Genomic DNA, 91,573 nt, shown 5'->3' with positions numbered 1-91,573 from the left:
TCGTGGACCCGGGTTCGCATCCACACGGGTTCAACCCGTGGGCCCCGATACCCTCACCCTGACCCTCTCCCGGGGGGAGAGGGAAGGGATTGAGGGTAGGGATTGGGATGAGGGAGGCTCAGCGCTGATTCGCGCGCAGTTCCTTCACGAGCCGCCCGGCGCCGTAGATGTGCTCGAGGGCCCGCAGAAGGCCCTCACCGTGCACGGCCACGGCGCGGTTGGTCTCCGGCACGTACGCATAATCGCCCCCGAGCGAGTGCAGGTTGCCATCGAAGATGAGCCCCACCACGCGGCCCTCGCGGTCCACCATGGGCGAGCCCGAGTTGCCGCCGATGATGTCGTTCGTCGTGGCCACGTTGAAGGGCGTCTCCCCGGGCACCTTGCCCCGGGCCTTCATCCACGAGTCCGGCAACCGGAAGGGCTCCTTGCCCGTGTGGCGCTCATACGCACCGGCGAACGTCGTCAGCGGCGACACCTGGCGCCCCCCCTCCTCCCAGCCCTTCACCGTGCCGTAGTTGAGGCGCAGGGTGAAGGTCGCGTCCGGGTAGCCCGTGGTGCCATGGGCCGCCAGCCGGGCCTGCGCGAGCAGCTCGCCATTCTTCTTCAACACCGACTCCACCGTGTCCTCGTAGCGCTTGCGCACCTCCCGTGACTGAGCGTCCACCCGGCGCGCCAGCAGGATCATCGGATCCTTCGAGGCCTCCACCGCCGCCTTGCCGCCGTCGAGCAGCCGCTTGCGCTCCTTCACGTCGAAGAGCTTCGTGCCCTTCACCAGCGCGCGCGCCAGTTCCTCCGGGGCCTCGCGGCCGAGCACCGTCTTCACGAACGGATCATCCGCGCCGAGCGTCTCGCGCAGCTTGTTGAAACCAAAGGTGAGCGAGATGCTCTCCAGCTCCGCGGGGATGGGGGCCTCGCGCAGCAGCCCCATGCGCAGGGCGGGGAGCTGTCCCTCCGTGTACTCGCGCAGCCGCTCCGGGTTGGGCTTGGGCAGCTCGTCCGCCACGCGCACCAGGTGCTGGGCGATGTCGAAGAGCTCGGACGAGAAGCCATACCCGTCCTCCTTCAGCCGGTACTCGGCGATCATCGGCCGGTAGGTCTCCAGCGCGCGGGCGATGGCATCCCAGGAGCCCGCGGTGGTGGCCTCGAGCTTCGGGTCCGCCGCCACCTTCGCCCGGAGGTCCGCCTCGGCCTTTCGCTTGTCGGCGAGCAGCGAGGGCTCGGCCAGGGCCTGGTGCCGGCCGCGCATCGCCTTCAGCGCGTTCTCCACCGAGCGAAGCCTCGCCCGCGTGGTGCGGAAACGCTCCGGCGAGGTCGAGGCGTACTCGCGCAACATGCCGCGCCGCTCCGCCAGGTACATCAGCGCGAACGGCAGCGCCACGTCGCGCTGGAACTCCAGCTCCGCCACGGTGAGCTGCCGCTGGGTGGTGCCGGGGTGGCCGGAGACGAAGACCAGGTCCCCCTCCTTCGCGCCCTCCTTCGCCCAGGGCAGGGAGTGCTCCGTCTTCAGCGGCTGCCCGTTGGCGTCCCACACGCGCAGGAAGGCCGCGTCGAAGCCGTAGCGCGGGAAGTTGAAGTTGTCCGCGTCCCCACCAAAGGCGGCCATGGAGAACTCGGGCGCGAAGGCCAGCCGCACGTCCTGGAAGCGGCGGTACCGGTAGAGCTGGTACTTGCCTCCGTGGAAGAGCGTCACCACGTCACAGCGAACCTCGGGCCCGGTGGCGCACTCGCTCTCGATGGTGGACATCTCCGCCTTGAGGGCGGTGTTGAAGGCCGCGCCGCTCAGCCCCTTCGTGGCGGCCTGGAGACGCGCGGTGACGTCCGTCATCCCCACGAGCTGGTTGGCCTCCACCTTGGGGCAGCGCAGCTCGTCCTTCAGCGCCTTGGCGGAGAAGCCCGTGGCCAGGTAGTCGCGCTGGGGCGAGGACAAATCCTGCACACAGGAGCGGATGCAGTGGTGATTGGTCATCACCAGTCCGTCCGGGGACACGAAGCTCGCCGAGCACCCGCCGGCCAGCCGCACCGAGGACAGCCGCAGGGAATCCAACCATTCCTGAGAAGGCTCGAAACCATGGGCGGCCTTCACGGCGGCCCGGGGAAAGGCATCATAGGTCCACATCCCCTCCTCCGCGGCGGCGGGGAGGGCGAAGAGCAGGCCGAGGGCGAGCAGTCGTTGCACGGGCGGGCGATCCTTCCTGAGGAGGGAGAGGGGCCGGGTTGTGGCCCGGGAGTGGCGTGCCGTCAACCCGGGCGGACGGAGGATGCACGTCGGACTTGAGTTGGAGGCGGGGACTGCGGAAGGTTGGGGAGAATGGCGACGAAGCACCACATCTACCTGGTCCCCGGCTTCTTCGGCTTCGCCAACCTGGGAGAGCTGCTCTACTTCGGGCACGTCCGCGACTACTTCGTGGCGGAGATGGCGCGCCGCGGCGTGGAAGTCGAGGTGGTGCAGGTGCTCTCGCACCCCACCGGCTCCATCCGCACGCGCGCCGCGGACCTCTACAAGGCCATCGAGGCGAGCGCGAAGAACGACGACGGCCCCATCCACCTCATCGGCCACTCCACGGGAGGGCTGGACTCGCGGCTGTTCGTCAGCCCGGGCGCGCTGCTGGGCGACGACATCGACGTGGAGCCCTATGCCCGCCGGGTCCGCACCGTGGTGACGGTGTCCACCCCTCACTCGGGCACCCCGCTGGCGACCTTCTTCCTGGGACTCTTCGGACAGAAGCTGCTGCAACTGCTGTCGCTGTTCACCGTGTACGTGCTGCGCTTCGGCCGGCTGCCGCTGACGGTGGCCTTCCGCCTGGGAAGCCTGCTGACGCGTTGGGACGAGCAGCTCGGCTTCCGCCCCACCATCCTCGACCAGCTCTTCGAGCAACTGCTGGGGGACTTCTCCCTCGAGCGCCGCGAGGAGCTCGTCCGCTTCCTGGGCGACGTGACCCACGACGCCTCGCTCGTCCCCCAGCTCACCCCCGAGGGCATCGATCTCTTCAACGCGACCACCGTGGACCGGCCCGGGGTGCGCTATGGCTCGGTCATCACCCAGGCGCGGCCGCCGTCACTGCGCGCGCGGTTGAGCGCGGGGTTGGACCCGTACGCCCAGATTACCCACACCGTGTACGGCTTCCTCTACGGACGCACCCAACGGATGCCCCTCACGGCGATTCCCCTTCACACCCCGGCGCAGACGGCGGCACTGGTGGAGGCCTACGGGGCGATGCCCGGCCCGCAGGCCTGTGACGGCATCGTCCCCACGCGCTCCCAGGTATACGGGCGGGTGCTGGCGGCGGTGCGCGCGGACCACCTGGACGCCATCGGCCACTTCGACCAGCCGGCGCACAGCCCGCCCCACGTGGACTGGCTCATCTCGGGCTCCGGCTTCCGCCGGCTCCAGTTCGAGCGCCTGTGGAACACCGTGGTGGATTTCGTCCTGCTGGAGACCTGATACACAGCGGGCCTGGCCGTCGACCTGGAGCCCACCATGTGCACCCCTCTTCATGACCGCCCTCCTCGCGCCCGGCGCGCGCTCGTGCTGGCACTGCTCGCCATCGTGACGGGCTGTGCCTCCGCTCCGGGAGCGAAGCCCACCCCCGCCGCCGAGCATGTCCCCGTGTTGTTCGTGCACGGCACCGATGACACCCCGGGCGCCTTCTTCGCGATGGTGGATGCCTTCGAGCAGGCGGGCTGGCCGAAGGAGCACCTGTACGCGGTGCGGCTGCACCCCAACAACGGACAGCTGCCCATCGAGGTGATGGCCTACCAGGTGCGCCGCGCGGCGGAGGGCCTGCGCAAGCGCACCGGCGCCGAGCGCGTCGACGTGGTGGCCTTCAGTCAGGGCGCGCTGTCCACGCGCTACTGGATGCAGGAGCTGGGCGGCCAGCCACGCGTGCGCCGCTTCGTCTCCGTCTCGGGGCCGCACCACGGCACGCGGGCGGCGTATCTGAGGGTGGACCCCGCCCTGGTGCAGATGCGCCCGGACAGCACCTTCCTGCGCGAGCTGAACCGCCGCGAGAACCCCTTCGGGGACACCGAGGTCTTCTCCTTCTGGTCGCCGCTGGACAGCACTGTCATCCCGGCCGACAGCTCGCGCCTGCCCGGCGTCACCGAGCGCACCTTCTTCGTGCCCGCGCACCAGCTCATGCTGAGCGCCCCGGCCGTCATCTCCGCGACGGTGGAGGTGCTGGCGCAGGCTCCGCGGCAGTAGCCAACTCTGGAATCAGGTGCTGACCGCCGCCAGCACCTTGCCCACCCATTCGTGGGCGTCCTCGCAGCCGTCCATCAGGAAGTCGAAGCGCCCAGCCCGGAGCAATCGTACCAGGGACTCGTCCCGGGCGATGAGGTCCGGTACCTCCCAGGGAAAGTTGATGCGCGGTATATCCTTGGACCAGAGCGCCCGCAGCGAGTCTGGAGCCGGCGGTCCGGATTCAGTTTCGAGCCTTGCTTTGAATTCGGAATCCTCGCGGATGAGTTCCACCTGCCGCTCCAGGGAATGTGAGTAGGTGTCGAAGAACCGGTCGATACTCGACGCGATGGGGAGCGCATACAAGTCCTCATAGGTATCGATCCAGACGACTGGCTGTATCCCCTGCTCATCCGCCAGTCCGGGGACGGTTGCGAAATAGTAGGCAAGCGCCTGCTCCTTGGCGAAGACGAGCAGACCACGGAAGGGGTCGGACCAATCCCACCGCCACTCCTCATTCACGGTGACGATCCCCCTGCCCTCCTGGGTTTCGAATGGAAACAGGAAGAAGCCCTCCGACAAGCCGAAGGTCCCTACCCGGGAATGGAGGGCTGAAAGAAGTGGATCGCAAGGAACCCCCGCCACTGGCTCGCCTGCGTTCGGCACACTGGAAGCAGGAGAGCGTTGATGCAACTCAATCCCATGCATCCGGCACACCTGCAGCATCCGCTCGAGACCAGGAAGCAACCTGTCAGGCCGCATGTCTTCACCCCTTTACAATCAGCAACTCCACATCCCTGAGAGCCATCTCCATCGCAGCATCCAGCGCCGACGCGGAAGGTGAGTCGTAAAGCACGTCGTACCAACGTTGGAAATGCCGGTCGATGAGCTCCGCCATTTTCTTCACTTCATCGGGATGCACTTCCGAGCCACCACGCTCCTTGCGGAACTTCGCCCATAGGATGTTGATGCGGCGATGGACGGGCTGTGCCAGGGCAACGAGATTCTTTCGGGCATTGATGTCTTCTCCAACAAGAAGATGGGCGTATTCGAGAGGACACCGGTGATGAATCTCATACAAACCATCCTCTCCAAGCTTCATTGCCTCTGCGAGCTCTGGATGGAACTGCCGGAAGTTTGCACGAGCCCGATCCCTGAGCTTCTTCTTCTCATCCTTGTTCAACGGCGCGTCAACGAGCTCCTCGAGCCGCTTCGCGAGTCTGCGCAGCTCGCGCTCCTCGGACTTGGAGAGAGGGCGGGCACCTCGCACATCCACCCTCTCCCAGAGCGACTTGAAGGCATCCCGCTCCACCTTGGTAAGCCGTTGAAGGAGAGTGTCCAACCACCCTCGGACCCTCGCACCACCCCGACGGAGGATCTCCAGCAGTCTGGGCGCTACCGCCTTGAAGATGGCGCCGCCCCCGTGCACCACCACGCCGCCGACGACCCAGAAGGCCAACTCCTCCGCGCCGATGCGCACCGCCAACCGGCCCGAGTCCGCGACCTCCTCACGCCATTCCCGCAGGATGGACTCGTGCAGGGTCCGATACTCGGCGATGAGGTCCGCATCCGCGCCACTCGGTGTTTCCGGATGGAGCGTCTCCGCCACCACCACCCGCCAGCTCGCGGCGGACTCGCCCGGACGGAGCACCCCCTGGAGTGTGAGGCGCACCTCCCGCGGCCCCACTCCATGTGTGAAGGGCAGCAGTGCCTGGATGAGCTCCCCCTGGAGACGCTCCCGTCCAGCCAAGCCCACCTCCCGGCCCGCGCCCTCCTGAAAGCCTGGCTCCCAGCCAGACACCCCATCATCCTCCAGCGTCACCGTTGCGATGAAGGAAGCCTCTCGCCCGGAGGGTCCTCCCAGCAGGCGCACCATCTCCCCGGCCACACGGGTGATGGCGGCATAGGTCCCCACCGAGACCCCCTCGCGCCTCACCGGTTGGGTCTTCGCCTCCGGTGGCCGGGGAGTGTCCGGACCCCCTCGGAAGTCCACGCGCCACTCCAATTGCTGCCGGTACAGCGTGAAGAGGACCTCCCCGGCCCGCTCGCCGACGTAGGACGTGAGCTGAGACCGGAAGCGCTTCCCGAAGGTGGCCTCGGCCACCGGCTGCGCCCGCTCCAGACCTCCCAAGGTTCGATGGGAGAGCAGCGTCAGCGTCCCCTCGTGTGCCCAGAAGCGCACTTCGACCCGTGCGCCCACTTCATCCACGCCACGGACAAGACCCCATACCTGTCCCAGCGCGCATTCGGCCTCCGCGCGTCGGGCTTCGGACAGCTCCGTCTCCGCCCTGTGCGACTCGCGGAGCAACACCCCGGCCGGTGAGTCCTCGGGAACCCATGCCGTCGAAAGCAACAACGCACTTGAAGCCCCATGCCCCACCGCGCACGCCTGCAGCAGCACGGCCAGACCGCACAGCACACCGCGCATGATCGGCTTCCACCCCATGTGCTCCTCCCGGACACAGCGGAGAAGGGATGATACAGACCGGGAGAGGGCTCGCACGCCCGGCCCCCCCTCACGCCCGCCTGCCCTCCGGACGTGCGCGAGCGGGTTGGCGCGAGCCCCCCGTCATCCCCACCGTCTGAAGAAACCATCGGCTTTCGTGGCCGGTCGGAACCACGACGAGGGATGACGCATGACCACGAAGTTCCCCAGCCATATCAACCTGCCACGCGAGTCCCGCGCGGAGCTCATCGAGCTGCTCAACGTCTGCCTCGCCACGTCCATCGACCTGCACTGGCAGGTGAAGCAGGCCCACTGGAACATCCGGGGCAAGGACTTCATCAGCCGCCATGAGCTCTTCGACGACGTGGCCGATCACGTGCGCAAACAAGCCGACGAGTTCGCCGAGCGCGCGGGCGCCCTCGGGGGTTACGCCCAGGGCACCATCCGCCTGGCCGTCAAGAACAGCGAGCTGGAGGAGTACGACCTGAGCGCGGTGAATGGCGATGACCACGTGCGCGTGCTCGTGGACCGCGTCACCATCTACGCCTCCACCCTCCGCGGCGGCATCCAGCGCGCGGGCGATCTCAACGACCCGGTCACCGAGGATCTGTTCACCCGGGTCCTCGGCGAGGTGGAGCAGGACCTCTGGTTCCTCGAGAGCCACCTGTACGGCTCGGCCGCCACGGACCGCGAGGAGGTCGCTCCCCCCACCATCATCGAGGAGCGCGGCACCGCGCCCAACGCCTGAGCCCGGCCCAGGGCCCGCGCGTCGGCGTGCGCGCGGGCCCCCCGGTGCATTATAGAGGGCCCTCATTTCTGGAGGGTTCTACCGGATGACGCCGGGACACATGCAAGGGAAGGTCTGCCTCATCACTGGAGCCACCTCGGGCATCGGGCTGGAGTCGGCCCGGGCGCTCGCGCGCGCGGGGGCCACCGTGGTGCTGTCGGGACGTGACAAGAGCCGGGGCGAGGCCGCGCTCGCCGAGGTGCGCCGCACCGTGCCCGACGCGAAGCTGGGTCTGCTCCTCGCCGATCTCACCTCGCTGGCGTCCGTCCACCAGCTCGCGAAGGATTTCCGGGCCAGGTACTCGCGGCTGGATGTGCTGCTCAACAACGCGGGCCTCATGCTCGACCGCCGCAAGGTGACGCCCGACGGCTTCGAGGCCACCTTCGCCACCAACCACCTCTCCCACTTCCTGCTCACCCACCTGCTGCTGGAGCTGCTCGAGGCGAGCGGCCCCTCGCGCGTGGTGAACGTGGCCTCCGAGGGGCACCGCATGGGCTCGCTCGACTTCCTCGAGGACCCTCAGGCCGAGCGCGGCGGCTACAGCGGCATGAAGGTCTATGGCAACTCGAAGCTGGCCAACATCCTCTTCACCCGTGGCCTGTCCAAACGGCTGGAGGGCACGAAGGTGACGGTCAACAGCCTGCATCCCGGCGTGGTGCGGACCGGCTTCGGCCTCAACTCCGAGGGCATCTTCAAGCACCTGGTGAAGCTGGCCGCGCCCTTCATGCTCTCCGCCGAGGGCGGCGCCCGCACCTCGGTGTACCTGGCCTCCTCGCCCGAGGTGGAGGGAGTGAGCGCGAAGTACTTCATCAAGAGCAAGGTGGTTCGTGAATCCAAGGCCGCCCAGAGCGACGAGGGCGCCGAGAAGCTGTGGCGCAAGAGCGCCGAGCTGACGGGAGTGGGACGATGATCGATCTCTACACGTTCACGACGCCCAACGGGCGCAAGGTGTCCATCGCGTTGGAGGAGCTGGGGCTGCCCTACAAGGCCCACGTGGTGGACATCACGAAGGGTGACCAGTTCAAGCCCGAGTTCCTCGCCATCAATCCCAACAACAAGATTCCGGCCATCGTGGACCCCCAGGGTCCGGGCGGAAAGCCGCTGTCCGTCTTCGAGTCCGGCGCCATCCTGCTCTACCTGGCCGAGAAGACGGGGAAGCTGCTGCCGGCGGACCCGCGCGCGCGCTCCGAGGCGGTGCAGTGGCTGATGTTCCAGATGAGCGCCGTGGGGCCCATGCTGGGGCAGCTCGGCCACTTCAAGCGCTTCGCCACGGAGAAGATTCCGTACGCCATCGAGCGCTACACGAAGGAGTCCGAGCGCATCCTGGGGGTGATGGACAAGCACCTGGCGCAGCACGAGTTCCTCGCGCCCGAGTACTCGGTGGCGGACATCGCCACGTACCCGTGGCTGGCCGGCGCGACGCAGTACTACCCGGAGCTGCTGCCGGCGGTGGCCAACGTGCGGCGCTGGATGGACACCGTGGCCGCCCGCCCGGCGGTGCAGCGCGGCATGAAGGTGCCGGACATCAAGTAACCCGCCCACCCGCCGGACAGGCGGGCCCGCGGGATGGGAACACCGCGGGCCCGGTGCCTGGCTTGAGGGGCACCATGAGTGAGCTCGTCACCCAACCTCGCGGCTTCTTCCAATCTCTCGGCCCCGGTCTCGCGGGCGCCGTCTCCCTCACGCTCGTGCACCAGGGCGCGCGCGCCGTGCTCAAACATCCTCCACGCATGGATGTGCTCGGCATGCGCTCCATCAAGAAGCTCTCCAAGCGGCTCGGCCTGCCCACGCCCCATGGCCGCGCGCTGTACCAGCAGAGCCTCATCGGCGACCTGCTGAGCAACACCCTGTACTACGCCCTCGTCGCCATGGGCCGCCCACGCCACATCTACCTGCGTGGCGCCTTCCTCGGTGCGCTCGCGGGCCTCGGCGCCGTGGTGCTCCCGCCCTACCTCGGGCTCGGCGAGCGCCCCAGCCGCGCGAAGCGCTCCACCGCCTTCTTCACCGTGCTCTGGTACACCCTTGGCGGCCTCGGCTCCGCTCGCGCCGCGAAGCGTTCGCTCCTGGCCTCCGCCACGCCCTGACGGCGGGCCTCGAAGGTTGTCGAGGTGAAACTCTCCTCCGGGGACACTTGTCCCCGGGGACAGTCCGTCCGAGCCTCGACACCATGACCACGGACCTCACCCGCATTCCCCTGCGCGGCAGGGACGGCGCCTTCCACGTCGTCGTCGAGTCGCCCCGGGCCTCCACGGTGAAGCTGAAGTACGAGCCGAAGCTCGGCGTCTTCACCGTCTCCCGGCCCCTGGTGCACGGACTGCGCTATCCCTTCGACTGGGGCTTCGTCCCCAGCACCGAGGCCTCGGACGGAGACCCGCTCGACGCGCTGGTGTATTGGGATCAATCCACCTACCCCGGTGTGGTGCTCCCCTGCCGCGCGCTCGGAGTGCTGAAGGTGGACCAGAAGAAGCGGGGCGGTGGCCGGGAGCGCAATGACCGGTTGCTCGTCGTCCCCGTCATCGCGGCGCGCGCGGAGAACCTGGGCTCCATCCAGGACCTGTCGCGCCGGGAGCGCCAGGAGCTGGAGCACTTCTTCACCGCCGCCGTGGCCTTCGCGGACAAGGACGTGCGCATCCTCGGCTGGGAAGGAGCGGAGGCCGCCGAGAAGATGGTCGGCAAGGCCGCCACCACGTACGAGACGAAGGCCCGGCGTTAGGGAGACAGGACGCATGCCTCGCCCCACTCCCATCCGCGGGCTCGGCCCGGACAGCCGCCTGGAAGAGGCCGCCCGCCGCCTCGTCTCCAGCCGCCTGGCCGATGTGCGCCACGAGCAGGACGCCCTCGACGGTCAGCTCACCGAGGACGGTGTCCATGACATGCGCGTGGCCACCCGCCGCCTGCGCGCGGCGTTGAAGGTGTTCCGCCGTCTGGGCGGGCTGGCACCGCTGGAGCGCGAGGTGAAGAAGCTCCAGGACGCCCTGGGCGAGGTGCGCGACATCCACGTGCAGGGCGCCTGGCTGGAACAGGTGGCCCGTAGGGAGAAGCCAGCGAAGCGGGCTGGATTCGAGGCGCTGCGCGCGAGCGTGGAGTCCCAGCTCGGCGCGAAGGAGAAGCAGTTGCGGCGCGTGCTGAAGCGCTGGGACGAGCGGACGGTGCCCGCGCTCCTGGACGAGGCGAAGCGGTTGGAGGGTCCCGGGCGATATGGAGGCCAGCGCGTCCGCCGTCAGCTCCGCCGCCGCCTGCGCGAGGTGCAGCGGCTCATGGAGGACTACGCGGCCGCTCCGGATGCCGCCACGGCCCATGAGCTGCGCAAGGAAGTGAAGAAGCTCCGTTACGAGGCGGAGATCTTCCGGCCCGCCATGCGCCGGAGGATGGAGGCGATGCTGGAGACGCTGGTGCCCCTCCAGGAGTTGCTGGGCGAGCTGCACGACTCGGACGTACGGTTGGGACTGCTCGAGGGTTTCGCCGCGAAGGGCACCGCCGCCGAGCGCACCGCCGCACGCACGCTGCAGGAGCACGTGCGCGAGGAGCGGGCCGAACGCGCCGCCCTCACTGCCCGTGAGTTACAACGCTGGCACGCCGAGCGGCTGGCGCGTGGCCTGCGCAAGTTGTTGGATTGAGGGCCGCCCTGCACTCGGTGCTACCCATGCGCACCGTTTGCGCGTAGAGGAGGCCCCCCCATGGCCGCCTGCGGACTCGACTTCGGAACCAGCAACACCGCCATCGCCCTCCCGGACGGGACGGTGCTCCCCATCTCGCCCGGCTACAGCGATCCCCGCCTCTACCGCTCCGTCATCTTCTTCCCCGAGGACGAGCGCGAGGTGTACACGGGCGCCCCGGCCATCGCCCGCTACCTCGAGGACCACACGGGCCGCTTCATCCAGTCCGTGAAGTCCTTCCTGCACAGCGCCTCCTTCCGCGCCACGCAGATCCGCGGCCGCACCTGGCTCATCGAGGACCTCGTCGCCCTGCTGTTGCGCCGCGTCCGCGAGGCCGCCGCTCCCCACACCGGCGGTGCCCCCGAGTCCGTGGTGCTCGGCCGCCCCGCCCTCTTCTCCCCGGACCCCGAGGCGGATGCACTCGCCGAGCAGCGCCTGCGCAAGGCCGCCGAAATCGCCGGCTTCACCCACGTCCAGTTCCTCATCGAGCCCATCGCCGCCGCGCTCTCGTACGAGGCCCAGCTCACCCGCGACGAGCTGGTGCTCGTGGCCGACTTCGGCGCCGGCACCACGGACCTCACGCTCATGCGGCTGGGGCCCTCGCGCCGCGGCAACCCGGACCGGCGCGCGGACGTGGTGGGCTCCACCGGCGTGCGCATCGGCGGTGACCGCTTCGACGCCGAAATCATGCGCTACAAGCTCCTGCCCCGCTTCGGCGCCGGCTCCACCTACAAGGTGCGGGGCTTCAGCGACAAGCGGCTGGCCGTGCCCCAGCACGTCATGTCCAAGCTGCTCTCCTGGCACGAGATGTCCTTCATCCGCGAGAAGTCCACCCAGGAGCTGCTGGAGCTGATGCTCGAGTCCAGCGACAAGCCCGCCGAGGCCGAGGCCCTGTACGACCTCGTCATGGACAACCTCGGCTACCGGCTCTTCCGCGCCATCGAGGCCGTCAAGGTCCAGCTCTCCTCGCGGGAAGAGGCCACGCTCGACTTCGAGGAGGCCCGCATCCACCTGCACGAGCCCATCACCCGCGCTGAATTCGAGGCCGCCTCCGAGCCGCTGCTCGCCGAGCTGCGCCAGGTCACCGAGGGGCTGCTGGAGCGCTGCGCGGGAGCCGGCGAGGTGGACGCCGTCTTCCTCACGGGAGGCTCCTCGCAGATTCCCGCCGTGCGCCGGCTCTACACCGAGCGCTTCGGCGAGGAGCGGGTGAAGACGAAGGACGCCTTCACCTCCGTGGCCGAGGGCCTGGGGCGGGCCGCGGCGACCGCCTGAGTCCGCCGCGCCTCAGTGGCGCTGCACCCAGTCGAGGATGGGCGCCCACACCACGTTCTGCGCTCCACTGGCCAGGAACAGGTCCGCGTGGCCGTAGCCCGGAACCATATGGGTGGAGACGTCCGTGCTGCCCAGCCGGGAGAGGCTGTGCAGGCCGTAGCCGCCCACGCCACCCGAGGCGCCCACGTACAGCACCGGCACCTTCACCCGCGCCAGGTGGTCGTCATACGGAACGTCCGGCGCACCGCACCACATCGCGAAGGTGTCCACCTGCTCTCCGATGCTCTGGTAGGGCGCGGCCTGGACCAGGGTGTCGAAGAAGAAGCGCTCGTCCGTCCACGCCAGCCCGGTGGGAGCGCCCGCTTCGCTGAACTGGCCCGCCGCCCAGTGGTAGCCCTGGATGACGGGGAGCGGCACCTGGAACACATGGGTCGCGGAGCCGAAGAAGAGCGCCGCCTGCCGGTTCGTGCTCCCCGGAAGAAGGACCGAGGATTCCGCCGGACTGTTGATGGCGGACGAGCCGAGGACCTGGAGGAGCAGACCGATCTCTCCACCCTCGTACTTTCTCTCCGTCTGGGCCTGCGCGAACACGGTATGGGTCAGACACGCCGCATGGCGCTCCAGCGTGGCCCCGGGCGCCAACGAGTAGGCCATGTCCACGGGGATGAAGCCGCTCACGTGGCGATTGTGCGGCGGCTGCTGCGTCTCTCCATTCAGGTAGGCGTAGGAGATGGTGGCCCCCCGGCTCCAGCCCAGCAGGTTCATCTTGTCGCCGCCGTTCCCCGTCAGCGCGCGCACCGTCCGCGCCAACGTCAGGCCCGTGCCCACGTCCTGGGCGTGCGTGCCCAGGTTCCAGTCCTTCATGAAGGAGAAGTCCTTCGTCCCACTCGGAACGTGCACCCAGCGCAGGTCGATGCCCCACACGTCCACCCCCCGCCGCGCCAGGAAGACGGCGATGGATTGACTCGTGGGCACCTCCAGGCTCGCGGCGCTGGAGAGGAACGCGCCCCGGAACCCCAGGGCATCTCCATGCACCAGGAACATCGACTTCTGCGTGCGCACCGGTGACCACGGACCCAGCTCCCGCACCACCCGGTGCAGGGTGATGACGTCATACACTCCAGGCCCCACCCGCACGCGGTAGCTGTACTCGTAGATGTCATCGGCCAGCTGCCGGCGCTCGGCGTTGCCCAGCGTGCAGATCTCGTCCGCCTCGCCTTCACCATACGGCTGCTCGAGGCGCTCCCTGTCCCAGCGATCCCACGGGTCATTGCCGGCACGAGCCTGCTGCGCGAACCCCAGCGCACCCACGCAAAGCCACGCGGCCATCCTGCCTGGAATTCTCATACGGCTTTCCTTCCTCATGGAGACTCCCCCCCCTTCGCGGGAAAACTGGTCATCCCAGTGATTCCCGCCAACCCCACTCCATGTCTTTCTTCAGCGGGATGTGAGGTTTTCCGGAGGGACCACGCGGAAAGACAGCTCAACGCGTGCCGGAGAGCGCCGTGGCTTCGACGACGAGGTCCGCGTAACGGTTGCGCGGGTCCGCGGGCACGGTGCCATCGCGGTAATAGAAGGTGAACTCGTCCCACTCGTCCGGCCGCGAATCATTCGCGAACATCCACGGGCCGCTGGCGCCCGCGCCCACGCGCCAGGCACAGCGGAACCAACCGCGGTACATGGCCCGCCGCTCGTCGAGCGAGAAACCCTCGCGGTTGCGCAGGGCGAACTCGCCGATGAACAGGGGTTTGCCCACGTCCCGGGCGATGGCGGCGTGCTCGAAGAACCAGTGCGCCCCGGCGCGGGCCGTGTCGTCCCGCTTCACCCCGTAGAGCTCCGGGTAGAAGTGCACGCTGGCGAAGTCGATGAAGGGCGAGGCCGTGTTGCGGCGGAAGCTGCTGCCTCCCTCGAAGAAGGGAGAGGACGCCGCGCCCCGCCAGAAGAGCTCGTCATAGCCCTCCAGCGAGGTGTCGAAGCCCTCCTCACCCGTGCCCACCAGGTGCCCGGGCGCGTACTCCTTCACCACCGCGGCCACCTCGTCCACCCAGGCGCGCATGGCCGCGCCCTCCGGGTCCAATCCCTTGCCACGCGGCTCGTTGAGCAACTCCCAGGCCAGCACGGCCGGGTGCTCGCCGTAACGCAGTCCGTCGAAGGTGTTCTCGCGCGAGAGCATCCGGACCACGTGCGCCTTGTAGTGGTCGATGACGGCGCGCTCGGTGAAGAAGCGCGGATCTCCCTCCACCGGCGAGGGCAACCCCGCCCACTCCACGTAGCGCCGGGTGCCTCCGTAGGCATCCCAGTAGTTGCCCAGGGGCAGGATGAGCTTCACGCCGTACGCGGCGGCACGGGTGAGCACCAGGTCCAGCCCGCGCAGGGACACCTCGTCGTACTGCAACGGCGCCACCTGGATGGCGGAGTCGCCCCGCTTGTCGGCCCCGTCGTTGTAGCCCGTGGTGCGCACGGCGTGGACTCCGAGCGCCGAGACCTTGGCGAACGTCTCCTCCACGGCGGGCGATTCGGTGCGGCCCCGCCGCAGGTCCCTCGTGGCCTCCTCCTGGAGGTAGTAGGCATTGAGCATCACCGCCGCGGAGGGCGCGGCGCCCAGGCGCATCGCGGGCGCCTCGGGGCAGTCCGAGGCCTCGTCCTGGAGCAACGCCAGGGAGTCCTCGCCACAGCCCACCGCCGTGAGCAGCAATACCAACAAGACAGGAGCACGCATGCGCGACTCGCGGCGGAAGGGCACCATGCCCCTACCCCCCGAGCATCACCACCTCCAGGCTACCTCGTACTCTGACACGGCGCTGCTCCTGTGTGTCTGTCTTGTTGGCCCGTGCACGTATTCATCGCCTCACGGATTTCGGGCTCACCCCTGACGCTCGGACAACCCGAGCACCTGGCGCACCTCGGCCACCTGACGGGAGGCCCAATGACGGCGGTGGTTCTCCAGGGTGGTGAAGCTGCGCGGCTCCATCCGGTCGAGGTAGAGCGTGCCGTCCAGGTGGTCGATTTCATGCTGGAGGATGCGGGCATACCAGCCACGCGCCTGGAGGGTGATGGCCTCGCCGTTCTCGTTGAAGGCCTCCACACGCACGGCGCGGGCCCGCCGCACCAGCGCGGAGAAGCCACTGACGCTCAGGCAGCCCTCGTAGAACTCCACCGGCTCCGGATCCTCCACGGTGAGGCGCGGGTTGATGATGACGTGGAAGTCCACCGGCTCGCGCTCCCGCGCGGCCAGCTCCTCGGGGGAGAGGGCCGCCTGGTACTCGGCCCGGTCCTCGATGACCGCGAGCCGTACGTCCACCCCCACCTGGGGCGCGGCCAGTCCCACTCCCGGCGCGTCCCGCATGGTCTCGCGCATGAGGGTGATGAGTTGCCGCACCGCGGGGCTCGTCATCTCCTCGGGGGTGAGATCTCTCGCGCGCCGGCGCAACACCGGCTCTCCAGCCTGGACGATCTTCAGCATCATGGCCCACGAGGATACGCGGAGTGGTGCGCGTGGGGGCACTCCCGGCACCTCCCCGTGCCCGCTCGTGGACGGGAAGCGCGCCCGCCCCATGGACAGACCCCCGCCCGGCGTGGCTTCGTCCGCTCGTGGATTCCTCGAGGACATCTTGGAAGCGCCCCCTCATGCTCGGGGCGATGGTGGGGCTCGGTGTGATGGGCGCGGCGGCCTCCTGCTGGCTGGGGCGAGCGCCGCCCGAGCCGGTGGCCGCCCCCTGTTCCCCCGCCCAGGTGGACCCCGAGCGGTTGAAGGCCCACGTGCGCACCCTGAGCGAGACCTTCCACCCGAGAGATCACCAGAACCCGGACACCCTCGAGCGCACCGCGGGCTACATCGCCGAGGCGCTGTCCCGCGCGGGCGGGCGCGTGAGCTCGGAGCCCTACACGGCGGGCGGCGCGAGCTACCGCAACGTCATCGCCACCTTCGGCCCGGACAGCGAGGAGCGGCTCGTCATCGGCGCGCACTACGACGCGGCGCGGGGAGCGCCCGGCGCGGACGACAACGCCAGCGGCGTGGCCGGCCTGTTGGAGCTCGCGGTCTGGCTGGGCGAGCACCCGCCGCCCATGCGGGTGGACCTCGTGGGCTACACGCTGGAGGAGCCACCCCATTTCCGCCGGAGCACCATGGGCAGCAAGGTGCACGCGCGGGGGCTGCGCGAGCAGGGCGTGAAGGTGCGCGCGATGATTTCCATCGAGAGCATCGGCTACTTCTCCGACGACCCCGGCAGCCAACGCTACCCGGTGGCCTCGCTGAGGCTGCGCTACCCCACGGAGGGCCACTTCATCGCCGTGGTGGGCCGCACGGATGAGCGCACGCTGGTGGACCGCGTGCACCGGGCCCTGGGGACCGCGAGCGAGCTGCCCGCGGAGTCGCTCGCCGCGCCCCGAGGCCTCGAGGGCGTGGACTTCTCGGATCATGGCAGCTACTGGGACGAGGGATACCCGGCGGTGATGGTCACCGACACCGCCCTCTTCCGCAATCCGCACTACCACACGCCCCAGGACACCTGGGACACGCTCGACTACGCGCGCCTGGCGAAGGTGGTGCGGGGAGTACAGTGCGCCGTCGGGGCCCTCGCCGCGCCGGCAGCACGCTGACTACCTGTTCCCCACGGCGGTGGCCACGGCCGTGAGCGTGCGGAGCGCGGCGGGGGAGAGCGTGCGCACGAGGGACGCGAGGCGGCGCAGCTCGGGTGACGGTTCCGGCACGGGCAGGCCGGCGAGGGCTTCACGCTCGGCGGGATCGAGCCCCAGGAGCACATCCGAGGAGACGCCCAGGGTGGCGCACAGGCGGCACAGCGTGGGGACACTGGGAAGCATCTGTCCGCGCTCGATGCGGCCATAGACGGCGGGGGCGATTCCTACCTGCGAGGCGACCTCGGCCTGCGTGAGCCCGGATTGCTCCCGGGAGACCAGGAGCGCACCGCCCAGCATCCGCTTCAATTTGCCGATGTCGTCCATGAGAGCGGATACTACCTCGGAAAACGGCCCGCAGGGAGTAACTTCCCAGGTCGATACGCCGCGCGGAGCCCCCGCCCGTCCTCAATCGCGAGTTGGCTCGCAGGGCCAGAGTTGCTTGGAGGGGTATTGAGTGCATTGCCGGCCCGGGCCGCAGACATCTTGCGCATCCGGTCCGCATGTCCGCCGACATCCACCCCGGAAGCACATGGAGCCCTCGGGGCAGGGGTGAGAGCCATCACAGGGGGTTACGCACTCCATGGTGGCGTGCCAGACCTCCTCCTCAGGCGTGTAGCTGACGACCTTGCATTGTTGTCCTTCGGGACAGGAACGCCGCCGGCAGTTCTCGCCGATGACGACCATGCATTGAGCATCGTCAGTGCCTGCCCCCACACACTCCTGTCCTTCAGGACAATCACCACCTTTGCAGAAGGGCTGGCAGGAAGGGGCCTCTGGATCCGGCCGGCAAACGAACCCCTCAGGGCAGCTCGAAGGCACATCCAACTGGCAGGGGCGGCCGCAAGAACTACCGCCGCACAGCAGGCCCTGTTCACACGCGGCTTCCTTCTCTCTTGCATTGTCGAAGCAGGGTTGCCCCTCCTTTCGAATCCCGATGAGGACACACCGGCGCACCAATGGGCCATTTCCTGGCGCCTGCCGGGTCCGGCAGGTGAATCCCTGCTTGCATTGCAGGTCCGTCATGCACGAACTGTCGACACAGACGCGTTGCCGCCCAGGCGCGAGGGACAGGCACGCCAACGGAGGATCGCAGTCCTTCGAGTCCTGGCAGGAACGTCCGTAGGTCAGAAGCGCGCCTCTTTCATCCCGAGCGAGAATGGGAACGAGCTTCGCACCTTGTGGAGTGATGGCCTGTACAGGCTGATTCTGCAGCCAGGCGCCACAGTGGTCGAGCATGAACGGCAGAGGAAGCAGCAAACCCACTGTGACACCCAGGATCGTACGCCACTTCATTTGCATTCCCAGTGGCACGTGGTTCGTTGATTCTCATCATCACAAACCCTCGTCAGTTCCCTGGGCTTGGTACATGGCACGGGCTCTCCCAACTCCCGCTTCCGCTCGTCCCGCTGCTCCTCCATGTCCTCGGCCATGGCGTCGTCCAGAGTGCCCCGCTTCCCGTAGGTCTCCGGACATCCCGTCCCCATGAATCCCGCCAGCAGCGCGATACCCAGCACGAACGGCCAACGCATGAAGCCCCCTCCTCGGTGGTGAGCTGAGCCACAGCATAACCCATGGGGACACGACGCTCCCGTGTCGCGGGCCAACACCACTGTGGCTTTACCCGGCCCTCCATCTCGTCGATCATGCGGTCGCGTCGTACCCGCGCACCCGTCTGGAGGTCCCCGTGGCACACCCCACCGACAACATCCTCCAGGGCAGGCCCGAGCAGGCCCTCGCCGACTACCGCAAGGCCGTGGAGCTCAACCCCCATGACTCCGCCGCCCGCCTCAAGGTGGCCGAGCTCCTCGCCCAGCTCGGACACCCGCAGGAGGCCGTCCGCGAGCTCCACTCCCTCGCCATCCGCTACGCCACCGAGGGCAACACCCTCCACGCCATCGCCGCCTGCAAGCTCATCCTCGCGCTCGAGCCCCAGCACGCGGAGACCCCGGAGCACCTCGCCAGTCTGATCGCCATGCGGAGCGCCGAGGAGCACCCGCGGCCCGACGAACCCGAGCCGCCCGGCACGCCGCTGTTCTCCAGGCTCCCCAAGGACGTGTTCCTCGCGCTGCTCGAGCTGCTGGAGATGCGCCGCGTGAACGGAGGCGAGCACATCATCACCGAGGGTGAACGGGGCCGCTCCATGTTCATGCTCGTGACGGGCACGGTGCGCGTGGTGCACACGCCCAGGAACGCTCCACCCCGCACCCTCGCCGAGCTGACCGAAGGCTCCTTCTTCGGCGAGCTGGGACTCATCTCCGACGCGCCCCGCACGGCCAGCGTCATCTCCCTCCGCGACTGCACCCTGCTGGAGGTGACGCGCGACATGCTCGCCCAGCTCGGCGCCCGCTTCCCCACCTTCGAGCGGATGGTGCAGCGGTTCTACAAGGACCGGCTGCTGAACAACCTGCTCGAATCCAACCCCGTCTTCCAGCCGCTCTCCGACGAGCAGAAGCGCACCATCGCCCAGCGCTTCCAGACGCTCACCGTGGAGCCCGGCACCGTGCTGCTCCAGCAGGGCCAGCGCAGCCAGGCGCTCCACCTGCTGCTGCGCGGACGCTGCTCCGTGGTGCACCAGGTTCCCGACGGCGGCGAGCGTCCCTACCCCGACATGACCGAGGGCGCCCTCTTCGGGGAGATCTCCCTGCTGTTGGATCTGCGCGTCACCGCCACCGTGCGCGCCGCCACCTCGTGCCTGCTGCTGGTGCTGGATCAGGAGACCGTCAAGGAGCGGGTGCTCACCCACCCCGAGGTCCGCCGCGCGCTCACCCACCTCAGCCGCGAGCGCCTGGACCGGACCGCGGCCATGCTCGCCGAGGGCGCCGAGGTCCGGGGCTCCTACCTCATCTGAGCGCGGCTAGCGCTCGTAGATGGGGTTCTCCGACAGCCACGCGTCGAAGAGCGCGTCCGCGAAGGCCTTGCCGGGAATCGTCGCGCCCTGGCTGCCCTCGCCGGAGATGAGCAATCCCTGGTCCGGCAGATAGGTGATGAGCAGGGTGTCGCCCCTGCGCACGCCCTTGAGCGACTGGAGGAGCATCTCCGATTGACGCTTCATCTCCGGAGAGCGCAGCGCCCGGCTGTTGGAGAGGAAGGCGCGGAAGGCATCCGCCAACTGCTCGCGCTTGATGCTCCGCCGGAAGTGGAGCTGCAACTGCTTGGGTCCCTGGAAGGCGATGGCCTGCTGGGTGGAGGCCGGCTTCTGCTCCAGGTAGAGGCCCCAGACGTAGAGCTCGAAGAAGAGCTTCTTCTTGAGCTCCACATGCTCCAACAGGAGCTCCTTGCCCTGGAGCGAGATGGCATCCGGCAGCCGGACTCCCGCCAGCACCTTCGCCTGGGCCGTGCCCACCATGAGTGTCATGGCCAGCACCAGCCACCGCGCCCCCCGCCAACACCTCCCCGCCGACACCGTCCTGTTCTCTCGCTTGGGCTCCATGTCGTCGAAGGTGTTCATGCCCTCCAGGGTCGGCCAGCCTGCTTATTCCTGAGTTGAAAGAGAGCGCCTGCCCGCTTGCCTGGAGGGGGCCAGATGGGAAGCGGGAGTGCCTTCCCGTCCGTCAACCCTCCGGCTTGTCGGGGCCGCGTGGGCAGCTCCGGGCCGCCTGCCCACCTTCACTGCATGAATCCGTTCGATGAAGACAGACCCGGCGTGCAGGAGCTCCGTCCAGAGCTGCTCGATGGAGTGCGCACCGCGGCCATCCCCTTGAAGGATGACGACTCGGACTTCGACGCGCTCCTGGAAGGCATCGGTGACGCGCGCTTCGTCCTGCTGGGCGAGGCCACCCATGGAACCCACGAGTTCTACAGGGCCCGCGCCGCGCTCACCCGCCGGCTCATCGTCGAGCGGGGCTTCAGCGCGGTGGCGGTGGAGGCGGACTGGCCGGACGCGCTGCGGCTCAACCAGTACGTGCACGGCCAGGGCCCGGACACGGATGCACGGCGGGCACTCGACGGCTTCGAGCGCTTCCCCCGGTGGATGTGGCGCAACCAGGAGGTGCGGGAGCTGGTGGAGTGGATGCGCGCGCACAACGCCGCGCGCGGGAAGGACGCGCCCCGGGTGGGCTTCTACGGGCTGGACCTCTACAGCCTGCACGCCTCCATGCGCGAGGTGATCCGCTACCTGGAGACGAGAGATCCCAAGGCGGCCGAACAGGCCCGGCACCGCTACGCCTGCTTCGACCGCTACGGCACGGACCCCCAGGCCTACGGCCACGCCACGGCGTATGGCTACGCGGACACCTGCTCGGAGGAAGTCCTCGAGCAGTTGCTGGACCTGCGCCGGCGCGACGTGGAGGGAGCACTCGAGCAGGACGCGCTCTTCCACGCGGAGCAGAACGCCCGGCTGGCGCGCGACGCGGAGGCCTACTACCGCACCCTGTTCGCCGGGCGCGACGAGTCGTGGAACCTGCGCGATACCCACATGGCGGACACCGCGGACGCCCTGGCCGAGTACCTCGGCCGCCGCTACGGCAACCCCGCGCGCATGGTCATCTGGGCGCACAACTCGCACCTGGGCGATGCCCGCGCCACGCAGATGGGGGACCAGGGCGAGCTGAACCTGGGCCAGTTGATGCGCGAGCGCCATGGCCGGGAGACGTACAACGTGGGCTTCACCACGTACTCGGGCACCGTCATCGCCGCGCGGGAGTGGGACATGCCGGGCCTGAGACGGCGGGTGCGGCCCGCGCTGGGAGGCAGCTACGAGGCGCTCTTCCACGAGGTGGGCCTGCCCGGCTTCCTCCTGCGGATGGAGGACCTGGGCGAGGCGGGCTCGGGCCTGCGCGAGCGGCGCCTGGAGCGCGCCATCGGCGTCATCTACGCACCCCACAGCGAGCGCCACAGCCACTACTTCCACGCGGACCTGCCGGCGCAGTTCGACGCGGTGCTGCACTATGACCTCACCAGCGCGCTGCACCCGCTGGACCGCGACGCCGGCCACGAGGAGGAGGATGCCGCGGACACCTGGCCCTTCGGGATGTGAGCGAAGGCGCTGCGTGGCGGAGGCGCTCGGGATATAGGAGGCAACCGTGATTCTCGAGAGCTTCCAGGTGGGAGAGGGGCAGCGGCCCACGGTGCTGCTGCATGGTTTCCTCGGCACGGGGCGCAACCTGCGCTCGCTGGCCACGGCATGGAGCGAGGCGGACAAGAGCCGCCGCTTCCTCCTGCTGGACATGACGGGACATGGCGCCTCGCCACGGCTGCCGCCCGGGGCCACCCTGGCCACGGTGGCCGGAGACGTGCTGGAGACGGCGCGCGCGGCCGGGCTGCGAGGGCCGTTGGAGCTGGTGGGGCACTCGCTGGGAGGGCGCGTGTCGCTCGCCGCGAGCCTGCGCTCCCCCGCCGACGTGGCGAGCGTGACGCTGCTGGACATCACCCCCAGCCCCATCCCCACCCAGCTGTCGGAGAGCGGCAAGGTGTTGGAGATCCTCCGGGCCGCGCCACCCAGCGCGCCGGATCGCCGGACGATGCGCACGGAGCTGACGGGACGCGGGCTGTCCGGCCCCCTGTCGGACTGGCTCCTCATGAACCTGGAGCCGGCACCGGACGGCACGGTGCGCTGGCGCTTCGACCGCGAGTCGCTCGCCGAGTTCCACGGGCGGGTGAATGGCGAGGACCTGTGGGCCGCGCTGACGCGCCCGGGCGCGAAGGTGCGCTGCATCCGCGGCGGCCGGGCCCACTACGTCTCCGACGCGGACCTGGCGCGGATGGAGTCCCTGGGCTGCCCGGTGGCCACCCTTCCCGACGCGGGCCACTTCGTCCACGTGGACGCCCCGGAAGCCCTGCTGCGCTGGCTCGCCTCGGAGCCCTGACCCGGAGCCCTGACACGAGGCGCCGTCACGTCCGGGAATTGATTCCTCCATCTTCCTTGGCAGCCCTCTCCGGCTGCACTGGACCCGACAGGAGGAGCACCCATGGACGCCACGATGGAAACCGCACCCGTACACGTCATCCCCGAGACCCGCGCCGAGCCCGTCGTCCCCAACATGTTCGAGTTGTTGGGCCGGGGCGTCTCCATCCACTTCTCGACCACCAGCTTCACCGGCGAGCCCCGGCTGCACTACCAGGACTCCTGCCGGGAGGTGAACGCGAGCGGCGAGGAGATCCGCCAGGAGCAGACGGAGCTCGGCACGTTGGTGACCATCACGCTCGAGCCGGACGCGGATGCCGGCTCGCTCCTCTTCACCGTGGTGATTCCGAGGGCCCGCGTCGATGGTCCCGAGCGGGAGGTGCGCCTCGAGACGCAGGGCTTCCTCACCCGCAGCCGGTTCTCCCGGCTCCCCACCGACGCCCAGTTGCAGACGTACATCGCCGTCCCGCTCCGGGGCCGGGCCTCCCAGGTCGACTTCTGACCGGAGGGCAGCCGGCGAGACGGGGGCTCGTCCGGATGCCCATCGCCGGGCTCGGGCCGCATGGCAACGGTTACAGCCATGCAGCTCGGGTCCAAGCGCATGCTCGGCGAAATCCTGATGGAGCTGGGGCTCATCGACCGGGCCCAGCTCCGCCTCGGGCTGGTGCACCACCACGAGACCCGGGTTCCGCTCGGACGGGCGCTGGTGCGCGAAGGGCTGTGCACCGAGGACGAGGTTCTCCGCGCCCTCTCCCTTCAGCTCGGCCTGCCCGCCATCGACCTGGATCGCGAGCCGCTGGATCCCAAGCTCACCCGGTTGGTGCCCAAGCGCATCGCCCAGAAATACCGGGTGGTGCCGCTGCGGCTCGAGAAGGGCGAGCGCGTGGTGCTGCACGTCGCCCTGCCCGCTCCGGCCTCGCTCGAGGCGTTGGACGCGGTGCGAGCGGTCTCCGGCAAGCCCCGTGTCGAGCCGCACCTCGCGTCGGACACGGCGCTGGGCCACGCGCTCGCCGCGCTGTATGGCCTCCAGGACGACGTCACGGAGCCGGCCTTTGGCACCACGGGCTCTTCGGGTCCGGACTCGCCACTGCTGCTCTACGCGTGGCCTCCCGTCACCGCCACCCTCATCACGCGAGCGCTCGCGCGGCACGGATTGCGCTCCAAGGTCGCCACTCCGCTGGAGGTCATGCACTCGACGTCCTCGGACATCGTGTTCGCCCCGGTGCAGGCCATGGAGGGGCTGCTGGCGGGGGAAGCGCGCATCGCGGGAGCATTGCTCCTCTCCGGCAGCTCCACGGACGAGGACCTCGAGCGGGCCCATCAGATTGGAGCGAAGGGCTACGTCGCCAACCCGCTGGACGGCGAGCTGCTGCTGCGCGCCATCCGCCGGCTGCGCTCCACGCCCGGTGACACGTCGCAGCCCCTGTCGGGCCCGAACGGCTGAACCCCCGTGCGGTGGACGGTTGGCAACGGGTGTATGTCCGGGCCCGGCCCGGTCACGGACTGGGGACCCCACCCCGGGCATGGCTATCGGGTCCGCGCTGGCATCCGGTAGAGTCCGGCGCATCCGATGAATCCTGTCCATGTGAGGGGGAAGATGAATCCGAAGTCGGCAGTCGCCAGTGGGATGCTCACGATGGTGTTGCTCGGCGGTTGCCCGAACCCGAGCCGCTCGCAGCTCCAGGAGCAGCCGGCACCGCCCGCCGCTCCGGCGATGAAGAGCACCCCGGCGGCGCTGTCGTCCACGCCGGCACCGGCGCCCGGAAAGCCCGTGACCGAGGGCCGCCTCATCGACTCGGGATTGATCATCGAGACCTTCGCGACGCGGTTCGGGAAGAAGGATCTCAAGCAGGTTCCGTCGGAGGTCATCGACACCGGCATCTTCCGGTACGTGCCCTACCTCACGTACGAGACGTCCCGGGGCGAGCTCAACATCTACGGAGACCCCCAGCACCCTGCGGGCGTGGAGATCGGCATCTACGCGGGCAAGACGAGCACCAAGGAGGAGCTGCGCAACCTGATGGCTGGACTGCTCCAGCAGGCCGCGGACCGGGATCTGGTGCACAGCCTGTCGCTCGATGAAGACAAGCTGGAGCGAGCGGGCCTCACGTTCGAGGTCACTCCACCCACCGCGGATGAGAGCTACGGAGGCTGGTGGATCTCCATCTATGACGCAGCCGCCATCGACAGGGCCCGGGCCTCCGATGCCGAGCTGAAGACGATCGCCGTGGACGCGCCCCCGCAGAAGGACGAGCCGCCGGCGGAGCCGAAGAAGCCACCGCGCAAGAGCAAGAACGCGGACACGTCGGATCGCGTCTACATCCCGGACTACAGCCGCGAGGAAGGCACGTACGTCCGTCCGCCGCTGTAAGCCGCCCACACGAACGCCAGTACAAACACCCGCGCCACCACCCCTCGCCCATTTCCCCTCTCCCCTCGGGAGAGGGACGGGGTGAGGGTATCGAAGCTCCCGGGTTCCCACCGCTCGCCCGAGTGCCCGAGCGCCGAGCCTTGTCCCCATTGCCGGAGGTGAAGACCGTTCAAGGAGCGGCGGCTCCCAGGCCGCGGGAGGCCCACATGATCCATCTCCGCGCACTGCACGCATTCCTGTGGTCGCTCTTCATCACCCCGGCGCTGGCGCTCGCCCAGTCGGCCGAGCCCATCGCGCCCTATGAGGTCTACGACTCCACCCGCTGGGGACTGGGCTGGCTGTGGCTCGCGGTGCTCGCGGTCATCATCGTCGCGCTGGTGGCCTGGGGCTTGTCTCGGGACAGGACGCACCGGGGTCCGCCATTGCCCCATTGATGCGTAGTCTTGAGCCAGACCTCGAGAACGGATCGCCAGGGAGGCGGCAATGGGACAAGGCAGCGGTGGAGGCAAGGGACAGGGAAGCAGCCAGGGCAGCAGTGGTCAGAGCGGCAGCGGGCAGAGTGGTGGTAACTGGCCGAGCACGACGGGTAACCCCTCGGGAGGCGGCCGAGGAAACGCGCCCCCGAAGAAGTAGTCCGTGACACCTACTGTACTGGGAGCCGTTGACGCGTCCTGAGTAGACCCGTCCTGGCCTGCCCCCTCCCCCTCCTGACAATCCACCGCCAGCTCTTCGTGCGGCGCCTCGGGTACTGAATCACGGGCTGGACCGACCCGCCTGGGCGGCCTCCCAGGTGGGCCGGAGCGCCGTGGCGACCGCCGCCACCACCTCGGCCAGGGCCTCGGGACGACCCTCGGGCTGACCGTGGCGATACCGCGCCCACTTCTCGTTGCTCCAGGGACTCCGGCCGAACTCCCCCGCCATCAGCCGCTCCATCAGTTCCAGCGAGTCCCCGCGTGACTCGAACGCCAGCCGCAGCGCCCGGGGCAGCAGGGCCACGTCCAGCGGCGCGTACCGGGTGAGCAGGTACACGTCGAAGAGATCCTTGGGACGGAAGCGGCCCTTTCCCCGCTCGAAGAGGCCGTGCACCTTCCAACCGAGCAGCGTCTCCGGCCGGCACGCGAGCACCCGCGCCGCCTGGGCTTCCCCGACCTCGTACTCCGTCCACGCGGGCCCCGGGTCCATGGGGTCACCGAAGCCCGTGTCGATGCGCAGCTCGAAGCTCCCGTCCACGCCGGGCAGCCGCGTCTCCACGAAGACCCGCACGCCCGGGAACGCCGTCTCCGCCCAGATGACCTCGGACTTCAGTGCACCAAAGGAGAATCCATCCTCCACCCCGGCCCGGAGGACGGACTCCAACCGCTTCACGGTATCCGCCGCGTCGAAGGGAAACAGGGCGAGGAAGTCCAGGTCCTCCACCGGACGCGGCACCGGACCGCTCCACAGCCGCATCATCAGCCCGCCGCGCAGGACGAACGACTCCCGCTCCGGGGACAGCGCGAGGCGGCGAAGCACCGCCGCCCCGGCGCGAAGTGGCAACTCATGGGCACTCACGTCACGTCTCCCAGCCAGCCCCGGTCCAGCCCGCGGTTGGAGTCGTACACCGTCCACTCGCGCATCCGCTGCGTCAGCTTCAGCCCCATCGCCGCCAGGTCGTCCAGCAGCGCGGTGAAGCGCGCGTCCGCGTTCGCACGGCCCAGGCCGTACACCCGGAGCGTCACGAAGCGCTCGGACGCACCGTCCTCCCGCACCTTCCGAGCGTTGCGCGACAGGTGCGCGCCATGGGTCTCACAGCGGGCCCGCAGCATGTCCAGGTCCGTGTGTCCGGAGGGCAGCAGCACCTTCACGTGGAACTCGAAGTAGTTCGCGGGCTGGGCCCGTGCCGTCGCATCGTCCTCGGGGATGTCCCGGTTCTTGCCCAGGGCCTCGAGCTTCAGGCGCTTCACGTCGAAGCCCTCGGCGGCCAGGGCACGCGCCATGGCCCGAGCCTCCTCGAGCGCATGCGGGAGCGTGCCGTGGTGGTACGAGGCCGTCATGGGCTGGAAGGGCTCGGCGCCCCGGCCCAGCTCGATGAAGATGCACTTCACCGAGGCCGCGTCGCAGAACGCGCGGAAGCGCCGCAGGTCGTCCTCGGAGCGCGCGGCGACGGTGATGTGCGCCTCGAAGGCGCCCCCCTGGCTCTCGGTCTTGAACGGGTTCCCGGTGACGATCGAGCCAGACACGGCGGCGCCTCCTACGGCTGCGGCGCCTCGGGGCGCCAGTTCCACACGGCGGCCCTCCCTGTGTTCTCCGGCAGGAGGCTGCCATCTACCTTTTCCGGCCGTACATACTTGGCGAGGAACTCCACCCTGACAGCGTCGCCCTCTCGCCGCTCCACCCGCCAGACAGCCCCCTCCACCGGGTCCACGGCCCCATGGAAGCCGCCCGCCTGGAGCCACTCCATCACCGCGGGAATTCCCAGGGGCCCGCCCTCGTGGATCAACCCTGGCATCACGAAGCCACCCGCCCGGACGCGCTCGGTAACGGCGTGCCACGGCAGCCGCTCCCCGTCCCGCATCAGGTCGAAGGCGACGAAGGGCTCATGCGGCAGCACGTAGCGGGTGCCGTGCGCGAGGGCCAGCCACTCGCCCACGAGCCGCTCTCCGGGTTGGAGCACGGCCAGGAAACGCTCCGCGTGCACGGCGACCCAGTCCGCCCAGAGCCGGCGGGCCTCATTGGGAGATTGCGACGCCAGACGTCCCTCTCGGCCCAGGGCGAGCAGGGAGTCCCCTACACGGGCCGCGGCCACGCACGAGCCGTCGAGCTTCTCCAGCACCACGATGTGGTCTCGCGCGTCGCGGGCGCGCTCGGTGCAGATGCGCGCGAGCGCGGGGGAGAGGTGGCGATCCGCCGGCCCGGTGCGTGAGCCCGGGAGGTGGGGAATCGAGCCATAGGCCTTGCGGCCAAGCGGACGGAAATCAGGAGCGGGACGCGGTTCCACCGGCGCAAGGGTAGCACCGATGCCGGGCCGTCCCGGTACGAGCCGATGGTCGTGTCTGGGATATCGGTCGTGGGATCCGCATCCCTCCACCGTGTGTCGGCCCTTTGTCACACAGCTCTCTCGGGTGCATGTGAAAAGCAACCTGGGGAGCTCGATACCCTCACCCCGTCCCTCTCCCAGGGGGAGAGGGGATCTTGAGGGAGATTGGCTCGGCGCGCCGCCTTGATTCAGCGCGCCGCCCTGGTTCAGCGCACTGCCCAGGTGGCCGGGGGCACGTGGAAGACCAGCTCCGGCCGTTCCACCGGCGTCAGGCTCGACGCCCCCGCCTGCAGCGTACCCGCCAGTGTCGGCACCACCCGGAACCGCGCACTGAAGGGCTCGGCCGCGCCTCGCGGCGGTAGCGTGAGGCTCACCGCCCCATCCTCCACCTCGTAGGACGTCACCTTCCCCTCGTTCACCAGCGCGTCCAGGCTCGCCCGGTCCACCTGCACCCCCGCCGGCAGTCCCTGACGCAGCGTCAGCGACATCCCCGCGGGCGAAGCCGCCTGCACCGTCACCTCCGCCGGCATCCCCACCTTCACCTCCGCCGGGCCCTTCACCGCGAGCTCCAACCCCTTCCCCGTCTCGCTCGCGCGCCACGGCACGTAGGCCCCCAGCGTGAGGGAGAAGCCCAGCCCCGGCACCGCCGGCTCCGCGCGCACCACCCACGTGTGCTTGCCCGCCGAGCCCGTGGCCGCCCCCTCCAGCGCGAGCACCTCCCGCAGCGCCTTCGCGTCGAACGTCCCCTCCGTCACCACCTTGCCGTCCCGCTCCAGCACCACGCTCACCTGGGACGGCAGCGGCTCCTTGAAGAGCGCCAGCGCCGCCCGCAGGCCCACGAGGTTCGCGCGCCCGTCACCCCAGCCCCGCTCGGGCCGGTAGTCCGCGAGCAGCGAGGTGCCCAGGTCCGCCAGCGGCGCCTCCTTGTCGTCCACGAGCGCCAGCACCGCGAGCGCCGTCGCCTCCGTCTCCGAGGGGACGACCCCGTCCGCGCGCACCACGCCCGGGCCCACCGGCAGGAAGGCCGAGCCGTCCGGCCGCTTCTGGACGGCCTCCCGCACCTGCTTGCGCAGCGTGTCCCGCACCGTGCCGGACACGCCCCCGCTGGCCAGCACCGCCGCCGCCGTGTAGCCGTCCTGCACCCGCGCCACGTAGCGCTCGAAGGCGCCCGCCACGCGCGCGCCAAAGGCCGAGGCCCTCCGGCGTCCCGCGTCCGAGCCCGTCCCGGCACGCACCGCCCGGGCACAGTCCGCCGTGGCCACCAGCAGCCGCTGCAACGTCCACCCGTCCGCGCCCTGGCATGTCCCATCGGGCCTCTGCGCCGAGGCCACCTGGCCCGACAGACGCTCGCCCAGACGCGCCAGCACCGGGTTGTCCGGGTGCGCCAGCGCCGCCTCCGCCAACAGCGCCGCCGAGGCCACGTCCGGCGCACGGCCCGCACGCAACACCCGCTGCCCGGCCAGCGCCGACATGCGCTTCAGCGACTCCGCGTCCGCCGTGCCTCCCAGCGACGTCAGCAACTCCGGCGCGCGGCCGGCGAGCTGCAGCGCGTAGGCATCCTCGGCCACGCCCCCGCGCCCGAATGCCGCGCTCAGCTCCGAGCGCAACACGCCCAGCGCCCCCGGGAAGACGAGCAACCGCACCCGCTCGCTGCCGGCCACCGCGTTCTCGGGGCCCACCAGCTCCAGCGTGCGCGGCGCCGCCAGGGTGCCTCCGTGCGTCTCCACCACCGGCCGGCCCGTGGGCCACACATCGAATGTACGCACCACCGAGTCCGTGCCACCCAGCGAGGCCCGCAGCGTCACCGGCCCCGGCTGCGCCGCTCGCACCGTCACGTACTCCACCACGCTGCCCGCCGCCGGCACCATCACCGTGCGCGAGCCCCCCTCCACCGACGCTCCCTGCGCCTCCACCTTCAGCGGGCGCGTCACCGGCGAGCCCGTCGTGTTCACCACCTGCACCGGCACGCGCACCACATCCCCCGCGCGCAGGAAGGGCGGCAGCACCGGGTCCACGTAGGTGGGCAGCGTGCCCGCGAAGCTGCTCACCGCCCCGGCCTGCGCTCCCGAGCGCGAGTGCGCCAGCGCCAGCACCCGCCAGTTCGTCAGCCGGTCCGGTACCTTCACCGGCACCGATGCCAGGCCGGACGCATCCGTCACCACCAGCGGCTCGAAGAGGAACGTCTCGGGGAACCAGGCCCGTCCCGGCGTGGCGGGCGCCTCGGCCATGGGTGGAGGCGGCGGTGCTCCCGGTGCATCCTCCCTCATCGCCACTTTCTTCCCTCCACCTCCCCTGGCTGACCCGACCCCCCCCATCGCGGACTGGACGGGGGCGGCCATCGGCGGCGCCTCCGCCTCCTCCATCTCATCCGCGTCATTCTGGCCGAAGGTCTGGAGGCTCTTCCTCGCGAGCATCCGGTCATCCCCACCCGCCAGCGCGTACGCGGGAGCGGACTCGTAGCGCGCCAGGCCTCGCACGCACGTGTTCAGCGCGAAGCCCGCGACGAGGCACACCCCACCCACTGCGACGTAGCGCTTCATGGCGCCTCCCGGGCGACCCACGCGCCCCAGTTCTCGACGTCCTCGGGCAACCGCGTGCCATTCACCACCACCGCCCGTGGGTCGGTGAGCGCGAGCAGCTCCTGCGGCAACCGCGACAGCTTCAACCGGCGGCCGTAGGCGTCCGTCACCGCCTCGCCGCGCTTCTCACAGGCCTCGAGCGCCTTCTCCCACAGCTTCGCCATCCCCGCCGACGAGAGCGTCTCGTCCTTGGGCGCCGACTCCTCCCAGGTGCGCGCCTGCACCGTCAGCTCCGACAGCACCCGGTAGAAGGGCTCGGTCAGCTCCACGTCCGGCTCGAAGGGAGTCGACACCTGGAGCGACACCCGCCGCTCACCGCCATCCCGCGACGGCAGGCCCGACACCCGCAGCAGCGTGGCCGCCGCCGCGTTGGCCCCCCGGATGCGGCCCATCGCGAGCGCCGTCCCATCCAGCACGTTGAAAGCCGGCGAGGACACCGTGGGCACCGGACGCATGCCGTCCAGCGCTCCCGTCCCCGGCAGCGGAACGAGCTGCGACAGGCTCTCGTCCACACCGAAGAGGCCCACCGCCGCCGGGCCGTCCTGGCCGTCCACCCGCGTGTGCACCTGGAGGTGCGCCAGCTCACCGGGCGCGTAGGCCTTCTTGTCCGGCGTCACCTCGAGCGCCAGCTGCGCGCGCGGCGCCACGTACACCCGGGCCACCGCGCCCGCCCAGTTCGCCTCGGCCCACCCATCGAAGTCCTCGGGCAGACGGAAGCGCGCCGCCTTGTTCTCCACCTTCGCCTTCAGCTTCTTCTCCCCGGCCATGAGGATGAGCTCCTCGGGCAGCTCCCCGTGGAAGTCCGGGCCGCGCAACAGCTCGAGGCGCACCTCGTCCCCTCCACGCGCCAGCACCGGCGTGGCCCTCAGACGCGCGGGCGGCAACCGCGCCGGGTGCACCACCCACTTCGTCGAGCCCAGTTCCTCCTTGTCCGCCTTCGCGCTCACCCTCAGCTCGTAGCCGAGCATCGTCGTCTCCTGGGCCACCGCTCCGTCGGAGCCGCTCCCCGTGGGCTCGGCGGTGAAGCGCACCACGCCCATGGCACTCCCGGGCTCGGCGCCCAGCACCAGCCGGGAGAAGCGGGACTGGATGCAGGACAGGTGGGCCGCGGGCAGCATGTCCTCCTCCGGGGGCAGGGACGACCAGCCCACCTCCACCTCGCGCTGCTTCGGACGCGTGCGCCAGGTGAGCGCGGACGGAAGCGCCGCGGACAGCGACAAGTTCGCGGGCAGGCACTCGCGCGCATCGAGCGCCGCGGCCCGCAGCGTCTCCTCCAACTCCTCGCTGGCACCGGTGACGTCGAGCACCTCGAACTCGAGCGAGGGCAGCCCCGGGTCGCGCACGTCCAGGGTGAGCCCCAGCATCCGCTCGCGGCCGGACGGCAGCGAGCGCGCCCGCACCACCGAGGCGAGGCAGGAACCCAGCGGCGAGCCATCCGACACCACATCCACCACCGAGCCTCCCGAGGCCACGCGCACCCCCAGCGTCACCTGGGTGGAGCCCGAGTCGGGCGACACGAAGCGCGCACAGGGACGCAGGGATTCCAGCCACCGCTCCAGCGCGAGCTGATCCTCCAGCGCGGGCGAGCCATCGTCCGAGAGGAGATTCCGCACCGAGCCCAACCCCACCGGAGGCGGCGGAGGCCTGCGGCGCACCGGCATGGCGGGAAGGACGACGTTGACGGGAGGGCCCGGGTCGAGTTGGAAGGAGGCCACGCCGTCCTCGTCCGTCACCGCGCGCACGCCCTCGTCCCGCGGGTCCCACGCGCGCTTCACGGTGAGCTCCGCGCCGGGCAGCAACTGGCCATCCGCGGTGGTGGCGCGCAGGTAGACGCGGTTGCTGTAGCCGTCCGCCAGTCCATCCGACAGCTCCGTCACGGCCGACACGGAGAGCGCGTCCTCGGCGAGCAGCACCGAGGCGCCGCCCTGCACCTGGTCTCCCGCGGGATCCGTGGCGGACAGCCACGCGGAGAGGGTCGCCTGGCCGCGCAGGTCATACGGCACACGCCGCAGGGTGAGCCGGAAACGTCCCGAGGCATCCGTGCGCGCCTTCTGGGGCAGCGCGTCCTTCGCCTTCGCGTCGAACCACTCGAGTGGAGCCGGCCACCCGCTCGAGACAGACCAGGAGACGTTCACGGCCGCGTCCGCCACCGGCGCGCCCGAGCTGTAGACGACGCGGCCCTCGACGGTGGGGGACTCCCCCACGCGCCAGAAGGGCTTCGTGCTGACGGCCTCCACGCGGAAGCGCGGCAGGGTGAAGGGCTTCACCTGGAAGGTGGCCACGCCCGAGGCCTCACCGCTCGTCCAGCGAGCCGTCCAGGTGCCGGTGGGTGCACCGCGGTCGAGCGGGAAGTCCCCGGCCACCACGCCCCACGGGCCCGCGGGCATGCGCTGCTCCAGCACCACCTCGCCGGAGGGGTCGGTGACGAACCACGTGCCCGGGCGTCCGTCGATGGGCGCGAGGTCCTTGGCGCGCAGCACCACGGCGCGGAAGCGGACCTGGTGGCCGGGCTCGTAGAGGGGCCGGTCGGTGAGGACGTGGACGCGGGCGGGAGCGTAGAGGGCCAGCGGCGCGTCCACGGTGCCGGTGCCGAGCGGCGTGGTGACACGGGCGCGCAGCGTGTAGTCCCCATCCGGCAGCGCGGGCAGCTTCACCCGGGCGACCCGGGCGAAGTCGGAGTCCCGCTGCTCCCAGCTCTTCTCGGGAGCGAGGGGTGACTCCTTGCCCCCGGCATCCACGAGGAAGAGCGAGGCCTCCAGGCGCCGCACCGGGGCGTTCAGCAGTATCTGGGCGTCGGTGATGCCGTGGGCCTCGGCCGACACCTGGACGGAGCCCGTGGCCTCCCGGGCGAGCCCATCGGCGCGCAGGCCCAACGTCTGCCGGAAGTCTCCGTCCGGACAGCGGTACACCTTCACACCCTGGAAGGCCCACGCGGACACGCACACGTCCGAGGTGGCCCACCTCACGAGCCCCACGACGACCACCGCGGCGATGCCGAGGGCGACCCGGCGGTTGAAACGGATGTTCATCAGCTCTCCCCGGCCAGCACTCTATGCCGGAGCGGGCCTTCCGCGCCTCCTCCCTCCTACCGATGCGAGCCGCCTCACGGCCCGGGCAGCACGCACGTCACCTGCTCGAGCTCGCCCCACACGCGGAAGCCCGCGCGCGCGTAGATGCGCTCCGCCTCGGGATTGGACACCTGGAGGAAGAGCGGCACCATGGCCCTGCGCTGTATCCAGGTGATCAACGCCGACGCCAGGCCGCGCCGACGATGCCTGGGGCGCGTCGCCACCTCCTGGACCAGCGCACAGCCCTCCCCCTCCTGCAGGGCCGCCATCGCCGCCGGCACGCCGTCCACCCGGGCGAGGTAGTAGTGCGACGCGGGACCAGGCACCAACCGCTCCAGGTAGCGCACCAGCCAACCGCGTTCCTCCCAGCCGCAGGCTTCTCCCTGAATCTCCGCCAGGGACGCGAGGGTCTCCGGGCCCGCGACCTCCAGCGTCACGCCCGAGAACAACACTGGAAGCGGACGGGAGGTGACCGGAGCCCAGTGCATGAGGCGCATCACCTGCGCGTCCTTCTGGAAGCCCCGGGCCACCAGCCGCTCCACCACGTCTCCAGGTGCGCTCAGGTCATCCACCCGCACGCGCGGCACGAGCTCCCGTGCCCGGTAGAGCGCCACCACCTCTTCGATGGCGGCCTCCGGCTCCTCCGCTCGCAGCCAGCGCGCGGTGTTCGCATCCCAGTGGCCGGGATTTCCCACCTCGTGGACGAAATATCCCCACGGTCGCGCCTCGACGGTCGCGAAGCGCCGGGCCAGCGTCAGATCGAGTCCCAGCAACTGCTGACGGAAGGCGGAATCCATGGCTGCGCTCCTCGGGGCCCACGGGCGCGAGACGTGCATTGCCAACAGAGGAGGCCCCCCGTGTTCGTGACGCCCCGGTGGAAGAGGCTCGCCCGCCTGCCTGCCGCCCTCTTGCACCGTCACCGAGAGACATATACCTTATAGGCATCAAGTCACTGGGACTTATAAAAATAAGGTCGCTGACCCGCCATGGATGAACTGGACCACCGCCTCGTCGATCTGCTGCAGCGAGATGGGCGAGCCACGCAGCTGGAGCTCTCCCGCTCGGTGGGTCTGTCCCAGCCGGCGGTGGCCGAGCGCATCCGCAAGCTCGAGGAGCGGGGGGTCATCACCGGCTACACGGCGCGCGTGGACGCGTCGAAGCTGGGCAAGGACATCACCGCCTTCATCGGCGTGAGCATCGAGCACCCCAAGTACTTCGAGGGGTTCGCCCGCAAGGTGCTGGCCATGCCCGAGGTGCTCGAGGCGCACCGCGTCGCCGGCCAGGACTCGTACATCCTCAAGGTGCGCACCCGGAACACGAAGACGCTCGACTCCCTGCTCGTGGAGACGCTGCGGACCATCTCCGGCGTCACGCGCACGCACACCACCATCGTTCTGACATCCATCAAGGAGGAGACGTACATCCACGTCTCCCCCGAAGAGCTGAAAGGAGCCTGACCATGACCGCGGCCACCCCCATTATCGCTCCTCCGCCGTTCCCGCTGGCCCAGCGCATGTCGCGGGTCAAGGCCTCCGCCGTGCGGGAGATCCTCAAGGTGGCCGAGCGTCCGGACGTGCTCTCCTTCGCTGGAGGGCTGCCGGCGCCCGAGCTCTTCCCGGTGGAGGCCATCGCCCAGGCGCACGCCGAGGTCTTCGCCGAGGAAGGCCGCGCGGCGCTCCAGTACAGCACCACCGAGGGCTACGGCCCGCTGCGTGAGTGGATCTGCTCGCACCTGGGCGGCCAGGGCCTGCACGCGGCCACGGACCAGGTGCTCATCACCAGCGGCTCGCAGCAGGGCATCGACCTGGTGGCCAAGGTGATGCTCGACCCGGGTGACGTGGTGGTGGTGGAGAATCCCAGCTACCTGGCCGCGCTGCAGACGTTCAGCGGGTACGAGGTCTCCTACTCCGTCGTGGGCAGCGACCGGGACGGCATGCGCGTGGACGAGCTGGAGTCGCTGCTGCACACCGTGGGCCGCAAGCCCAAGCTCATCTACCTGGTCCCCAACTTCCAGAATCCCAAGGGCACCACCCTGTCGCTGGAGCGCCGGCAGGCCCTGGTGCGCTTCGCCCAGCGCCACCGCATCCTCATCCTCGAGGACAACCCCTACGGCGAGCTGCGCTTCCGGGGCGAGCACCTGCCGTCGCTGGCCTCGCTCGACACCGAGGGCGTGGTCGTCACCCTGGGGACGTTCTCCAAGACGCTGGCCCCCGGGCTGCGCATCGGCTGGGCCGTGGGTCCGCGGGAGATCATCCGCGCCCTCACCGTCGTCAAGCAGTCGGCGGACCTGCACACCGCCACGGTCGCGCAGCGCGCCACGGCGCGGCTGCTGTCGAGCTTCGACTACAACGCCAACCTGGAGAAGCTGCGCGCCGTCTACGGCGACCGGTGCCAGGTGATGCTCGCCGCGCTGGAGAAGCACATGCCCGAGGGCACCCGGTGGACGGAGCCGGACGGCGGCATGTTCCTGTGGGTGGAGCTGCCGCGGGGCATGAGCGCGGATGCCCTCTTCCCCCTGGCGCTCGAGAAGCGCGTCGCCTTCGTGCCCGGTGCCTCCTTCTTCGCGGGCGAGCCTCGCACGGAGTTCATGCGGCTGAACTTCTCCAACCGTCCGCCGGAGCTCATCGAGGAAGGCATGCGCCGGCTCGGTGCGGTCATCTCCGCCGCCCGGAGTTGAGGTATCTCCCGCGGCCATGTCCGTGAATGAGAATGCCTACGACGTCGCGCTCGTCACCGCGTCCACCTTCCCCGAGTGCCTGCCCGACGAGCATCTGCTCGCCCAGGCACTCGCCGCGAGGGGCCTGAAGGCCGGGCCCGTCATCTGGGACGACCCGGCCGTGGACTGGAGCCGCTTCCGGCTCGCGCTCATCCGTACCGCCTGGGACTCGGATGCGCGCCGGGAGGAGTTCGTGTCCTGGGCCGAGCGCGCCGGTGCCCGCTGCCCGCTGTGGAATCCGCCCGAGGTGCTCCGCTGGAACACGCACAAGGGCTACCTGCGCGAGCTCGCGGAGCGCGGCATCGCCACCGTGCCCACCGCCTGGCTGGAGCGCGGCTCGCGGCCGGACGTGAAGGCGCTGCTCGCGGAGCGCGGCTGGGCTGACGCGGTGGTGAAGCCCGCGGTGTCCGCGGGCGCGCGGGACACGCTGCGCGTCCGGAAGCCCGAGGAGCTCCCCGCCGCCCAGGCGCTGGTGGAGCGTGTCCTCCCCCACAAGGACATGATGGTGCAGCCCTACCTGCCCTCGGTGGAGGGCCATGGCGAGCGCTCCATCCTCTTCCTGGGCGGTGAGCACACCCACGCCATCAAGCGGCAACCGGCCCTCTCGGGCAACCCGGGCTACGACGCCACCGCCGCCGAGCCCGCCCCGTCCTCCGAGGACGAGCGCGCCTTCGCCCGCCAGGTGCTCGCCGCCACCGGCTTCGAGCTGCTCTACGCCCGGGTGGACGTGGCGCGGGACGAGCACGGCGGGCTGCTGCTGATGGAGCTGGAAATCACCGAGCCCAACCTCTTCCTGCGGCAGGGCGGACCCCGGGCGGTGGACACGCTGGCGGACGCGATCGTCCACAAGGCGCGCGGGATGGCTTAGCCTGCGGCCATGCCGCCTCCGGAGAAGAAGCCCCGAGCCCCGCAGGACACGCTGCCTCCCCGGCTGAAGACGCTGCTGGAGGAGCTCACCCACCGCGCGCTGGCCTCACGGCTGGAGCGCGTGTACCGGGCCGCGGCGCTGGCCATCGACCGGCTGGGGCACCTCAACATCGTCAAGTACGAGCCCACCACCCTGGAGGAGACGGAGGGGGCGGACCTGTCGCTGTGGGAGACGATGGCCCCGGCCATCCGGGACACGGTGATGGACGTGAACGCCCTGGTGTCGGCCATCCACGAGGCCTTCCCCTCCTCGGTGGAGGCCGCGCGCGACGGTGCGTGGGAGCCTCCCCCCGCGGGCGTGGACGAGCGGCTGTCGCGGGAGGTGGAGGTGGTGCTGGGCGCGTGCGCGGGGCGGCTCTCGCGGCGCGTGGCGGACCTGGGCCAGCGGGTGCGGCGGCCCGAGGTGGTGAGCGACCGTTGGGCGCTGATGGCGGAGCTGCAGTCGTTCCGCGCGGACTTCCGCGCGCAGATGGGAGACCTCGTGTACCTCACGGCGGCGGCCTTCGCGGACGTGCGGCGCGAGGACGTGGTGCCGGGCTACCAGGGGCAGGTGGCGGCGGCGGCCGCGCTGCGTGGCGGGGTGGCGGAATTGCGGCGCTCGCTGCAGTCACGGCTGGAGAAGGCGGCCACCGCGCCCCCACGGGAGGGGCCGGGGCTGGCGCGGCGGCTGGAGGAGATGCTCGCGGCCTTCGCGGGGATGAACACCTCGCTGACGATGAAGACGCGGGACAAGCGCCTGGTGGTGGAGGTGCGCGAGCGGCTGCGCGCGCTGGCCTCGCTGCCGGAGGTGCCCGCGGAGGAGCTGCGGACGCTCGTGGAGCCCTTCCTCGGAGAGCTGGGACGGGTGGGCGCGGAGCTGACGCAGCGCACGCTGACGGCGCACGACCGGGCGGTGTGGGCGGCGTGCGGGGCACGGCTGGAGCAGGCGGCGATGCACCTGTTCCTGGGCTCGCCGGGCGCCGAGCGCGTCATCCGCGAGGCGGTGGATGTCTCTGGAGCGCTCTACGGCCGGGCGCCGGTGTTCGACGCCTTCCTGCGCAAGGCGCGCCTGGGCCTCGAGCAGTCCGTGGAGGAAGCGGAGCTGCGCGAGACGCTGGAGGTGTTCCGGGAGCGTCTCGCGGCCCTGCCCTTCACCTGAGGCGGCCGGGAGACTACTTGGACTCGGCCTTGGCGCCCTCGGGCAGCGCGGCGGCGGCCGGCACGGGGAGCCGCGGAACCACCAGGTTGCGGTACTCGGTGGCGAGGTTCTCGGGCGTCATCTCCTCCTGCCACTGCTTCGGGTTGGTGTTCCACCCGTAGTCCGCCGGCACCTTGCCGCCACCCTGGTTCTTGTAGCCAATCATGTCCGGGAACTTCGCGGACCAGCGGCCGGCTGGATCCGTCTCACGGGTGATGGGCTCGCGGTTCGGGCGGGGGGTGTAGTTGCTCTTGCTCATGAGGCGTGACTCCTAGCAGGTGCGCGGCCTCTCCGGAACCCCCACGGAGGCCCGGGAGATGCCCGGCCCCCCCGGGCCTACGCGGGCCCGCCCGCTGCCCGCCCGGCGGAGGAGGCCCCGGCCCGGGCGCGCCGTCGCCGTGACACCGGCGGCAGCCAACTCGGTCCCAACTCGAACACCGCGGCGAAGTAGCGCGCCTGCGCCTCGCTGCCATAGCGATAGCGCCGCACACCGCCCCCCTCGAGGGTCACCTCCACCCCCCAACCCTTCCCATGTCGGCGAAGCGCGACTCGCGCAATCTCCATGCCCACCCTCCCCCCTCAGGAACGCCCTTCTCTTGAAAGCGGCGTGCCAAGGCGAGCGCCTGTGTTCGGCGGGTTGCGGTGTGCGGCGGTGGACAGGAACCAGGAGGACGGTAGGCGCTACAGGCCCGCCTGCCTGCCCTCCAGGGGTGCACGGAAAACACGGTCCGGCGGCTTGTGGCCGCCGATTCCTGCGTTACGTGAAAGGCATGACCGGAACCACTGAGAAGAACATGGGTGACGCCGTTTCGGAGTTCACCCTTCCCGATGGCTGCATGCTGTGCGGCGGCGCGGTGACCATCCGCAGCACGCCGGGCAACGGCGCGCACAGCTACTGCGCGCACTGCCACTGGCTGTCGCGCACGCGGCTGCGCATGCGCAAGGAAGGCCTGGAGATCGCCTACGCCACGCAGGCCGTCGCGTAGGCGGCGCACGCTCTCAACGCAGGAGCCACAGGGTGATGGGCACCGTGGCGAACGAGAGTGGAATGCCCAGCCCCACCATGAGGGCGGAGAGCTCCGGATCCAACCCATTGTCCGCGGCGAGGATGGCGGCGGTGACCATGGGAGCCATGGCGGCCTGGAGAACGGACACCTCGAAGGTGAGCCGGCCCATGCCGGGCAGCAGCAGCAACAGCAGCGCAATCGCGAGTGGCGCCAGCGCCAGCTTGTAACCGAGTCCCAGCACGAGCGCGCGCACCCGGCCCTTCACGCCCGAGGGCCGTAACTGGAAACCCACGGAGAAGAGCGCCAGCGGGGTGAGCATGTCGCCCAGGCGGCCGAGCACCACGTCCACGGCCTGGGGCCAGTCCCACGGGTGCAGGACGAACCCAGCCGTCAGGGCGATGAAGGGCGGAAAGGCCACCACCTTCTCGAGCAGCGCGCTGAGGCGGGTGTCCTTCGCGGCGGCGTGCGTGGCGAAGAGGGTGGCCACCGTGCCCAGCGCCAGGAACGAGCCGAGCTGATCCACGACGACGGCCACCTGTAGCGCATCACGGCCCATGAGTCCCTCGATGAGGGGCAGGCCCACGAAGGCGGTGTTGCTCAGCCCGCCGGTGAGGACGAGCGCCGCCACGGTGCCGGGCGGAAAACCCAGCCGCGGACCCACCGTGCGGAAGAAGAGCCACGAGCCGCCGAAGATGAGCCAGGGCGTGGCGGCGGCGACGAGCAGCTCGGGAGCGAGCGTGAGACGGTGCACCGCGCGCAGCACAAGCGCGGGCAGCGCGATGTTGAGCACGAAGGCGTTGATGGCCAGCGCCGTCTGCTCCGGGAAACGGCCGCTGCGCCGGGCGAAGGCACCGAGGAGGAGACTGGCGGCCAGCAGACCGACGAGCTGGCTCACGAGGAACGCCTCCCGGAGGAGCGCGGGGCGGGACGGCCCTCGCCGGACAGGAGGGGGCGCTCGCGCTGGATGAGCCCGGTGAGGAAGTGGAGGGTGGCGCGCACACGCGCGTTGTGCTGCAAATCCGGGTGGACCACCAGCCCGATGTCACTCCCGTCCCGCTTCTCAAGCCGGGAACAGGCGCCCGCGGAGCTCCTCGATTCCGCGCGGCGAGCACAGCTCCTCCGAGAAGAGCACGTCGAGCGCACGCTGAGCCAACCCGGCCGCGGGCGCCGCGACGAGCACCCGGCCACACTCCTCGAGCTGCTCGCGGATGAGACCGATCTCTCCGTACATCTCCGCGAGCTTCATCCGGTCCTCGACCGACAGCTCGCGCTTCATCTCCGCGATGACCTGGCGCAGTTCCACCGTCTTCCCATCCGCGCGCTGCACCGTGGGCTCGGGCTCATCGTCCACGTCGTCGGCGAGCAGCGGCCAGATGTCCGTCAGCTGCGTGGGATCCTGCACCAGCAGATGTCCCACGCGCTGGGCACAGCCCTGACACGCGGCTCCAGCGAAGCGCGGCAGGTTCAGCGCCGGAGAGGCTCCAGCGCCACAGAGCAGACAGGTGGCCAGGTCGGTGGTGGGCTCCATGGGGCACTCCCTTAACGTCCTCGCCCGGCCGGCGCCATCTCCAACCGGCGCCTGTCACCGTTCTTGTTGGCTAGCCCCCAGGCGAGCCTCACGTTGCTCCCTGACGCGCCAGCCCTGACGAGCGGTGTGTCAGTCAACGCTCCACGCCCAGCAACGCCGCGAACAGCTCGCGTGGGTCGATGCTCGCCGGGAGCCCGGAGACGCCTCAGTCGTTCACCTCGACCACCACCCAGCGGCCGTCTTTTTTCCCGCGGCCGGTGCCTCGCCGCCGGGTATTGCTCCACTTCACCCCCGTGCCGGGGGCGGAGCCCCCTCCCTTGGATGACGGACCCACGCTGCGTTACAACTCGCCGCGCCGCTCCTCCTTCAGCCCTGGAGACTCCCCGGTGAAAGTCGTTCATTCCCCGCTGCACGCCCGCCATGACGGCGGCATGGAATTGCATCGCGGCGAGCTGGTGCCGTGCTTCGAGATGCCGGTGCGCGTCGACTACATCCTGAAGGCCGTGGAGCGCGCCGGACTCGAGCTCATCGAGCCGCGCTCCTTCGCCCACGAGTCCCTGCTGCGCGTCCATGACGCCGCGTTCGTCGAGTTCCTGCGCACCGCCCATGCCGAGTGGCGCTCGCTCGGCAAGGAGGGCTTCATGCTGCCGAGCGGCTTTCCCGCCCGCGGCCTGCGCCGGGACCACATCCCCTCCGGCATCAACGGCCGCATGGGCTACTACGCCTTCGACTCCAGCACGCCCATCGTCGAGGGCACCTGGGACGCCGCGCTCGCCGCCGCGCACTCCGCCCTGACCGCCGCCGCGCTCGTCGCCGAGGGGGACAAGAGCGCCTACGCCCTGTGCCGTCCTCCCGGACACCACGCCGGGCACTCCGTCTACGGCGGCTACTGCTTCCTCAACAACGCCGCCCTCGCGGCCCAGCACCTGCGTGACCGGGGGTTCGCCCGGGTGGCGGTGCTCGACGTGGACTACCACCACGGCAATGGCACCCAGGACATCTTCTGGGAGCGCTCCGATGTGCTGTTCGTCTCCATCCACGCGACCCCGGAGACGGACTACCCCTACTTCCTCGGCTATGCCGATGAGCGCGGAGCAGGCGCCGGAGAGGGCTACACCCTCAACCTCCCGCTGGAGCGTGGCACCGGCTGGAACGAGTACAACGCCGCCCTCGGAGCCGCGCTGGACGCCATCGGGACGTTCTCGCCCGAGGCCCTCGTCGTGTCGCTCGGCGTCGATACCTACGAGGGCGATCCCATCAGCGCCTTCAAGCTCGCCCAGGAGCACTACCCGCTCATCGGACAGCGGCTGGCCGGGCTGAAGCTGCCGACGGTGTTCGTGCAGGAAGGTGGCTACGCGGTGGATGAGATCGGCACCAACGTCGCCGGGGTGCTCGAGGGATTCCTCGGCCGGCGCTGAGGCCCGCCTTCAGCCTCCACCCGAAAGCATGCCCTTCAGGCGCTCGCGAAGCACCGCTCCGAGCACTCCCGCCGTCTCCTCGGGCACGCGCGCGAGGTGCGTGTAGAGCGTCTCCTCCAGTTGCGCGAGCGTCTCCGGCGGCACCCCGGCCTCCTTCATGCCGGCGAGCACCGTATAGGCCGCCAGGCCGAGCGGCTCGACGTAGCCCCCCGACTCCTCCCAGAACTCCTCGAAGCAGGGCACCGCTTCTCCAGAGGCGACGCGGATCAATCGCCCCACGTTCGCCTCCCAGTACGCCCGGTACGCCTCCAGGAGCTCGGGGCTCGAGAACGGGCCCTGGCGGACCTCGATGCGCGTGCCATCTCCGGAGGGCTCGAGCTTCATGGAGAGGCGCGTCGTGTCGCTGCCGAGCTCCCCGCCGTCCCAGGCCAGTTCCATCGAGAAGCCCCGGCCCGGAAACACCTCGAGGATGCGGCCCGTCTGCGTCCGGAGGACCCCCTTCACATCGAGCACGTTCACCTGGAACGGCTCGCCTGCGTCCGCGTCTCCCACTTCCCCGAGACGCTGGCCACCTGGAACCGCCCCGTACCAGCGCCGCATCTGGAAGGGATCCTCGATGGCCGCGAAGACCCGCTCAGGACGCTGGGCCACCCACCACTCCATCGACAGCTCGCTCATATCATCACCGTTCCCGCCCGGGTCCGCAGCTCCATCCGAGGCACCCGCGCGAGCAGCTCCTCCGGCAGGCGGTACTGCTCGACCACCAGGCTGATGCGCGCCGCCGAGAGCTCTGGAGCCCCGGACTCGACCGCTATCACCTCGTGCGCCATGTCTCCGCGGAACGTCACCAGCGAGTTTGGCCTGGGTGCCAGCGCCGCCACCCGCTCACCCCGGTGATACAGCCGCAGTTCTCCTCCCGCGAGCTGCTCGGGCACCTGGATGTAGAGCACGCTCACGGCGACCGGACAGCCGATCGTGTCCCCGTAGTACATCATGCTCTTGTCCAGATGGGCCTCCACCCCGCGCCCGTTCTGGATCAACAACGGATTGAGCAGGAACGCGTTGCAGACCGGCAGCAGCGCGGCGTCGAGAAACGGAGCGAAGGTCGGGAAGCGGTCCTTCACATCGGAGAGAGCCTCGCGCTGGAAGGTCACCGAGAAGCCATAGGTGCCCGAGAACTGGGACGTCAGGTTGGTCTCCCCGAGCAGGGAGGAGCCCAGGATGACCGAGCGCATGGCCTCGATGTCAGAGGGGGGCAGGGCATCGAGCTTGCGGTGGAAGTAGGTCTGGAGGCGGAAGGCCCCGCCCCACGGCGGTTGGAAGCGCATGCGAGGAGCTCCGGTCTCATTCCATCTGGGTGGAGATCCACCACGTATTGCCCGAGGGATCCTTCACGCCACCGCGGCGATCCGGATCGCCCTTCTGCTGCGGCTCCTGGACGGAGACTCCACCCGCCGCGAGCGCGCGCTGGTACGTCGCATCGACGTCCGGGACATAGAGGTGGAGCCACACGGGAAACGCCGGGAAGGAGCCTCCACCCTCGGAGAGCATGATCACCGAGTCGTCGATCCGCACCTCGACGTGCATGATCGACCCGTTCGGGCCGTCGTAGCGGCGCAGCTCCGTGGCGTCGAAGGCCTTCTTCAAGAAGTCGATGACGCGCTGGGCGCCGTTCACCATCACGTAGGCCGAGGCACTCGGGTAACCATCCGGCTTGTAGGGTCGAGTCACGCGTGTTCCTCCGGGTGTGAATCCTATGCGGTCCAATCACTCCGGGAGTAGGGGGAAGACCCGCCCCTGGCGCCTCCGGGCTGCTTCCCGCAAGCTGCGCCCGTCATGAAGCACCTGTTGGGGCGATTGAGGGCGGAAGTCCAGGCGACGGCGGGGGGACTGCCAGGCACGTACTGGTACCTGTGGACGGGAACGTTGGTGAACCGGCTGGGCGCCTTCGTGGTGCCCTTCCTGGCGCTGTACCTCACGCGCGAGCGCGGCTTCCGGGTGGAGGAGGCCGGGATGGTGGTGTCCCTGCACGGCGTGGGGGGTGTGCTGGCGGGGCTCGTCGGCGGAACGCTGGCGGACCGGGTGGGCCGGCGCAAGACGCTGGTGTCGGGGCTGTGGCTGGGCTCGGCGGCGATGCTGTCCATGGGCTTCGCGCGGGAGACCTGGCACATCTGCGTCTCCGCCTTCCTGCTGGGACTGCTGGGCGAGCTGTACCGGCCCGCGGTGTCGGCGGCCATCTCCGACGTGGTGAAACCCGAGGACCGCGCGCGCGCCTTCGCCCTGCTGTACTGGGTCATCAACGTGGGCTTCGCCATCGCCGTGCCCCTGGCGGGCCTGGCCTCGCGCTTCGGCTTCCTCGTACTCTTCGTGGCGGATGCCTGCACCACCTTCCTCTACGGGCTGCTCGTCTGGTGGAAGGTGCCGGAGACACGCCCCGTCCAGGCGGACCGGGGAACGGAGTCCTCCCGCCGGCTGCCCTCGCTGGCGCCCTTCCGGGACGAGGTGTTCCTCGCCTTCGCGCTGCCCATCGTCCTCACCGCCATCATCTTCACCCAGGGCAACGTGACGCTGCCGATGGACCTGACCGCGCAAGGCATGTCACCCGCCACCTTCGGCACGGTGCTGGGCGTGAATGGCGTGCTCATCGTGCTGCTGCAACCCTTCGCCGGCCGGATGATGGGGCAGGTGCGGCGCGCGACGGCGCTGGCGTGGGCCTCGGCGCTGACGGGGCTGGGCTTCGGGATGCACGTGCTCGGCGCGAACCCCGGGCTGGCGGCGCTCGCGGTGGTGGTGTGGACGCTGGGGGAGATTGCCCAGGCGCCCGCGGGCTCGGCCGTGGTGGCGGACCTGGCGCCCACCGAGCAGCGCGGCACCTACCAGGGCGCCTACTACATGCTGTGGGCCCTGTCGGCCAGCATCGCCCCCACGCTCGGCTCGTGGGTGCTGGGACACTTCGGCGCCCGGGCCCTGTGGGGCGGCTGCCTCGCCGTGGGCCTGTTCGCCGCTGGCTGGCACCTGGCCGTCGCCGATGCCCGCCGCCGCCGCATGGCCACCCTGCGCCTCACCCGCACCGACGTGAGCGCCGCGCTGGACTGAGGCCTCTCATGCTTACGGATGGGTCTCCGGAGCAGCGGCCGAGCGCCGGAAGCCATACACCCAGGCCGCGGCCGCGCCGAGCGCCGGCAACACCACGGACAGGGTGAGCACGCCGAACACGGCGTCATTCACGGGCTCGCCGGTGGCATCCACGCCGGACACGCGCAGGAACGCCTTCACCCCGGTGACGAACCAGTTGGCGAAGTTGGACACGATGAAGGCCCACGCGAGCCGGCGCTGGCCCGTGGCCCCATAGCGCAGCATCGGCAGCGTCCACGCCACGCCCAGCAGCAGGAAGGCCCCCATCAGCGCGTTGAGGTGCGAGGCGAGCGCGGCGTGGGGATCCGCGGACACCTTGCCCGTCATGGCCGCGGACACGAAGCCCCCGGTGAGCAGACCCAGCAGGGTGAGCCACGCGGCGGCGTGCGCCATCAGCCGCGCGGCGCGCAGTGGGACGGGAGTGGAGACAGCGGCGGGAGCGAAAGAAACCTCCTCGCTCGGAGGCACGGGACGCAGGGCGGTCGTCATGGGAGGCGTCCACTCTACCGGGAGAGCAGCCGGACAGACGAGCCACGGGCGGTTCGAGGCCAGCGAACCACGCGGCGCCTGCCCGGCCGCCTGCTCGCATTCCGGGAATAGATGTGAGAGCAACCATCTCTGCCTCTCTGGACAGGAACCGCCCCATGCCGTTCCCGCCGCTGCGCTGGAGCCTTCTCCTAGCCCTCGTGTGCCTGCTCGTTCCCGGTCTCGCGCCCGGCGCGGACGTGAAACGCAAGCGGGCGAAGACGACCACTTCCAAGCACCTCGTCGCCCTGCCGGGTGGCGAGTCGTTGCGCCGTGACGCCGCGGCCTCCTTCCTGCGCATGGCCACCGCGGCCCGTGGGGATGGCATCTGGCTCTGGGTGACCAGCGGCTACCGCACCCGCCGGGAGCAGCGCCTGCTCTACGAGCGCTACCGCAAGGGCCTGGGCCCCAAGGCCGCGCGCCCCGGCCGCTCCAACCACCAGCGGGGGCTCGCGGTGGACGTGGTCGTCGGCGACGAGGAGTCCCCCACCTACCGGTGGCTCGCGGCCAACGCATGCCGTCATGGCTTCCGGCGCACGGTGCCCTCGGAGCCGTGGCACTGGGAGTACCGGCCCCGCACCACCCGCGCGCCCGCTCCGGGCACCGACTGCGCCGGCCAGCCCCTGCCCTCCGAGGAGCCACCCCGGACCGCCACCCAGGACCTCAGCAGCTGACGCCGGGACACCGGCGGCCGAAGTGCCCACTGGCGAGCATCCGCCTCGCTCCGCTGTCGCATTCCTGCTCCAGGGTGACGCAAGTGCTCGCTAGCGAGCACCCGCAGTGTCCTGCGGTGTCATGAATGTCCTCCAGTCGGAGGCAACGCGGTGGGGCAGGCAGCAATGTGGGCGGTCCGTTCATGACCGCCCTCCTGCTCACAGCCCTGCTCTGGCACGCCGGCCTTCCCGCCGGTGCCCTGCCCGCCCAGACCGGACCGGGGACTGCTCCGCCGCGGCAGCCCGCGCCCGTGTCCCCGCCCTTCCAGCCCGAGGTCTCCGACCCGCTGCTCGAGCCCGTGTCTCCGGCTCCGATGCAGGTGGGCTCCTGGGACGAGGCGCTCGCGCTCCTGCGCCAGCAATCCACGGACCTGCGCGCCGCGCTGGCCCGGGTGGAGTCCGCCGCGGGACTGCGGCGCGTGGCGCTCGCCGGACTGCTGCCCACCCTCAACGGCTCGGCGGGTGTCCAATACAACGTGCTCGACCCCTCGACGGCCTTCATCGGGGGCGGCATCGGTGGAGGCGGCATCGGTGGAGGCGTCGGCGCGGGCGGGGGTGACGGCCAGCGGCCCACCGCGCCCCTGGCCACCGCCACGGTGACGGCCTCCCTTCCCCTGCTCGACTGGAGCGCCATTCAATCCCTGCGCTCGGCCAACGCCTCCCGCCGCGCCGCCGGGCTGTCACTGGAGGAGACGCGGCGCCAACTCACCGGGGCGCTCGCCCGGGCGCTGGCGCGGGTGGCCTCCTCCGAGCGGCTCTCCGAGGTGAACCGCGTCAACCTGCGCTCCGCACTGGAGCGGCTGGCGCTGGCCGAGCGGAGGTTGGAGCTGGGGGCTGGCACCCAGTTGGACGTCGTCCGCCTGCGGCAGGACGCGGAGTCGGCACGCTCGTTGGTGGTGTCCGGGGACAACACGCTGCTGCAGGCGAGGGATACCCTGGCGCTGATATTGGGCCAGGAGCAGCCGGTGGGGCTGACGCACGGCGTGTCCCTGGAGGAGCTGCTGAATCGCGGCCGGGCGCAGTGCCAGAACCTCCAGGCGTTGGAGCAGCGGCCGGACCTCGCGGCGTCGCGCGCGCAACTGGAAGCGGCCGGGCACGACGTGTCGGCGGCCCAGGCGCAGTACCTGCCCACGCTCGCGGCGCAGAGCACGGTGTTTGGATTCACGGTGGACCCGGGCTTCGCGCGGGTGCCCGTCTGGAACATCGGCGCGGTGCTCACCCTGCCCTTCTATGAAGGAGGCGCGCGCGGAGGCCGCGTGCGGCAGGCACGGGCCCAGGAGGAGGCGACGCGCCAGGACGTGGTGGCCAGGCAGCGCGGGGCCACGGTCGAGGTGAGGCAGACGCGGCGCGAGGTGGGCGTGGCGGAGGCGGAGCTGGAGATCGCCACACGGAACCGGGAGCTGGCGGCGGAGAACGACCGGCTCACCCGCCGATCCTTCGAGGTGGGCACCGGGACGAGCCAGGACCTGGTGGTGTCCGCGGCGGCGCTGCGGCAGGCGGAGCTGAACCTGGTGGTGAGGGAGTTCCAGGTGTTCCAGGCGCGAATCGAGGCGTTCCTGGTGGAGGCGGCATGCGACTGGTGAGGTGGGGAGTGTGGCTGGCGGCCCTGGCCCTGGCCGGGTGCGGGCGAACACAAGGACAGGGAGGCCCCCAGGGCGGAGCCGGCGGCCCGGGAGGCGGCGGACAGCCCCTGCCGGTGGAGGTGATGGAGCTGCGGCCGGGCCCGGTGCGCGACACGGGTGAGTACCTGGGCACGCTCATCTCCCGCCGAAGCATCACCGTCTTCCCCCAGGTGGCCGGCTACGTGCAGCGCATCTCGGTGAAGCCGGGCCAGGTGGTGAAGGAGGGGCAGTTGCTGCTGGAGGTGGACCCGAGGCGCGAGCGCGCGGGCGTGCGGAGCGCCCGGGCCCAGCGCGCCTCGGCCCTGGCCCAGCGGGAGTTCGCGCGCAGCACCCGGAAGCGCGCCGAGCAACTGCTGCGCGAGGGACTCATGAGCCGGCAGGACTATGAGCAGGCGGTGGCCCAGGCGGCGGCGGCCGAGGCCAGCGCGCGCTCGGCGGAGGCGCAGCTGCAGGCGCAGCAGGTGGAGCTCGGCTACTACCGGGTGGAGGCGCCCTTCGCGGGTGTGATGGGCGACATCCCCGTGAAGGTGGGCGACTACGTCACACCGCAGACGGCGCTGACGAACGTGGACCAGAGCCGGGCGCTGGAGCTCTCCGTCTCGGTGCCGCCCGAGCGCGCCTCGGAGGTGAAGCCAGGCAGCACGCGGCTGGAGGTGCTGGACGGCGAGGGCCAGCCGGTGGTGAGCGCCCCCGTCTTCTTCGTGGCGCCCACGCCCGACCCGCGCACGCAGCTGGTGGAGCTGAAGGCGGCCTTCGACAACACACAGGGCCTGCGCGCCGGCCAGGTGGTGCACACCCAGGTGGTGTACGCCACGCGCGAGGCACTGCGGCTGCCCACCTTCGCGGTGACACAGCAGAGCAGCCAGTTCTTCGCCATGGTGGCGGTGCAGGGCGATGGCGGACCCATGGTGGCGCAGCGCCGGCCGGTGAAGCTGGGCGGGCTCCAGGGCAACTACTACGAGCTGCTGGAGGGCCTGGAGCCGGGAACGCAGGTCATCGTCGGTTCGCTCCAGCAGCTACGGGATGGACAGCCCATCCAGCCCCAACCCGCGGAGCAGCTGCCGGGCGATGGCTCCGGCGTGGGCGGCGGCGCGGACGCTGGCACGGGTGGAGTCGCAGACGCGAGGACGGACGCGGGGACGGCTCCGAGCCCGGACGGGGGGAAGTGAGCACCCATGTTCTCCGACTTCTTCATCCGCCGGCCCATCTTTGCCAGCGTCCTCTCCATCCTCATCACGCTGGTGGGCGCCATCTCCATTCCCAGCCTGCCCGTGGAGCAGTACCCGGAGCTCGCGGCGCCGCAGGTGAGCGTGACGTCCACGTACATCGGCGCTTCCGCCGAGGTGGTGGAGAGCGCGGTGACGACGGTGCTGGAGCGCCAGCTCAACGGCCTGGAGGGGATGCGCTACATCTCCTCCACCAGCAGCAACAACGGCACCAGCACCATCACCGTCACCTTCGAGCCGGACCGGGACCTGGACGTCGCCGCGGTGGACGTGCAGAACCGGGTGGCCACCGCCTCGGCGCGGCTGCCCTCCGAGGTGAACGCGCTGGGCATCACCATCAACAAGACGCAATCGCAGCTGCTCATGTCCTTCGGCCTGTATGACGAGGCGCAGCGCTACGACACGGGCTTCCTCAGCAACTACGCGGACGTCTACATCCGTGACGCGCTGCTGCGCGTGAAGGGCGTGGGCGACGTGCGCATCTTCGGCGAGCGCCGCTTCGCCATGCGGCTGTGGTTGGACCCCACGAAGCTGGCGAGCCGGGGCCTCACCGCGCAGGACGTGGTGGGCGCACTGCGCGAGCAGAACGTGCAGGTGGCCGCGGGACAGGTGGGCCAGCCTCCCTCGCCGCAGGGGCAGACGTATCAAATCAACGTGCAGGTGCTCGGCCAGCTGTCCACGCCGGAGCAGTTCGGGGACATCGTCCTGCAGCGCGGCGAGGACGGCACGCTGGTGCGGATGAAGGACGTGGGCCGGGTGGAGCTGGGGGCGGAGAACTACAACCAGCTGCTGCGCTTCAACGGCCGGGACGCGGTGGGCCTGGGCATCTTCCAGCTCCCCGGCTCCAACGCGCTGGAGGTGCGCGAGGGCGTGGTGGCGGAGCTGGAGCGGCTGAAGGCCCACTTCCCGCCGGGCATGGTCTACGAGAGGGCCTTCGATACCACCGCGGCGGTGCAGGCCTCCATCGAGGAGGTGCTCAAGACGCTGGCGGAAGCCATCGTCCTGGTCATCCTCGTCATCTTCCTCTTCCTGCACGGCTGGCGCAGCATCCTCGTGGTGGCCACGACGCTGCCGGTGTCGCTGGTGGGCACCTTCGCCTTCGTGAGCGCGTTCGGCTTCTCGCTCAACACGCTGACGCTCTTCGGCCTGACCCTGGCCACGGGCCTGGTGGTGGATGACGCCATCGTGGTCATCGAGAACGTCGAGCGCGTCATGGTGGAGGAGAACGTGGACGCGCGCGAGGCGTCGCACCGGAGCATGAAGCAGGTGGGCCGCGCGGTGGTGGCCATCGCCCTGGTGCTCTCGGCGGTGTTCGTCCCGGTGTCCTTCTTCCCGGGCACCACGGGCACCATCTACCGGCAGTTCGCGCTCACGCTGGCCTTCTCCATCAGCCTGTCCGCCCTGGTGGCCCTCACGCTGTCTCCCGCGCTGTGCGCCCGGCTGCTGCGCGCGCACGAGGGACAGAAGTGGCGCTTCTTCCGCTGGGTGGACCAGGCGATGGATGCCTTCCGGCGCGGCTACGCGCGCTTCCTGGGCAAGCTGCTGCTGCCGGGCATGCGCTGGGTGGTGCTGGGCGTCTTCGTGGTGCTCCTGGGCGTCACGGCGCTGCTCTACCGCCTGACCCCCACCGGCTTCATCCCCGAGGAGGACCAGGGCTACCTCATCGTCGCCATCCAGGGCCCGGAGGGCACGTCGCTGGACTACACGCGGCAGGTGCTCATCCAGGCGGAGGAGGTGCTGCGCCAGCAGAAGGAGGTGGCGGACATCTTCACCGTGGGAGGCTTCTCGCTGCTGGGCACCGGCCCCAACTACGGCGTCCTCTTCGTCAACCTCCACCCGTGGGAGGAGCGCGAGGAGAAGGAGCAGAGCGTGGCCGGGCTGGTCAACCGGCTGCGCGGGCCCTTCGCCGGCATTCCCGGAGCGCGGGTGCTGGCCTTCCAGCCGCCCACCATCCGCGGCGTGGGCAGCGTGGGGGGCTTCGAGTTCGTCCTGGAGGACCAGCTGGGCAACCACACGCTGGAGGAGCTCGCGGCGGCCACGCAGCAGCTCGCGGGACGGGCCAACCAGTCGCCGGATCTGCGCGGTGTCTTCTCCTCGTATACGGCGAGCACCCCGCTGCTCAACGTGTCGGTGGACCGGGAGAAGGCCAAGGCGCTCGGCGTGTCGCTGGACGCGCTGTACTCCACGCTGCAGGTCTACATGGGCAGCAGCTACGTGAATGACTTCACCTTCGCCAACCGCGTCTACCGCGTCTACGTGCAGGCGGCCATGCCCTTCCGCAACGAGCCCAAGGACATCTCCGCCTTCTACGTGCGCACGGCGCAGGGGCAGATGGTGCCGCTGGAGAGCCTGGTGAAGGTGGAGCCCGTCACCACCGCGCAGAACATCCAGCACTACAACCTGTTCCGCTCGGCCACCATCAACGGCCAGGGCGCGCCCGGTGTCAGCACGGGCCAGGCGCTGGAGGCCATGGAGGCCGTGGCCCGCCAGGGACTGCCGGCCGGCTTCACCTTCGAGTGGACGGGCCTGTCGCTCGAGCAGAAGCAGTCCGCGGGCAAGGTGCTGCTCATCTTCGCCCTGGGCGTCGTCTTCGTCTTCCTGGTGCTGTCGGCGCAGTACGAGAGCTTCGCCCTGCCCTTCGTCATCATGCTGGCGGTGCCGGTGGCCATCCTCGGCGCGCTCGGATTCCAGTCGCTGCGAGGGCTCGCCAATGACGTGTTCTGTCAGGTCGGTCTGCTGATGCTGGTGGGCCTGTCCAGCAAGAACGCGGTGCTCATCGTGGAGTTCGCCGAGCAGCTGCGCCATCAGGGCAAGAGCGTGGTGGAGGCGGCCATCCAGGCGGCGGACACGCGGCTGCGGCCCATCATCATGACGTCCTTCGCGTTCCTGCTGGGCGTGGTGCCGCTGGTGCTGGCCACGGGCGCGGGCGCCGCCTCGCGCAAGTCGCTGGGCACGGCGGTGTTCGGCGGCATGCTGCTGTCCACCTTCGTCAACCTCATCTTCATCCCCGTGCTGTACACGTTGGTGGAGACGGCCCGGACGAAGCTGCTCAAGCGCCACGAGCAGGGCACCCCGCCTCCCACTCCAGGCGAGGGTGGACGGACGCATCGTCCGGCGTGAGCTGGAGGTCGCCTCGGGACTACTTCTTGAGTCAACCCGGCTATTGACAGTCATGTGACTCATGGAGTCACATGGCTGTCGCATGCCATCCCTCCGTCACGAGGCCCTTCTGGAGCTGTTCCGCAACCGCCCGGCCCTGGCGGCCGAGTTGCTGCGGGACACGGACAGGGCGAGCGGGGAGCGGCTATCGCCGAGGCGGTACTGCCCGGTCTGGTGGGGATTGATGACGAGCGGGCACGCTTCTATTTTGACCTGGTGATGTACTCGTTGAACGACGCGGCACGCACCGCCCTGGAGGCACTGATGAGCAGTGGCACCTACGAGTACCAGAGCGAGTTCGCCCGGCGGTACCTCGCGCAGGGACGTGAAGAAGGCCGCCAAGAGGGCCGCCAGGAAGGACTCCAAGAGGGAGAGATGATCGCCTTGTTGGAGGTACTTGAAGCCCGAGGCCTCCAGGTGGACGAGCAGTCCCGCCAGCGCATCGCCGTCTGCACCGAGCTCAAGCAGCTCAAGCACTGGCTCCGCAAGGCCGTGTCCGTGCGGTCCGTGCAGGAACTCTTCGAGTCCTGACCCGCCTGGCCCGCAAAAAAAAACAGCGACGGAGGAGCCCTCTGGGGAGGCTCATCCGCCGCTCACCACGCGTGACGTCAGAGGAGGAGGAGTTGACGGCCCGCGCCTTGGTGTAGGCCTCTCTTAAGCACTCAGCGTGCCAGCGGCCAAGCGCTCGATATTGCTAGGAGTCCAAAACCGACCCGGTGCGTCAGGACTCCACTTCCCATCTGGGGAATGTAACGCGTCGTGACAAATTCGCCTGAATCCATCGATATTTCAGGGGTTTATAGGCGAAATTCGCCACTGTCCCAAAATCGGGCACCGCTGTCCTGAATCCGGACACCCGCCTTCTCCCGTGTCGTCCGCCGCACCGGGGAGAAGCTCCAGCACCGCGGGACGAGGGCTGTTGCTACATAGACAGCGACCCTTGCCGAGGATTCCCGTGATTCGCGCCGCCAGGCACATCGAAAACGTCCGATACGCCATCCGCAACGTCGTGGCCGAGGCGAGCCGCCTGGAAGCCCAGGGCCAGCGCATCCTCTTCCTGAACATCGGCGACCCGCTGAAGTTCGACTTCCAGACGCCGCCGCACCTCATCGAGGCGGTGCACCGCGCGATGCGCGACGGCCACAACGGCTACGCGCCCTCGGCGGGCATCCCCGCCGCGCGAGAGGCCATCGCCCGCGAGTGCACGCGCACCGGCATCCCCGGCATCAACCCCTCGGACGTGGTGGTCACCAGTGGCGTCAGCGAGGCGCTCGAGCTGGCCCTCACGGCCCTGCTGGAGCCCGGCGAGCGCGTGCTGCTGCCCTGCCCCGGTTACCCGCTCTACAACGCCCTCATGGCCAAGCTGAGCGCCCAGGGCGTGCCCTACACCCTGGACGAGGAGCACGGCTGGACGTTGGACCTGGAGGAGATCGACGCGCTGTGCACTCCCGGCACCCGCGCGCTCCTGCTGTGCAACCCCAACAACCCCACGGGCGCGGTGCTCGACCGCAAGGTGCTCGAGGGGCTGCTGGAGATCGCCCGGCGGCGCGGGCTCGTCATCCTCTCCGACGAAATCTACGACAAGCTGCTCTACGACAAGGACCACACGCCCACCGCGTCGCTGGCCACGGACGTGCCCATCATCACCTTCAATGGCATGTCCAAGGCGTACCTCGCTTGTGGCTGGCGCATGGGGTGGCTCGTCTTCTGCAACTCGCACCTCATGCCGGCGCTCAAGAGCGCGGTGATGCGGCTGGCGGATGCCCGGCTGTGCGCGCCCAGTCCGCAGCAGTACACCATCCAGCCCGCGCTGGAGGGGCCGCAGGACCACATCCCGGAGATGATGAAGCGGATGCGCTCACGGCGCGACCTCACCGTCCGCCGCATCAACGCCATTCCCGGCCTGTCCATGGTGGAGCCCGACTCCGCCTTCTACGCGATGGTCCGCCTCCAACTGCCCGGCGTGACGGACGACGAGCAGTTCGTGCTGTCGCTGCTGCGCGAGACGGGCGTGCTCTTCGTCCACGGCAGCGGCTTCGGGCAGAAGGCGGGCACCCAGCACTTCCGGGTGGTGTTCCTCCCGCCGGAGGACATCCTCGCCACCGCCTTCGACCTGCTGGACGCCTTCATCCGCGAGCACTACGTGGCGGGAGGGCACGAGGCTCGTGCCAGCGGCCCTCGCTGAGCCGCCTCACGGCGTGAGCTTGGGGACACAGGACGTAGGCGTGAAGGCCGCGAGCCGCTCGCGGAACAGCTTCACCAGCTTCGGGTCCCGGGAGTCCTGCAACACGTCGAGGGCCCGCTGCTCGGTCAGGATGGCCTCCTCGCAACGGCCGAGCCCCGCGACCGTCATGGCGTAGGTGTCCAGGATGGAGGGATCCCAGGGTGCCAGCTCGACGGCGCGCGTCGCCAGTGGGAGCGCTTCCGCGTAGCGCCCCTGGAGGACGTACACCCAGGCCAGTTCATTCGCGGGGCTCGCGTCATTCGGAGAGAGCGCGACGGCCTTCGCGTACGCGGCCTCCCGCTCCGCCAGCGTGGACGCATCCGCCCCCAGCACCGCGCCCAGCAACCTCCAGGCGCGGCCATCCTCGGGGTGCGCCGCCACCGCCGCTCGGAGGAGCGGCAACCGCTGTGCCTCGGGCACGTCGCCCATGCCCAACTTCAGCCAGATGGCGGAGAGGTTCGCCGGCTCCAGCCGGAACGCCTCGGCCAACTCGGTGCGCGCCAGGTCCAGCCGCTCCTTCGACCCCTCCTTGGACAGATAGGACGCCGTCAGCGCCAGCCACGCCCGGACGGCATGGACCTCGGCTTCGTCCAAGGGGCGCTCGGTGGCGCTCGTCGTCACGGAGGGCACCTGCACGGTGCGCTCCTTGAAGGAGCCCCGGAGCAGGTACGGCAGCAGCATGCTGTCGAGGTCGGCGCCGCGCAGGTCGGGGAACGCCTCCGAGAAGGACTGCCGGGGGTCCGTCCCCTTCGCCAGACGGGCCTGGTACTTCGCGAAGCCCTCCGGGCGGGTATTGGAGAGCCAGTGCACGAACAGCCAGCTCGTCGCGTAGTAGCCGTAGAGCTGGCTGGGAGTGTACGAGTCCACCTTCCGCGAGTCCCAGTTGAACACGCTCCAGGCGGACCAGGAGAGCACCTGGCGGTTGCGCACGAGTTGCAACTGGTAGTCCATCCATACCGCGGCCTCCGGGTAGGGCTTGCCCACCGTGGCCGTCTTCCCGTCCTCCGACAGTTCCAGCGTCTGGAGGAACCCGGCCAGGCCCTCGCTCAGCCAGCGCGGCTGGCGGAGCAGGAAGTAGGCATTCAGGTAATGGGCGAGCTCGTGCTTCACCGTGGAGAGGGAACCCTCATCGCCGCGGGCCCGCCACGTGGCGGGCGAGCCATGGAGGAAGATGGAGAGCTCTCCACCGTTCCGGGAGAAGAGCCCATCGAGACGGGAGGGGAAGAGGTTCTCGAAGTCCCGGCTCTTGCCGAGGACGTAGACGGTGACCTTCTCCATGGGCCGGTCGTGGGCCTCGGGCCACGCGGCGGCGAGCAGGGCGGCGCGCAGCCGCTCCAGCCAGACGATGGCCTCGTGGGCCTCCTGGGAGGAAAGGTCGGTCCTCAGGGTGAAGTGCTCGCTCTCCAGCGCGCGCCAGGGGCTGCCCCCCTCCGCGGGGCACCGCGCGAGCCGGGGTCCCAGACAGCCCGTCGAGAGGGTGAGAATCGCGAGCAGCAGGCCCGCGGCAAGGCTCTTGTGCATGGGGAAACGTCCTTTATTCCAACGGAGGCTCCGCGTGCGCCCCTCACCCGCCCGGGGGCTGGGCGGGGGAGAGCTCCGGGCGGGCACCGGAACACGGACCACGTGTTATGGAGGCAGCATGCCTTCCCGACGTCCTGAAATCCTCGCACCCGCGGGAGACCTCGATTCACTGCGCGCGGCGCTCGCCAGCGGCGCGGATGCCGTCTACTTCGGGTTGGACGAGGGCTTCAACGCCCGCGCCCGCGCCGACAACTTCTCGCTCGAGCGGCTGCCCGAGACGATGGTGCTCGTCCACCGCGCCGGGGCCCGCGCCTACGTGACGCTCAACACGCTCGTCTTCGAGCCCGAGCTGCCCGTGGTGGAGCGCATCCTGCGCCGCGTGGCCGAGTCCGGTGTGGACGCCCTCATCATCCAGGATCCGGCCATCGCCCTGCTGGCGCGCGCCATCTGCCCCCAGTTGGAGCTGCACGCCTCCACGCAGATGACGGTCTCCAGCGCCGAGGGCATCCGCTTCGCCCGGGGCCTGGGCGTCACCCGCGTCGTCGTGCCCCGCGAGCTCTCCACCACCGAAATCCGCCGCCTGGCCAGCCAGACGGACATGGAGCTGGAGGTCTTCATCCACGGCGCGCTGTGCATGTCCTGGAGCGGCCAGTGCCTCACCAGCGAGGCCTGGGGCGGGCGCTCGGCCAACCGCGGCCAGTGTGCCCAGTCCTGCCGCCTCCCCTATGACCTGGTGGTGGACAACCAGACGCGGGACCTCGGCGACGTGCGCTACCTGCTCAGCCCCAAGGATCTCGCGGGCGTGCGGGCCGTGCCCGACCTGGTGGACATCGGCGTGCACAGCCTGAAGATCGAGGGCCGCCTCAAGGGCCCGCAGTACGTGACGACCACCGTGCAGGGCTACCGGCGGTGGGTGGACGGAGTCATCGCCGGCAAGCCGGATGAGCGCCAGCTCGAGAAGGACCTGGCCGACATGTCCCTCACGTACAGCCGGGGCTTCTCCAATGGCTTTCTCGGGGGCTCGGACCACCAGACGCTCGTCGAGGGCCGCTTCCCCAAGCACCGGGGCCTGTACCTCGGCCGCGTGCGCTCCGTGTCCGGCAAGGAGGTCTTCGTCACTCCCGACGAGCGCCCGTGGACCGGAGCGCTGGGCCTGGGCGAGCAGCGCCCCGAGGCGCCCAACGGGGCCATCTCCTCTCCCCTCCCCGGTGGTGAGCCCACGCCGGCCCAGGTGGACCCGCGCCCGGGCATGGGCGTCGTCTTCGATGCGAACGCTCCCGAGGACAAGCACGAGCCGGGTGGCCCCATCTTCCGCGTGGACCGCAAGGGCCAGGGCTGGGTGCTGGGCTTCGGCCACCCGGGTCCGGACCTCGGGCGGGTGGCGCCGGGGCAGCGCGTGTGGCTCAACAGCGACCCGTCCCTCGTCCGCCGCACCGAGGGCCAGCTCTCCCATGGCGAGCCCGAGGGCCGCATCCCGCTCACCCTGAAGGTCTCGGGTGCCGAGGGAGCCCCGCTGCGCCTGCATGCGAGCGCCTGGGGACACGAGAGCGCGGCCGCGAGCCCGACGCCGCTCACCGCGTCCCGGGGCAAGGGCCTGGACGAGGAGCTGTTGAAGGACAAGCTGGGCGCCTTTGGAGGTACGCCCTTCACGCTGGAGAAGCTGGACTGCGCGGAGCTGTCGCCGGGCCTGCACCTGCCCGTGTCGGAGCTCAAGGCGCTGCGCAGGGACCTGGTGGCCGAGCTCACCGCGGCGGTGGAGCGGGGCCACGAGCGCACGGTGGTGGAGACGACGGTGCTGGAGCAGGTGCGGGCCTCGCTGCTGGCGCGCGTGCCCGAAGTCGCGGCCGAGGAGGCGCCGCGCCTGTTGCCGCTGTGCCGCGACGACGCGCAGTTGGAAGCCGTCCTGGCCGCCGGCATTCGCGAGGTGGAGCTGGACTGGATGGAGATGGTGGGCCTGCAGCGCGCGGTGGAGCGGGCGAGGGCCGCCGGGCTGCGGGTGACGATCGCCACGGTGCGCGTGCAGAAGCCGGGCGAGGAGGGCTACGACGCGCGCATCGACAAGCTGCGTCCCGACGCGGTGCTGGTGCGCCACTGGGGAGCGATGATGCACTTCCTGGAGCGGCCGGCGGGCCAGCCGCGCCCGGTATTGCATGGGGACTTCTCACTCAACGTGACCAACTCGCTGACGGCGGCGCACCTGCTGGGGCTGGGGCTGGACACGCTCACCTTCTCGCACGACCTGGACGAGACGCAGCTCTTCTCGCTGCTCGACCACACGCCGGCGGACCGCTTCGCGGTGGCGCTGCACCACCACATCGCCACGTTCCACACGGAGCACTGCGTCTACTCGCACACCCTGTCCAACGGGCGCGACTTCAAGAGCTGCGGCCGGCCGTGTGAGAAGCATCGAATCTCCCTGCGGGACCGCATTGGCCTGGAGCACCCGGTCATCGTGGACGTGGGGTGCCGGAACACGGTGTTCAACGCGCAGGCGCAGAGCGCGGCCTCGCTGGTGCCGAAGCTGCTGGAGCGAGGGGTACGCCGTTTCCGGGTGGAGTTCGTGCGCGAGTCCCAGGAGGAGGCGGCACGGGTGCTGGCGGCCTACCAGGAGTTGCTGGCGGGAAGAATCTCCCCGGCCGAGGCCGTACGCCGCACGGCGGTGCACGAGCAATTCGGAGTCACGAGAGGCACGATGAAGGTCCTGAGCTGAGCCTCAAGTCCCGGAGGCCCGCGAAGCCGCCCGTGTACTCGCGGGAGCGAAGGCCTCGACGACACCGGACAGGTCCTCGATGACGAGCGCGCGGACGATCTTCCCGCCGCTGAATTCGAGGACGAAGGCGAACTCGCTGTAGCAGGTGCGCCCGGTCTTCTTCACGACGAACTGCTCGTCACCCAGAACGATGACCTGGTCGCCATTGCCGACGAAGTCCCAGGTCTTCACCTCCAGGACCTCGAGCACCTGCTCGAGCCGCTCGAAGTACTCGAGGATGGCCTCCCGGCCGCGGAACTCCCCACTGAGGGGAGTGCCCTTGGGGAGGGACAGCTTGTAGACGGCCTCGTCAGCCATGGCCTCGAGGAGGGGCTGGTTGCTACCAGTCCGGGCCATCTCCTCGAAGAGGAGCCGGGTCCGCTCCACGTTCTTCTTCGCTTCGGACACGTCGATTCCCTCGGGGCACTGCGCGGGAAGCCACTGTGCGCCCGAGCGGGGGAACACGGCCATGGCCCCCGTCATGTAGAGTTGGCGGCATGACGGTCGCCATCATCGGATATGGCCGCTTTGGCCGCGCGCTGGGCTCACTGTTGGACGCGGCGGGCATCGCCTACCGGGCGTGGGACACCGTGGCGGACATCCCCGAGCCCCACCGCGCCGGCTCCATCCCGGAGCTGCTCTCGTGGGCCGAGCAGGTGGTGGTGGCCGTGCCGGTGCCGCGGATGTGCGAGGTGCTCGAAACGCTGCGTCCCCACCTGACGCCGGAGCAACTGGTGCTCGACGTGGGCAGCGTCAAGGTGAAGCCCGTGCAGGCGATGAACGAGGTGCTCGGTACGAAGGTACCGTGGGTGGGAACCCATCCGCTCTTCGGGCCCCTCAGCCTCGCCATGGCCGAGCGCCCGTTGCGCGTGGTCGTCTCGCCCAACCCGCTCCACCCGGACGCGGCCCGCCGGGCCCGGAGCTTCTTCGAGCGGCTGGGCTGCGAGGTCATCGAGCAGACGCCCGAGGGCCATGACCGGATCATGGCGCACACGCACGCGCTCACCTTCTTCGTGGCCAAGGGGATGGTGGATGCGGGCTCGGGGGTGGACGTGCCCTTCGCGCCCGCGAGCTTCAAGGCGTTGTCGCGCACCATCGAGCTCGTCCGCTCGGACGCCGGGCACCTCTTCTCCGCCATCCAGCACGAGAACCCCTTCGCGCACGAGGCGCGCGGGCACCTGCTGCAAGCGCTCGGGGCCATCCACCAGGAGCTGGAGGCGATTCCGCCCGAGGCCGACACGCCGGACACGCCGCGCATGGAGCTGCCGGCGCTCGAGACGGGCCTCCCGGAGCTGAAGGAGACCCGCGAGCACATCGACCAGTTGGACCGCGAGCTGGTGGAGCTGCTGGCCCGGCGGGCGGAGCTGGCCCGGCGGGCGATTCGCACCAAGGCCGAGGCGGGCCAGCCGGTGCCGGATCCGGCCCGGGAGGACGAGATGATCGCCACGCGCCGGGCCTGGGCCACCGAGCTGGGGCTGGACCCGGAGGGCGTGGAGTCCATCTTCCGCGCCGTGCTGCGCTTCTCCCGGCGCGCCCAGCAGACGAAGGGCTGACTCAGAACCTGCAGGAGGCGGTGTAGGACTTCACGGACGCCTGCAGTCCGCTGGCGTCACGCGCGATGAAGGAGATGGTCATCGTCCCGTTGGCCGATTGGAAGGGGGCGAGGGGCATCCGGCAATTGAAGCTCTTCGACAGGGGGGCCGGGTACCAGCCGTAGTTGGACGTCAGTCCGCTGTCGTGCTTCTCGGTCTCGAACCAGAGCGCGTCGTAGGGGCCACCGGTGCCGCCGGAGGCGGTGCCCGTGCAGGTGACCTGGGTGAAGTTGCGCACGCAGGAGAAGGTGCTCGTGGGGCACGGCTCGGAGAAGTTCCAGGAGCGCTCCTGCGGCCCGGAGCCCGGGCACCAGAACTTCTCGCCGTTGCTGGCGATGGTCATGGGATACGCCCTCACCTTGAAGACGTGCTGGGCGCCACAGCTCGCTGAACTGTAGTTGAAGCTCCAGGTACCGGAGCGATTGCTATCGCCCAGCATCTCCGCCTGGCCAATCACGGCGCCATCCAGGAGGAAATCCAGGTGCACCGCGTTGGCCGGGTAGCTCACGGACCAGGTCCCGCCACCGGCCAGCTCGCCGCCATATGAGCTGAAACCCGAGATGGAGAGGCCGCTGACGCTCGAGCCGCTGCACGAAGCCGACTCCTTGACGCCCAACTCCTCGGCCGAAGCCTCCTCGGAATCCATGGGAACGCCGCAGGCGGTCAACATCAGTCCGGACAGCAGGAGGCGAAGGGAGTGACCCATCAGGGAGCGGTTCATGTCAGGCATTCCTTTGGAGGTGGGGTCAGCATTATCCTGAATAACGAAGAAAAATGGAATTTTCTAAATTCCATTAAAAAAACGTGAAGCCGGATGAGGCTCCCGGGGGGGCATCGGCGTTCAGGTCCCCCGTGGGCTAGCCTCTGGCCCATGTCCCTCCCGCGCGCCCTGCTCACTGGATTCCTCCTCGCGGCCCTGGCCCTGCCGGGCTGCAAGCGCAGCTCACCTGACGAGGAGAAGCCCCCGGTGCCCGAGGCCCCCAAGGTGGCCCCGGAGCCGTTCGCTCGCGCCGGGCTCACCGCGCCTGGCACCATGCCGGGCGTGCGGGACACGGGGACGGTGGACCTCCCGGCGCTGCGCGACGCCGTCGCCGACCCGCAGCCCGTCACCGAAGAGGAGCTCATGCGGCTCGTGGTCGCGGCGAACTGGCGAGGCGTTCAGCCCGCCGATGAGCCGCGCACCGGAGCGCCCCAGGCTGGAGCACCACGGCCGAGCCGCCACGACGTTCAGACTGTCGGCGCGGCGGAGGTGGACGAGTCCCTGGGCTCCGAGCAGATGGAAGGCGCGATGGCCCAGGCTCCGGCGGAGGCGCTGCCGTCCCCGCCCCCGCCCCCGCCGCCGCCGCCCCCTTCCCCCGCGGTCAGGGCCGAGCCCGTGGCCGAGCCCGCCCCGAGGTCCGAGGCTCCAGCGGCCTCCGCGGATGGATACGGGGGTGAACAGGAATACGAGGAGCGCCCGCGCGTGCTGGAGCAGAAGCGGCGCGAAATCATCCAGATCATCAAGGGCGGCAGTGGCGGCGGCGCGCCGGGTGGCCGAAGCGCTGGAGCCGCCGCCCCCGAGAAGCCCAAGGAGAAGTCCAAGCCGGAAGAGGCGCCCCGGCCGGTGCTGCCCAAGGTGGAGACCGCGCAGCGCGTGGCCAAGGTGCTGGTGCAGGACGACGAGGGCCGCTACCAGCCGCTGGTGACGCGCGAGGTGCGCGTGGTGACGTACATCCAGGGAGCCCGCGCGCGCACCGTGGTGGACTACCTCTTCGAGAACAACACCTCGCGCGCGCTGGAAGGCACCTTCTACTACCCGCTGCCGGGCGGAGCGACGGTGGCGGGCTTCGCGCTGTACTCGGGCGCGGTGGCGGTGGACTCGCCCTCGCTCTTCCAATCCACGGAGCTGCTGCCGCCGCTGGGGGACTCGGGCAAGGCGGAGACGCTCGTCGCGGCCGCCCCGCCGAGCCCGCCGGGAGCGAAGCGCTCGTGGGGTGAGCCCCAGGAGGCCCGCGTCGTCGAGCAGAAGCGCGCCCGCGAGGTGTACGAGGACGTGGTGCGCCGCAACGTGGATCCGGCGCTGCTGGAGTGGGCGGGCGCCTCCAACTTCAGCGCGCGCGTGTTCCCCCTGCCGCCCAGGTCCCTCAAGCGCGTGGTCATCGCCTACGAGCAGACGCTCCTCTTCGACGGCCAGCGCCTGCGCTACACGTGGCCGGTGCCGCCGGGCGCGGGCAAGGGCCTGAAGGTGTCGGCGCGCGTGCACGTGGACCCGAAGCACGCGGGCGAGGTGGTGGTGGGCCCACAGACGGGCAAGCCGCTCACGCTCGGCACGTGGCAGGCGTGGGACTGGCCGAAGCTGCAAGGGGATGGTGTGCTGGACGTGGCGCTCACGCCCCGGAGCCAGGACGCGGACGTGCTGGTGGGCGCGGACCCGGCGGGACTGCCCGGGCAGGCCTTCTACACCCGCGTGCGGCTGCCGGAGCGGCTCACCGAGAGCAGAGAGGAGGCGGCCACCGGGCGGGCGGTGCTGGTGGTGGACACCTCGCTGTCGGCGGAGGACGGCAACGCCTGGGCACTGCAGGGCGCCATGCTGCGCGCGCTGCTGGAGAAGGACCCGAGCCTCACCGAGTACGCGGTGCTCCTCTTCGACGTGCGCCCGCGCTGGCTGCACGGCACCGGCTTCCGGCGCAACACGCCCGAGGCCCGCCAGCAGACCTTCTCCGAGCTGGAGCACGCCTTCCTCGAGGGCGCTTCCAACGTGGGCGGCATGCTGTCCGAGTTGGACCGGGCCGGACGCGACTGGCTGAAGCCCGCGGCGGGCGGCGGACGGGTGACGGCCTTCCTGCTCTCGGACGGCAACGTCACCTGGGGACAGAGCAACGTGGAGGAGCTCATCTCCCGCCACCCGGCCGCGGAGACACTGCGGTGGGTGAGCTACCGCTTCGGCGAGGCGTCGGTGAACACGGACCTCTTCGACGCGCTGGCGCGCTCGGGTGGGGGCCGGGTGGTGAACGTGCTCTCCGGCGCCGAGGTGGACGCGGCGGCGCGCGCGCACCGGGCGGCCTCGGTGGTGCTCGCCCGGGTGGGCGTGAAGGGCGCGCCGGTGAAGGACCTGGTGGTGTCGGGCCGGCCGCACCTCGTCTACGCCGGGCAGGAGCTGCGGGTGGCGGGGCGGCTGGTGGGCGACGGCGCGGCGCAGCTGGAGGTGGTGACGCAGGCCGCGGGCGAGGAGCGCACGCTGTCGGTGCCCCTGCCCCGCGACGAGAACAGCGCCTTCGCTCCCCGCGCGTGGGCCGAGCTCTTCGTGTCGCGGCTGGTGGGGCTGGATGACGTGAAGCTGGACCGGATGGTGGTGGCGCTCAGCCAGCACTACCGGCTGGCCAACGCCCGGGCCTCCATGCTGGTGCTGGAGTCCGAGGGCGACTACGTGCGCTACGCCGTGCGCGACGAGCAGATGGATCTCACCGACCTGGACGCGCTGCGGCGGCAGCAGGAGGACCAGCGCCGGGACGAGCTGCTGGGGCTGTCATTGGACGGAGTGCCGGAGTCGGGCCGCGAGGTGCTGCGGAGGCTGAAGGAGAAGCAGGCGGAGCTGGGCTCGCGGATGAAGGCCCAGCCGCTACGGGACGAGCCCTACGCGGGAGGCGAGGAGCGGCTGCAGGCGGAGCTGGCGTACCGGCGGGCGCGGCGGGAGAACAAGGACGACGTGCTGGTGTACGAGGCAGTGGCGCGCAAGCGGGCCTTCGCGGGCGACACGTGGGGCGCGGTGCGGGCGCTCTCCTCGCCGGTGGAGCTGCGCCCCAAGGACGCCGAGGCGCTGCGGCTGGTGGGTTATGGGCTGCTCGCGCTCGGCCAGTTCTCGGCCGCCACGGAGCTCTTCGAGCACGTGCGGCTCAACCGTCCCTTCGAGCCCCAGTCCTACCTGGAGGAGGCCCTGGCCCTGGACGCCGCGGGGCGGCCCGCCGAGGCGGCACGCAACTGGGAGATCGTCCTGGCCCGAGCCTGGAAGCGCCACGACTCGCAGACGAAGGTGGTGGCGGCGTACCACTACGGCCGGATGCTGACGGCGCTGGCGAGACATCCCACCATGGCGGCGCAGGCGGCGGCGCTGGAGGCCCGGCGGCGCGAGCTGAACAACCTCCAGGAGACGAGCCCCATCGACTACCAGCTCACCACGCACTGGAACTCGGACGGGACGGACATCGACCTGTGGGTGATGGAGCCCAACGCCGAGAAGTGCTTCTACCAGCACAAGGAGACGTCGCTGGGCGGCAAGCTGCACTGGGACATCACGGACGGCCTGGGGCCGGAGCTGTACCACGCGCGCAAGGCGGCGCCGGGCACGTACTTCGTGCTGGTGCACTACTACGGCAACAACTCGCAGCGGTACGCGGTGCCCACCGCCCTGCTGCTGGTGACGGACCGGAACGTCTTCTCCAAGGACGACGCCTACCAGCGGCGCTTCCAGGTGCGCATCCTGCCCAGGCAGAACGCCCAGCTGCTGCTGCGGCGCGAGGAGCTGGTGCCCGCTCCGGCTCCGGTGGCGAAAACCCAGGAGTGAGGCCCCCTCCCGGCCCCGTCACCAGGAGCAGTGCAACTGGAAGTTCATCCCCGGCTCCAGACACGGCCCCAGGGTGACGGTGATGTGCACGCCCGAGATGTTCTGGGCGATCACCGTATAGGCCCCCAGCAGGAACGAGGGCCCCATCAGCTCGCGCTTCCAGATGAGCCGGGCATGGGTGGGTCCCTCGCGCTCGTACTTGCGCTCGCCATACGTGACCAGCACCCGGGCCGAGGCCTGTGACACGGCCAGCCGCTCGTGCGGGTCATTCCCCACCGCCAGGTGAGCGGCCCTGCTGAAAGGTGTACCCTGGGTGATGCGAGTCACCCACCCGCCCATCTCCTCCAGCGCCTGCGGGTAGGACAGGAGCCCCTGCTTGTCGGCGAGGTCCGCCGCGGCGTCCATCATCCGCAGCAGCTCCCCCACGGGGTAGCGCTGGAAGCTGGCCCACGGCCGGAGCGGCCACGTGGCGGCCCGCACCGAATCCGCCGCGTCCCTTCCCAGCATCTCCCGTATCGACAGGTAGGCGTTCTCGCAGAATAGCCCGGAGACCAGATCTTCCGGGGTGGACTGCTCGATGCGCCGGGCCATCGCCTCTCGTGTATCCGCGTCCATCGGCTCTCTCGGGGCGGGGGGTGCTCAGCGCCCGGGGCTCAGGATGAGGCGCAGTTCCTCGAGCATCTCCTGCTCGGAGGCCTGGAGCTTGCCATCACTCGAGATGAGCGCGCGAGCCGCCTCGAGCACCTCGTCGGAACGATCTCGCAGCAGGCCCAGGTCTGGCGCCGGCAGCGTCACGCCGCCCTCCAGCGCCTTCTTGAGGGCGGCCACCTCCGGCTCGGGCACGCCCCAGCTGCGCGCCGCGCCGAGGATGGTCCCCACCTCCTGCACGTCGATCTGATCATCGCTCCAAGCCAGTTGGAGCATCAACTTGAGCACCTCGATGTTGAAGTGATCCTCGGGGGTGGGTTTCGCCATGGGAAGCGAAGCCTCGCCGTTCCCGCCGCGAACGTCCATGGGGGCGGGCCCCTGAAAGCGAGAGAGCCCCCACTTCCCGGCGGCCCGACGCACCGCGGCTTCGTCCTCCGGCGCACACCCGGCGGCGGCGGCGGCCCCCGTGCTGCCCACCCGCCGACATCCCTCCCCGGGCCGTGTCCTCGCATTCCCTCCATTCCCAGCAATCCCTTGCACGTCTTCGCCATGGACTCACAACACCGGGGGACGGCTCCGCCAGGGCTGCAGAACCGCCAGCCCGGCAAAAGCCTGACAACGCCCCACGCGCGCCCTGCAAGTCATTGTTTGCCCGGTTCCACGCGGGAGCGGATTTCCCTGAGATACAGCGGGGTTCCAGGGTCTCGACCCGGAGGGACGGACTTTTCCAGCCCCGTGGACCCGGGCGGACCGCATGAGCAAAGAATGGCACTGTCCGCCTTGACGAAATGGGGCCCCGGGCGTTCTCTTTTCATGAAAGGGATTACCCTCATCCCGAAGAGGACTGAGGAGAGAGCCGCACATGCGTGGAGACGTGGAGACATCGGCCGGACCGGGCCTCGCCGCCGGGAGCTACTCGGGGTACTCGCTGCACGCCGAGAGGCCGGAGAAGTCCATCAACCTCATCCTGTCCCAGCCTGGGATCAGCAGCAGCCGGGTGACGCGGCTGAGCCCCACCGTGGTGTGGGCCCTCCCCGAGCCGGGCGCCGAGCTGCCTCCCCGGGACCGCCTGCTGCAACTGTTGCTGGACGACAACGGCCGCACCATCGGCCCGCTGCGGGGGGAGCTCTTCTGGAGCGACCCACGCCGGTATGACGCGCCCATCGGCATCCAGCTGGTGGGGGTGACGCGGGAGCAGGGCCGGCAGATCCTCTCCCTGCTGGACGTGGCGGCCCGCGAGGGACGTGCCCTGCCCGCCGTGTCGCCGCAGCCCATCGAGGAGGCCTTCGTCGAGCCCGAGCGCATCCGCTCCATCCTCAAGACGGTGTGCGTCATGAAGCACGAGGGCCTGCTGCGGCAGCTGGGCCGGACGCTGCGCGTGTCACTGGAGTACTTCGACGTGGCGTCCTCGCAGCTGCACTGGCGGCTGGAGGAGCCGGAGGCGCTCTGGGGCATGGCGCCCTATGACATCGAGGTGGTGGGCCACAACACCGCCTACCGCATGCGCGTGCCGGCGCTCGGGACGCAGGGCGGCCGGATGGTGACGCCCCTGCCCCGGCGGCTGTGGAAGGTGCGCCACCGCTCACACCGGCGCGTGCCCGCCCCCGAGGGAATGACGGCCTGGTTCCACCACCCGCTGTGGGGCGAGCTGGGGCCGCTCGAGCGCGAGGTGGTGGACCTGTCCTTCAACGGCCTGTGCCTGCGCGGCACGCCCGAGGATCTCATCTTCCCGGGGCTGCTGCTGCAACCCCTCGAGGTGCGCGGCGCGAATGGCGAGCCCATCCTCCTGCGGGGCGAGGTCCGCTACGTGGGCGGCAAGCAGCAGGACGGGCAACGGCTGTTCGGCCTCCAGGTCACCCCGCGCACGCCAGTGGACGAGGCGCGCTGGGTGCAGCTCGTCTCCCAGGCGCTCTGCCCCGCCACGCGTGGCGCGGAGGGGCTGCTCGAGCCGCTGTGGGAGCTCTTCGTGGACTCGGGCTACTTCAACCTGGCCGGCAAGACGACGGAGCACTTCCAGGAGCTGCGCGCCAACTTCCTGGAGACGGGCCGCCATGCGGCGCACCTGCCGCGGCTCTTCTGCCAGACGGTGTGGCCCTCGGAGCGAGGGGTGGAGGCCACGCTGTCCTCGGTGCGGCCCTACCGGCACACCTGGCTGGTGCACCAGCTGGCCAAGCGCCCCGGCAAGCCCACCACGGACGTGGCGCCCGGACAGATTCTGCGCGACATCCACGTGCGCACGCTGGAGCACGCCCAGAGCGATCCCGACTTCCGGTGGCTCATCGCCTACACCGAGTCCACCGTGCCCCTCATGGAGCGCGTCCACCACGTCTACGCGCGGGAACACGAGGCCAGCGGCGAGGCCCTCGTCATGCCCGTGCGCCTGATGCACGTGAGCTGCGACGAGCCGAGCGGGCAGACCGGCCACGGTTTCGAGCTCGGCCCGGCGCGCTTCGAGGAGAAGCGGCGGCTGGTGGAGCAGCTCGCCCGCACGCGTCCGGCCAGCTACGTGGACGCGCTGGACCTGTCGCGCGAGCGGTTGGACCTGAGGGACGCGATGGAGACGTGGCACGAGGCCGGGCTGGAGCGCGAGCGCCAGGTGCTGGTGGCGCGCCGCGACGGCGTGGCGGTGGCCGCCCTCCTCCTCGAGCTGGGACAGCCGGGGACGAACCTCTTCCGCCTGCTGGACTCGGCGCGCCTGTTCCCGCTCACGCCCGAGGGCCCGGAGGCCTATGTGGCGCTGCTGGACGCGGCCCGCGAGTGGTACGCGCGGCGGGGCCGCAACGCCTTCGTCTTCGTGCGCGAGGATGAGGACGACAGCTACGCCGCCGCCGCCCGGCTGCACGACGAGTCTGGCGCGAAGCCCTGCCTGTGGCTGCTGTCCGCCCGGCTGCTGCCCGATTTCCTGGAGTACGTGAGCGAGGCGACCCTGGGCCGCCTGACGCCCGTGAGTCCCACCGTTTGAAGTGCTGTCGCCGTACCGCAGAAAGAGCCGTCAGGAGTCGTCGCCATGAGTCTGGTCAAAGAGTTGTATGAGCCCTACGTCCTCCCCGCCCGTGCCCGCATCTCGACGGATCCGGTGATGCGCAGGCTGGTGGACCCCGCCATCGAGCCGGCGGTCCTGGAGCGTTTCTTCATCCAGTACCACTCGTTCGGCGTGTACATGACCGAGCCGGTGGAGGGGTGGATCCGCCGGGCGGGCCAGCGCTGCCTCCTCCTGGGGATGGACTCGATTGGCAAGGGGCTGCTCAAGCACGCCAAACAGGAGGCCGGCCACCACCAGATGATGATCGACGACGTGCGGATGCTGGTGCGCCGGTGGAACATCCGCCGCCGGGCCATGCTCCACACGGAGCGGCTGCTGGCCCAGTACCCCACGGACGCGATGCGGGCCTACCGGCATCTGCACGAGGCGACGATCGCCGGAGAGCTGCCGGCGGCGCAGATCGCCATCGAGTTCGAGATCGAGAACCTCTCGCTGGTGCTGGGGCCGCACCTGCTGTCCAACGTGGCGCGGGTGCTCGGCCGGGAGACGCTGGAGGGGCTCAGCTTCCTCAAGGAGCACGTGCAGTTGGACGTGGGCGGCGCCAACTCGCGGATGATGGAGGAGTTGCTGCAGATGATGCCGGAGAACGCCCGGACGCTGGCGGAGACCGGCTCCGAGGCGCTCGACATCTACCTGCGCTTCCTGGGGGATTGCCTCCAGTCGGCCGAGGCCGCGCTGTGGTCTCCCCAGGACGAGGCCGTGGCCTGCTGAGGCCCGGAGATCCTTCCCGAGGAGTGCCCTCATGCCGTAAGCAGGGTGCTCCTCGAAAGGAAGGGTGTGATGTCACCTCTGGTTCCGTCGAAGCTGAAGCGCTCCGCCTCGTCAGTCCCTGGCTGGTTCCTGCTCGGAGTCCTGCTGGGCTCCGTGACGGGTTTCGCCGCGGGTAAGGGGCTGAAATACCCCGGCGATTGCGATCACGCGACGCTCAAGCGAGCGGCCAACAAGAATGGCTGCTCGACGCATTCCGGCTCCAACCACCTCACCGTCAAGAAGAACGGCAAGGTCATCACCCAGATCCCCCACACCGTCAAATCCAACGGGACCTGCCAGGGCACCATCAAGGCCATCAACACCCATTGCGGTGGATAGGTCCTCGCGTCCGGGTACGGCCCGCCCGAGGCCGGAAGACCCCCTGAGACTCTGGACCATCCGCTCGGACCCCGAGCGCGCGCTGCTGGAACGGCGGGGCGTGCTGCGCACGGACGGCAGGCGAATCCCCCGCTACCGCCAGGACGCCTACGCCTGGATGGGCGAACAACTGGCGAAGCGGGTGGGCCCGCCGCCTCCAGGCTGCCGCTACCCGCTCTGGGCCTGGGTCCAGTACGGCGGAGAGGGCCGTCCCCAGCCGGACCTCCGTGCCAGGGGCCACTGTCCTCCCGGAACCCTCGCCGTGCGTATCGAAGCCGTGCTCCCCAGGCGGAGCGTCCTGCTGTCCGACTTCCAGAAGTGGCATGCGGTCCTCAACCGCACCTACCTCGCGCGCTCCGAGCGCGATGCGCGGGCCTTCGAGCGGGCGCTCCGGCGCGCGGGGGTGACGGACGCCTGGCCGTACCCCGAACCCTTCGCCTCCCGGGTCATCCAGAGCTGGGAACGGGTGTTCGAGCTCTCTGACGACGAGGCCTGGTGGGGCCCGGCCCGCGAGAGGCAGCTCCAGGCCGTGTTCTGGGAGCTCCACGCCGCGCAGGTGCGGCGGCTCACGCCCTTCGTCTCACGGTGAGGGTGCGCCTCAGCGCCCGAAGATGGACTCGGGGCGGGTGAGGCCGCGCGCCTGGGACAGCGCCTGGAGGATGTCCTGGGGCGGCTCGTCCGCGGTGAGCAGCAGCGCGCGCACCGCCGTCTCCACCACGTCCTCGGCGCTGGGGCGCACCATGCCCCGGCGCGCATCCTGCACCCGGCGCTGGCGGTACACGTCGAAGTGCTCCATCACCCGCTGGGCGATGGACTGCATGGCCTTGTCACCCGCCTCCACCCGCAGCTCCGCCTCGGTGCGCAGTTGCACCGGGTCCGCCAGCACGCCCACCTTGTCATAGGCCTTGTTGGCCGCGTCCTCGTGCATCGCCGCGTAGTCCTCGCTGTGCGGCGAGGCCGCCGCCGCGTCCTTGGACAGCGACACCAGCCGCTCGGTCACGCTCGCGGTGATGGACAGCCGGTGCAGCTCCACGTCGTACGGGTATTCGGCGTAGACGGGCTCGTCCACCGTGAGGGGCTCGCGGTAGTAGGCGTCCCGGCCCCGCTGCACCTCGCGCCGCTGCGTCTCCGCGTTCTCCTGCGCCGACTCCAGCCGGCGCTCCAGCTCCTGCGCCGCCGAGGCCCGCTGCGACAACGCGCCCTCCTCCGCCTCGCACTGGGGGTTGCAGCGCGAGGGGCTGCACTCCTTGGGCACCTCGCCGGGCTTGGACTGGCCGAAGGCCCTCACACACTCGGCCAGCGCGGTGCTGCACGCCTGGCGCTCGCGCGAGCGGCAGCGGGTGGCCACCTCGCGCGCCTGGGACAGCTCGTCCTGCTTGCGCAGGTAGTCCCGCAGCACGCCCGACAGCTTGCGCTCCACGTCCTCCAGCTTGCGCTCCTGCTCCAGCAGCGCCGACTCCGTCTGCAGCCGGCGCGGGTTGGGCACCGCCTTGTTCGTCACCAGGTAGCGCTGCGACTTCTGCGCCTGCTCCACCGACTTCACCGGCATCACCCGCTCCACCGACAGCCCCAGGCGCACGCCCTCGTGGTCCTTGGGCGCATCGGCGGTGATGACGCGGATGGGCACCTCCTGCGGCAGCAGCGCCGACAGCCGCCCGGGCGACAACCGCTGCGCCACGTCCGGCGCCTCCGCCTTGTCCTCCGCCGGCCCCGTCACCACCAGGAAGGCGATCTCGTCCTGCAGCTTGCGGCGCACCGCCTCGGCGCGCTCCAGCGCGGGCGTGGCCCCCGTCTGCTCCTGGTTCGCGCGCACGTACGCCAGCAGCGCGTTGCCCAGCTTGCCCTCCTCCTCCAACCGCTGCGCCGTGCCGAACCACCGCCGCGCCAGCGCCGTCTGCACCCCGATGACGCCCTTGCGCGCCGCCACGTTCCCCGCGTCCACCGCCAGCACCGCCTCGAACTCGGCCCGGGCCTCCGGCAGCCGATCCTCCTTCAGCGCCTTCTGGGCCACCTCCACCCGGGCCTCCAACGTCTGCGCCAGCAGCATGCGCGCATCCACGTTCTCGCCGTCCAGTTGCAGCGCGCGCACCAGCAGCGACGTGGTACCGGCCAGGTCTCCCTCGGTGTGCTTCACCCGGGCGCCCTGGAGAATCTCCGCGCTCCACTGCTGGCGCAGCTTGAGCAGCTTCGCCTTCGCCTCCGCGTCGTTGGGCTCCTCCGCCAGGGCGCGCAGGTAGGCCTCCTCCGCCTCGGCCCACTTCTGCTGGGCGGAGAACGTGTCACCCTCCTTGAGGGCCCGGGCGAAGGGCGAACAGCCCGCCGCGGCCAGCAGGGTGACGACGGTGAGGGCAACCAGTCCCAGCCGGCGGGCCAGGGGCGACGAGGGGGGCTCGAACGAGGAACGCACGGGCGCATTGTCGGGGAAAGCCCCATCCGGATGAAGCGCCGAGTGAAGGCGCACCAACCAGGAGAGCGGGCCCCCGGAAACGGTTGCGTGACGGGCTCGCCGCCGGGCGCCCGCCCGCTCGCCTGTTGTGCGGACGAGGCGACTCACCACATCCCTCTTCCCGGCTCGGGAATGACGCGACGCACCAGTGGGTATGAAGAATCCCGAGGGGGGCTCACAGATTCTTAGAGAAGGGAGTTCAGCGACATGGCCTGCTCGCCACCCAAGCCCAATCCCACCGAGCTCCGCCTGCCTATGTGGGCGGACCACCATCGCGTCGAGGACTACCGCAACGTCCACTGCCGCTCCTACGCGCTGTGCATCGACGCGGCGGTGCGTGAGGACTGGGAAGGCTTCACCTGCCAGAAGTGCCCGTTGTTCCACGATGACGCCGCGCCACGCGCGGAGCAGTACGCCTTCGACCAGCCGGCCGACAACGGCCGCCCGTAGTCACCCGGTGTCCAGCCGTCTCCCGGGTGGACGCCACCTGGTGTGCGCCAGCGCACGGGCCTCCCGTGGGCTCCGTGCACTGGCACACGTGGGGACCGTCGCCCGGTGCATTGGCCCACGCGCCCATACATGGAGCCCTGGCCTTTCCACCCCGGCGACAGCACCTTGACGCGTCCTCACGTGCGGGCCACCCGCGGGAGACGCGATGATCCGACAGCTGCTGCTGTCCGAAACGGACTTCCAGGCTGAAGACGCGACACGAGCGCACTCCGGTGCCTTCGTCCAGCTGGCCGAGGAGTTTCCCACCATCACCGTGTGGCCCGTCACCCTGGATGGCCACGAGAACGTGCTGAAGCTGGACGCCCAGCAGTGGCGCGCCCCGGGGTTCGATCCGTTCGACTGGGACGAGCGCGTCTTCACCGCCGACGCCGCCGGGAGCCTCGCGGGCCACGACCTGGCCCTGCACATCACCGGCTCCCCGCGCGAGGCGCTCGCGGCCACCGCCCTGGAAGTGCTCACCCGTTACCAGGGACTCATCGGCCGCCGCAACGCCGCCTCCGCCGGGCCCCTCTTCGACGCCATCCTCGCGCGCCACCTGGCCCTGCACGACCTGAGCAAGCCCCTGGTGGTGGCGGACTACCGGCATGCGCTGGACACCTGGCAGTGGGTGCTGCGGCTCGCGCCCCACGCGGACCTGGCCCTGCAGACGGCGGCCCTCTTCCACGACGTGGAGCGCCTGCTGTCCGAGGCCGACGCGCGCGTGGAGCACCACGCCCCGGACTACCAGGCCTTCAAGGACGCCCATGCCGCCCGCGGCGCGGACGTGGCGTGCGCGCTGCTCTCCGACGTGGGCATGGACAAGGCCACCATCGAGCGCGTGCGCTGGCTCATCGGCCGTCACGAGCGTCCCGAGAGCGACGTGAGCCTCACGCTCCTCAACGACGCGGACGCCCTGTCCTTCTTCTCGCTCAACGCCTCGGGCTTCGCCCGCTATTTTCCGCTCGAGCACACCCGCCGCAAGGTGACCTACACGCTCGGACGGCTGCGCCCCAATCAGCGCTGGCGGCTGGCCCGCGTGCGGCTCGCCCCCCAGGTGCGCCGCCTCCTCGAGGAGGCCGTCGGGGCCATCACCCTGCCGTCCACGATTCAGGAGTCCGCATGAAACCTTCCCCTCTCCCCCCGGGAGAGGGACGGGGTGAGGGTGCCGGGTTCAACCGGGTTGCATCCCCCACCCGTGTTCACGGATTGGAAGAACGGTGACGGATACCCTCACCCTGACCCTCTCCCGGAGGGAGAGGGGAAAGTGGGCGAGGGTTGAAACAGGGTGGATTGAAGCAGGGTGGATTGAAGCAGGGTGAGTTGAAGCAAGGTGGGTGGAACGGGGTGGGACAGGGCGGGATGGAGCAGGACAGGGCGGGAAGGAGAGGCGGCGTGGAGAGAACACCAGGAAGGAGGCCCATGTATGCGGCCTCCTGATGAATCGACGTCGTTGGACAGGTACCTGGGTGGAGACGGGCGCACGGTCGGAGACATCCTCGCGCCGCTGCTGCTGCCGCCCCAGGCGTTGCGCGGCTCCTTCCTCTTCGTGGCCGCGCACCCGGATGACGAGGTGCTGGGCGCCTCGTGGCTGCTGCGCCGCAGTCCCGGCTGCCACGTCGTCCACGTCACCGATGGCGCTCCGAGGGACCCCACCCTGCGCCCCCCGGGTGCACCGCCCGCTCGCGAGGCCTACGCGCGCATCCGCGAGGAGGAGTCCTTCGAGGCCCTGCGCCTCGCGGGAGTGCCCCGGGACAACCTCTTCTCGCTCGGCGCCGTGGACCAGGAGGCCGCACTGGACCTCGCCACGCTCACCGGGTGCCTGGTGGCGCTGCTCAAGGCGCTCCGCCCGGCGCTCCTCGTGACACACCCCTACGAGGGCAGGCATCCGGACAACGACTCCGCCGCCTTCATGGCGCATGCGGCCGTGGCGCTGCTGGCGCGGGCGGGGCGCACACCTCCGGCACTGCTGGAGATGGCTCCCGGGTTCCTCCCCGCGCCGGATGGCCGTCCGGTCTCCACCGTGGCCTTCACCGAGGCCGAGTGCATCGCCAAGCGGCGGATGCTCGCGTGCCACGCCTCGCAAGCCCGGGCGCTGGAGTCCTTCCCGGTGGGCAGCGAGCACTACCGGGCCGCGCCGCGCTACGACTTCACCCGTCCACCTCGCGAGGGAGCGCTCCAGTACGAGGCCTCCGGCTGGAGGATGACAGGCGCCCGCTGGCGGGAGCTCGCCCGCGCGGCCCTCGAGACGCTGAAACTTCCGGAGGCACCATGGCATTGAGCACGGACACCACGACGCCCCAGCTCCGGCCAGCGCGGGCTCCCGCGCCCCTCGAGGTGGAGGAGGTCGTCTCCCTCCGGGGCCTCGAGCAACTCCAGGGCGAGTGGCGCTGGCTGTGGACGCGTTGCCCCACGGCCACCACCTTCCAGCGGCCCGAGTGGCTGCTGCCCTGGTACCGGAGCTCCGGCGCGTCCTTCTCGCCACGGCCGCCCTGGGTCATCACCCTGCGCAGCGAGGGCCGGTTGGTGGGGCTCGCGCCGCTGGCCATCCGCGAGGAGAACGGGGGCCGCGTGGTGCGGCTGCTCGGCGAGGGCAGCGCCGAGCACCTCGACGTGCTGATGGATCCACTCCTGGCACCGCACGGAGTGCGGCTCCTGCTCGACTGGCTCGCCCTCAATGGCGAGCTCTGGGACACGTGCGTCTTCGAGCAGCTCCGCGAGGGCTCGCCCCTGCTGCACACGCCGGCGCCCGAGGGCTGGGGCGATCGCACCGAGACGCGGGAGCCCTGTCCCCGCACGGGCCTGCACCACTACCGGCGCGTCCTCTGGCACGGACCCGAGCGCAAGGTGTGAGGCCAGGCCCCGAAGCCGGGGTCCACCGCCCCCATCGAGGAGCGTGGACCCCGCGAGGCTTCGTACCTTCTCAGGAGCCCAGCAGGCGCGGCTTCAACCGCTCCGCCACGCGCGGCAGATCCTCCGGCGCCTTCACCGGCTCGAACCGGCTGGTCACCGGGTCCACGCGCTCCACCTCGATGAAGGCCACCGGCATCAGCGGCTGGCCATCCGGACGCGTGAGGCTGCTCGCCTCCGCCGTCACCTGCTCGAGCTGAATCACGGGCTTGTCGTCCACCTTCTTGGAGACCGCCCGGTAGGGAATCGGGACGTCCTTGCCGATCATCGCCTCCAGGTCGAAGGTGATGTTGTTGGTGGAGATGAACCCATGCTGCGTCGGGTCCACCTTCTCCACCAACTGGAGCTGGCCCTTGAGACGCACCGGCGCCGCGCCCGAATCCAGCGCCCCGCTCGGGTTCTTGCGCGGCGTCACCTCCACCGTCATGGCCTTGCCCTGCTTGATGTGCAGACCGATGACGACGGGGTCCAGCGTCGCCCCGAGGTTGTCCACGTTGGAGAAGTAGACGTGGCGCACGCCGCGCCGGCTCAGCTCGTCGCCCACGCCACTGTCGCGCAGCGCCCGGAACACGTCGCCGTGCCCGGACGGAGCGAAGGACAGCTTGCCCTCCGCGTCCTTGAACAGCTCGCCGGAGGACGTGAGCCGCGGGAGCATCCGCTGGCGGAACAGGAACACGTTCTCCTGCAGCCGGTGGTCCGCCAGGTACTCGGCGATCTCCTCATGCGTGAGGTAGGACGTCATCAGCGCCATGGACACCGGACGCCCGTAACGCTTCCCCAACTGCCGGGCCTCCAGCAGCTTGAAGTCGAGGAACGTCTTCCCGCCCACCACCTGCACGAGCCCCTTCACCCCACCGCCGAAGCGCGTGCCGGCGCCACCGGCCACCACGAGGCCCGCCACATGGCCCTTGCGGAACGCCTCCTCGCCCCGCGCCTTGCAGTCCTCGTACTCGGGAGTGCCCGCACGCGGCAGCGGCTGGATGTCCCCTTCCTGGAGCGGCTGGAGGGCGCCCGCCAGCGGCGGGGCTTCGATGAGCTCGCCCCGCTTGTACCGGGCGAGCAGCTCGCGAAAGCTCGCGGCGTCGAATCCGTCACGCGCGAGCTGGGGATTGTCGAGGTCCGTATCCATCGGTTGGCCTGTCACGAGTGCAAGGAGATTCTGCGCACCTCCGCGGTACGCATGTCCGCTCTGGACTCCCCAGGTCTCTCATGAACACAGGCAGGGGGGAAGGGGCCTGTCTGCTCAGCTGCCGGACATTCAACGGGCTCGGAGCGGGAAGGCCCCGCCGGCATGTCCACTGCTGCGCTGCGTAATCGGTACCTAGCCTCCACGAGGAGGCGATATGCCCAGGAAGATCCAGGGGTCCGTGGTGGTCATCACCGGCGCATCCAGTGGCATCGGCCGCGCCACGGCGCTCGCGTTCGCCCGGCACGGCGCGAAGGTGGTGCTCGCGGCCCGGAACGAGCAACCGCTCCACGAGGTGGCTTCCCAATGCGCCGAGCCAGGCGCCGAGACCCTCGTGGTGCCCACGGACGTGACGGACGAAGCGTCGGTGAAGGAGCTGGCGCGCCGGGCGGTGGAGCGCTTTGGCCGCCTCGACATCTGGGTGAACAACGCGGCCGTCACCGGCTTCGGCTTCTTCGAGGACACGCCTCCGGACGTCTTCCGCCGCATCATCGACACCAACTTCTTCGGCTACGTGCACGGAGCGCGGGCCGCCCTGCCCCTCTTCCGCGAGCAGGGCAGCGGGGTGCTCATCAACAACGCCTCCAGGGTGGCCCGGATGTCGGAGCCCTACGTGAGCGCCTACGTCGCCTCCAAACACGCCATCCGCGGCCTGTCACGGAGCCTGCGGCAGGAGTTGGCGGTGAAGAAGGCCCGGGACATCCACGTGTGCCTGGTGATGCCCGCCACCATCGACACGCCCTTCTTCCAGCACGCCGCCAACTACAGTGGCCGCGCCGCCAAGGCCATGCCCCCGGTGTACCCCGCCGAGCGCGTGGCCCGGGCCATCGTGCACATGGCGCAATGGCCCCGGCGCGAGCTGTTCGTGGGCAACTCGGCCCGCCAGTTCAACCTGCTGTCCTTCGTGGCCCCGGGCCTCGCCGAGCGCCTCATGGCCCGCATGGTGGACCGGCAGCACCTGTATCAGGATGTTCCAGCCTTCCCGACGCCGGGCAATCTCTTCCAGCCCTCGAGACATGGCGCGGAGAGCAGCGGCGGCTGGATGCCCCATGGCCTGACGCGGCTCCGCCGCTCGGCGTTGAGAACCACACTCACCACGGTACCCGCGGTCCTGGGCCTCTGGTGGCTGAGAACCCGCCTGCTCACTCGTCTGCCTTCCGCAAGCTGACCCCGGGGACAATGCCTCGTCGGGTGCTACATGACAGCTTCACCTCATGAGCCTGGCGATTCGGAAAGAGAGCGAGCGACGCGAGGTGGAAACCGCTACCGGCCGGCGGTGGGTGATCGTGGCCGCGGATGGACGGGGTTGGTACGTCCGGCTCGAGGGCAGCCGCGGCCTCGACCGGTACCCCAACGTGACGCAGGCCATCCACCGTGGCCGCAGGCTGGCGCACCAGCACAAGCCCTCGGGCCTCGTCGTCCGGTACACGGACGGTGAGGAAGAGGAGTCCCACTACGAGCTCGCGGTGAGCCCGTAGCGGAGGCCCATGGAGCAGGTGGGCTCCGGCTCACTTCTCCGGGTCGCGCGAGGACCCTTCGCGCAGCACCGACGAGCGCAGGCCGGCGGTGGCGGCGGCGGCCATGAAGCGGAGCACGAAGCGCGGGTCGTCCAGCATCCGATTCAGCTCGCCGCCGAGCTCCTGGAAGAGGGCGCGGTACGCCTCCATCTTCTCCGGGTCCGACAACGGAGAGGCGTGTCCGAGCATTGGCAGCCGCTTCTGCCACGCCGGCGAGCGCAGCAGGTGCGTGCGGACGTAGTCCAGCACGTCGATGCCCGTGGGAGGCATGAGCCCCACCGAGATGGAGATGGCCTCCTGGTCCGGCGCCGTCACCTCGTGCCAGAAGCCTCCGGGAATGTAGAGCCAGTCCCCCGCTTCCAACCGGCACTCCTGGATGGGCGTGCGCTCACGCGAGGGGTTCATCTCGTCCTTGAGCGTCTCGTGCAGAGGCGTGGGGTTGAGCGTGTTCTGGCGCAGCAGGTAGCGCTTGGCCCCGGACGTCTGGAAGATGAAGACCTCCTCCGGGTCGCAATGCCAGCCGAAGCTGCCGTGGCCCGCGGGCGTGCAATAGACCTGGAGGTTGACGGTGCCCTGCAGCTCGGCGGAGAGGGTGCGCCCCAGCTCCGCCAGGCCAGCGTCGTACCGGTCCGGGTTGCGCAGGGCCAGCGAGTATCCCTCCTTGAAGAGCGCGCGGGCCTCGGCGGCCGTCTTCGGCCGGGCACCGGGCCACAGCTTGCCGTCGCGCACCAGCAGCAGGTCGCACGAGGTCGTCTCGACGAGGCGATCGACGGTGGCCCAGGTCGCCAGCTCCCGCAGGTGCGCCGCGGTGGAGGGCTTCGCCAGGGGCTGTTTCTGGTAGTGCTCCTGGAGGAAGGTGGAGCGGGGAATGTCTCCCAGGAGTCTATCGATGAGCATGGAGTGAGCGGACACGCGGGGCGAGGATGCACCTGTTGCCAGGAACAATCCAGGAGCCCGCACCGTCCCACGGGTCCACGTGCCAGCGAGCCCCGGGCTGCCCATCTTCCCGTTCGTGTTGGAACACCGGGTGAAGAACTGGGTGGAGTTGCAGGACGCGCTCTTCGAGGGCTCGTGGAACGAGAACCTCCGGCGCTTCCGTCCCACGCTCGCCTTCCGCGGCATGCCGGACTCGCGCCATGACCTGGCCACCAGCCTCAACCGTCGCGGAGGCAACTACTCCCGCCAGGAACACGTCATGCTGCGCGCCTTCCGCAAGTACGCGCGCGGCACCTCCAACCCCTGCGACTCACTCTGGGATTGGCTATCGCTCGCCCAGCACCACGGCCTGCCCACCCGCCTGCTCGACTGGACCTTCAGCCCCTACGTCGCGCTCCATTTCCTCTCCGAGGATCCAGAGCTGTACGACGTGGACGGCGTGGTGTGGAGCGTGGACTACCGGGAGACGAACCGGCTGCTGCCCCGTCCCCTCAAGGCCCAGCTCCAGGAAGAGGGCGCGGACGTCTTCAGCGCCGAGATGCTCGCCTCGGTGGCCGGGGACCTCGCCACCTTCGACCGGCTCACCCGCCATCCCTTCGTCCTCTTCTTCGAGCCGCCCTCGCTCGACGAGCGCATCGTCAACCAGTTCGCCCTCTTCTCGGTGATGAACGATGCGTCGGCGCGCCTGGACACCTTCCTCGAGAAACAGAAGCGCGGCGTGCGCCGGCTCATCGTCCCCGCGCACCTCAAGCAGGAGGTGCGGGACAAGCTCGACCAGGCCAACATCACCGAGCGTGTGCTCTTCCCCGGCCTGGACGGCCTGTCCCGCTGGTTGCGGCGCTACTACAACCCGCGTCCTCCCGGCGCCCCGGACGGCGCTCAGTAACCGTGGGCTTCCCGGTCCGAGGGGGGCCTCTGGCCCTCGGTGGCCCGACCCTCCCGTTCCACACGTTTGTCCCCCACCCTGCTGATGCCTCCCAGGATGAGGGTGAGCGCGATGACGAGGAAGAACACGATGAACCCAACGAGGAATGCCATTCGAGCGACCTCCTTTCCGCTCAAGCTAGGGCCGCCCCTGGAGCGCGTGGGGCAGAGACACGCGTGAGGGCCCGCCCGCCCGCTCGGTCTCCATGCCGCCCTCACCGCTCAGGCGCGCAGTTCCTGGAGGAGCCAGTCGCGGACCTTCGTGAAGACGCGCTCGGCGGCCTCGTCCAGGAGGTGGCCCGCTCCCGGGATGAGCTCCAGCTCCTTCCGTCCCCTCGCCCGCTCGTGGATGCTCAGCGAGCAGCTCGGGGGCAGCACCGCGTCCGACAGGCCATGCACCAGCAGCAGCGAGCGCGGCGACAGTTGTGACACCGCCTCCGTCCCGTAGCTCTGCGGCGCCAGCCCCACCACCGTCGTCACCCAGGGAGACTGCGCCCCGGCGTCGATCATCACCGCCCCGCCAAACGAGTGCCCCACCAGCGCCACCCGCTCCAGCCCCCGCCCCACCAGGAACTCCACCCCGGCGAGCACGTCGTGCACCGACTCCGTCAGGTCCGTCGAGTGCCGGTACTTCAACCGCAGCGTGGACATGTGATGCCGCAGCAGCTCCTCGCCCAGCCGCGGGTAGAGCCCGAGCGCCGGTGTGTCGAAACCTCCCCCCACTCCACCCGCCAGCAGCGCCCCTTCCTTCGCTCCCAGGGACTCGTACAGCAACGTGTCCACCGGGCCCTGTCTCGCCCGCAGCGTGTACGCCCTCGGCTCCAGCGCCCCATCCTGCGGCGTCTCTATCTCCGACATCCCTCTCCGCGCCTCCTCGCGTACCGCCAGCCACTTGCCATCACGTTGGGCATGCACGGTCGGTGGGGAAGGCTCGGGGGTTCGAGCGGGAGCCCTCTCCCAGGGGGAGAGGGCGTTCAGCTCTTCGTGGCGGGGGGTGTATGGCGCGGCAGCTTCAGCCAGAAGCACGTGCCCTCCGCCTCCGTGGAGCGCACCTGCAACGTGCCCCCGTGCGCCTTCACGATTTCATGCGTGATGTAGAGCCCCAGCCCCAGTCCCGTGCGAGGGCTCGAGCGCGAGCCCTGCTGCCCGCGCACGAAGGGGTCGAAGATGTGCGGCAGGCGCTCGGCCGGAATGGGCGTGCCCTGGTTGTGGATCTCCACCCGCACGCCCTCGCCCTCGTCGCGCGCCACCACGCGCACCGCGCTGCCCTCCGGCGAGTATTGCACCGCGTTTCCCACCAGGTTGGACGCCGCCTGGGCGATGCGGTCCGCGTCCCACTCACCCCAGCCCGTGCCGGACACGCTCAGCTCGAATTGCTTCTGCGGATGCGCCACCTCCAGCTCCTCCACCACCTGCTTCAGCACCTCGTGCACGTTCATCCACGTGCGCTGCAGCGTGTAGCCGCCGCCCAGCCGCGTGCGGGTGAAGTCCAGGATGTCGGAGATCATCCGCGCCATCCGGTCCGAGGAGATGGAGATGCGGTTGAGGGCCTTGCGCTGGGGCTCGGACAGGCCGCCGTAGCGCAGCAGCAGCGCCGCGTTGCCGGAGATGGCCTGCAGCGGGTTGCGCAGGTCATGCCCCAGAATCCCCAGGAACTGCTCGCGGAAGAGCGCCGTCTGCCGCGCGGCCTCCTCGCGCTTGAGGCCCTCCTCGGAGCGCTTGCGCTCGATGGCGTAGCGCAGCGCGCGCACCAACAGCGGCCCCGTGGCCTGGCCCTTCACCAGGTAGTCCTGGGCGCCCGCGTGCATCGCCCGCATGGCCAGTTGCTCGTCATCCGTGCCGGTGAGCACCACCAGGGGCAGCGCCGGCGCCGCCTGCTGCATCCGCTCGATGTTGGACAGCCCGTGCCCGTCCGGCAGGGACAGGTCGAGCAGCACCACGTCCAGCCCCGGCTCCTCCACCACCGCGAGCGCCTCGGCCATGCGCGTCACGTGGTGCACCTCGAAGCGGACGGACGTCACCTCCTTCAGCTCCTCCTGCAGGAGCCGGGCGTCCCCGGGGTTGTCCTCCACCAACAGCAGCCGCAAGGCCTTCACGTCGTCCATGCTCATGCCGGCCTCACTCCAGCGAGGGCAGCCGCACCACCGACAGCCAGAAGTCGTCGATGGAGCGCACCACCGAGATGAACTGCTCCAGGTCCACCGGCTTGGTGATGTAGCAGTTGGCGTGCAGGTCATACGTGCGCAGGATGTCCTCCTCCGCCTTGGACGTGGTCAGCACCACCACGGGGATGCGGCGCAGACGCGAGTCGTCCTTGATCTCCGCCAGCACCTCGCGCCCGTCCTTCTTGGGCAGGTTCAGGTCCAACAGGATGAGATCCGGCCGCGTCGCGTTGGCATGGGGGCCCTCGCGGCGCAGGAAGGCCAGCGCCTCCACGCCGTCACGCGCGACGGAGAGGCGGTTGCGGACCTTGCCCTCCTTGAGGGCCTCGATGGTCAGGCGGACGTCGCCGGGGTTGTCCTCCACCAGGAGGATTTCGATGGGGCGTCCGAGGGTGTCGTCACTCATGAGGGAATGCCCGGGGTTGAAGGGGTGGGGACCGCGGGCAGGGTGAACCAGAACGTCGTCCCCTGTCCGGGTTGGGAGTCCAGGCCGATGCGGCCACCGTGCCGCTCGACGATCTTCTTGCAGATGGCCAGGCCGATGCCCGTGCCAGGGTATTCCTCCTTGCCGTGGAGCCGCTGGAAGATGACGAAGATGCGCTCGTAGTACTGCGGCTCGATGCCGATGCCGTTGTCCTCGACGGTGAAGCGCCACTCGTCGCCCTGGAGCTCGGCCTCCACCAGCACCCGGGGCGGCGTCTTGCCCCGGAACTTCAGCGCGTTGCCCACCAGGTTCTGGAAGAGCTGGGTGAGCTGCGTCTCGTCCGCCATCACCTGGGGCATCTTCCCCTGGATGAGGGTGGCGCCCGTCTCCTCCATCAGCGTCTTGAGGTTGGCCATCGCCTTGTTCAGCGCCAGGGCGGCGTCGAGCGGCTTGAACTCGTGGCCGCGGGTGCCCACGCGCGACCAGGCCAGCAGATCCTGGATGAGCCGCTGCATGCGGTTCACCCCGTCCACGGCGTAGGAGATGAACTCGTCCGCGTCCGCGTCCAGCTTGCCCTGGTAGCGCCGCGCCAGCAGTTGCGTGTAGCTGGCCACCATGCGCAGGGGCTCCTGCAAGTCGTGCGAGGCCACGTAGGCGAACTGCTGCAGCTCCTCGTTGGAGCGCGCCAGGTCGCGGGCATGCTCCTGGAGGGAGACCTCGGCGCGGCGGCGCTCGAGGCCCTGGGCCACGGCATCCGCCACCGTGGCCAGCGTGGCCAGCGTCTCCTCCTCCAGGGACGTCTGGCCGTACACGGCGAGCACGCCCACCAGCTGCCCACGCACCAGCAGCGGGGCACCGAGGAAGGACACCAGCCCGTTGACCTCCGCCCACGTGCGCGAGCGCAACCGGGGATCCGCCAGCAGCTCATTGACGAGCAACGGCTGGCGCGACTGGCCCACGGCGCCCACGAGCGTCTGCCCCAGCTCCACCCGGGACAGCTGCACCGACGGGGGCGCGGCGGAGCCGGCATTGCCCTCCAGTTGCAGCACCTGGGTCTCGCGGTTCCAGGTCCACAGCTGGACGAGCGACAGCACCGGCAGGTTGCGCACCATCACCTCGGCGCAGGCCTGTATCAGCCGGGACGGGGTGTCCTCGCGGGAGAGCACCTCGCTGACCTCGGCGCGCAGGGCCTCGAGCTGGCGGGCGCGCTGCTCGCTCTCCAGCCGGCGCGAGGTCTCCTCGGCGCGGCGCTGGGCGGTGATGTCCGTGCTGGTGCCGATCCACTCGCGCACCTGGCCCCGCGCGTCGAACATGGGCACGGCGCGCGAGAGGACCGTGGCCCAGCTGCCATCGGCCCGGCTCAGGCGCATCTCCACCTCGTAGGGCTGCTTGATGACCCGGGCCGCCTGCCACCCGCGCCGCACGCGCTCCTGGTCCTCGGGGTGGACCACGGCGAGCCAGCCATACCCCTGGTACTCCTCGGCGGCCTGGCCGGTGAAGGCACGCCAGGTGGGCGAGTCCTCCGCCACCATGCCCTCCGGCTGCATCACCCAGACGGCCTGCGCGGTGGCGTGGATGAGCGAGCGGAAGCGCTCCTCGGCGCGAACGGAGTTGGTGTAGAGGCGCGCGTTGTCCACGGCCAGGGCGGCGCGGCTGGCGAGCTGCTCGGCGAGGGCCAGGTCCGCGGGGGTATAGCGCCGGCCGGACTCGGCGGCGACGAGCGCGAGGGCACCGAAGGTGCGGCCCCGCGCGGAGAGGGGCACGGTCATGGCCGAGCGCAGGCCCAGCTCACGGGCGATGCGCAGGTGCTCGGCGTCGCCGCGCGCGCTGGCCACCAGCAGGGCGTCGGGGATTTCCGGCAGCATCACGGACTGGCCCGTGCGGATGACCTCGTGGAGGCCGTGGGCGTCCTTGGGGTCGGGCGGGTAGCGCCGGCGCAGCTCGTGGGCCCACTTCACCTTGGCCGGGTCCACGTGGGCCACGGCGAGCAGGCGGACGACGCCGTCCTCGCCCAGGATGTCCAGGGAGCACCAGTCGGCGAGCCGGGGCACGGCGAGCCGGGTGAGGGCCGCCAGCGTCGTCTCGTAGTCCAGCGAGGAGCCCAGCAGGGCGCCGGCCTCGGCGAGGAGTTGCAACGAGTCCGTGGTGCGGTTCTGGGCGTCGGGGCCCGGGGTCGGATTCGACAGCGGTGGCACGTCCGGGACGCGTCGCTCGGAGGGGTTCATGAAAGGGACGTGGGACGTTAACAGGGCCGGAACAGCCCGGAGTACCCCACCCCATCCCCACCCTACCGCCTTTCCACCAGCGGACACTCCCTCGACGGGGATGGCCTCCCGGGGGGGACCGGGTGTGAAGCACTCACCTGCCCGCTCCCCCTGGAGCCCACCGCACATGGCGTCGCGGACGGGCGCGAGGCACAGATGCGGGGAAGGCCGACACGAGGAGACGACCATGGCCAGGGCGATGTGGAACGGAGCGGTGATTGCCGAGAGCAACACCTACGAGGTGGTGGAGGGCAACATCTACTTTCCGCGGGAGGCGGTGAATCGAGCGGTGCTGAAGGACAGCACGACGCACACCACGTGCCCGTGGAAGGGGGTGGCGAGCTACTACGACGTGGAGGTAGACGGGAAGGTGAACAAGGACGCGGCCTGGTACTACCCGGAGCCGAAGGACGCGGCGCACAACATCCGGGGACACATCGCCTTCTGGAAGGGCGTGCAGGTGGAGAGATAACGACATGTCCTGGCTGGTCCCCTGCGCAGTGCTCTCGGCCGCCCTGGCCCAGACGGCCCCCGGGGAGACGACGGTGGTGGCGCCGCGAGTCCCCACGCCGCTGAGCCGCACACCGGCGGCGGTGAGCGTGGTGGAGCGGGAGGACCTCCAGGAGGGCCGTGCCACGCTGGGCCTCCACGAGTCGCTGGTGGGGGTGCCGGGGCTGGTGACACAGAGCCGCAACAACGCCGCGCAGGACCTGCGGCTGTCCATCCGGGGATTCGGCGCGCGCTCGGCGTTCGGCATCCGGGGCATCACGGTGCGGGTGGACGGCTTTCCGGAGACGCTGCCGGACGGGCAGAGCAACGTGGACAGCCTGGACATGGGCTCGGCGGAGCGCGTGGAGGTGCTGCGGGGACTGGCCTCGTCGCTGTACGGGAACGCGGCGGGGGGCGTGGTGAGCATCACCACGGAGGAAGGCCCGGATCGGCCCTTCGTGGAGGCGCGCACGGTGAACGGGGACAACGGGCTGTGGAAGCTGAACGTGAAGGGCGGGGGGAAGAGCGGGGAGGTGCGGTGGATGGTGGGCGCGTCTCGGCTGGCGCAGCAGGGGTGGCGGAGCCTGTCGGGCACGGAGCAGGTGCTGCTGAACGGGAAGGTGGGCTGGACGCCGGACGAGAGCTCGGAATGGAAGGCGGTGCTGTCGCTGGTGGACGCGCCGGAGGCGGGGGACGCGGGAGGGCTGACGCGGGCGGAGGTGGAGGATGACCCCCAACAGGCCTCGCCGCTCAACGCGCAATACCGGGCGGGCGAGTCGGTGCGGCAGGGGCGGCTGGGGCTGACGTACCGCCGCCGTCTGGGCGAGGCGCACGAGGTGGAGGCGAGTGGCTTCCTGGCGTTGCGGCGCTTCCAGAACGCGCTGCCGCAGACGGTGGTGGCGTTCGACCGGGCGTTCAACGGGGTGTCGGTGCGCTACGGGAACCGGGCGCCGCTGCTCGGGCTGCGCAGCCGCTTCACGGTGGGGGCGGAGGTGCAGTCACAGGCGGACCGGCGGAAGAACTTCGACAACACGGAAGGCCAGCCGGGCAACGTGTTGCAGCTGGACCAGGACGAGGGTGTGCTGGGGCTGGGCGTCTTCGCTCAGGAGGAGTGGGAGCTGCGCGAGCGCCTGACGCTGGTGGCGGGGGCGCGGTACGACGTGTCGCGCTACACGGTGGACGACTTCCTGAAGGAGGACGGGGACGGGACGGGGGCGCGGACGTTCCAGCAGCCCACGGGGCGGCTGGGGCTCATCTGGGCGCCGAGGGCGGAGGTGTCGGTGTTCGCGAGCGCCACGCAGTCCTTCGAGGCGCCGACGACGACGGAGCTGGCGGTGCCCGCGGGGACGGGCGGCGGGTTGTCGAGGGACTTGAAGCCCCAGCGCTCGAACGGGGTGGAGCTGGGGGCGCGGGGGTTGCTGTGGGGCCGGCTGCGTTACGACGTGGCGCTGTTCGCGGTGTGGATACAAGACGGGCTGGTGCGCTTCGAGGACGAGCGGGCGCGAGCGTACTTCCGCAACACGGGGCGCTCGAGGCACATGGGGGCGGAGGTGGCGCTGGAGGCGAAGGTGACGGAGGAGTTGAGGGTGAGGGCGGCCTACAACGCGTTGCAGGCGACGTTCCGGGACTACGTGTCACAGGGTCAGCAGCTGAGGGGCAAGCAGGTGCCGGGGATACCGGCGAACCAGGTGAGCGCGGAGGCGGTGTACCAGCACGCGAGCGGGGCGCGGGCGGCGGTGGAGGTGTTCAGCGCGGGAGGGCTGTACGCGGACGACGCGAACACGGTACGCGAGCACACGTCCTGGGTGGTGAATGCGAGGGTAGGCCACCGCTTCACGATGGGGGTGTTCGAGGTGAGCCCGTTCCTGGGCATCCAGAACCTGCTGTCGGCGCGCTACAGCGACAACGTGCGGGTGAACGCGAGCCGGGGGCGCTACTTCGAGCCAGCGCCGCCACTGTCGGTGTACGCGGGAGCGGGCCTGTCACATCGCTGGTGAGGTGCGTGCATCAACGCTGTGCTCGCGGTTCCATGGGAGCCGAGAGTGAGCTTTGAGCAATCTGCCAGGCAGGGGGAACCTGGGCGCGCCAATCCTCCGGGATGATCTGCTTCGCTCGCAGCGTCCTGTCCAGCGATACATCCCGCCCCAGCATGCGCGCGATGAAGAGTTGCCCGGTGGCTGAATAGAGCGCCTGCGTGTTGTTCTGCGAGAGGTGGCGTTCGATACGGATCAACCGGGGAGGCATCACGTAGAGCGACCAGCGATGCACCTGAGACAGCTGGCGCAATGCGCCCCCCTGCTCGAAAGACAGGGCCCCCCCAGCCCGATCGAGAACCTCTCGAAGTTGTTGCCTCAAGAAGTCCGCGGGATGGACGAGTGTCTCTCGACCGATACGGTCCATAATCATGAGCTCGGGCTCGGTCAGTGACACACGACCCGCGAGGGAGAACAGTCCGCTCCTTCTCGCGCGAGCCTCGAGGATGCACCCCAGGGCAATCCGGTCCTTCTCCGGAGTAGCCGGGTCGGGACGGTAATCGACGAACGAGAGCCACACCTTGTCCAGGCTCATGGGATACCCGGGTACATGCTGGCCATGATGCCGCGAATCCTGGACTGACGGTACGACAGTCCCTCGCGGATGGCGGTCCGATGCTGCTCCGACAGGAAGCTACCAGGAATTCTATTCACGATTTCACGCAGCGTCGCGGGCGGGAACCGTTCAATCTCGCCGATGGCCAACGCCATGCTCCGCACATCCCACGGCACTCCGTCCGGGTAGCAGGCAACCCCCTCCTCCCACTTCCACCACCGCTCCCCCTTTCCCCAGCGGTACGCGAGCGAGTTGGCGAAATCCAGGTATGCCACCCGCAGCACCGGAGGACTGACGGAGTCATCCTCACTCACCAGCAGGTTGCCATCGTTCTGCCGATCCGCGTTCGCCACCCAGGAGTCGAAGACGGCCATCGCGGAAGCCACGGCCGCCAGCCGGGGGAGGAGGCGTGAAGACAGCCTGGCGGCCATCGCCCAGGGGTTGGCTCTCGGGAAGGCCAGCGCGGAGATGGACGCATACCGCTGCTGCTTCGGCCCCGCTCCGGAGCGCGACCACAGGAGGACAGGTGGTACGGGGAGCCCCAGGTCGAACGCGAGATCCGATGCGATCTTCTCGTGCGCGGCCCTCGGAAGCTGATGAACCGGAGGCTCCACGGTGCCCGGCTTGGCGAGCCCGGTCTCTCCCTCCGAAGAACGCACGAAGAACGGCTCGGACTCGAAGTGCTCGATGACGTCTCCCACCTGGGTCCAGGTCGACGATGTCAGGACCTCACCGCGCCACTGGCGCGCGAGCTGCTCGACCTGGGGAGGAAACGTCCGGAGATTCATGGCTCGACAAACTCCAAGCAATTCTCCGGCCATGGGATAACACACGCCCCATGACCGCCCCCGCCTCGAATCCGCTGCTCTCCGACCGTGACGTGGACTTCCAGCTCTACGAGGTGCTGGACACGGAATCGCTGTGCCAGCTCCCGGCCTTCGCGGACCACTCGCGCGAGACGTTCACACTCTTCCTGGACAGCACGCGCCGCTTCGCCCGGGACGTGCTCCTGCCCACGTACCGGCTGATGGACACCGAGCCGCCCTCGTTCCGGGATGGGCGCATCCACGTGCACCCGCTGATGCGCAAGCTGTACCCGCAGCTGGTGGAGCTGGGCCTGCTGTCGGCCACGCACCCGGTGGAGGCGGGAGGCCAGCAGTTGCCCATCACGGTGTACTCACTGGCCTCGGCGTACCTGATGGCGGCCAACCTGAGCGCGTATGGCTTCATCGGGCTGACGACCGGCGCGGCACACCTCATCCAGGCCTTCGGCAGCCCGTGGCTGAAGGACGAGTTCATGTCGCGGATGTACCGGGGCGAGTGGACGGGCACCATGGCGCTCACCGAGCCGCAGGCGGGCAGCAGCCTGGCGGACGTGAAGACGCGGGCCACGCCGGTGGGGGATGGGACGTACCGCATCACGGGCTCGAAGATCTTCATCAGCGGCGGGGACCAGGACTTCACGGAGAACGTGGTGCACCTCACGCTGGCGCGCATCGACGGCGCCCCGGCGGGGACGCGAGGCCTGTCGCTCTTCGCGGTGCCCTCGCGCCGGCCCGAGGACGGACGGCTGGTGGACAACGACGTGCGGGTGGCGGGGGCCATCCACAAGATTGGCTGGAAGGGGCTGCCGAGCCTGGCGCTCAACTACGGCGAGGGTGGGGACTGCCGCGGGTGGCTGGTGGGCGAGGCGGGCAAGGGCCTGGCGCACATGTTCCAGATGATGAACGAGGCGCGCATCATGGTGGGCCTCAACGGCGTGGCGACGGCCTCGGTGGCGTACCAGGAGGCGCTGGCGTACGCGCAGAACCGGCCGCAGGGGCGCCCCGCGTGGGAGAAGGACGCGGCGCGGCCGCAGCGCCCCATCATCGAGCACGCGGACGTGCGGCGGATGCTGCTGCGGCAGAAGGCGATTGTCGAAGGCGGCCTGTCGCTGCTGGCGGTGGCCTCGTGGCACGCGGACGTGGCGGCGCACGGGAAGACGGAGGAGGAGCGCCGGCGCGCGGGGCTGCTGCTCGACTTGCTCACGCCGCTGGCGAAGACGTTCCCCGCGGAGAAGGGCTTCGAGGCCAACGCGCTGGCGGTGCAGGTGCACGGGGGCTACGGCTACTCGAGCGAGTACCTGCCCGAGGCGTACCTGCGGGACCAGAAGCTCAACAGCATCCACGAGGGCACCACGGGCATCCAGGGGTTGGACCTGCTGGGGCGCAAGGTGATGGCGGCCGGGGGCGAGGCGATGAAGGCCTTCACGGAGGAGGTGGGGGCAACGGTGGAGCGGGCGCGGAAGGCGGGCGTGGAGCCGGCGTGGGGCGAGGCGCTGAACCGGGCATTGCAGGAGGTGGTGGAGCTGACGATGGAGCTGGGAGCGGCGGGGATGGCGGGCGAGGTGGAGCGGATGCTGCGCCACAGCGCGGACTACATGGAGTTGTTCTCGGTGCTGGCGGTGTCGTGGCGATGGCTGGTGCAGGCGGCGGCGGCGCGCGAGGGCCTGGCGCGTGGCGGCGAGGGCCGGGACTTCTACGAGGGGAAGCTGGCGGCGGCGCAGTACTGGTTGAACACGGAGTTGCCGCGGGTGACACACCTGGTGGCGCTGTGCCGCTCAGGGGAGGACTCGTACACGCGGATGCGGCCCGAGTGGTTCTGAGAAGACGGTGAGGCGCTACCCCTCCAGGTAGGTCCGCGACAATTTCCCCTCTCCCCTCGGGAGAGGGACGGGGTGAGGGTGCCAGGGTCCCGGGTTGAATCCCCTGTCCACACCGAGGGCCACGGGTTGGAAGAACGGGCTCGGAT

The 91,573-nt window shown here is 70.2% G+C and carries 86 protein-coding genes; 48 read left to right on the top strand and 38 right to left on the bottom strand.

Going from position 1 to position 91,573, the window contains the following annotated elements; translation table 11 throughout:
* Positions 1-118: 118 nt before the first annotated feature.
* Positions 119-2,116 (bottom strand): S46 family peptidase, encoded by a 1,998-nt coding sequence (locus Q664_RS31685; protein WP_084610489.1) that lies wholly within the window; start codon positions 2,114-2,116, stop codon positions 119-121.
* A 192-nt stretch (positions 2,117-2,308) separates the two neighbouring features.
* On the opposite strand from Q664_RS31685, the gene Q664_RS31680 reads away from it, so the two are divergent.
* Positions 2,309-3,442, top strand: coding sequence for an esterase/lipase family protein (locus Q664_RS31680; protein ID WP_043403919.1), 1,134 nt, complete (start codon positions 2,309-2,311; stop codon positions 3,440-3,442).
* Between the two features lie 36 nt (positions 3,443-3,478).
* Positions 3,479-4,201, top strand: coding sequence for an esterase/lipase family protein (locus Q664_RS31675; protein WP_052518911.1), 723 nt, complete (start codon positions 3,479-3,481; stop codon positions 4,199-4,201).
* 12 nt (positions 4,202-4,213) lie between these two features.
* Here the strand turns inward: Q664_RS31675 and Q664_RS31670 are convergent, their stop codons facing one another.
* Together Q664_RS31670 and Q664_RS31665 are read right to left on the bottom strand one after the other, a co-directional pair.
* On the bottom strand, positions 4,214-4,939 hold the full coding sequence (locus Q664_RS31670; protein WP_152622453.1) for a hypothetical protein: 726 nt from the start codon (positions 4,937-4,939) through the stop codon (positions 4,214-4,216).
* A 4-nt stretch (positions 4,940-4,943) separates the two neighbouring features.
* Positions 4,944-6,623: a hypothetical protein gene (locus tag Q664_RS31665; protein WP_043403915.1), complete on the bottom strand. Its 1,680-nt coding sequence runs from the start codon at positions 6,621-6,623 to the stop codon at positions 4,944-4,946.
* Positions 6,624-6,813: 190 nt separating this feature from the next.
* On the opposite strand from Q664_RS31665, the gene dps reads away from it, so the two are divergent.
* The 7 genes from dps to Q664_RS31630 all read left to right on the top strand — a co-directional run bounded on the left by dps (position 6,814) and on the right by Q664_RS31630 (position 12,338).
* Positions 6,814-7,371 carry a DNA starvation/stationary phase protection protein Dps gene (dps, locus tag Q664_RS31660; RefSeq protein ID WP_043403913.1) on the top strand — a complete coding sequence of 186 codons (558 nt, stop codon included), beginning with the start codon at positions 6,814-6,816 and terminating at the stop codon, positions 7,369-7,371.
* A gap of 85 nt (positions 7,372-7,456) precedes the next feature.
* Positions 7,457-8,320: an SDR family oxidoreductase gene (locus Q664_RS31655; protein WP_235216952.1), complete on the top strand. Its 864-nt coding sequence runs from the start codon at positions 7,457-7,459 to the stop codon at positions 8,318-8,320.
* On the top strand, positions 8,317-8,943 hold the full coding sequence (locus Q664_RS31650) for a glutathione S-transferase N-terminal domain-containing protein (protein ID WP_043403911.1): 627 nt from the start codon (positions 8,317-8,319) through the stop codon (positions 8,941-8,943). The genes Q664_RS31655 and Q664_RS31650 overlap by 4 nt, the downstream gene beginning before the upstream one ends.
* Before the next feature lie 74 nt (positions 8,944-9,017).
* Entirely contained in the window at positions 9,018-9,494 is a 477-nt protein-coding gene (locus Q664_RS31645) for a hypothetical protein (protein ID WP_043403909.1), read from the top strand.
* An 83-nt stretch (positions 9,495-9,577) separates the two neighbouring features.
* Positions 9,578-10,123 (top strand): inorganic diphosphatase, encoded by a 546-nt coding sequence (locus Q664_RS31640; protein WP_043403906.1) that lies wholly within the window; start codon positions 9,578-9,580, stop codon positions 10,121-10,123.
* Between the two features lie 13 nt (positions 10,124-10,136).
* The gene (locus Q664_RS31635) at positions 10,137-11,027 is read left to right on the top strand and encodes a CHAD domain-containing protein (protein ID WP_043403905.1); all 891 of its coding nucleotides are present in this window, start codon (positions 10,137-10,139) and stop codon (positions 11,025-11,027) included.
* A gap of 60 nt (positions 11,028-11,087) precedes the next feature.
* Complete coding sequence (locus Q664_RS31630; protein ID WP_043403903.1) at positions 11,088-12,338, top strand: Hsp70 family protein; 1,251 nt, start codon at positions 11,088-11,090, stop codon at positions 12,336-12,338.
* A 12-nt stretch (positions 12,339-12,350) separates the two neighbouring features.
* On the opposite strand, the gene Q664_RS31625 is transcribed toward Q664_RS31630, so the two are convergent.
* The 3 genes from Q664_RS31625 to def form a co-directional block, all read right to left on the bottom strand.
* The gene (locus Q664_RS31625; RefSeq protein ID WP_052518910.1) at positions 12,351-13,667 is read right to left on the bottom strand and encodes a hypothetical protein; all 1,317 of its coding nucleotides are present in this window, start codon (positions 13,665-13,667) and stop codon (positions 12,351-12,353) included.
* A gap of 154 nt (positions 13,668-13,821) precedes the next feature.
* Positions 13,822-15,057 carry a cellulase family glycosylhydrolase gene (locus Q664_RS31620; protein ID WP_052518915.1) on the bottom strand — a complete coding sequence of 412 codons (1,236 nt, stop codon included), beginning with the start codon at positions 15,055-15,057 and terminating at the stop codon, positions 13,822-13,824.
* A gap of 144 nt (positions 15,058-15,201) precedes the next feature.
* Positions 15,202-15,804, bottom strand: coding sequence for a peptide deformylase (gene def, locus Q664_RS31615; protein WP_043403901.1), 603 nt, complete (start codon positions 15,802-15,804; stop codon positions 15,202-15,204).
* A gap of 161 nt (positions 15,805-15,965) precedes the next feature.
* Here def and Q664_RS31610 point away from each other — a divergent pair, with 161 nt between their 5' ends.
* Positions 15,966-16,937 (top strand): M28 family peptidase, encoded by a 972-nt coding sequence (locus Q664_RS31610; protein WP_152622452.1) that lies wholly within the window; start codon positions 15,966-15,968, stop codon positions 16,935-16,937.
* On the opposite strand, the gene Q664_RS31605 is transcribed toward Q664_RS31610, so the two are convergent.
* Together Q664_RS31605 and Q664_RS31600 are read right to left on the bottom strand one after the other, a co-directional pair.
* The gene (locus Q664_RS31605; protein ID WP_043403897.1) at positions 16,938-17,300 is read right to left on the bottom strand and encodes a helix-turn-helix transcriptional regulator; all 363 of its coding nucleotides are present in this window, start codon (positions 17,298-17,300) and stop codon (positions 16,938-16,940) included.
* Positions 17,301-18,265: 965 nt separating this feature from the next.
* Complete coding sequence (locus tag Q664_RS31600; RefSeq protein WP_043403895.1) at positions 18,266-18,505, bottom strand: hypothetical protein; 240 nt, start codon at positions 18,503-18,505, stop codon at positions 18,266-18,268.
* Between the two features lie 155 nt (positions 18,506-18,660).
* Between Q664_RS31600 and Q664_RS31595 the strand changes: the two genes are divergently transcribed.
* On the top strand, positions 18,661-19,824 hold the full coding sequence (locus Q664_RS31595; protein ID WP_052518909.1) for a cyclic nucleotide-binding domain-containing protein: 1,164 nt from the start codon (positions 18,661-18,663) through the stop codon (positions 19,822-19,824).
* A 6-nt stretch (positions 19,825-19,830) separates the two neighbouring features.
* Here the strand turns inward: Q664_RS31595 and Q664_RS31590 are convergent, their stop codons facing one another.
* The gene (locus Q664_RS31590; RefSeq protein WP_235216951.1) at positions 19,831-20,424 is read right to left on the bottom strand and encodes a chalcone isomerase family protein; all 594 of its coding nucleotides are present in this window, start codon (positions 20,422-20,424) and stop codon (positions 19,831-19,833) included.
* A 165-nt stretch (positions 20,425-20,589) separates the two neighbouring features.
* On the opposite strand from Q664_RS31590, the gene Q664_RS31585 reads away from it, so the two are divergent.
* From Q664_RS31585 to Q664_RS31560, 6 genes are all read left to right on the top strand, one after another.
* Complete coding sequence (locus Q664_RS31585) at positions 20,590-21,951, top strand: erythromycin esterase family protein (protein ID WP_043403892.1); 1,362 nt, start codon at positions 20,590-20,592, stop codon at positions 21,949-21,951.
* Positions 21,952-21,997: 46 nt separating this feature from the next.
* Positions 21,998-22,780, top strand: coding sequence for an alpha/beta fold hydrolase (locus tag Q664_RS31580; RefSeq protein ID WP_043403890.1), 783 nt, complete (start codon positions 21,998-22,000; stop codon positions 22,778-22,780).
* 102 nt (positions 22,781-22,882) lie between these two features.
* Entirely contained in the window at positions 22,883-23,320 is a 438-nt protein-coding gene (locus Q664_RS31575) for a hypothetical protein (protein WP_043403888.1), read from the top strand.
* A gap of 78 nt (positions 23,321-23,398) precedes the next feature.
* The gene (locus tag Q664_RS31570) at positions 23,399-24,262 is read left to right on the top strand and encodes a GspE/PulE/PilB domain-containing protein (RefSeq protein WP_043403886.1); all 864 of its coding nucleotides are present in this window, start codon (positions 23,399-23,401) and stop codon (positions 24,260-24,262) included.
* Positions 24,263-24,415: 153 nt separating this feature from the next.
* Complete coding sequence (locus tag Q664_RS31565) at positions 24,416-25,189, top strand: hypothetical protein (protein ID WP_152622451.1); 774 nt, start codon at positions 24,416-24,418, stop codon at positions 25,187-25,189.
* 206 nt (positions 25,190-25,395) lie between these two features.
* Positions 25,396-25,623: a hypothetical protein gene (locus Q664_RS31560; protein ID WP_043403883.1), complete on the top strand. Its 228-nt coding sequence runs from the start codon at positions 25,396-25,398 to the stop codon at positions 25,621-25,623.
* A gap of 319 nt (positions 25,624-25,942) precedes the next feature.
* On the opposite strand, the gene Q664_RS31555 is transcribed toward Q664_RS31560, so the two are convergent.
* From Q664_RS31555 to Q664_RS31530, 6 genes are all read right to left on the bottom strand, one after another.
* Positions 25,943-26,740: a nucleotidyl transferase AbiEii/AbiGii toxin family protein gene (locus Q664_RS31555; RefSeq protein WP_160174541.1), complete on the bottom strand. Its 798-nt coding sequence runs from the start codon at positions 26,738-26,740 to the stop codon at positions 25,943-25,945.
* Positions 26,737-27,408, bottom strand: a complete 672-nt coding sequence (locus tag Q664_RS31550; RefSeq protein WP_052518907.1) for a hypothetical protein — start codon at positions 27,406-27,408, stop codon at positions 26,737-26,739. The genes Q664_RS31555 and Q664_RS31550 overlap by 4 nt, the downstream gene beginning before the upstream one ends.
* 11 nt (positions 27,409-27,419) lie before the next feature.
* Complete coding sequence (locus Q664_RS31545) at positions 27,420-28,166, bottom strand: RNA ligase family protein (protein WP_043403880.1); 747 nt, start codon at positions 28,164-28,166, stop codon at positions 27,420-27,422.
* Between the two features lie 245 nt (positions 28,167-28,411).
* Positions 28,412-30,745: an alpha-2-macroglobulin family protein gene (locus Q664_RS31540; RefSeq protein ID WP_152622450.1), complete on the bottom strand. Its 2,334-nt coding sequence runs from the start codon at positions 30,743-30,745 to the stop codon at positions 28,412-28,414.
* On the bottom strand, positions 30,742-33,813 hold the full coding sequence (locus Q664_RS31535; RefSeq protein ID WP_043403876.1) for an MG2 domain-containing protein: 3,072 nt from the start codon (positions 33,811-33,813) through the stop codon (positions 30,742-30,744). Before Q664_RS31535 ends, Q664_RS31540 begins: the two co-directional genes overlap by 4 nt.
* A 74-nt stretch (positions 33,814-33,887) precedes the next feature.
* On the bottom strand, positions 33,888-34,649 hold the full coding sequence (locus Q664_RS31530; protein WP_043403874.1) for a GNAT family N-acetyltransferase: 762 nt from the start codon (positions 34,647-34,649) through the stop codon (positions 33,888-33,890).
* Between the two features lie 189 nt (positions 34,650-34,838).
* Here Q664_RS31530 and Q664_RS31525 point away from each other — a divergent pair, with 189 nt between their 5' ends.
* The 4 genes from Q664_RS31525 to Q664_RS31510 are packed head-to-tail and all read left to right on the top strand — an operon-like array spanning position 34,839 to position 38,633.
* Entirely contained in the window at positions 34,839-35,309 is a 471-nt protein-coding gene (locus Q664_RS31525; protein WP_043403872.1) for an Lrp/AsnC family transcriptional regulator, read from the top strand.
* 2 nt (positions 35,310-35,311) lie between these two features.
* Positions 35,312-36,529, top strand: a complete 1,218-nt coding sequence (locus Q664_RS31520) for an aminotransferase-like domain-containing protein (RefSeq protein WP_043403869.1) — start codon at positions 35,312-35,314, stop codon at positions 36,527-36,529.
* Positions 36,530-36,545: 16 nt separating this feature from the next.
* The gene (locus Q664_RS31515; RefSeq protein WP_043403866.1) at positions 36,546-37,436 is read left to right on the top strand and encodes an ATP-grasp domain-containing protein; all 891 of its coding nucleotides are present in this window, start codon (positions 36,546-36,548) and stop codon (positions 37,434-37,436) included.
* A gap of 9 nt (positions 37,437-37,445) precedes the next feature.
* Complete coding sequence (locus Q664_RS31510) at positions 37,446-38,633, top strand: hypothetical protein (RefSeq protein WP_043403864.1); 1,188 nt, start codon at positions 37,446-37,448, stop codon at positions 38,631-38,633.
* Positions 38,634-38,646: 13 nt separating this feature from the next.
* Here Q664_RS31510 and Q664_RS31505 read toward each other — a convergent pair whose 3' ends face one another.
* A complete protein-coding gene (locus Q664_RS31505) occupies positions 38,647-38,931 on the bottom strand; it encodes a hypothetical protein (RefSeq protein WP_043403861.1) in 285 nt (94 codons plus the stop codon).
* Between the two features lie 77 nt (positions 38,932-39,008).
* Entirely contained in the window at positions 39,009-39,236 is a 228-nt protein-coding gene (locus Q664_RS31500) for a hypothetical protein (RefSeq protein ID WP_052518906.1), read from the bottom strand.
* A 206-nt stretch (positions 39,237-39,442) separates the two neighbouring features.
* On the opposite strand from Q664_RS31500, the gene Q664_RS31495 reads away from it, so the two are divergent.
* Complete coding sequence (locus tag Q664_RS31495; protein ID WP_043403859.1) at positions 39,443-39,658, top strand: hypothetical protein; 216 nt, start codon at positions 39,443-39,445, stop codon at positions 39,656-39,658.
* A gap of 13 nt (positions 39,659-39,671) precedes the next feature.
* Here the strand turns inward: Q664_RS31495 and Q664_RS31490 are convergent, their stop codons facing one another.
* Positions 39,672-40,574 (bottom strand): AEC family transporter, encoded by a 903-nt coding sequence (locus Q664_RS31490; protein WP_043403855.1) that lies wholly within the window; start codon positions 40,572-40,574, stop codon positions 39,672-39,674.
* A 165-nt stretch (positions 40,575-40,739) separates the two neighbouring features.
* Positions 40,740-41,207, bottom strand: coding sequence for a hypothetical protein (locus Q664_RS31485; protein WP_043403851.1), 468 nt, complete (start codon positions 41,205-41,207; stop codon positions 40,740-40,742).
* A 317-nt stretch (positions 41,208-41,524) separates the two neighbouring features.
* Between Q664_RS31485 and Q664_RS31480 the strand changes: the two genes are divergently transcribed.
* A complete protein-coding gene (locus tag Q664_RS31480; protein WP_326938757.1) occupies positions 41,525-42,625 on the top strand; it encodes a histone deacetylase family protein in 1,101 nt (366 codons plus the stop codon).
* Positions 42,626-42,634: 9 nt separating this feature from the next.
* On the opposite strand, the gene Q664_RS31475 is transcribed toward Q664_RS31480, so the two are convergent.
* Genes Q664_RS31475 through Q664_RS31465 form a run of 3 tightly spaced genes read right to left on the bottom strand, consistent with a single transcriptional unit; the run spans position 42,635 to position 44,356 of the window.
* Positions 42,635-43,303 (bottom strand): SRPBCC family protein, encoded by a 669-nt coding sequence (locus Q664_RS31475; RefSeq protein WP_043403848.1) that lies wholly within the window; start codon positions 43,301-43,303, stop codon positions 42,635-42,637.
* Complete coding sequence (locus Q664_RS31470) at positions 43,300-43,953, bottom strand: 2OG-Fe(II) oxygenase (RefSeq protein WP_043403846.1); 654 nt, start codon at positions 43,951-43,953, stop codon at positions 43,300-43,302. The genes Q664_RS31475 and Q664_RS31470 overlap by 4 nt, the downstream gene beginning before the upstream one ends.
* 16 nt (positions 43,954-43,969) lie before the next feature.
* The gene (locus tag Q664_RS31465; RefSeq protein WP_043403843.1) at positions 43,970-44,356 is read right to left on the bottom strand and encodes a VOC family protein; all 387 of its coding nucleotides are present in this window, start codon (positions 44,354-44,356) and stop codon (positions 43,970-43,972) included.
* A 105-nt stretch (positions 44,357-44,461) separates the two neighbouring features.
* Here Q664_RS31465 and Q664_RS31460 point away from each other — a divergent pair, with 105 nt between their 5' ends.
* Positions 44,462-45,721 (top strand): MDR family MFS transporter, encoded by a 1,260-nt coding sequence (locus tag Q664_RS31460; protein WP_043403841.1) that lies wholly within the window; start codon positions 44,462-44,464, stop codon positions 45,719-45,721.
* Between the two features lie 12 nt (positions 45,722-45,733).
* Here the strand turns inward: Q664_RS31460 and Q664_RS31455 are convergent, their stop codons facing one another.
* On the bottom strand, positions 45,734-46,249 hold the full coding sequence (locus Q664_RS31455) for a styrene oxide isomerase (protein WP_043403839.1): 516 nt from the start codon (positions 46,247-46,249) through the stop codon (positions 45,734-45,736).
* A gap of 155 nt (positions 46,250-46,404) precedes the next feature.
* On the opposite strand from Q664_RS31455, the gene Q664_RS31450 reads away from it, so the two are divergent.
* The 7 genes from Q664_RS31450 (at position 46,405) to Q664_RS31425 (ending at position 55,190) form a co-directional block, all read left to right on the top strand.
* The gene (locus Q664_RS31450; protein ID WP_043403837.1) at positions 46,405-46,959 is read left to right on the top strand and encodes a M15 family metallopeptidase; all 555 of its coding nucleotides are present in this window, start codon (positions 46,405-46,407) and stop codon (positions 46,957-46,959) included.
* Between the two features lie 182 nt (positions 46,960-47,141).
* A complete protein-coding gene (locus tag Q664_RS31445) occupies positions 47,142-48,581 on the top strand; it encodes a TolC family protein (RefSeq protein WP_043403943.1) in 1,440 nt (479 codons plus the stop codon).
* Positions 48,569-49,789 carry an efflux RND transporter periplasmic adaptor subunit gene (locus Q664_RS31440; RefSeq protein WP_052518905.1) on the top strand — a complete coding sequence of 407 codons (1,221 nt, stop codon included), beginning with the start codon at positions 48,569-48,571 and terminating at the stop codon, positions 49,787-49,789. The genes Q664_RS31445 and Q664_RS31440 overlap by 13 nt, the downstream gene beginning before the upstream one ends.
* Positions 49,790-49,795: 6 nt before the next feature.
* Positions 49,796-52,966: an efflux RND transporter permease subunit gene (locus Q664_RS31435; RefSeq protein ID WP_043403835.1), complete on the top strand. Its 3,171-nt coding sequence runs from the start codon at positions 49,796-49,798 to the stop codon at positions 52,964-52,966.
* Positions 52,967-53,048: 82 nt separating this feature from the next.
* Positions 53,049-53,225, top strand: coding sequence for a hypothetical protein (locus tag Q664_RS59440; RefSeq protein ID WP_160174540.1), 177 nt, complete (start codon positions 53,049-53,051; stop codon positions 53,223-53,225).
* Entirely contained in the window at positions 53,225-53,536 is a 312-nt protein-coding gene (locus Q664_RS31430) for a hypothetical protein (protein WP_063934786.1), read from the top strand. Before Q664_RS59440 ends, Q664_RS31430 begins: the two co-directional genes overlap by 1 nt.
* Positions 53,537-53,945: 409 nt before the next feature.
* The gene (locus tag Q664_RS31425; protein ID WP_052518904.1) at positions 53,946-55,190 is read left to right on the top strand and encodes an aminotransferase class I/II-fold pyridoxal phosphate-dependent enzyme; all 1,245 of its coding nucleotides are present in this window, start codon (positions 53,946-53,948) and stop codon (positions 55,188-55,190) included.
* 6 nt (positions 55,191-55,196) lie between these two features.
* Here Q664_RS31425 and Q664_RS31420 read toward each other — a convergent pair whose 3' ends face one another.
* Entirely contained in the window at positions 55,197-56,750 is a 1,554-nt protein-coding gene (locus Q664_RS31420; protein WP_052518903.1) for a DUF1570 domain-containing protein, read from the bottom strand.
* A gap of 118 nt (positions 56,751-56,868) precedes the next feature.
* Here Q664_RS31420 and Q664_RS31415 point away from each other — a divergent pair, with 118 nt between their 5' ends.
* Complete coding sequence (locus Q664_RS31415) at positions 56,869-59,460, top strand: U32 family peptidase (RefSeq protein ID WP_043403833.1); 2,592 nt, start codon at positions 56,869-56,871, stop codon at positions 59,458-59,460.
* Positions 59,461-59,463: 3 nt separating this feature from the next.
* Here Q664_RS31415 and Q664_RS31410 read toward each other — a convergent pair whose 3' ends face one another.
* Positions 59,464-59,970 carry a nuclear transport factor 2 family protein gene (locus Q664_RS31410; protein WP_043403831.1) on the bottom strand — a complete coding sequence of 169 codons (507 nt, stop codon included), beginning with the start codon at positions 59,968-59,970 and terminating at the stop codon, positions 59,464-59,466.
* Between the two features lie 26 nt (positions 59,971-59,996).
* Between Q664_RS31410 and Q664_RS31405 the strand changes: the two genes are divergently transcribed.
* Complete coding sequence (locus tag Q664_RS31405) at positions 59,997-61,052, top strand: prephenate dehydrogenase/arogenate dehydrogenase family protein (protein WP_043403829.1); 1,056 nt, start codon at positions 59,997-59,999, stop codon at positions 61,050-61,052.
* A gap of 1 nt (position 61,053) precedes the next feature.
* Here Q664_RS31405 and Q664_RS31400 read toward each other — a convergent pair whose 3' ends face one another.
* The gene (locus Q664_RS31400) at positions 61,054-61,812 is read right to left on the bottom strand and encodes a hypothetical protein (RefSeq protein WP_043403827.1); all 759 of its coding nucleotides are present in this window, start codon (positions 61,810-61,812) and stop codon (positions 61,054-61,056) included.
* A gap of 150 nt (positions 61,813-61,962) precedes the next feature.
* Between Q664_RS31400 and Q664_RS31395 the strand changes: the two genes are divergently transcribed.
* Positions 61,963-65,631 (top strand): DUF2135 domain-containing protein, encoded by a 3,669-nt coding sequence (locus Q664_RS31395; RefSeq protein ID WP_043403824.1) that lies wholly within the window; start codon positions 61,963-61,965, stop codon positions 65,629-65,631.
* A gap of 18 nt (positions 65,632-65,649) precedes the next feature.
* On the opposite strand, the gene Q664_RS31390 is transcribed toward Q664_RS31395, so the two are convergent.
* Together Q664_RS31390 and Q664_RS31385 are read right to left on the bottom strand one after the other, a co-directional pair.
* Positions 65,650-66,222 (bottom strand): DUF2378 family protein, encoded by a 573-nt coding sequence (locus Q664_RS31390; RefSeq protein ID WP_043403822.1) that lies wholly within the window; start codon positions 66,220-66,222, stop codon positions 65,650-65,652.
* Positions 66,223-66,270: 48 nt separating this feature from the next.
* Positions 66,271-66,606 (bottom strand): tellurite resistance TerB family protein, encoded by a 336-nt coding sequence (locus Q664_RS31385; RefSeq protein WP_043403934.1) that lies wholly within the window; start codon positions 66,604-66,606, stop codon positions 66,271-66,273.
* A 535-nt stretch (positions 66,607-67,141) separates the two neighbouring features.
* Between Q664_RS31385 and Q664_RS31380 the strand changes: the two genes are divergently transcribed.
* The 4 genes from Q664_RS31380 to Q664_RS31365 all read left to right on the top strand — a co-directional run bounded on the left by Q664_RS31380 (position 67,142) and on the right by Q664_RS31365 (position 71,039).
* On the top strand, positions 67,142-69,241 hold the full coding sequence (locus Q664_RS31380; protein WP_052518902.1) for a PilZ domain-containing protein: 2,100 nt from the start codon (positions 67,142-67,144) through the stop codon (positions 69,239-69,241).
* A 45-nt stretch (positions 69,242-69,286) separates the two neighbouring features.
* A complete protein-coding gene (locus Q664_RS31375) occupies positions 69,287-70,033 on the top strand; it encodes a hypothetical protein (RefSeq protein WP_043403820.1) in 747 nt (248 codons plus the stop codon).
* Between the two features lie 69 nt (positions 70,034-70,102).
* The gene (locus Q664_RS59435; RefSeq protein ID WP_043403817.1) at positions 70,103-70,411 is read left to right on the top strand and encodes a hypothetical protein; all 309 of its coding nucleotides are present in this window, start codon (positions 70,103-70,105) and stop codon (positions 70,409-70,411) included.
* Positions 70,404-71,039, top strand: a complete 636-nt coding sequence (locus tag Q664_RS31365; RefSeq protein ID WP_075207562.1) for a DUF3841 domain-containing protein — start codon at positions 70,404-70,406, stop codon at positions 71,037-71,039. The genes Q664_RS59435 and Q664_RS31365 overlap by 8 nt, the downstream gene beginning before the upstream one ends.
* Positions 71,040-71,048: 9 nt before the next feature.
* Here the strand turns inward: Q664_RS31365 and traC are convergent, their stop codons facing one another.
* Positions 71,049-72,857, bottom strand: coding sequence for an outer membrane exchange accessory lipoprotein TraC (traC, locus tag Q664_RS31360; RefSeq protein ID WP_200883791.1), 1,809 nt, complete (start codon positions 72,855-72,857; stop codon positions 71,049-71,051).
* 246 nt (positions 72,858-73,103) lie between these two features.
* On the opposite strand from traC, the gene Q664_RS31355 reads away from it, so the two are divergent.
* The 4 genes from Q664_RS31355 to Q664_RS31340 all read left to right on the top strand — a co-directional run bounded on the left by Q664_RS31355 (position 73,104) and on the right by Q664_RS31340 (position 76,235).
* On the top strand, positions 73,104-73,346 hold the full coding sequence (locus Q664_RS31355; protein WP_043403812.1) for a hypothetical protein: 243 nt from the start codon (positions 73,104-73,106) through the stop codon (positions 73,344-73,346).
* 205 nt (positions 73,347-73,551) lie between these two features.
* Positions 73,552-74,508 (top strand): DUF4202 family protein, encoded by a 957-nt coding sequence (locus Q664_RS31350; protein WP_043403811.1) that lies wholly within the window; start codon positions 73,552-73,554, stop codon positions 74,506-74,508.
* A gap of 300 nt (positions 74,509-74,808) precedes the next feature.
* Positions 74,809-75,663 (top strand): PIG-L deacetylase family protein, encoded by an 855-nt coding sequence (locus Q664_RS31345; protein ID WP_084610484.1) that lies wholly within the window; start codon positions 74,809-74,811, stop codon positions 75,661-75,663.
* Positions 75,654-76,235 (top strand): GNAT family N-acetyltransferase, encoded by a 582-nt coding sequence (locus Q664_RS31340; RefSeq protein ID WP_152622447.1) that lies wholly within the window; start codon positions 75,654-75,656, stop codon positions 76,233-76,235. Before Q664_RS31345 ends, Q664_RS31340 begins: the two co-directional genes overlap by 10 nt.
* Before the next feature lie 70 nt (positions 76,236-76,305).
* Here the strand turns inward: Q664_RS31340 and Q664_RS31335 are convergent, their stop codons facing one another.
* The gene (locus Q664_RS31335; RefSeq protein ID WP_043403807.1) at positions 76,306-77,421 is read right to left on the bottom strand and encodes a UTP--glucose-1-phosphate uridylyltransferase; all 1,116 of its coding nucleotides are present in this window, start codon (positions 77,419-77,421) and stop codon (positions 76,306-76,308) included.
* Positions 77,422-77,635: 214 nt separating this feature from the next.
* Between Q664_RS31335 and Q664_RS31330 the strand changes: the two genes are divergently transcribed.
* Together Q664_RS31330 and Q664_RS31325 are read left to right on the top strand one after the other, a co-directional pair.
* Complete coding sequence (locus Q664_RS31330) at positions 77,636-78,646, top strand: SDR family oxidoreductase (RefSeq protein ID WP_043403805.1); 1,011 nt, start codon at positions 77,636-77,638, stop codon at positions 78,644-78,646.
* A gap of 46 nt (positions 78,647-78,692) precedes the next feature.
* Positions 78,693-78,956: a DUF2188 domain-containing protein gene (locus Q664_RS31325; protein ID WP_084610483.1), complete on the top strand. Its 264-nt coding sequence runs from the start codon at positions 78,693-78,695 to the stop codon at positions 78,954-78,956.
* Positions 78,957-78,986: 30 nt separating this feature from the next.
* Here the strand turns inward: Q664_RS31325 and Q664_RS31320 are convergent, their stop codons facing one another.
* Entirely contained in the window at positions 78,987-79,892 is a 906-nt protein-coding gene (locus tag Q664_RS31320) for a JmjC domain-containing protein (RefSeq protein ID WP_043403926.1), read from the bottom strand.
* Between the two features lie 115 nt (positions 79,893-80,007).
* On the opposite strand from Q664_RS31320, the gene Q664_RS31315 reads away from it, so the two are divergent.
* On the top strand, positions 80,008-80,817 hold the full coding sequence (locus Q664_RS31315) for an FRG domain-containing protein (RefSeq protein ID WP_043403925.1): 810 nt from the start codon (positions 80,008-80,010) through the stop codon (positions 80,815-80,817).
* Here Q664_RS31315 and Q664_RS59430 read toward each other — a convergent pair.
* The 5 genes from Q664_RS59430 to Q664_RS52915 form a co-directional block, all read right to left on the bottom strand.
* Complete coding sequence (locus tag Q664_RS59430) at positions 80,811-80,969, bottom strand: hypothetical protein (RefSeq protein WP_160174539.1); 159 nt, start codon at positions 80,967-80,969, stop codon at positions 80,811-80,813. The two genes, Q664_RS31315 and Q664_RS59430, sit on opposite strands and share 7 nt — an antisense overlap.
* Before the next feature lie 108 nt (positions 80,970-81,077).
* Positions 81,078-81,770 (bottom strand): alpha/beta hydrolase, encoded by a 693-nt coding sequence (locus Q664_RS31310; RefSeq protein WP_152622446.1) that lies wholly within the window; start codon positions 81,768-81,770, stop codon positions 81,078-81,080.
* 59 nt (positions 81,771-81,829) lie between these two features.
* On the bottom strand, positions 81,830-82,966 hold the full coding sequence (locus tag Q664_RS31305) for a hybrid sensor histidine kinase/response regulator (protein WP_043403800.1): 1,137 nt from the start codon (positions 82,964-82,966) through the stop codon (positions 81,830-81,832).
* A 7-nt stretch (positions 82,967-82,973) separates the two neighbouring features.
* Complete coding sequence (locus tag Q664_RS31300) at positions 82,974-83,423, bottom strand: response regulator (RefSeq protein WP_043403798.1); 450 nt, start codon at positions 83,421-83,423, stop codon at positions 82,974-82,976.
* Complete coding sequence (locus Q664_RS52915) at positions 83,420-85,666, bottom strand: ATP-binding protein (protein WP_235216950.1); 2,247 nt, start codon at positions 85,664-85,666, stop codon at positions 83,420-83,422. Before Q664_RS52915 ends, Q664_RS31300 begins: the two co-directional genes overlap by 4 nt.
* A gap of 226 nt (positions 85,667-85,892) precedes the next feature.
* Between Q664_RS52915 and Q664_RS31290 the strand changes: the two genes are divergently transcribed.
* Together Q664_RS31290 and Q664_RS31285 are read left to right on the top strand one after the other, a co-directional pair.
* Complete coding sequence (locus tag Q664_RS31290; RefSeq protein WP_043403796.1) at positions 85,893-86,177, top strand: DUF427 domain-containing protein; 285 nt, start codon at positions 85,893-85,895, stop codon at positions 86,175-86,177.
* Between the two features lie 4 nt (positions 86,178-86,181).
* Positions 86,182-88,191, top strand: coding sequence for a TonB-dependent receptor family protein (locus Q664_RS31285; RefSeq protein ID WP_043403794.1), 2,010 nt, complete (start codon positions 86,182-86,184; stop codon positions 88,189-88,191).
* Positions 88,192-88,201: 10 nt separating this feature from the next.
* Here Q664_RS31285 and Q664_RS31280 read toward each other — a convergent pair whose 3' ends face one another.
* On the bottom strand, positions 88,202-88,762 hold the full coding sequence (locus Q664_RS31280) for a hypothetical protein (protein WP_043403792.1): 561 nt from the start codon (positions 88,760-88,762) through the stop codon (positions 88,202-88,204).
* Positions 88,759-89,571, bottom strand: coding sequence for a HipA family kinase (locus Q664_RS31275; RefSeq protein WP_043403791.1), 813 nt, complete (start codon positions 89,569-89,571; stop codon positions 88,759-88,761). The genes Q664_RS31280 and Q664_RS31275 overlap by 4 nt, the downstream gene beginning before the upstream one ends.
* A gap of 50 nt (positions 89,572-89,621) precedes the next feature.
* Between Q664_RS31275 and Q664_RS31270 the strand changes: the two genes are divergently transcribed.
* Positions 89,622-91,427 carry an acyl-CoA dehydrogenase gene (locus Q664_RS31270; protein WP_043403789.1) on the top strand — a complete coding sequence of 602 codons (1,806 nt, stop codon included), beginning with the start codon at positions 89,622-89,624 and terminating at the stop codon, positions 91,425-91,427.
* Positions 91,428-91,573 lie beyond the last annotated feature (146 nt).

Source organism: Archangium violaceum Cb vi76 (assembly GCF_000733295.1).
Taxonomy (GTDB): Bacteria; Myxococcota; Myxococcia; order Myxococcales; family Myxococcaceae; genus Archangium; species Archangium violaceum.
This window is presented reverse-complemented; position numbering and strand designations above follow the sequence as displayed.

What these genes read in the sequence shown, in the direction of transcription:
- Q664_RS31685 (WP_084610489.1), bottom strand. Translation starts at nt 2,116, where the DNA reads ATGTGGACCTATGATGCCTTTCCCCGGGCCGCCGTGAAGGCCGCCCAT.
- Q664_RS31680 (WP_043403919.1), top strand. Translation starts at nt 2,309, where the DNA reads ATGGCGACGAAGCACCACATCTACCTGGTCCCCGGCTTCTTCGGCTTC.
- Q664_RS31675 (WP_052518911.1), top strand. Translation starts at nt 3,479, where the DNA reads ATGTGCACCCCTCTTCATGACCGCCCTCCTCGCGCCCGGCGCGCGCTC.
- Q664_RS31670 (WP_152622453.1), bottom strand. Translation starts at nt 4,939, where the DNA reads ATGCGGCCTGACAGGTTGCTTCCTGGTCTCGAGCGGATGCTGCAGGTG.
- Q664_RS31665 (WP_043403915.1), bottom strand. Translation starts at nt 6,623, where the DNA reads ATGGGGTGGAAGCCGATCATGCGCGGTGTGCTGTGCGGTCTGGCCGTG.
- dps (WP_043403913.1), top strand. Translation starts at nt 6,814, where the DNA reads ATGACCACGAAGTTCCCCAGCCATATCAACCTGCCACGCGAGTCCCGC.
- Q664_RS31655 (WP_235216952.1), top strand. Translation starts at nt 7,457, where the DNA reads ATGACGCCGGGACACATGCAAGGGAAGGTCTGCCTCATCACTGGAGCC.
- Q664_RS31650 (WP_043403911.1), top strand. Translation starts at nt 8,317, where the DNA reads ATGATCGATCTCTACACGTTCACGACGCCCAACGGGCGCAAGGTGTCC.
- Q664_RS31645 (WP_043403909.1), top strand. Translation starts at nt 9,018, where the DNA reads ATGAGTGAGCTCGTCACCCAACCTCGCGGCTTCTTCCAATCTCTCGGC.
- Q664_RS31640 (WP_043403906.1), top strand. Translation starts at nt 9,578, where the DNA reads ATGACCACGGACCTCACCCGCATTCCCCTGCGCGGCAGGGACGGCGCC.
- Q664_RS31635 (WP_043403905.1), top strand. Translation starts at nt 10,137, where the DNA reads ATGCCTCGCCCCACTCCCATCCGCGGGCTCGGCCCGGACAGCCGCCTG.
- Q664_RS31630 (WP_043403903.1), top strand. Translation starts at nt 11,088, where the DNA reads ATGGCCGCCTGCGGACTCGACTTCGGAACCAGCAACACCGCCATCGCC.
- Q664_RS31625 (WP_052518910.1), bottom strand. Translation starts at nt 13,667, where the DNA reads ATGGCCGCGTGGCTTTGCGTGGGTGCGCTGGGGTTCGCGCAGCAGGCT.
- Q664_RS31620 (WP_052518915.1), bottom strand. Translation starts at nt 15,057, where the DNA reads ATGCGTGCTCCTGTCTTGTTGGTATTGCTGCTCACGGCGGTGGGCTGT.
- def (WP_043403901.1), bottom strand. Translation starts at nt 15,804, where the DNA reads ATGATGCTGAAGATCGTCCAGGCTGGAGAGCCGGTGTTGCGCCGGCGC.
- Q664_RS31610 (WP_152622452.1), top strand. Translation starts at nt 15,966, where the DNA reads ATGCTCGGGGCGATGGTGGGGCTCGGTGTGATGGGCGCGGCGGCCTCC.
- Q664_RS31605 (WP_043403897.1), bottom strand. Translation starts at nt 17,300, where the DNA reads ATGGACGACATCGGCAAATTGAAGCGGATGCTGGGCGGTGCGCTCCTG.
- Q664_RS31600 (WP_043403895.1), bottom strand. Translation starts at nt 18,505, where the DNA reads ATGCGTTGGCCGTTCGTGCTGGGTATCGCGCTGCTGGCGGGATTCATG.
- Q664_RS31590 (WP_235216951.1), bottom strand. Translation starts at nt 20,424, where the DNA reads ATGAACACCTTCGACGACATGGAGCCCAAGCGAGAGAACAGGACGGTG.
- Q664_RS31585 (WP_043403892.1), top strand. Translation starts at nt 20,590, where the DNA reads ATGAATCCGTTCGATGAAGACAGACCCGGCGTGCAGGAGCTCCGTCCA.
- Q664_RS31575 (WP_043403888.1), top strand. Translation starts at nt 22,883, where the DNA reads ATGGACGCCACGATGGAAACCGCACCCGTACACGTCATCCCCGAGACC.
- Q664_RS31570 (WP_043403886.1), top strand. Translation starts at nt 23,399, where the DNA reads ATGCAGCTCGGGTCCAAGCGCATGCTCGGCGAAATCCTGATGGAGCTG.
- Q664_RS31565 (WP_152622451.1), top strand. Translation starts at nt 24,416, where the DNA reads ATGAATCCGAAGTCGGCAGTCGCCAGTGGGATGCTCACGATGGTGTTG.
- Q664_RS31560 (WP_043403883.1), top strand. Translation starts at nt 25,396, where the DNA reads ATGATCCATCTCCGCGCACTGCACGCATTCCTGTGGTCGCTCTTCATC.
- Q664_RS31540 (WP_152622450.1), bottom strand. Translation starts at nt 30,745, where the DNA reads ATGAAGCGCTACGTCGCAGTGGGTGGGGTGTGCCTCGTCGCGGGCTTC.
- Q664_RS31535 (WP_043403876.1), bottom strand. Translation starts at nt 33,813, where the DNA reads ATGAACATCCGTTTCAACCGCCGGGTCGCCCTCGGCATCGCCGCGGTG.
- Q664_RS31530 (WP_043403874.1), bottom strand. Translation starts at nt 34,649, where the DNA reads ATGGATTCCGCCTTCCGTCAGCAGTTGCTGGGACTCGATCTGACGCTG.
- Q664_RS31525 (WP_043403872.1), top strand. Translation starts at nt 34,839, where the DNA reads ATGGATGAACTGGACCACCGCCTCGTCGATCTGCTGCAGCGAGATGGG.
- Q664_RS31520 (WP_043403869.1), top strand. Translation starts at nt 35,312, where the DNA reads ATGACCGCGGCCACCCCCATTATCGCTCCTCCGCCGTTCCCGCTGGCC.
- Q664_RS31515 (WP_043403866.1), top strand. Translation starts at nt 36,546, where the DNA reads ATGTCCGTGAATGAGAATGCCTACGACGTCGCGCTCGTCACCGCGTCC.
- Q664_RS31510 (WP_043403864.1), top strand. Translation starts at nt 37,446, where the DNA reads ATGCCGCCTCCGGAGAAGAAGCCCCGAGCCCCGCAGGACACGCTGCCT.
- Q664_RS31505 (WP_043403861.1), bottom strand. Translation starts at nt 38,931, where the DNA reads ATGAGCAAGAGCAACTACACCCCCCGCCCGAACCGCGAGCCCATCACC.
- Q664_RS31500 (WP_052518906.1), bottom strand. Translation starts at nt 39,236, where the DNA reads ATGGAGATTGCGCGAGTCGCGCTTCGCCGACATGGGAAGGGTTGGGGG.
- Q664_RS31495 (WP_043403859.1), top strand. Translation starts at nt 39,443, where the DNA reads ATGACCGGAACCACTGAGAAGAACATGGGTGACGCCGTTTCGGAGTTC.
- Q664_RS31485 (WP_043403851.1), bottom strand. Translation starts at nt 41,207, where the DNA reads ATGGAGCCCACCACCGACCTGGCCACCTGTCTGCTCTGTGGCGCTGGA.
- Q664_RS31475 (WP_043403848.1), bottom strand. Translation starts at nt 43,303, where the DNA reads ATGAGCGAGCTGTCGATGGAGTGGTGGGTGGCCCAGCGTCCTGAGCGG.
- Q664_RS31470 (WP_043403846.1), bottom strand. Translation starts at nt 43,953, where the DNA reads ATGCGCTTCCAACCGCCGTGGGGCGGGGCCTTCCGCCTCCAGACCTAC.
- Q664_RS31460 (WP_043403841.1), top strand. Translation starts at nt 44,462, where the DNA reads ATGAAGCACCTGTTGGGGCGATTGAGGGCGGAAGTCCAGGCGACGGCG.
- Q664_RS31455 (WP_043403839.1), bottom strand. Translation starts at nt 46,249, where the DNA reads ATGACGACCGCCCTGCGTCCCGTGCCTCCGAGCGAGGAGGTTTCTTTC.
- Q664_RS31450 (WP_043403837.1), top strand. Translation starts at nt 46,405, where the DNA reads ATGCCGTTCCCGCCGCTGCGCTGGAGCCTTCTCCTAGCCCTCGTGTGC.
- Q664_RS31445 (WP_043403943.1), top strand. Translation starts at nt 47,142, where the DNA reads ATGACCGCCCTCCTGCTCACAGCCCTGCTCTGGCACGCCGGCCTTCCC.
- Q664_RS31440 (WP_052518905.1), top strand. Translation starts at nt 48,569, where the DNA reads ATGCGACTGGTGAGGTGGGGAGTGTGGCTGGCGGCCCTGGCCCTGGCC.
- Q664_RS31435 (WP_043403835.1), top strand. Translation starts at nt 49,796, where the DNA reads ATGTTCTCCGACTTCTTCATCCGCCGGCCCATCTTTGCCAGCGTCCTC.
- Q664_RS59440 (WP_160174540.1), top strand. Translation starts at nt 53,049, where the DNA reads ATGCCATCCCTCCGTCACGAGGCCCTTCTGGAGCTGTTCCGCAACCGC.
- Q664_RS31430 (WP_063934786.1), top strand. Translation starts at nt 53,225, where the DNA reads ATGTACTCGTTGAACGACGCGGCACGCACCGCCCTGGAGGCACTGATG.
- Q664_RS31420 (WP_052518903.1), bottom strand. Translation starts at nt 56,750, where the DNA reads ATGCACAAGAGCCTTGCCGCGGGCCTGCTGCTCGCGATTCTCACCCTC.
- Q664_RS31415 (WP_043403833.1), top strand. Translation starts at nt 56,869, where the DNA reads ATGCCTTCCCGACGTCCTGAAATCCTCGCACCCGCGGGAGACCTCGAT.
- Q664_RS31410 (WP_043403831.1), bottom strand. Translation starts at nt 59,970, where the DNA reads ATGGCCGTGTTCCCCCGCTCGGGCGCACAGTGGCTTCCCGCGCAGTGC.
- Q664_RS31405 (WP_043403829.1), top strand. Translation starts at nt 59,997, where the DNA reads ATGACGGTCGCCATCATCGGATATGGCCGCTTTGGCCGCGCGCTGGGC.
- Q664_RS31400 (WP_043403827.1), bottom strand. Translation starts at nt 61,812, where the DNA reads ATGAACCGCTCCCTGATGGGTCACTCCCTTCGCCTCCTGCTGTCCGGA.
- Q664_RS31395 (WP_043403824.1), top strand. Translation starts at nt 61,963, where the DNA reads ATGTCCCTCCCGCGCGCCCTGCTCACTGGATTCCTCCTCGCGGCCCTG.
- Q664_RS31390 (WP_043403822.1), bottom strand. Translation starts at nt 66,222, where the DNA reads ATGGCCCGGCGCATCGAGCAGTCCACCCCGGAAGATCTGGTCTCCGGG.
- Q664_RS31385 (WP_043403934.1), bottom strand. Translation starts at nt 66,606, where the DNA reads ATGGCGAAACCCACCCCCGAGGATCACTTCAACATCGAGGTGCTCAAG.
- Q664_RS31380 (WP_052518902.1), top strand. Translation starts at nt 67,142, where the DNA reads ATGCGTGGAGACGTGGAGACATCGGCCGGACCGGGCCTCGCCGCCGGG.
- Q664_RS31375 (WP_043403820.1), top strand. Translation starts at nt 69,287, where the DNA reads ATGAGTCTGGTCAAAGAGTTGTATGAGCCCTACGTCCTCCCCGCCCGT.
- Q664_RS59435 (WP_043403817.1), top strand. Translation starts at nt 70,103, where the DNA reads ATGTCACCTCTGGTTCCGTCGAAGCTGAAGCGCTCCGCCTCGTCAGTC.
- Q664_RS31355 (WP_043403812.1), top strand. Translation starts at nt 73,104, where the DNA reads ATGGCCTGCTCGCCACCCAAGCCCAATCCCACCGAGCTCCGCCTGCCT.
- Q664_RS31350 (WP_043403811.1), top strand. Translation starts at nt 73,552, where the DNA reads ATGATCCGACAGCTGCTGCTGTCCGAAACGGACTTCCAGGCTGAAGAC.
- Q664_RS31345 (WP_084610484.1), top strand. Translation starts at nt 74,809, where the DNA reads ATGCGGCCTCCTGATGAATCGACGTCGTTGGACAGGTACCTGGGTGGA.
- Q664_RS31340 (WP_152622447.1), top strand. Translation starts at nt 75,654, where the DNA reads ATGGCATTGAGCACGGACACCACGACGCCCCAGCTCCGGCCAGCGCGG.
- Q664_RS31335 (WP_043403807.1), bottom strand. Translation starts at nt 77,421, where the DNA reads ATGGATACGGACCTCGACAATCCCCAGCTCGCGCGTGACGGATTCGAC.
- Q664_RS31330 (WP_043403805.1), top strand. Translation starts at nt 77,636, where the DNA reads ATGCCCAGGAAGATCCAGGGGTCCGTGGTGGTCATCACCGGCGCATCC.
- Q664_RS31325 (WP_084610483.1), top strand. Translation starts at nt 78,693, where the DNA reads ATGAGCCTGGCGATTCGGAAAGAGAGCGAGCGACGCGAGGTGGAAACC.
- Q664_RS31320 (WP_043403926.1), bottom strand. Translation starts at nt 79,892, where the DNA reads ATGCTCATCGATAGACTCCTGGGAGACATTCCCCGCTCCACCTTCCTC.
- Q664_RS59430 (WP_160174539.1), bottom strand. Translation starts at nt 80,969, where the DNA reads ATGGCATTCCTCGTTGGGTTCATCGTGTTCTTCCTCGTCATCGCGCTC.
- Q664_RS31305 (WP_043403800.1), bottom strand. Translation starts at nt 82,966, where the DNA reads ATGAGCATGGACGACGTGAAGGCCTTGCGGCTGCTGTTGGTGGAGGAC.
- Q664_RS31300 (WP_043403798.1), bottom strand. Translation starts at nt 83,423, where the DNA reads ATGAGTGACGACACCCTCGGACGCCCCATCGAAATCCTCCTGGTGGAG.
- Q664_RS52915 (WP_235216950.1), bottom strand. Translation starts at nt 85,666, where the DNA reads ATGAACCCCTCCGAGCGACGCGTCCCGGACGTGCCACCGCTGTCGAAT.
- Q664_RS31290 (WP_043403796.1), top strand. Translation starts at nt 85,893, where the DNA reads ATGGCCAGGGCGATGTGGAACGGAGCGGTGATTGCCGAGAGCAACACC.
- Q664_RS31285 (WP_043403794.1), top strand. Translation starts at nt 86,182, where the DNA reads ATGTCCTGGCTGGTCCCCTGCGCAGTGCTCTCGGCCGCCCTGGCCCAG.
- Q664_RS31280 (WP_043403792.1), bottom strand. Translation starts at nt 88,762, where the DNA reads ATGAGCCTGGACAAGGTGTGGCTCTCGTTCGTCGATTACCGTCCCGAC.
- Q664_RS31275 (WP_043403791.1), bottom strand. Translation starts at nt 89,571, where the DNA reads ATGAATCTCCGGACGTTTCCTCCCCAGGTCGAGCAGCTCGCGCGCCAG.
- Q664_RS31270 (WP_043403789.1), top strand. Translation starts at nt 89,622, where the DNA reads ATGACCGCCCCCGCCTCGAATCCGCTGCTCTCCGACCGTGACGTGGAC.